At 34.4% G+C, this 115,343-nt stretch carries 84 protein-coding genes, 1 tRNA gene and 1 pseudogene (2 of these 86 running past the window's edge); 52 read left to right on the top strand and 34 right to left on the bottom strand.

The window, feature by feature from the left end; translation table 11 throughout:
• The 4 genes from PXC01_RS01460 to PXC01_RS01445 all read left to right on the top strand — a co-directional run.
• A protein-coding gene (locus PXC01_RS01460) for a S8 family peptidase (RefSeq protein ID WP_276470599.1) crosses the window boundary here: on the top strand, positions 1-791 show its end. Its footprint begins 859 nt before the window's first position; 791 of the gene's 1,650 nt are visible here — the last part of the coding sequence; its start codon lies off the left edge, out of view; the stop codon is at positions 789-791.
• Positions 792-808: 17 nt separating this feature from the next.
• Positions 809-2,662: a M1 family metallopeptidase gene (locus PXC01_RS01455; RefSeq protein WP_276470598.1), complete on the top strand. Its 1,854-nt coding sequence runs from the start codon at positions 809-811 to the stop codon at positions 2,660-2,662.
• A 73-nt stretch (positions 2,663-2,735) separates the two neighbouring features.
• Entirely contained in the window at positions 2,736-3,119 is a 384-nt protein-coding gene (gene rnpA / locus PXC01_RS01450; RefSeq protein ID WP_276470597.1) for a ribonuclease P protein component, read from the top strand.
• Entirely contained in the window at positions 3,100-4,728 is a 1,629-nt protein-coding gene (locus tag PXC01_RS01445; RefSeq protein WP_276470596.1) for a S41 family peptidase, read from the top strand. The genes rnpA and PXC01_RS01445 overlap by 20 nt, the downstream gene beginning before the upstream one ends.
• Before the next feature lie 2 nt (positions 4,729-4,730).
• Here the strand turns inward: PXC01_RS01445 and PXC01_RS01440 are convergent, their stop codons facing one another.
• From PXC01_RS01440 to PXC01_RS01430, 3 genes are all read right to left on the bottom strand, one after another.
• A complete protein-coding gene (locus PXC01_RS01440; protein ID WP_276470595.1) occupies positions 4,731-5,591 on the bottom strand; it encodes a 3-keto-disaccharide hydrolase in 861 nt (286 codons plus the stop codon).
• A 392-nt stretch (positions 5,592-5,983) separates the two neighbouring features.
• Entirely contained in the window at positions 5,984-6,613 is a 630-nt protein-coding gene (locus PXC01_RS01435; RefSeq protein WP_276470594.1) for a hypothetical protein, read from the bottom strand.
• Between the two features lie 102 nt (positions 6,614-6,715).
• Positions 6,716-7,909 (bottom strand): C40 family peptidase, encoded by a 1,194-nt coding sequence (locus PXC01_RS01430; RefSeq protein WP_276470593.1) that lies wholly within the window; start codon positions 7,907-7,909, stop codon positions 6,716-6,718.
• 56 nt (positions 7,910-7,965) lie between these two features.
• Here PXC01_RS01430 and dcm point away from each other — a divergent pair, with 56 nt between their 5' ends.
• Both dcm and PXC01_RS01420 read left to right on the top strand, forming a co-directional pair.
• A complete protein-coding gene (gene dcm / locus PXC01_RS01425; RefSeq protein ID WP_276470592.1) occupies positions 7,966-9,195 on the top strand; it encodes a DNA (cytosine-5-)-methyltransferase in 1,230 nt (409 codons plus the stop codon).
• Positions 9,196-9,345: 150 nt separating this feature from the next.
• Positions 9,346-9,720 (top strand): hypothetical protein, encoded by a 375-nt coding sequence (locus PXC01_RS01420; protein WP_276470591.1) that lies wholly within the window; start codon positions 9,346-9,348, stop codon positions 9,718-9,720.
• A 47-nt stretch (positions 9,721-9,767) separates the two neighbouring features.
• Here the strand turns inward: PXC01_RS01420 and PXC01_RS01415 are convergent, their stop codons facing one another.
• Positions 9,768-10,211, bottom strand: coding sequence for a GNAT family N-acetyltransferase (locus PXC01_RS01415; protein WP_276470590.1), 444 nt, complete (start codon positions 10,209-10,211; stop codon positions 9,768-9,770).
• Between the two features lie 112 nt (positions 10,212-10,323).
• On the bottom strand, positions 10,324-10,752 hold the full coding sequence (gene rpiB / locus PXC01_RS01410; RefSeq protein WP_276470589.1) for a ribose 5-phosphate isomerase B: 429 nt from the start codon (positions 10,750-10,752) through the stop codon (positions 10,324-10,326).
• A gap of 647 nt (positions 10,753-11,399) precedes the next feature.
• Here rpiB and rnr point away from each other — a divergent pair.
• From rnr to PXC01_RS01395, 3 genes are all read left to right on the top strand, one after another.
• Positions 11,400-13,589, top strand: coding sequence for a ribonuclease R (rnr, locus tag PXC01_RS01405; protein WP_276470588.1), 2,190 nt, complete (start codon positions 11,400-11,402; stop codon positions 13,587-13,589).
• Between the two features lie 86 nt (positions 13,590-13,675).
• Positions 13,676-14,356 (top strand): head GIN domain-containing protein, encoded by a 681-nt coding sequence (locus PXC01_RS01400; protein WP_276470587.1) that lies wholly within the window; start codon positions 13,676-13,678, stop codon positions 14,354-14,356.
• 3 nt (positions 14,357-14,359) lie between these two features.
• Positions 14,360-15,040, top strand: a complete 681-nt coding sequence (locus PXC01_RS01395; RefSeq protein WP_276470586.1) for a LysE family translocator — start codon at positions 14,360-14,362, stop codon at positions 15,038-15,040.
• A gap of 45 nt (positions 15,041-15,085) precedes the next feature.
• On the opposite strand, the gene PXC01_RS01390 is transcribed toward PXC01_RS01395, so the two are convergent.
• From PXC01_RS01390 to PXC01_RS01365, 6 genes are all read right to left on the bottom strand, one after another.
• Positions 15,086-15,592: an OmpH/Skp family outer membrane protein gene (locus PXC01_RS01390; protein WP_276470585.1), complete on the bottom strand. Its 507-nt coding sequence runs from the start codon at positions 15,590-15,592 to the stop codon at positions 15,086-15,088.
• A 238-nt stretch (positions 15,593-15,830) separates the two neighbouring features.
• Positions 15,831-16,667: a class I SAM-dependent methyltransferase gene (locus PXC01_RS01385; protein ID WP_276470584.1), complete on the bottom strand. Its 837-nt coding sequence runs from the start codon at positions 16,665-16,667 to the stop codon at positions 15,831-15,833.
• Positions 16,668-16,731: 64 nt separating this feature from the next.
• Positions 16,732-18,600: a tRNA uridine-5-carboxymethylaminomethyl(34) synthesis enzyme MnmG gene (mnmG, locus tag PXC01_RS01380; protein WP_276470583.1), complete on the bottom strand. Its 1,869-nt coding sequence runs from the start codon at positions 18,598-18,600 to the stop codon at positions 16,732-16,734.
• Between the two features lie 5 nt (positions 18,601-18,605).
• Complete coding sequence (ybeY, locus tag PXC01_RS01375) at positions 18,606-19,025, bottom strand: rRNA maturation RNase YbeY (protein ID WP_276470582.1); 420 nt, start codon at positions 19,023-19,025, stop codon at positions 18,606-18,608.
• Positions 19,018-22,227: a collagen-like triple helix repeat-containing protein gene (locus PXC01_RS01370; protein ID WP_276470581.1), complete on the bottom strand. Its 3,210-nt coding sequence runs from the start codon at positions 22,225-22,227 to the stop codon at positions 19,018-19,020. The genes ybeY and PXC01_RS01370 overlap by 8 nt, the downstream gene beginning before the upstream one ends.
• Positions 22,228-22,710: 483 nt before the next feature.
• Positions 22,711-23,943: a fibronectin type III domain-containing protein gene (locus PXC01_RS01365; RefSeq protein ID WP_276470580.1), complete on the bottom strand. Its 1,233-nt coding sequence runs from the start codon at positions 23,941-23,943 to the stop codon at positions 22,711-22,713.
• A gap of 265 nt (positions 23,944-24,208) precedes the next feature.
• On the opposite strand from PXC01_RS01365, the gene gltX reads away from it, so the two are divergent.
• Positions 24,209-25,717 (top strand): glutamate--tRNA ligase, encoded by a 1,509-nt coding sequence (gltX, locus tag PXC01_RS01360; protein ID WP_276470579.1) that lies wholly within the window; start codon positions 24,209-24,211, stop codon positions 25,715-25,717.
• A gap of 83 nt (positions 25,718-25,800) precedes the next feature.
• On the opposite strand, the gene PXC01_RS01355 is transcribed toward gltX, so the two are convergent.
• The 3 genes from PXC01_RS01355 to PXC01_RS01345 all read right to left on the bottom strand — a co-directional run bounded on the left by PXC01_RS01355 (position 25,801) and on the right by PXC01_RS01345 (position 27,900).
• The gene (locus tag PXC01_RS01355) at positions 25,801-26,196 is read right to left on the bottom strand and encodes an ACT domain-containing protein (RefSeq protein ID WP_276470578.1); all 396 of its coding nucleotides are present in this window, start codon (positions 26,194-26,196) and stop codon (positions 25,801-25,803) included.
• Positions 26,197-26,308: 112 nt separating this feature from the next.
• Complete coding sequence (gene rlmF / locus PXC01_RS01350) at positions 26,309-27,280, bottom strand: 23S rRNA (adenine(1618)-N(6))-methyltransferase RlmF (protein WP_276470577.1); 972 nt, start codon at positions 27,278-27,280, stop codon at positions 26,309-26,311.
• A 41-nt stretch (positions 27,281-27,321) separates the two neighbouring features.
• On the bottom strand, positions 27,322-27,900 hold the full coding sequence (locus PXC01_RS01345; RefSeq protein ID WP_276470576.1) for a PepSY-associated TM helix domain-containing protein: 579 nt from the start codon (positions 27,898-27,900) through the stop codon (positions 27,322-27,324).
• 348 nt (positions 27,901-28,248) lie between these two features.
• Between PXC01_RS01345 and katG the strand changes: the two genes are divergently transcribed.
• Positions 28,249-30,492: a catalase/peroxidase HPI gene (gene katG / locus PXC01_RS01340; protein ID WP_276470575.1), complete on the top strand. Its 2,244-nt coding sequence runs from the start codon at positions 28,249-28,251 to the stop codon at positions 30,490-30,492.
• 64 nt (positions 30,493-30,556) lie between these two features.
• Here katG and PXC01_RS01335 read toward each other — a convergent pair whose 3' ends face one another.
• A complete protein-coding gene (locus tag PXC01_RS01335) occupies positions 30,557-30,922 on the bottom strand; it encodes a bleomycin resistance protein (protein WP_276470574.1) in 366 nt (121 codons plus the stop codon).
• A 213-nt stretch (positions 30,923-31,135) separates the two neighbouring features.
• Here PXC01_RS01335 and PXC01_RS01330 point away from each other — a divergent pair, with 213 nt between their 5' ends.
• Positions 31,136-32,095 (top strand): SPFH domain-containing protein, encoded by a 960-nt coding sequence (locus PXC01_RS01330; RefSeq protein WP_276470573.1) that lies wholly within the window; start codon positions 31,136-31,138, stop codon positions 32,093-32,095.
• A 68-nt stretch (positions 32,096-32,163) separates the two neighbouring features.
• Here the strand turns inward: PXC01_RS01330 and PXC01_RS01325 are convergent, their stop codons facing one another.
• Both PXC01_RS01325 and PXC01_RS01320 read right to left on the bottom strand, forming a co-directional pair.
• Entirely contained in the window at positions 32,164-33,441 is a 1,278-nt protein-coding gene (locus tag PXC01_RS01325) for a POTRA domain-containing protein (protein WP_276470572.1), read from the bottom strand.
• 352 nt (positions 33,442-33,793) lie between these two features.
• The gene (locus PXC01_RS01320; RefSeq protein WP_276470571.1) at positions 33,794-35,476 is read right to left on the bottom strand and encodes a glutamine--tRNA ligase/YqeY domain fusion protein; all 1,683 of its coding nucleotides are present in this window, start codon (positions 35,474-35,476) and stop codon (positions 33,794-33,796) included.
• A 225-nt stretch (positions 35,477-35,701) separates the two neighbouring features.
• On the opposite strand from PXC01_RS01320, the gene PXC01_RS01315 reads away from it, so the two are divergent.
• From PXC01_RS01315 to PXC01_RS01305, 3 genes are all read left to right on the top strand, one after another.
• Positions 35,702-37,948 carry a T9SS type B sorting domain-containing protein gene (locus PXC01_RS01315; RefSeq protein WP_276470570.1) on the top strand — a complete coding sequence of 749 codons (2,247 nt, stop codon included), beginning with the start codon at positions 35,702-35,704 and terminating at the stop codon, positions 37,946-37,948.
• Positions 37,949-37,955: 7 nt separating this feature from the next.
• Positions 37,956-40,166, top strand: coding sequence for a PorP/SprF family type IX secretion system membrane protein (locus tag PXC01_RS01310; RefSeq protein WP_276470569.1), 2,211 nt, complete (start codon positions 37,956-37,958; stop codon positions 40,164-40,166).
• Between the two features lie 802 nt (positions 40,167-40,968).
• On the top strand, positions 40,969-41,433 hold the full coding sequence (locus PXC01_RS01305; protein ID WP_276470568.1) for a hypothetical protein: 465 nt from the start codon (positions 40,969-40,971) through the stop codon (positions 41,431-41,433).
• Positions 41,434-41,612: 179 nt separating this feature from the next.
• On the opposite strand, the gene PXC01_RS01300 is transcribed toward PXC01_RS01305, so the two are convergent.
• Complete coding sequence (locus PXC01_RS01300) at positions 41,613-41,810, bottom strand: hypothetical protein (protein WP_276470567.1); 198 nt, start codon at positions 41,808-41,810, stop codon at positions 41,613-41,615.
• A 4-nt stretch (positions 41,811-41,814) separates the two neighbouring features.
• Positions 41,815-42,636: a class I SAM-dependent methyltransferase gene (locus PXC01_RS01295; protein ID WP_276470566.1), complete on the bottom strand. Its 822-nt coding sequence runs from the start codon at positions 42,634-42,636 to the stop codon at positions 41,815-41,817.
• A 966-nt stretch (positions 42,637-43,602) separates the two neighbouring features.
• On the opposite strand from PXC01_RS01295, the gene PXC01_RS01290 reads away from it, so the two are divergent.
• The 4 genes from PXC01_RS01290 to PXC01_RS01275 all read left to right on the top strand — a co-directional run bounded on the left by PXC01_RS01290 (position 43,603) and on the right by PXC01_RS01275 (position 62,467).
• A complete protein-coding gene (locus PXC01_RS01290) occupies positions 43,603-60,921 on the top strand; it encodes a T9SS type B sorting domain-containing protein (RefSeq protein ID WP_276470565.1) in 17,319 nt (5,772 codons plus the stop codon).
• 17 nt (positions 60,922-60,938) lie between these two features.
• Complete coding sequence (locus PXC01_RS01285) at positions 60,939-61,889, top strand: PorP/SprF family type IX secretion system membrane protein (RefSeq protein WP_476703488.1); 951 nt, start codon at positions 60,939-60,941, stop codon at positions 61,887-61,889.
• Positions 61,890-61,934: 45 nt separating this feature from the next.
• Positions 61,935-62,306, top strand: coding sequence for a dihydroneopterin aldolase (gene folB / locus PXC01_RS01280; protein WP_276470564.1), 372 nt, complete (start codon positions 61,935-61,937; stop codon positions 62,304-62,306).
• Between the two features lie 87 nt (positions 62,307-62,393).
• A tRNA-Cys gene (locus PXC01_RS01275) sits at positions 62,394-62,467 on the top strand.
• A gap of 47 nt (positions 62,468-62,514) precedes the next feature.
• On the opposite strand, the gene PXC01_RS01270 is transcribed toward PXC01_RS01275, so the two are convergent.
• Positions 62,515-62,913, bottom strand: coding sequence for a DoxX family membrane protein (locus PXC01_RS01270; RefSeq protein WP_276470563.1), 399 nt, complete (start codon positions 62,911-62,913; stop codon positions 62,515-62,517).
• Positions 62,914-62,918: 5 nt separating this feature from the next.
• Complete coding sequence (locus PXC01_RS01265) at positions 62,919-64,079, bottom strand: DNA polymerase III subunit (protein ID WP_276470562.1); 1,161 nt, start codon at positions 64,077-64,079, stop codon at positions 62,919-62,921.
• 125 nt (positions 64,080-64,204) lie between these two features.
• Between PXC01_RS01265 and PXC01_RS01260 the strand changes: the two genes are divergently transcribed.
• The 3 genes from PXC01_RS01260 (at position 64,205) to PXC01_RS01250 (ending at position 68,161) form a co-directional block, all read left to right on the top strand.
• The gene (locus tag PXC01_RS01260; protein WP_276470561.1) at positions 64,205-65,395 is read left to right on the top strand and encodes a phosphoglycerate kinase; all 1,191 of its coding nucleotides are present in this window, start codon (positions 64,205-64,207) and stop codon (positions 65,393-65,395) included.
• 120 nt (positions 65,396-65,515) lie between these two features.
• Positions 65,516-67,147: a LysM peptidoglycan-binding domain-containing protein gene (locus PXC01_RS01255; RefSeq protein WP_276470560.1), complete on the top strand. Its 1,632-nt coding sequence runs from the start codon at positions 65,516-65,518 to the stop codon at positions 67,145-67,147.
• A gap of 12 nt (positions 67,148-67,159) precedes the next feature.
• Positions 67,160-68,161, top strand: a complete 1,002-nt coding sequence (locus PXC01_RS01250; RefSeq protein ID WP_276470559.1) for a DUF4837 family protein — start codon at positions 67,160-67,162, stop codon at positions 68,159-68,161.
• A gap of 101 nt (positions 68,162-68,262) precedes the next feature.
• Here the strand turns inward: PXC01_RS01250 and PXC01_RS18400 are convergent, their stop codons facing one another.
• The 3 genes from PXC01_RS18400 to tatA form a co-directional block, all read right to left on the bottom strand.
• A complete protein-coding gene (locus tag PXC01_RS18400) occupies positions 68,263-68,439 on the bottom strand; it encodes a DUF6747 family protein (protein ID WP_338089438.1) in 177 nt (58 codons plus the stop codon).
• A 315-nt stretch (positions 68,440-68,754) separates the two neighbouring features.
• Positions 68,755-71,268 carry an OmpA family protein gene (locus tag PXC01_RS01245; RefSeq protein ID WP_276470558.1) on the bottom strand — a complete coding sequence of 838 codons (2,514 nt, stop codon included), beginning with the start codon at positions 71,266-71,268 and terminating at the stop codon, positions 68,755-68,757.
• A 333-nt stretch (positions 71,269-71,601) separates the two neighbouring features.
• Positions 71,602-71,787, bottom strand: coding sequence for a twin-arginine translocase TatA/TatE family subunit (gene tatA, locus PXC01_RS01240; RefSeq protein WP_073241438.1), 186 nt, complete (start codon positions 71,785-71,787; stop codon positions 71,602-71,604).
• A 194-nt stretch (positions 71,788-71,981) separates the two neighbouring features.
• Here tatA and PXC01_RS01235 point away from each other — a divergent pair, with 194 nt between their 5' ends.
• The 20 genes from PXC01_RS01235 to PXC01_RS01140 all read left to right on the top strand — a co-directional run bounded on the left by PXC01_RS01235 (position 71,982) and on the right by PXC01_RS01140 (position 92,516).
• On the top strand, positions 71,982-72,854 hold the full coding sequence (locus PXC01_RS01235; protein WP_276470557.1) for a M23 family metallopeptidase: 873 nt from the start codon (positions 71,982-71,984) through the stop codon (positions 72,852-72,854).
• A gap of 6 nt (positions 72,855-72,860) precedes the next feature.
• Positions 72,861-74,366, top strand: a complete 1,506-nt coding sequence (locus PXC01_RS01230) for a GH3 auxin-responsive promoter family protein (protein WP_276470556.1) — start codon at positions 72,861-72,863, stop codon at positions 74,364-74,366.
• A gap of 46 nt (positions 74,367-74,412) precedes the next feature.
• Positions 74,413-76,095 carry a DUF6909 family protein gene (locus PXC01_RS01225; RefSeq protein ID WP_276470555.1) on the top strand — a complete coding sequence of 561 codons (1,683 nt, stop codon included), beginning with the start codon at positions 74,413-74,415 and terminating at the stop codon, positions 76,093-76,095.
• A 1-nt stretch (position 76,096) separates the two neighbouring features.
• Complete coding sequence (locus tag PXC01_RS01220) at positions 76,097-77,092, top strand: YveK family protein (protein WP_276470554.1); 996 nt, start codon at positions 76,097-76,099, stop codon at positions 77,090-77,092.
• A gap of 53 nt (positions 77,093-77,145) precedes the next feature.
• Positions 77,146-77,688 carry a dTDP-4-dehydrorhamnose 3,5-epimerase gene (gene rfbC / locus PXC01_RS01215; RefSeq protein ID WP_276470553.1) on the top strand — a complete coding sequence of 181 codons (543 nt, stop codon included), beginning with the start codon at positions 77,146-77,148 and terminating at the stop codon, positions 77,686-77,688.
• Positions 77,685-78,461: a dTDP-4-dehydrorhamnose reductase gene (gene rfbD / locus PXC01_RS01210; protein ID WP_276470552.1), complete on the top strand. Its 777-nt coding sequence runs from the start codon at positions 77,685-77,687 to the stop codon at positions 78,459-78,461. Before rfbC ends, rfbD begins: the two co-directional genes overlap by 4 nt.
• A gap of 13 nt (positions 78,462-78,474) precedes the next feature.
• The gene (gene wecB, locus PXC01_RS01205; RefSeq protein WP_276470551.1) at positions 78,475-79,614 is read left to right on the top strand and encodes a non-hydrolyzing UDP-N-acetylglucosamine 2-epimerase; all 1,140 of its coding nucleotides are present in this window, start codon (positions 78,475-78,477) and stop codon (positions 79,612-79,614) included.
• The gene (wecC, locus tag PXC01_RS01200; protein WP_276470550.1) at positions 79,604-80,818 is read left to right on the top strand and encodes a UDP-N-acetyl-D-mannosamine dehydrogenase; all 1,215 of its coding nucleotides are present in this window, start codon (positions 79,604-79,606) and stop codon (positions 80,816-80,818) included. The genes wecB and wecC overlap by 11 nt, the downstream gene beginning before the upstream one ends.
• A 307-nt stretch (positions 80,819-81,125) precedes the next feature.
• On the top strand, positions 81,126-82,310 hold the full coding sequence (locus PXC01_RS01195) for an MBOAT family O-acyltransferase (RefSeq protein ID WP_338089437.1): 1,185 nt from the start codon (positions 81,126-81,128) through the stop codon (positions 82,308-82,310).
• 7 nt (positions 82,311-82,317) lie between these two features.
• Complete coding sequence (locus PXC01_RS01190) at positions 82,318-83,766, top strand: hypothetical protein (RefSeq protein WP_276470548.1); 1,449 nt, start codon at positions 82,318-82,320, stop codon at positions 83,764-83,766.
• The gene (gene rfbB / locus PXC01_RS01185) at positions 83,763-84,818 is read left to right on the top strand and encodes a dTDP-glucose 4,6-dehydratase (protein ID WP_276470547.1); all 1,056 of its coding nucleotides are present in this window, start codon (positions 83,763-83,765) and stop codon (positions 84,816-84,818) included. Before PXC01_RS01190 ends, rfbB begins: the two co-directional genes overlap by 4 nt.
• Complete coding sequence (locus PXC01_RS01180) at positions 84,805-85,089, top strand: hypothetical protein (protein WP_276470546.1); 285 nt, start codon at positions 84,805-84,807, stop codon at positions 85,087-85,089. The genes rfbB and PXC01_RS01180 overlap by 14 nt, the downstream gene beginning before the upstream one ends.
• 232 nt (positions 85,090-85,321) lie before the next feature.
• Positions 85,322-86,188, top strand: a complete 867-nt coding sequence (rfbA, locus tag PXC01_RS01175; protein ID WP_276470545.1) for a glucose-1-phosphate thymidylyltransferase RfbA — start codon at positions 85,322-85,324, stop codon at positions 86,186-86,188.
• Positions 86,189-86,881, top strand: coding sequence for a GNAT family N-acetyltransferase (locus PXC01_RS01170; RefSeq protein WP_276470544.1), 693 nt, complete (start codon positions 86,189-86,191; stop codon positions 86,879-86,881).
• Positions 86,878-88,008, top strand: coding sequence for a dTDP-4-amino-4,6-dideoxygalactose transaminase (gene rffA, locus PXC01_RS01165; RefSeq protein WP_276470543.1), 1,131 nt, complete (start codon positions 86,878-86,880; stop codon positions 88,006-88,008). Before PXC01_RS01170 ends, rffA begins: the two co-directional genes overlap by 4 nt.
• Positions 88,005-89,144: a TDP-N-acetylfucosamine:lipid II N-acetylfucosaminyltransferase family protein gene (locus PXC01_RS01160; RefSeq protein WP_276470542.1), complete on the top strand. Its 1,140-nt coding sequence runs from the start codon at positions 88,005-88,007 to the stop codon at positions 89,142-89,144. Before rffA ends, PXC01_RS01160 begins: the two co-directional genes overlap by 4 nt.
• Positions 89,137-90,411, top strand: coding sequence for an MOP flippase family protein (locus tag PXC01_RS01155; protein ID WP_276470541.1), 1,275 nt, complete (start codon positions 89,137-89,139; stop codon positions 90,409-90,411). The genes PXC01_RS01160 and PXC01_RS01155 overlap by 8 nt, the downstream gene beginning before the upstream one ends.
• 11 nt (positions 90,412-90,422) lie before the next feature.
• Positions 90,423-91,673 (top strand): DUF6369 family protein, encoded by a 1,251-nt coding sequence (locus PXC01_RS01150; RefSeq protein WP_276470540.1) that lies wholly within the window; start codon positions 90,423-90,425, stop codon positions 91,671-91,673.
• A gap of 198 nt (positions 91,674-91,871) precedes the next feature.
• Positions 91,872-92,069: a hypothetical protein gene (locus PXC01_RS01145; protein ID WP_276470539.1), complete on the top strand. Its 198-nt coding sequence runs from the start codon at positions 91,872-91,874 to the stop codon at positions 92,067-92,069.
• A gap of 165 nt (positions 92,070-92,234) precedes the next feature.
• Positions 92,235-92,516: a hypothetical protein gene (locus tag PXC01_RS01140; RefSeq protein WP_276470538.1), complete on the top strand. Its 282-nt coding sequence runs from the start codon at positions 92,235-92,237 to the stop codon at positions 92,514-92,516.
• A 34-nt stretch (positions 92,517-92,550) separates the two neighbouring features.
• Here PXC01_RS01140 and PXC01_RS01135 read toward each other — a convergent pair whose 3' ends face one another.
• Entirely contained in the window at positions 92,551-93,777 is a 1,227-nt protein-coding gene (locus PXC01_RS01135) for an O-antigen ligase family protein (RefSeq protein ID WP_276470537.1), read from the bottom strand.
• 57 nt (positions 93,778-93,834) lie between these two features.
• Here PXC01_RS01135 and PXC01_RS01130 point away from each other — a divergent pair, with 57 nt between their 5' ends.
• Genes PXC01_RS01130 through purD form a run of 5 tightly spaced genes read left to right on the top strand, consistent with a single transcriptional unit; the run spans position 93,835 to position 99,222 of the window.
• Positions 93,835-95,043 carry a glycosyltransferase family 4 protein gene (locus tag PXC01_RS01130; RefSeq protein ID WP_276470536.1) on the top strand — a complete coding sequence of 403 codons (1,209 nt, stop codon included), beginning with the start codon at positions 93,835-93,837 and terminating at the stop codon, positions 95,041-95,043.
• A complete protein-coding gene (locus PXC01_RS01125; protein ID WP_276470535.1) occupies positions 95,030-95,734 on the top strand; it encodes a WecB/TagA/CpsF family glycosyltransferase in 705 nt (234 codons plus the stop codon). The genes PXC01_RS01130 and PXC01_RS01125 overlap by 14 nt, the downstream gene beginning before the upstream one ends.
• Before the next feature lie 17 nt (positions 95,735-95,751).
• Positions 95,752-96,930, top strand: coding sequence for a glycosyltransferase family 4 protein (locus PXC01_RS01120; protein WP_276470534.1), 1,179 nt, complete (start codon positions 95,752-95,754; stop codon positions 96,928-96,930).
• Positions 96,931-97,908: a UDP-glucuronic acid decarboxylase family protein gene (locus tag PXC01_RS01115; RefSeq protein ID WP_276470533.1), complete on the top strand. Its 978-nt coding sequence runs from the start codon at positions 96,931-96,933 to the stop codon at positions 97,906-97,908.
• A 42-nt stretch (positions 97,909-97,950) separates the two neighbouring features.
• Complete coding sequence (gene purD / locus PXC01_RS01110; protein ID WP_276470532.1) at positions 97,951-99,222, top strand: phosphoribosylamine--glycine ligase; 1,272 nt, start codon at positions 97,951-97,953, stop codon at positions 99,220-99,222.
• Positions 99,223-99,278: 56 nt separating this feature from the next.
• Here purD and PXC01_RS01105 read toward each other — a convergent pair whose 3' ends face one another.
• The gene (locus tag PXC01_RS01105) at positions 99,279-99,500 is read right to left on the bottom strand and encodes a DUF6341 family protein (protein WP_276470531.1); all 222 of its coding nucleotides are present in this window, start codon (positions 99,498-99,500) and stop codon (positions 99,279-99,281) included.
• A gap of 40 nt (positions 99,501-99,540) precedes the next feature.
• On the opposite strand from PXC01_RS01105, the gene PXC01_RS01100 reads away from it, so the two are divergent.
• Genes PXC01_RS01100 through PXC01_RS01090 form a run of 3 tightly spaced genes read left to right on the top strand, consistent with a single transcriptional unit; the run spans position 99,541 to position 102,151 of the window.
• Positions 99,541-100,470 carry a DUF6427 family protein gene (locus PXC01_RS01100; RefSeq protein WP_276470530.1) on the top strand — a complete coding sequence of 310 codons (930 nt, stop codon included), beginning with the start codon at positions 99,541-99,543 and terminating at the stop codon, positions 100,468-100,470.
• Positions 100,471-100,509: 39 nt separating this feature from the next.
• Positions 100,510-101,112, top strand: a complete 603-nt coding sequence (locus PXC01_RS01095) for a DUF4254 domain-containing protein (protein ID WP_276470529.1) — start codon at positions 100,510-100,512, stop codon at positions 101,110-101,112.
• Entirely contained in the window at positions 101,099-102,151 is a 1,053-nt protein-coding gene (locus tag PXC01_RS01090; RefSeq protein WP_338089436.1) for a glycosyltransferase family 9 protein, read from the top strand. The genes PXC01_RS01095 and PXC01_RS01090 overlap by 14 nt, the downstream gene beginning before the upstream one ends.
• Here PXC01_RS01090 and PXC01_RS01085 read toward each other — a convergent pair.
• Positions 102,148-102,765 carry a TetR/AcrR family transcriptional regulator gene (locus PXC01_RS01085; RefSeq protein ID WP_276470528.1) on the bottom strand — a complete coding sequence of 206 codons (618 nt, stop codon included), beginning with the start codon at positions 102,763-102,765 and terminating at the stop codon, positions 102,148-102,150. The genes PXC01_RS01090 and PXC01_RS01085 overlap by 4 nt on opposite strands.
• 287 nt (positions 102,766-103,052) lie before the next feature.
• On the opposite strand from PXC01_RS01085, the gene PXC01_RS01080 reads away from it, so the two are divergent.
• Positions 103,053-105,161 (top strand): M48 family metalloprotease, encoded by a 2,109-nt coding sequence (locus PXC01_RS01080; RefSeq protein WP_276470527.1) that lies wholly within the window; start codon positions 103,053-103,055, stop codon positions 105,159-105,161.
• Between the two features lie 87 nt (positions 105,162-105,248).
• On the opposite strand, the gene arsS is transcribed toward PXC01_RS01080, so the two are convergent.
• From arsS to PXC01_RS01045, 7 genes and pseudogenes are all read right to left on the bottom strand, one after another.
• On the bottom strand, positions 105,249-106,304 hold the full coding sequence (gene arsS, locus PXC01_RS01075) for an arsenosugar biosynthesis radical SAM (seleno)protein ArsS (protein WP_276470526.1): 1,056 nt from the start codon (positions 106,302-106,304) through the stop codon (positions 105,249-105,251).
• Positions 106,305-106,516: 212 nt separating this feature from the next.
• Entirely contained in the window at positions 106,517-106,852 is a 336-nt protein-coding gene (locus PXC01_RS01070) for an arsenosugar biosynthesis-associated peroxidase-like protein (RefSeq protein WP_276471245.1), read from the bottom strand.
• Between the two features lie 240 nt (positions 106,853-107,092).
• Positions 107,093-107,722 (bottom strand): annotated as a pseudogene (locus PXC01_RS01065) (metallophosphoesterase family protein); the annotation flags it as partial.
• Positions 107,707-109,047, bottom strand: coding sequence for an SLC5/6 family protein (locus PXC01_RS01060; RefSeq protein WP_276470525.1), 1,341 nt, complete (start codon positions 109,045-109,047; stop codon positions 107,707-107,709). The pseudogene PXC01_RS01065 and the gene PXC01_RS01060, both read right to left, overlap by 16 nt.
• A gap of 94 nt (positions 109,048-109,141) precedes the next feature.
• The gene (locus tag PXC01_RS01055) at positions 109,142-110,566 is read right to left on the bottom strand and encodes a SusD/RagB family nutrient-binding outer membrane lipoprotein (RefSeq protein ID WP_276470524.1); all 1,425 of its coding nucleotides are present in this window, start codon (positions 110,564-110,566) and stop codon (positions 109,142-109,144) included.
• 10 nt (positions 110,567-110,576) lie between these two features.
• Positions 110,577-113,780, bottom strand: a complete 3,204-nt coding sequence (locus PXC01_RS01050; protein ID WP_276470523.1) for a SusC/RagA family TonB-linked outer membrane protein — start codon at positions 113,778-113,780, stop codon at positions 110,577-110,579.
• Between the two features lie 53 nt (positions 113,781-113,833).
• On the bottom strand, positions 113,834-114,523 hold the full coding sequence (locus PXC01_RS01045) for a TIGR04282 family arsenosugar biosynthesis glycosyltransferase (RefSeq protein ID WP_180268581.1): 690 nt from the start codon (positions 114,521-114,523) through the stop codon (positions 113,834-113,836).
• A 373-nt stretch (positions 114,524-114,896) separates the two neighbouring features.
• On the opposite strand from PXC01_RS01045, the gene PXC01_RS01040 reads away from it, so the two are divergent.
• On the top strand, positions 114,897-115,343 hold the start of the coding sequence (locus PXC01_RS01040; protein ID WP_276470522.1) for a Do family serine endopeptidase. Its footprint extends 1,068 nt past the window's final position; the window shows 447 of its 1,515 coding nt (coding positions 1-447); its start codon is at positions 114,897-114,899; the stop codon falls past the right edge of the window.

Here is a 115,343-nt window from a genome sequence, read left to right as displayed (position 1 = left end):
CTAATAACAGGGTAGATGATGAAAGTCATGGTACACATGTAGCCGGTATTATAGGTGCTGAACGTAACAACGGTAAAGGGGTTAACGGTGTTGCCAATAATGTAGCTATCATGAGTATTAGGGCCGTACCTAACGGTGATGAGTATGATAAGGATATTGCTAGAGGTATAAGATATGCCGTTGACAATGGTGCACGTATTATAAACGGTAGTTTTGGCAAGTCTTTTTCCCCTAATGCGCAATGGGTTTATGATGCCATAAAATATGCTGCAGATAATAACGTGCTTTTTGTACATGCTGCCGGTAACGATGGTGCCGATCTTGACAACCCTATCAATTCTAATTTTCCTAATGATCAAGTCAACAATGGACCTGAAATTGCGGATAACGTAATTACCGTAGGTGCTTTAAACCCTAAATATGGGTCAGAGCTTGTAGCTAGCTATTCTAACTACGGTAAAATAAATGTCGATATTTTTGCTCCTGGTACAGATATCTATTCTACTTACCCAAACAATGAGTATGAATATTCTCCAGGTACTTCAATGGCCGCACCCGGGGTTGCCGGGGTTGCCGCGTTGGTAATTTCCCAATATCCAAAACTAACTGCTGCACAAGTAAAAAAGATCATATTACAGTCTGGTTTACCTATTAAGACCAAAGTAGTATTGGGTAAGAATACGGGCAAAAGCGGTTCTTTAGATGAAATCTCTACTTCTGGTAAAATAGCTAATGCTTACAATGCCTTGGTAATGGCCAGTAAAGTGGCTGCAGGGCAGATCAAACTTTAATTATATATATCTCTAAGATGACTAAATCACTTTTCACCTTTTTTACGGCAATTTTCTCTATAGGATTATTGGCCCAAAACAAGACAGATTATTGGCAACAACATGTTGATTATACCATGGCGGTCAATATGGATGTCAAAACTTTTCAATATACAGGTACCCAAACTTTAGTATATACCAATAACTCTCCAGATGAGCTTAAAAGAGTGTATTTCCATTTGTATTTCAATGCTTTTCAACCAGGTAGTGAAATGGATATTCGTCTACAGAACATTGCCGATCCAGATGATAGAATGACGACGCCAGATAAGAAAAGTAGAATTGCTTCACTTACGGAAAGCGAACAAGGCTACTTACATGCAATCTCTTTAACACAAGATGGCAGCAAAGTTTCCTTTTCTGAAGAAGGTACCGTGTTGGTTGTTGATTTAGCCAAACCGATAGCTTCTGGTGCAAAATCTACCTTTAACATGGAATTCAAAGGTCAAGTGCCTTTACAGATTAGACGTTCAGGTAGAAATAGTGAAGAAGGAGTCGCTTTATCAATGAGCCAATGGTATCCAAAATTAGCAGAATATGATTTTGAAGGTTGGCATGCCGATCCGTATATAGCTAGAGAGTTTCAAGGTGTATGGGGAGATTTTGATGTAAAATTGACCATTGATAAAGAATATACCGTTGGGGGAACCGGTTATTTACAAAATGCCGATGAAATAGGGCATGGGTACGAAACTCCCGGTACAAAAATTAAAAAACAAAAAGGTAAAACCTTAACGTGGCACTTTAAAGCGCCAATGGTACATGACTTCATGTGGGCGGCAGATCCAGATTATATACATGACGTTCAACAAGTGCCTAATGGTCCTGTATTACATTTTTTATATAAGGATGATCCTAAAATTTTAGAGAACTGGAAGAATCTTCAGCCTAAGACTATTGAGGCAATGGAGTTCTTCAGTAATAATATAGGTAAATACCCTTATGACCAATACTCTGTTATACAAGGTGGTGACGGCGGTATGGAGTATGCAATGTCTACTTTAATAACAGGTAATCGTAAATTTGGCAGTTTGGTAGGTGTAATGGCTCATGAACTTGCACATTCATGGTTTCAACATATATTGGCAACAAATGAAAGCAAGCATGAATGGATGGATGAAGGTTTTACTTCGTTCATATCTAAACTTTGTATGACCGAAATAATGGATTTTGATAAGGAAAATCCGTTTGAGAGTACTTACAAAGGTTATAGAAACTTGGCTTTGTCCGGCAAAGAACAACCACAAACTACACATGCCGATCGTTATGCACTTAATTTTGCATATGGTATTTCTGCATACAGTAAGGGATCTATTTTTCTTTCTCAACTAGGTTATGTAATCGGTCAAGATAAATTGATGCAAACGATCCGTACCTATTACGATGAATTTAAATTTAAACATCCTGTACCAAACGATGTTAAACGTGTTGCAGAAAAAATATCCGGCATTGAACTAGACTGGTATTTAACAGATTGGACACAAACTACCAATACCATTGACTATGGTATTAAAGAAGTTTCTACGACGGAAAACAGTACAAAGGTAACCTTAGAGCGTGTTGGTCTAATGCCAATGCCGCTAGATATTCTAGTAGTGTATAATGATGGCAGCAAAGAAACTTTTTATGCGCCATTAAGAATAATGCGCGGTGAAAAAGAGAACCCTTATGAAGGTATTGAAAGAACTGTACTAGAAGATTGGCCATGGGCCTACCCGACCTATGATTTTGAAATTAGTAAACCAATGTCTTCAATACAAGCAATTGTTATAGACCCTTCTCAACTAATGGCAGATGTTAATTTAGAGAACAATGTTTGGCAAGCAGAGTAATTTCTTTTGCTAAAATTTAAGATATTTATGCCCCCATCTTGGGGGCTGATTATTTTTAATAATTTCTTATATAATGGATCGATCCTTCGGAAAAAAGGAAAAACTGAAAAGTAAAATACTCATTACCCAATTGTTTGAAGAGGGTAGGGGTATTTCCGTTTATCCGTTGAAATTGATTTATCTATCCGTAGAAAAAAAAGAAGCACATATTAAAACCGCAGTAACGGTATCTAAGCGAAATTTTAAAAGTGCCGTAGACAGAAACCATATTAAACGTTTACTAAGAGAGTCTTATAGACTCAATAAAGCACTGGTTTTTAACAATACAGATGCTAACTTTGCGTTTCTATTTTTATACCTTGGTAAGGATATGCCCACCTTTGAGCAGTTAGATCATAAAATGAAGCTCGTTTTAAACAAGTTTAAGCTACAGATTGATGAAAAAAATAGTAAGTAGAAAAATACTAGTACCCATAATTGCCATCGCTTTTCTTTTTGTAGGAAGTAGTTATAAAAGCGATTTTTTTGAAATAGCTAAACAAATTGAAATCTTTACCACCCTGTTCAAAGAATTGAACATGAACTATGTGGATGAAACCAACCCGGCAGAATTAATGGATACCGCCATTAAAAACATGCTGAACGAGCTAGATCCTTATACCAAATTTTTAAATGAACAAGATGTTGAAACATACCGTATAAACAACGCCGGTGAATACTCCGGTATTGGTGCCATGGTACGTTCTTTTGATGATAAATTGTTAATTATAGAACCGCACCAAGGATACCCCGCAGATAAAGCAGGATTAAAGGCTGGTGATGAAATAATTCAAATAGGAGATATCAAAGTAGCCGATTTTGAAGATAATGCAAGTGAGCTTTTAAAAGGAGCTAACGGATCTACCATTAATGTTACCTATAAAAGACAAGGTAAATTAAACACTACAAGTATAACACGAGAAGGTATTGAAGTAGATGCGGTACCATTCTTTAAAATGATAGATAACAAAACCGGTTATATCGTTTTAGCAAAATTCAATGCAAAAGCAACCGAACAGACAAAATCCGCTTTATTAGATCTAAAGGGAAAGGGTGCTGAAAAAATCATTTTGGACCTAAGAGGCAACCCTGGTGGTTTGTTATCCGAAGCTATTAACGTTACCAACTTATTCGTCCCAAAAGGAGAATTGGTAGTAACTACAAAATCAAAGGTTAAAAAATTCAACAGAGAATACCATACCAACAACCAACCTGTAGACGAAGAAATTCCGTTAGTGGTTTTGGTAAACGGTAGTAGTGCTTCTGCCAGTGAAATAGTTTCAGGTAGTTTACAAGATTTGGATAGAGCAGTGATCATGGGCGCCAGAAGTTTTGGAAAAGGCCTGGTACAACGCCCTCTTAAACTAACGTACGGTACGCAGTTAAAGGTTACTATTTCTAGATACTATACCTCTTCCGGTCGTTGTATACAATCTTTAGATTATTGGAACAGAGATGAAAGCGGTAAAGCGGTACGTAATACCACCTTCAATGATTTTACGACCCGTAATGGTAGAAAAGTACAAGATGGTGGTGGTATTCTACCAGATATTGAAATAGCAACTTCTAAAACTAACGACCTTACATTGGCTTTACTGCAAAACAATATTATTTTTGATTATGCAACCAACTATCATTATACCCACAAATATGACAATGTTGCCGAGTTCAATTTTACAGATGCCGATTTTAGCGCTTTTAAAAATTATGTAAAACAAAGTAACTTCTCTTTTGAGACCAAAGCGGAAGAAGCAATTAAAAAGGCGCTCTCAGGCGATAAAAACGACTTTTTAGGCCCAGATGTCAAGGATAGTTACAAAACGTTGTTAGCCAACATAGAAAAGGGCAAACTTAATGCATTGGACAAATACCAAAGCGAAATTCAAAAGAATTTAGAAGATGAAATAGTGAAGCGCTATTTTTATAGAGATGGCCTTTACCAATATTACCTAAACAACGACGAAGCTATTTTAGCTGCTACAGAACTATTGAGCAATAACTCAAAATATAACGCTATTTTGAAATAGGACTACTGATAATTACACGCTTCTTTATCTGAAATTTCATAGTACTTTTTATAGTTCAATGCCCTGGGGTCCGTACATCCTTTTAAGTTGCGTATTTCAATGTTCTTAAAGTCAATAGGTTGACCTTCGCTTTGCAAAGCTATAAATCCTTCTTTCAAGAGTTTACCATCTTCTTTCATCTTAGGATCGTAACCGTTTGCAACACCGCCCCCTATTTGTGGTTTTGTGTATTCCAATACTGTTTTACCGTTAATTATATGTTTAACCAATGAATCATGATATACCATTAATTCTGCCGTTACCCATTGATTTCCGTAATACGTATCTGATGTTGATTTAATGCAATGTCTAGGGTCTATTTTACCTTCATAAACCACATCTGTACCTGGTGAGCACATATTACCTGTTGGTCGATCTACACCTTCTTCTACCCCTGCTAAAAATTGTATTTCTACACTTATTGGCCAATCTTGTTCTTTTAACATGGTTTGCGGATCCTGTGAATGAAACATGACACCACTATTCAAAATAGTATATTCAGGTGCACCTTCATATAATTCACCTACAAATCTATATTGTACCTTAAAATGAAAATCTGAAAAAGGCTTATCATAATATAAATGCGAAAATCTATTATTAAAATCTCCCTCATATTTATCATATCTTACCTTGATCATTTCATCTTCTGCCCTAAAGGTATCCGCATAGTTATCACCAACCTCATAATGGTACACTTTGGTAGTCCATCCACTTAAATCATTTTCATTGAACATGGTTTCCCAACCATCGTCCGTTATTTGCGAGGTAAGTAATCCGCATCCAAATAAAAATAAAAGTGAAGTTCCTAATAGTTGAGTTTTCATGTTGATGTGTAGTTGATTCTTTTAATGTGAGCATTAATGATATATATATACTTCTAAATATACTTAATGTTTACATACGTTAAGTACTATCTATAAAGAAACAACTTCAACTATAAGCCGAACATTAATTTGTATTATGGTAATTAAATGCCAATTCTTCAAAAGATTTTTTAAAAAAACTTTGACTAAAATGCTATAGTATATATGAGATCAGTCAATCAATTCAATTAAAATTAAGGCTTATGGAAAACTGACGGAAGATAAAAATTTGTACATACTCCGTAAAACGAATTAGTATAATACAGGTCATATAACCTATGCACATGAACCAAATTTTCTCGATTAAATTAGGATAAAAGGGCGTTTATTTATCAAAGTAATTTTAAATATTCCTATTTCTTTAGAATTACTACCTGCTGATCATTACATTGTAAATTATAAAAGTTTACAATGTCCCTAACATGCTTTTTCTTGAATTCTTTACTTTGAATTTTTTCTACCAAAACGGGGCAATCGGTAAAATAGGTAGAGGCTGCATTTTTAAAATTTTTACTAAAAAGTTGATTAGATCCAAGGTGGGTAATTTCTCCGTTCAAACCTCTTCTAACATAAAGGTTTTTTATATCGTAGTAAGTACCATGCGCCATATTCATTTGCCCATTGGTACCACCCACGAACATTGGCGAAGAATACCCAGTTTGTTCAAGAATATATAAGTTGACCATACCTATCTCTAGTTCCCTTACAACATTGAAGTAGTCTTTCTTGGTTTCTAAATAAACATAGGTAGATGGTTCTTCCCTATCATTGATGACTACCTGCTCAAGTTCTTTAAAATGGAATTTTTTAGGTTTATCTCCCTTATTATTTTTGAATTTTACTTGATTTCCGTTAATAAGTTTGGCTAAACCTTGAATTTTGTTTCCGTCCTTAAAATAAATTGTAGCTGCATCTTTTTGGGCAATAGCTATTGATGATCCTACAAAACAGCAGATTAAAACTAGAAGAGTGGTTTTTTTCATAGCACGTAAATGATAGATAACTATCATAAAACGGGCACAATTTTAGTATGTTATAATTTTTATCTTAAAATCGATGAAACACCTTTTAAGCAAATGAACGCCCTAATCTGTTATTGGCATAGTAATATTTAGATTCTGTAACAGTGGGTCTTGTTCATTCAACAAACGTTTTGTTCTTAAATATCTACCTACATTGAAGGCATCATAATTTGGTGCATTTTTATCTACACTACTTATGCGCACCATTTCAGATGAATGTATAAATTGATTATCACCTATCCACATGCCTACGTGTACCACTTTTTCTGATGTACTTTCTGTTGCCTTTCTTCCAAAAAACAACAAATCCCCTTTTTTCAATTTACTAAAATCCGCAATAGAATCTATAGGTTTACCAGCGTGTACCTGTTGAGATGCATCACGTGGTATTACCATACCGTTTAAATAATAAATAGTTTTTGTATAACCACTGCAGTCTACGCCTTTTGTGGAGGTACCGCCCCATAAATAAGGCACACCCATTAATGTTTTTGAGGTTGCAACAAGTGAATCTGTATTAAAACTTAAATTTGAAAGCCAAGTGTTATATTCTTCTGCTTCGGACTTTAAAATATATGACTGCCTGCCATCTGGAAATTCAACCTTATAAAATTCATCATCGCTGCTTACTAATTTTAATAAACTACCGGCAACAATATCTGAAGTTCTACCTTCTGCCTCTGTAGAATTAAAAGCATGTCCATAAGTATTAACGTAAATGATTTTATCTGCCATAATCCAATTTTTAATACTTTGTGTATTCATTAATTGAATTCCGCCTGGATCAACCCATGCCAAATACTTATCCGGTGTTTGTATAAGGTACCAATCCCCTTCTTTTTTCAAGACATTTACAACTGTACCTAAAGTTGCCTGTGTAGCCAGTTCTGCAGAATGTTTTGGGTTACTTCTAAGGTTGGCGGCAGAAATGTTTATAACTGCCTTGGTCATTCCTTCTAATTCCTCTGTAGGTAAAATTTTTATCTCATTGGTAACGCTAATTCCTTTTTCCTTTAAAATAGTATTTAACGTATCTATGGCTAACGGTAAATTTGTTTCACCTACCAATGTAAACCCAGACGGACCATCTAATACTTCTAAATTAAAAAGTGCCGTACGCTTATCTGGTGCAAATGTATTTTTTATGGTTTCAATTTCTTTTACCAATAATTTCTTTTCGTCTATATGCACACCACATGCCGTATTTAAAGCAATCAAAATCAATACAAAAGACCTCTTTAAAAATATTCCCTTCATCTGTAAAATAATTTCTAATAGTATTAGCCTTGTGAAATTATGTAATTTTATCGCAAATGAAGAAACTAAAGGTCATAGAACTTTTTGCGGGCGTAGGCGGATTTCGCTTGGGATTAGAGGATACCGAGAACTACGAGGTAGTTTGGAGCAACCAATATGAGCCTAGTACAAAAGCGCAGCACGCCTCTAAGGTCTATGAAGCTAGATTTGGTCCTAAAAATCACAGAAACGAAAATATTTCTGATGTACCCACCAAAGACATACCTGATGCTGATATTTTAGTAGGTGGTTTTCCTTGCCAAGATTATTCCGTGGCGGCCACACTAAACAATTCTAAGGGACTTATTGGTAAAAAGGGTGTTTTATGGTGGAGCATTCATAGAATTTTATCGGAAAAGAAAAATCCGCCTAAATACTTATTTCTTGAAAATGTAGATAGATTGTTAAAATCTCCATCAAACCAAAGAGGTAGAGATTTTGCCATCATGCTTAAAAGTTTAGATGACTTAGGCTATGCCGTAGAATGGAGAGTTATCAACGCTGCAGATTATGGAATGCCACAAAGACGTAGACGTATTTTCTTTTTAGGTTACCATAAATCTACACCCTTATACAAACAATTTAAAAAGTCCAAAGCCGAAGATTGGATTTTTGAAAAAGGAACTATAGCAACGTCTTTTCCAATAACAAGCACTTCTTCAAAAATGATTTCTTTTGATATCACTGATGACCTTGTTACACTATCTGAGAATTTTAATCTAGGCGAAAAATTATCACCATTTCAAAATACCGGTGTGTTCGTTAAAGGTAAAGTACATACTACTAAGACCGTAGCCAGCTATATTGGTAAAAGAACGGTATTGGCAGATGTTTTACAGAAAGGACAAATTCCCGAAGAATTTTACATTCCTGAAGAAGAACATGATAAATGGTATTATCTAAAAGGTGCCAAAAAAGAAACCCGTACCTCTAAATCTGGTTTTGCCTACCACTATAATGAAGGTAGTATGATTTTTCCTGATGCGCTAGATAATGCCTCAAGAACAATCATAACTGGTGAAGGCGGTAAGAGTGCATCACGATTTAAACATGTTATCAACACCAAAAAAGGACTACGTAGATTAACTCCCATAGAACTGGAACGTTTAAATATGTTCCCTGATGATCATACTTTATTACAAGGGATTTCCAATACCAAAAGAGCTTTTTTTATGGGCAATGCTTTAGTAATTGGTGTAGTTAAAAAAATAGGTGAGACGCTCTACGAAAAAATAAAATCGACCTAATTTAACTTTCTCCTCTATTGCTCTCTAAACTTACTTCGTTAGTACCTTTCTTTAAATGAGAATTACAAATTAAAAATATTTTATACTTAACATATTGTTAATCAACGTTTAAAATTAGGAATTGTCCTTTTTTTTGTTATTTTAAGTGGTATGGTAAAAGTAGAAAAATCAGAAAACACAGCATTTTTAGAAAAGTCAATTCAACATTTAGAAGCTACCGGTTTTGAGAATATTAAAGCTGATATGGAAGGCTATGAAACCCCTAAATCATACTCAAGAAAAGGTTTGGAAGACAATGTTACTCCAGATATTGTAGCTATCAAAAACGGTAGAAAATACTATTTTGATATTAGCTTAAAATCACCAAAAACCAGGTTGCTTAAATCTAAGTGGTTGTTTTTAGATACTTTGAGTAGAATGAATTCTAATAGATTTAGAATTATAACTACCAAAGGCCATTACAAGTTTACAGATAATATGTTAGAGGATATTAACCTAAGTAATAAAACGCCTATCAAAATTTAAATTTTTGAATATAACTTATTAAAAAAGACCGCTAAAAGCGGTCTTTTTTATTTTTTGATCATTGCTATATGGGGTATACCATCTTCCAGATATTCTTCTCCTGTTGCATTGAAACCTAAATCTGTATAAAATTTGGTAAGGTATTTTTGAGCAGAAATTTTTATTTCATTTTCGTTAAAATGTTCTTGAACAGCAGTAATAGAAGCTTTCATTATTACTTTTCCATAACCAAATTTTCTATAATCTTCATGCACTGCTACTCTACCTATACTAGCTTGATCAAAATAATCACCAGCTTTAAAAATACGGGTATATGCCACTACGGTTTTATTTATATATCCTATTATATGAATAGCCTTAGAATCTTTACCATCTATATCTTGATACACGCAATCTTGCTCCACTACAAAAATTTCACTTCGTAAGCGTAGTACATTATATAGTTCTTCAATATCAAATTCTTTGAAACTCTTTACCTTAATATCTAACATAAAATTGTTCAATTAATTAGTTATGTTCATATCTATTATGAAATAACTATATGATTTTTAAATGGTTATAATACCTATTTTAGGTTATTAACATAGTTGTAATAACTATCTATTATAGCGGAATCTTTTCAATTCTACGTTCATGCCTACCTCCATCAAAAGAAGTGTTAATAAAGGTAGATACCATTTCAAGTGCTTGCGGTAACGCTATGTATCTTGCAGGTAAGCTTAAAATATTTGCATCATTGTGTTCTCTAGCCAGTTTAGTGATTTCTTTGGTCCAACATAATGCAGCTCTTACCTTTTGCTGTTTATTGGCTGTCATACTAGCCCCATTACCACTACCACAAATTAAAATACCAAAATCAACGGTACCATTTTCAACATCAAGAGCAACCGGGTGTGCAAAGTCTGGATAATCAACACTATCCGTACCATCAGTACCATAGTTGATAACTTCAATTTGTTTAGATTTTAGTAAACCTATAATAGCTAACTTGTATTCTGTACCGGCATGATCGTTACCAATAGCTATTTTCATATGCATAGTATTTAAAGGTTAATTGTTCAAGATTAATATCCAGTGGGGGTGGAACAAAACTTAGCTAAAGGTACAATAATCAGTCATTCACAACAAAAAACGAGGGGTTCACAACAATAGTTATCAAGTCATTAATAAAAATTGTTAATTAGTATGTTATAAGGAAGATTACTTAATGCATAAATTGTTTAGAAAAAGTTGCTAAAAAATTTGGTTATTAAGGTTAACATCTGCTTACACTTTTAATCCTCTGAATACGAATTTAAATATTAGAAACTATTAGAGGATTTTCATCAAATTAACACCCCTAGTTAACATTAAAATTACATTTAGTTATTAATAAATTCATGTTAATAGCACTTATAAACCATGTTTAATAACTTCTCAAAATACTGATTTTCAATTAAAGATTCATAAAATATATTGTCAACAAGTATTAGTATCTCATAAAGACAAGAAATATAGAAATAAGTTATTCTAGATATTAACAAGCTATAATAACCATTAATATTTAATTTAATTTAAAAGAAAAAATGTCTAATATGATATATATGTTAATAACAACTCGTTTACTTAACTTTTCAATAAGAGGTAGAATAACAGGTACTGGATTATAATTCGTAATTTTCCAATAAATTAAAAGTTTAATGTCGAAGAAGAATAAGAAGGCGAAGAATCATAGAAAGAACGAAATTACTAAAGGAATTTTTACAGTTCTTGAAAAGGAACCTAATAAAAGTTTCAACTATAAGCAGATAGCTGCAAAGATTAAGGTTACAGATGCTCAGGATAGGAATATACTTATCAAAAGATTAACTGAGCTTAAAGAGAAAAAAAGAATTCAAGAAGTAGACAGAGGTCAGTACAAAGTTTTGGAAAACACTAAAACTTATTACGAAGGTACTGTAGACCTTACAGGCAAAGGTAATGCCTATATTGTGATAGATGGTATGGATGATGATGTCTTCATTCCGTCTAATAAATTGAATAAAGCTTTTCATAAAGATAAGGTTGAAGTTTATATCTACCCACGAAAAAAGAGCAAAAAACTTGAAGGTGAAATAGTTAAAGTACTTGAAAGATATAAAACTACTTTTGTAGGTATTGTTGATATGCAAAAGACATTTGCTTTTGTAAGACCTTCAGATTTTAGAATGTATACCGATATTTTTGTCTCTAAAGATAAATTGAACGGTGCTCAAGATGGTGAAAAGGTTTTGGTCGAAATCACTGACTGGCCAGCAGATGTAGATTCCCCTTTTGGTAAAGTTACCGAAGTATTGGGTATACCTGGTGAGCATGATACGGAAATTCATTCCATTTTAGCTGAGTACGGTTTACCATATTCCTTTCCTGCAGATGTTCAAAAATTTGCTGATGGTTTGGATACCAGTATTAAAGAAGAAGAAATAAAAAAGCGTAGAGATTTAAGAAATGTACTAACCTTTACCATTGATCCAAAAGATGCAAAAGATTTTGATGATGCCCTTTCTTTTCAAAAATTAGAAAATGGTAATTACGAAATAGGTATTCATATTGCAGATGTTTCTCATTATTTGCAAAAAGATACCATTTTAGATGATGAAGCTTATGAGCGGGCAACCTCAGTGTATCTGGTAGACCGTGTGGTACCTATGTTGCCAGAAGTACTATCTAATAATGCTTGTTCTCTAAGACCTAATGAAGAAAAATATACTTTTTCTGCCATTTTTGAACTAGATGCAAATGCTATAATAAGAAATCAATGGTTTGGTAGAACGGTAATTGATTCTAATGAACGTTTTGCATATGAAGAAGCTCAATATATCATTGAGAACGGTAATGGTAACATCCCTGAGGATGTTTCTATAAGAGAGACTGCTTATAGCGTTTCTAACGAAGTTGTAGAAGCTACGTTAGAAATGGATAGGCTTGCTAAAATAATGCGCTCTAAGCGTATGGATCAAGGTGCACTCTCTTTTGATAAAGTTGAGGTTCGTTTCAATCTTGACGAGAACAGTGAACCGATCGGAGTTTATTTCAAAGAGTCTAAAGATGCCAATAAGCTTATTGAAGAATTTATGCTTTTGGCGAATAGAAAAGTCGCTGAATTTATAGGTAAACAAAAACCAAAAAAGACATTCGTTTATAGAATTCATGATGATCCGGATCCGGATAAGTTAATGGCTCTAAACGGAATTGTATCAAAATTTGGTCATAAATTAGATTTTAAGGACAAGAAATCCATAAGCTCTTCTTTGAACCAATTATTACAGGACGTAAAAGGTAAAAAGGAACAAAATATGGTAGATACGCTCACAATTCGTAGTATGAGCAAAGCTATTTATACCATAGATAATATTGGTCATTATGGGTTGGCTTTTGATTATTATACCCATTTTACTTCTCCGATTAGAAGATATCCAGATGTTATGGTACATAGACTGTTACAACATTATTTAGATGGTGGTAGTTCTGTCAATGCCGAAGAATTTGAGAAGAAATGTAAGCATTCCTCAGATATGGAATATTTAGCATCAAGTGCTGAAAGAGATTCCATTAAATACATGCAGATCAAATTTATGCAAGATCATAAAGATGAAGAATTTCGTGGCGTTATCAGTGGTGTTACGGAGTGGGGAATATATGTTGAAATCATTGCCAATAAGTGTGAGGGCATGATTCGTATTAGAGACATCAAAGGAGATTATTATATCTTTGATGAGAAACAGTATGCCATTGTAGGTGAACGTACTAAAAAGAAGTATACCTTAGGAGATGAGGTTACAGTCATGGTAAAGAGTACGGATTTAATTAAAAGGCATTTAGATTTTGCCTTGATACCGGATAACAAATAATTTGGAATAGATTTTGGTATAGAATGGCTGAATTAAGTATACCCTTTGTTCATAAGTGTTTACTTACTTAAATTACATAGAAAAGAATGAAACAACTTTTAGTTTTAATGTTTCTCTTAGGATGTTTATCGGTTACTGGCCAAGATAATCCGGTGACACAAAATCTAGAACCTTTTAAAGAGTTAAAGGTTTTTGATGGTTTATCTATTAATCTTATAAAATCTGAAGAAAATAAGGTTATTATTTCTGGAGAAAATACTAGTAAAGTAGCTATTGTTAATAACGAGGGTGTTTTAAAAATTAGGATGCAAATTGGTAAAATCTTTAGTGGTTATAAGACATTTGTAGATTTATATTATACCAATGAAATCTTAGTGATAGATGTTAACGAAGATGCCAGGATTGTAACTGAAGATATTATTAAGCAAGATGTTCTAGAATTAAAGGCTCAAGAAGGTGGTGAGCTCGTTGTTAATGCTGAAGTTGAACAAATGTTGATAAAGTCTGTATCTGGCGGTGTAATTAGAACTGCTGGTTTTTCTAATCTACAAGATGTTCAAATCAATACCGGTGGTATTTATGAAGGTAAAGGCTTTATTACTAATTTTTCTACTATAAATGTAAATGCCGGCTCCAGGGCAGAAATTAATGCAAAAGATTATGTAAAGGCTACCGTTAAAGCCGGTGGCGAGGTATTGGTGTTCGGAAACCCTAAAAAACTTGAGGAAAAAACGGTATTTGGTGGTACCATTAAAAGAATGCAATAGTACATGTTAGAAGATATCCAAGCTGCGATTCCACTAGGCTTTTTCCTAAGTTTTATGGTTGGGCCTGTATTCTTTGTATTGTTACAAACTAGTGCCGTTAAAGGGTTTAGGGCAGCTTTGACCTTTGATGTTGGTGTATTATTGGCAGATATACTTTTTATACTTGTAGCTTATTTTAGCAGTTTTCAGCTACTTGAAAATTTAAGTAATCAACCGGGACTATATGTATTTGGTGGGGTTATACTTTTAGTTTACGGTCTGGTAACTTTTTTTAAAGTAGATAAAAATGAGATTCCTGTGGATTCTAAGAAAATAAAGAAGTCTGATTATTTAGGACTTTTTGTCAAGGGTTTTTTGTTGAACTTTATCAATATTGGTGTTTTGGTGTTTTGGTTGGGAATCATAATTATTGTTGGTCCAACATTAGATAATCAACCTAATCGTTTTTTTACTTTTTTTGCTACTGTTCTACTCTCCTATTTTGTAACAGATCTTTTTAAAATTCTTTTGGCCAAGCAACTTAAACGTAAATTAACGGTAAAGCGTATAGTTTATGTAAAAAAGTTAATAGGAATAATTTTGGTTATCTGTGGAGTTGTACTTATTGTAAAGGGTTTTTTACCTAAAGAACAATTTAATATTGAACAGGAATTTGAGAGATTTGAGACTAAAACCATAGAATAAAAAAAGCCGGTCATTGACCGGCTTTTTTATTAATAAACGTTGAATTTATTTCTTGTACTTATCATTAAGTAATTTTACTATTTCATCTGTAAGGTCATTAGCTTCTGTTCCATAAAGAACACTGCCACCGTCACCACCACCTAGAATATAAGAATATCCTTTAGATTTTCCGTAAGCCTTAATTTCTTCTTTAACTTTAGAAACAATACTATCCATTTCAGTTTGGCCTTCCATTTGTAGTTGTTGATCTTGCTGTTGAAGTTGTTGCCCGATCATTTGACCTCGTTGTTGCATAGCAGCATATTCTTCTTGTGCTTTTGTTTGTGACATTTTTTGTGCCTTAGTTTGGAATGCTTGTGCTTCCATTTGAAAAGCTTGAGATATACTGTCTCTTTTTTTAGCTAAAGCGTCTGCCTTAACTTTAAATTTTGCTTCAACATCAATTTTTTGTTGAAACTCGTCCATCAATTTTACGTTATCTACGTAACCAATTTTTTCTTGTGCACAAGATGCTAATAACGCGATAGCGAAAATTAAAATTATGTTTTTCATTTTTTCATTTTTATGTGATGCAAAAGTAATAAAGCTTTTAGAATGAATATATTTTATAATTGAGATTAATACAGGGAAATTTATAAATATAAATTTTATTGATGGCAATTTTAATTTTTATTAATTTTTATTATAATTATAGACTATTTTAAGACGTTTTTAAGAGCCTTTTTAATTATCTGCAATATAATACTTAGTTATTTTAAAATAATCTCTTAGAATGTCTTAAAATGAATATTTATCGGTTTTTAAGTATATAGATTAAGGAAGAATACTCATTAGATGATTTTGCTTTCCAATTTGAGATAAAACCTCTATAAAATGCGTTAAAGTAGTTTGATGACCCGTTTTTATATTTTTCCGATAATAATGACACATAATATGAATCAAAATACATTGGCAAAGTTTGCTCTACAAACATATTTTCATTTTGAAATAGTATTTTCATCGCGGTTTGTGAAAAGTGCCATAAGTGTCTGGGTGTATCATACGCCGCCCAGAATTCTTTATAATATTGTGCATCGTAAGATTTATAGTTAGGTACAGCAATAATTAAAGTTCCATTTTTCTTGAGAAGAGATTTTATATTTTTAATTTTATCTTCTAAATTTGGCAAATGTTCTAGTACATGCCATAAGGTAATGACCTCAAATTTTTGATTTTTTAAATGATTTATGTTCTCATATACTATTAAATCTTTGTTGGAAGCTTTTGTTCTGGCTTGGTCGTTTAACTCCACTCCTATTACTTTCCAATTATCTTTTTTTGCTTTAGTTAGAAATTCACCAGTCCCGCAACCTATATCTAATAGATTTTTTTGTTCATTTGAATATTGATCTATAAGTTTTATTTTTTTGTTTAGTGTATATTTTTTGACTATTTGATAAATCTTTTCAAATAGATTATTGGCGTTATCGGAATGAGAAATGTAGTTAATAGAGTCGTAGTAATTTTCAAGATTTTTAGGTATAGGTTTTGTGATAAGCATGTCTGTTTTTGAATCGTATTCTAATTCAAATTCTTCTTGCGTTACTAGATAATCTTTAGTTACTATGTTAGAATTTATATCTGACATTTTTGATTTATTGGGTTTTTGTGGATGATGTAAATTTTCATTGTTCCACGTGGAACAATTTGCCCTACCTTCCAAGATAAACTAAAAGTACGCTGATGTCGCTCGGAGTAACCCCACTAATTCTTGATGCCTGGGAAATGGTAACAGGTTGAATTTTCGTCATTTTTTCTCTTGCTTCAAATGATAATGATTTCAGTTTAGAGTAATCAAAATTTTCTGGAATCTTAACTGCTTCCAATCTATGAAGTTTGTCGGCGTTTAATTTTTCTTTTGCAATGTAACCTGAGTATTTAACCTGTACTTCTGCTTGCTCCAAGATTTCATTGTCAAAATTATTTTCTTTAACGAAATTTGAAACATCCTCTAGCTGTAACATATGATTCATTGTTACATTAGGTCTTGAAAATGCTTTGTACATTTTATCAGATTGCTTTACTAAAGATGAATTTACACTTTCTAAAATTGGATTAATGTCTTTTGGTAATACACTAGTTTCTCTAAAGAAATTAACTAAAGCTTCAGATTGTTTTAGTTTTTGTTCCATTCGCTTCAATCTTGTATCTGTAGCAAAACCTATTGAATGACTTAATGGAGTTAATCGTAAATCAGCATTATCCTGTCTTAATAAAGTTCTATACTCTGCTCTTGAAGTAAACATTCTGTAAGGCTCTTCAGTTCCTTTTGTAATTAAGTCATCAATTAAAACTCCAATATAGGCTTCATCTCTTTTAAGTATTAATGGATTTTGTTCTTTTAATTTTAAATGCGCATTAATACCAGCCATGAGTCCTTGCGATGCTGCTTCCTCATATCCGGTAGTTCCATTTATTTGTCCTGCGAAATATAAATTTTCAACTAGCTTAGTTTCTAAAGTATGTTTTAATTGTGTTGGAGGAAAGTAGTCGTACTCTATGGCATAACCTGGTCTAAAGAATTTTACTTTTTCAAAACCTACAACAGAACGCAAAGCCTTGAATTGAACATCTTCTGGTAAAGAAGTTGAAAAACCATTTACATATACCTCTACCGTTTCCCATCCTTCAGGTTCAATAAACATTTGATGACTATCTTTATCGGCGAAACGGTTTATTTTATCTTCTATAGATGGACAGTATCTAGGTCCTAAACTTTTAATTCTACCATTGAACATTGGGGATCGGTCAAAACCTTCCCGTAGCAAATCATGAACTTGTGCACTGGTATGAGTCATGTAACAATCACGTTGATGTGCTAAAGGTTTTGTATTGGTATAGGAGAATTTTTCTGGAACGTCATCACCTGGTTGAACGATCATCTTAGAATAATCTAAGGATCTACCATCAACTCTAGGTGGGGTCCCGGTTTTCATTCTTCCACTTTCAAAACCTAAGTCAACTAGTTGTTCTGTAATTCCGGTTGCTGCTTTTTCTCCTGCCCTACCTCCACCAAATTGTTTTTCTCCAATATGAATCAATCCATTTAAGAATGTTCCATTGGTTAAAACAACAGCTTTAGATTTTATATTGATACCAAGAGATGTTTTTACTCCAACAATTTTATGGTTTTCTACAAGTAAACCAGAAACCATTTCTTGATAAAAGTCTACATTGGGAGTACGTTCTAACATTAAACGCCATTCTTCAGCAAAACGCATTCTATCATTTTGGGTTCTTGGACTCCACATTGCAGGTCCTTTGGATTTGTTCAGCATCTTAAACTGAATTGCGGATTTATCGGAAACGATTCCGCTATATCCCCCAAGTGCATCTATCTCCCTAACAATTTGCCCTTTTGCAATTCCACCCATTGCCGGGTTACAGGACATTTGTCCTATATTTTGCAAATTCATGGTTACTAATAAGGTTTTTGAACCCAAGTTTGCAGCTGCTGCTGCCGCTTCTGCACCGGCGTGTCCTCCGCCAACTACAATTACATCGTATTCTTCTTCAAACATATTTTCTAATGTTCCACGTGGAACAGCTTTATTTTTTCTTCTTCTTTAGCGCGCATTTCGGCAGTAGCTGCATCCGATTTATCCGAATAACCCATTAGATGTAAAACACCATGAATCATTACGCGTTTTAATTCGTTATCAAACGTAACATTAAATTCTTGTGCATTTTCTTTTATGCGGTCAATAGAAATATAAAGGTCTCCCGAAATATTTTTGCCTGATACATAATCAAATGTGATAATGTCCGTAAGGTAATCGTGTTGTAAGTAATCTTGATTTATTTTAAGCAAGTAGTCATCACTACAAAAGATGTAGTTAAGTTCTTGAATGGAAAACCCTTCGGTATTACAAGATGTTGTAATCCACGAATCAAAGTTTTTTTCTGCTACAAGTTTAAATTCAGTTAGGTAATTGTAATTAATCATTTGTTTTGAAGTACTCTTTAACCTTTGATTGAAAATTTTGCCGCAAAGGTAAGCTTTGCCTATTTAAAATTTCAACTTCATTATGATAATTATCTAATAATGAGGGTTTAGTAGTAATAGGATTTGTGAAGTCTTTTAAATTTCTATTACTTTCTCGCTCAGATTTCTCTCCTTGCTTGAGTGCTGCGTTTTCTAATTTCAATAATTCGTACTGTATAGTATTGGCTTTGTTGATTGTACGTTGCGTAATACCGTTTTCTAAAAGATCGTTTTCAAAATCTTCCATCTGTTTAATTAATTTTTGACCTAATTTTTGGTCGCCAGAATTAATCATGTTTTTCAGTTGCTCCTCTAGTTCCTGTCTTATTTTTTGTTGATTTTGATAAATCTCATAGATTTCCTTTAATTCAGATTCGCTCATTGAACCCTCACCTTGTGCACCCATACCGTTTGTTCCATTTTTTCCCTGTCCCTTTTCTCCACCTTCACCTTTTTCACCACTTTCACCACTTTTTCCTTCTCCGTTTTTTCCATTTTCACCTTCATTTCCGCGTTCACCTTGTTTACCGTTAGCCCCCTGTTTACCACGTTCGCCTGGTTTTCCTTCTTCACCTGCATTTCCGTTCTTACCTTGTTTTCCTTCACCACTTTTACCCTCTTTTCCTTGGTATCCAGATTCTCCTTGCTGACCCATTTTTTCGCCAATCTGTTGTTGTCCTTCAATGATATCCGGTAACTGAAATCCTCCGTCACTTTGTCCAGAACCTTTTCCCATTTGCATACTTTCATTCATGTTGTCCATAACCTTGGCTAAAAAATCTGCAAGACTGTTAGCTGCGGTCAGTACATATTTTTGATGAGAAATGCCTTGAAACATTTGACCATCTGCCATCGTTTCTAAAGATTTATCAATGTTATAGTATACTTCGGTAATCTGTTCGTTTACAAATTCTGATAGTTCAGCTTGGCGAAGGGATAATGCAAATAGACTATCATCTACATGTTCAAATAAACCTTTTAATTCATTTTGATCCCTAACTGTTTTGGAATATTCCGTTGCGTCTTGTTCTTCTCTAGAGCTAAGTCTATCATAAAGTGTTTCTTGTTTAAATGAGAAAATGATAAGATTGTCTAAAATTTGCCTTAGCATTTCAGCATCTTCAGCTACCGAAGAACCACCGCTTCCACTAGAAGAAGACTCACTTAAGGCTTCACTCATTTCTTTCATTTTATTTGCTGCGGATTTTTGTTTCTTTTTAGCATCGGAACTGGTCGGTTTATTTTGTTCACTAGTATTATTTTTTTGTAATTGATCTAGGGCATTTTGTTGGTCTTCTTTTACAGCAATTTTTTTGTTTTCTTCAATGTTTATATCAATTGGTTTTTTTAGCTTTTCATTATCTTTTTTCAAAGCATCCAATTCCTTTGATAACTCGTTAAATTTTTTGTTTAATTCGGTTTGTTTTTCCGCTGTATTTTCTTCATTATTTTTTTTGGATAGTTCTTCTTGTTGTTTAGCTAATTGTTCTAAATCCCGTGAAAGTTGCGAGGCTTTTTCAGTTACATAATACCGTTTGGTTAATTCTAATAACTGTTCTAGACTACGTTCACTATTTTGTTGTTTTTTACCTAGTTCTTCTAATTTTTTTGTTAGCTCTTCTTTTTTAATTTTATCGGCTACTTTGTTAAGTTCTTCAAGGAGTTGCTGATTCTTTTTAGCTTGTTCTTCTTGGCGTTTTAAGCGTTCTTGTAACAATTGGTTTAATTTGTCGTCTTGGTTACCTTTATTAAGATTCTCTTTAAGTTCTTTGCTGAATTTTTGCATGAACTGTTCTTGCTGTTCTTGTTTTTTTAGGTAATCTTTAATCTGAGATTGGTCATTAAAATTTAAGCTGTTTTTTTCCTTTTGATTTTTATTGATTTCTTCTAGTGATTCTTTTTGTTCTTTTGCTCTCTCTAAAGAATTATCAAGGTTATTTATTAAGGTTTGTTGAGATTCAAGATTCTTATTTTTTAACTGATTATCATCTAGTAATACTTGTTGGTATATTTGGCTTTTTGTTGTCTTTCCATTGTGCAGGGCATCATTATCCGTAGCTTCGAAATAAAACCCATAATTTTTGGCTTCTTCAAGGTCCAATCCAGAGGGGAAAGTGTAGTAAAATTGTTGGTAGTTAGAAGTGGGTTTGATCAGCGAGACATTCTTTTTGCTTGCTTCATTGCCCACTTCAAAATATACAATGTCAATTTTTCGTAATCCATAATCGTCAGTAGCGGAACCGGTGTAATAGGAAACGTTTGGATTTAAACTATCTAGAATTTGATTTACCTTAATTGTGGGATAAGCATCTTTAACTACTTTAAAATTGTAAGCTAAACGTTCATATTCTTGAACATTTTCGTTTGTAGTGGTTAGTTCATAATTAAAATTATCATAGATTCTCCTTGCTAAAGTAAAGTGGTTATGCTCCTTGTAAAAAGTCAAAATAGTGTCTTTGGTACTAATATTGATCTCATTGGTATTTTCTCCTTTAATGTTCCAAGTAACTTTTGTTCCTTCTGGTATAACAGCGTTTCCTGTGCTTGTGATTTTTTTATTAGGTCTTTTTAGATACTTTGGATAGGTAAGATTCATAGAAAAATCTATGATAGAAGGAGTCCGTAAAGACTGTAAGGTATATTCTTTAGACCGTACTTCATTTGCAGAGAAATTAAACGTTGTTGTTTTAATTGGGGGTGAAAATGTATATTCATATAATCCACTATTTTGTTGTAGTAGAATAGGTTTGTCATCAATTTCTATATATATGTTTTCAGGTTTTATTTGGCCTTTGGTCGTTACTTGAATAGTATAGCTTTGATCTTGCAAAGTGCTTAATTTATCGGATAATAGCTGAAATTTGAAAGGCGCTGGTTTTTCATAAGCCATTTCGTAATTAATAACGCGTTCATAAGTACCAAAAAAACTGCTCCATTTGCCTGTAATGAAAAGAACCAAAATGATAATGGCAGGTATGACTATATATTTTGAATATTTAAGGGAATCTTTATAATCGACGGCCTTAGTGAACGGAATTGGAGTTAATTCTCGTGATTTTTGATTAATACTGGCTAATAGTAGCTCAGATTTTTCAGTATCGTTTGCTAAATCTAAAAGATTGGTAAGTTTATCCCCTACTTCAGGAAAATGTTTACCAATCATGTAAGCTGCATCTTTTATTTCTATTCCTTTTTTTAATTTAAATAAATAGAAAATAGGAGTTAAAATATACCTGAAAAGCAGAAATATTTCAACCAGTATAAAAACAGTGAAAAGAATCATTCTACCGGTACTGTTCATCCAAAGAAAAAACTCAATACCCAGAATAAGTAATAAAAACAGTAATCCGAAGGCGAAAAACAATAATATACCCTTCAGTAGAACTTGAGAATAGTGTTTTTGAATGAATTGATTTAGTCGGTGTAATATGTGATTGTAGTCTTGCAATTGCCCTTTTTTATACCAAGATAACGGTTAAAAAGAATGGTTAGTAGGAAATATTTGTTAAAAAGGATTTTCTAATACGCATTGAATGAAGCGCATAATTAGGTTTATTACGTATATTTTATAGAAGAAAGGAAAGGGTGAACCCTGTAAGTTATATACAGAATTCACCCTTTACTGATTTTAATTTTTACTCCTTTTTTAGTTTGTTTCTAAAGTAACCTCGTAATTTAATTGATATACTACTCCGTCAACTTCTATAAGAATATAACCTGTCTTATCCGCTGCCAATGAGTTGTAGTTTTCTTCACTTAGAACACTACTTGAAACTGAAGACGTATAAGTACTATAATTGCCTATTTCATAGTCTATAGCAACCCATTTGTTTATTTCAAAATTTGCCAATTCTTCAGAGAAAGTTATGTTTAATTGTCCAGGAAAATATTGGCTATCTGGTGTAATTAGTTTCGCTTCGGTAATAGTGATATCTGGGTGAACGGGGTAATCGTTACTAGTAGTGAAAGATGCCGTAGATTCTTTTGTCTTATAAGTATTTTGTGCTCTTGCAGTAACTACGACTTCATAGTTGGTATTTCTTTCAAGATCGGTTATATATTTGGTGGTTCCATATCTAAAGTGGTTTTCAGTAGGATAATCAACACCGTTAATAGTTAACAAGTACAATACCGTATTACCATCTGCAGAAGTAGAAGGTGTCCAACTTATGGTAGCTGATGTTGCCGTAATATCAGATATAGAGACTTCAAAATCTGTTGGTAAAGGACAAGGCTCTCTAAAAAATGTTATTTCTTCTTCTGTTTCTGCGCCGCTATAACTAATGGCTATAACTTTAATTGTGTGCTCCTCTCCTTCAGTAACTACCATTGTAAAACTTGTGGTTTCTGTTGTTTTAGAACCGTAGGTCTCATGGTATTCACCGTTTATAAAAATTTTGTAATAATAGTCAGAACCATCTTCAACTGTAGGTGTTTGCCATTTAATACGAACCACGTCACAAGCAATCAATTCATAAGTAATAGGAAAAGCAGATGGTGGTGTACCCAAAGTATGAAACTCAGATGTATTTATACTGTCTTTTGCATCATCAGCGGTGGCAACCACTTTTACGGCATAAGTAGTATTTATATCTAGTTCCTCAACGTTATATTCTAATTCGCTAAGATTTTCAGCCTGTAATTCATCATCTAGAAACAAACTGTAGCTCACGGCATTATTATTAGATGCCGTGACTTTTGTCCACATAATTTTAGCACTGGTTTGAGAGATGTCTTCAAACTCAATTTCAAAAGAAGATAGTGTAATTTCATCGGGTGTGTTATCTACTTCAGGCATAGAATCGTCGGTAGAATCTGAGCTACATCCTGTGACTATTAGAATTAAAAATATATAAAAAAAGTTTAAATAATATTTCATTTTTCGTTGATTAAGGTTTTTAAATAACGAGGAGCAAATTGAATTCGTATGTGCATTTTCAATTTTATAAATCGATTTGTTTTTTCCCTCTTAACTAGGGTTTTTACTTAGTTTTTAAGAATTATGTATTTTATTTTTCCCTAAATCTGTACTATGTTTTTGAATATTAGAGTTGTAACGTGAATACGTGAGTAATTTCATTTTGATAAATTAAAATAAACAGCTGTAGATATATGGCTAATGGTGTTTTTTATACCTTTGCCAAATGACAAAGAAAGTACGTGTTCGTTTTGCTCCCAGTCCTACAGGACCATTGCATATTGGTGGTGTACGCACTGCCCTATTTAATTACTTGTTTGCTAAAAAACATGACGGCGATTTTATTCTTAGAATTGAAGATACCGATCAAAATAGATATGTTGAAGGTGCCGAGCAGTATATTATAGATGCATTGAACTGGTGCAAAATTCCTTTTGACGAGGGTGTTGGCAAAGATGGCGGTTTTGGACCATATAGACAGAGCGAACGTAAATCCTTATATAAAAAATACGCTGAGGATTTAATTGAAAGTGGTCATGCATATTATGCTTTTGATACTGCGGAAAGTTTAGATGCGCACAGAAAAGAGCATGAACAAAACGGAAAAACATTTATCTATAATTGGCATAATAGATTAAAATTGGATAATTCATTATCACTTATGCCAGAAGTGGTTAAGAGCCGTATAGAAAATGGAGATGATTATGTTATTCGCTTTCTTACTCCACCAGATGAAATATTGCAATTGAATGATTTAATTCGTGGATCAATTAAAATTGATACCAATGTTTTAGACGATAAGGTATTGTTTAAAAGTGATGGAATGCCAACCTATCATTTGGCTAATATTGTAGATGATCATTTAATGGAAATCTCACATGTTATACGTGGTGAAGAATGGTTGCCTTCTATGGCTTTGCACAAACAGTTGTATGACGCTTTTGGATGGAATTCCCCAGAATTTGCCCATTTGCCTTTAATTATGAAACCCGTAGGTAAAGGGAAACTTAGTAAGCGTGATGGTGAAAAAATGGGCTTTCCGGTATTTCCTCTGTCATGGAAAGAATCTGTTGGGTATAAAGAATCAGGATATTTTCCTGAAGCGGTTATAAATTTTTTGGCATTGCTAGGATGGAATCCGGGTACTGAGCAAGAATTATTTTCTTTAGATGAATTGGTGAATACGTTCAGTTTGGATAGGGTAAATAAATCTGGAGCACGTTTTGATCCGGAAAAAACCAAATGGTACAACCAACATTATCTTCAAGAAACATCTGATAACCAATTAGCTGAATCATTTTTACCTATTGTAAAGGAGCATGTTTCTAATGGGAATGATATTAGTTTGGAATATGTAACCAAAGTAGTTTCACTAATAAAAGAGCGGGCCGTATTTGTATCAGATTTTTGGAATCTAAGTGATTACTTTTTTGTAGCTCCTAAGGAATATAATGCAAAGGCTGCCAAAAAGCAATGGAAAGAAGATACCGCTTCTATTATGACCGATCTTATTTCAGTACTAGAACCAATTGATGATTTTTCTTCGGAAAATTCTGAAACTGTAGTAAAAGCTTGGATTGGCGAGAAAGAGTTATCCTTTGGAAAAGTAATGCCACCATTACGTCTTTTCTTGGTGGGCGATATGAAAGGACCTCATATTTTCGATATCATGGCAATGATAGGTAAAGAGGAAAGTATTTCCAGAATAAAGACAGCGTTAAATAAGTTAGGATAAATAAAGAATTTATAAATTTTAGTGTAGGTCTAAATGGTAACCAGTATTCAAATACGGTTTTTTTAGAATAGCTGTAATGCTGTCTACGTATTTGAAAATTCCCTTAATATGTCCATAGCTTTTTCGGTATCTTTTTTAGCTACAAAAATGTGGTCGTGATAATATGCGGCTACTACATTACAGCTAATATCATATTTTGTCAAAGCTGTTGAAACCGCCGCTGTTAAACCAACTGCATCTAGAGCGGAATGAACGGTAAGTGTAATCCATGAAGCAATAAATTGGTATGTTAAACTTAATTCATCGGCTTTGTTCTTTTCGAGGATAACAGTAGTTCCTTCCCTTTCCTTAAATTCAAATAAAATATCCTCTCTGGAAATATTCTGAATATCTTTTAAAGATATAAATACATAGTTACCATCGTTTAAAGAAGGTTTTAAAGTCCTCAATAGTATTTTAAGATCTCTTTCTCCAGTCATTTTAGCTTTTTTACCGAATTTTCAAAAAAATTTCGACCCTTCGGGTCGTTTTATTATCAAAGTTTCTTAAATCTCTTCTTTTATCAGATTTAGAAAAGTGTTTCTCGGATTTTTATTCGTTTACCCATCTCTCATTTGCCCAAGTTTTCATTTCCGGGGCAGATAGAAATGTCCAGGCTATTATTCTGCTCATTTTATTTCCTTGACCCATTGGTATAGTTATGTGTTGGGTAACACCAACTTTTTCCAATCTATCATAAAATACGCCTAAATTAGACTGTTTGGATACCAACGTAGAAAACCAAGCGGAATTTTGTGAAAATTGTGCACTCTCATTTATCATATTCAGCACAAAACGCTTTTCTCCACCATCGGTCCACAGCTCACCTCCTTGCCCACTAAAGTTCAATTCGGCTTTTTTTACCCTTTTTTTCTTTAGATTACTGAGTTTACGAAGTGTTCCTGCCTCTGCCTCGGCTTTTGTTGCATGAAAAGGTGGGTTACAAATAGTAAAATCTACTTTCTCATTGGTGTTTAAAATACCAGAAAAAATATGCTCAGGTTTTGGTTGATGTCTAAATTTCACCTTACCGTTTAGATTAGAATTCATCTTAACAATATTTTCGGCCACTTCAATGGCTTTTTTGTCAATGTCAGATCCAATAAAAGACCAACCATAAGAATGTTCTCCAATTATAGGATAAACACAATTGGCTCCTACTCCAATATCCAAACAAGTAATTTTATCCCCTTTTACAAATTTACCTTCATTATTTTTTGCTAATATATCTGCAATATGATGAATATAATCTGCTCTTCCAGGAATTGGCGGACACAAAAAACCATCTGGTATATTCCAATATTCCAAGTTATAGTCACACAGTAAAATAGCTTTATTTAAAGCTTTCACGGCTTTTGGGTCAAAAAAATCAATGGTTAAATTTCCGTATTTATTTTTAAAAACAAACGGTTTTAATGCTATATGCTCTTGCTTTAAACGCTTTAGATCGTAACGACCGGTATGTTTATTTCTTGGATGTATGTTAGGTTTTTCAGCGGTCTTTTTTTCTCTTTGATCGGCCATAATTATATGAATTGTTCAGAGATCAAAGCTAAACCTAATTTTTAAGTAGATACTTTATTTCTTTTCATACGTTTGGGTCCATACCATAACCAAAATCCCGTAATGGTAAAAACTAATAGTGCAAGACCCATAACAGAGGTGTAGAATACTTTAATTTGTTTGTTGGATGTACCTAGTAATTCATCTAAAATTGAACCGTCATGTATTTTTTCTATTACATCTGAATATCTTCGTTCTACATGTAATACCTTTCCTGTAGTACCATCTATTTGAAGGCTCCATATGTGGTCAGTGTAAACAAACTTTACCATTCCTTTGTTCTTCCTAATATCAATACGGTCAATTTCGGTAGAAAGCTCGGAAGAAATAGAATCTAACAAATAGGTGTTTGCTATAGTGTGTAAACTGTCTATTGGCAACCAGTGTTTTAAATTGGTGGATACTCCTGCGTAGGATTTAGATAATATAAGATCTCCACTATGTTTTTTCCACCCTAAAAGTAATCCTGTAATAGAGATAACGAAAAAGAAAATAAAAAGTGCTGCACCCGTGATTCTATGTACTTTTCTAAAATTACGAAGCAGTTTAGCTTGTCTTTTTCTTGCAGTGCCCTTAGTCATATAATAAACCTATAGCTCTGCAATATAGTTAGATTTGCTTTTTATTATCAGGGTAATTCTGTTAAAAGAAACTAAGTGTTTTTATACTTCGCAATGGTTGATGAATTATGGCCAAAACAAATTTTATTCGGTTTAAATTATAATAATCGTAACGTTTATTTTAAGAATTCTTAATTATCATGAAGTTTTAATATTATGTATATTTAGGTCTATAGATATTTTTACCGATCCACATTTGCTATTTCTTAATATCGCAATAGGTTTTATCTATTAAAAACTATAAAACAATAGAAAAAGTGTTGATAGTTTTACTGTACTGAATTTAAACAAACTTTAAAACATAATATCATGAGTAGTACTAACGGTAATGGTGAAGCCTGGGACGTAAATGATCCAGCTGCAGCAAATTGTCCATTTTTAAACGGTGAAATGCATCAAGCAGCTGGTGGTGGAACAACGAATAAGGACTGGTGGCCTAATATGTTGAATCTTAATATTCTAAGATTACATTCTAAAATGGCAGATCCAATGGATGACGACTTTAACTATGCAGAAGAGTTTAAATCGCTTGATCTTGCCGCTATAAAAAAAGACTTAACGGAATTAATGACAACTAGTCAAGATTGGTGGCCTGCAGATTATGGTCATTATGGTCCGTTTTTCATCCGTATGGCTTGGCATAGTGCGGGTACCTACCGTATATCTGATGGTAGAGGTGGTGCAAGTTCAGGTAATCAACGTTTTGCACCATTGAACAGCTGGCCGGATAATGCCAATTTAGACAAGGCCCGTTTATTGTTATGGCCTATAAAACAAAAATATGGAAAGAAAATTTCTTGGGCAGATTTAATGATTCTTACAGGTAATGTTGCCCATGAGAGTATGGGATTGCCTATGTACGGTTTTGCAGGTGGGCGTGAAGATATTTGGCAGCCGGAAGAGGATATTTATTGGGGTTCTGAAACCGAATGGTTAGGTAACAAACAACGATATGATGAAGAAGGTAATGAATTGGAAAATCCGCTTGGTGCCGCACATATGGGGTTAATATATGTTAATCCTGAAGGGCATAATGCCAATCCTGATCCGTTAGAGGCTGCCCACTACATTAGGCAAACGTTCAAAAGAATGGCAATGAACGACTATGAAACCGTAGCTTTGATCGCGGGTGGTCATACATTTGGTAAAACCCATGGCGCTGCAGACCCGGAGAAATATGTAGGCTCAGAGCCTGCAGCAGCCGATATTACCGCTCAAGGTTTGGGTTGGAGCAATAGTTATGGTTCAGGTTCTGGTGCAGATACAATTACCAGTGGTATAGAAGGTGCATGGTCACAAACACCTACAAAGTGGAGCCACTACTTCTTTGAAAACTTATTTGGTTTTGAATGGGAATTAACAAAGAGCCCCGCCGGTGCATGGCAATATAAGCCTGTTGGAGATGCCGGTGCAGGTGAAATGCCCGATGCGCATATACCGGGAAAAACCCATCAACCTTTTATGTTGGTTACTGATATGTCTTTGCGCTTAGATCCGGATTACGAAAAAATTTCAAGAAACTTTTTAGAAAACCCTGATGAATTTAAAGATGCCTATGCTAAAGCTTGGTATAAATTAACACATAGGGACATGGGACCTAAAGAACGTTATTTAGGACCTGAAGTACCAAGTGAACAATTAATTTGGCAAGACCCTGTTCCTGCTGTTGACTTTGAACTTATTGATGATCAAGATATTGAAAGTCTAAAAAATACAATTTTGTCTTCGGGACTTTCAACTGCAGAATTGGTTTCAACGGCTTGGGCATCTGCTTCTACCTTTAGAGGATCAGATAAACGTGGCGGAGCTAATGGTGGCCGTGTTCGTTTGGCTCCGCAAAAAGGTTGGGAAGTAAACAACCCTAAGCAATTGGCAAAGGTAACTTCTACGTTAGAAAGAATTCAAAAAGAGTTTAATGACGGGCAATCCGGTAACAAAAAAGTGTCTTTTGCAGATTTGGTAGTGTTGGCAGGTACAGCGGCCGTAGAAAATGCGGCTAAATTGGCAGGTTTTGAAACTAAGGTTGCTTTCAACGCAGGTAGAACGGACGCTACACAAGAGGATACGGAAATTGAGTCTTTTGATGCTTTAGAACCTATTGCGGACGGATTTAGAAATTATACGAAGCAAAAATTATCCGTTCAAGCTGAAGAATTACTGATAGATAGAGCTAACCTTTTAACGCTTACTGCTCCAGAGATGACAGTTTTAATAGGAGGGCTTCGTGTATTAGGTGCTAATTATGACAGTTCTAATAATGGTGTTTTTACTGATAAACCTGGTTTATTGACCAATGATTTCTTTATCAATTTGCTAGATATGGGTATTACATGGAAGGCATCTTCTGATGATGATACTGTTTTTGAAGGTAGTGATCGTAAAACAGGCAACGTAAAATGGACAGGTACTAGAGCAGATTTAATATTTGGATCTAATTCTGAGCTTCGGGCCTTAGCAGAAGTTTATGGTACTGAAGATGCTAAAGAAAAATTTGTGCGTGACTTTGGTAGAACTTGGACCAAAGTAATGAACTTAGATCGTTTTGATCTTTAGTTGATTGTTTAAAATATATGGAAAAAGGCCGCTCTTTAAAGCGGCCTTTTTATTTTTATATACTCTAAATTTTATGTAAAGATTGCCCAAATGTTAGTAGATTATTATCGGGGTCTAAAAGGGAGAATTCCTTTTGTTTCCAAGGTTTTTCGGCTAATTTACCGTTGGGATGTATAGCAACGTTGTTTTTTAAGAACGATTGGTATATATTTTCAATATCTTGGGTACGTATGTAAACCTGCCCATAGTTTTCTTTCGGATTAATAGTTTCAAACAGAAAAAAATGGATTTCAATATGGTCTTTTTCTACCATTAGATATTCGTTGTAATCCTTATCTCCCACTTCTTTAAAACCTAGAACATCTATATAGTAATTTTTAGTAACGGTTTTATTTCGCATTGGTAGTTTAGGCTGTATAGATAGTAACATATAGCTAGTTTTTAAGTAATATTAATTTTCTGCAATAAGGTGTTAAGAGCGGTATTTAATCTGTCTAGTAAATTGAAAAAGTTTTACTTTTCTCAAAGTAATATTACAATTTATGTTTTTAAAACCATGATTCTGTAACAAATGTGCAACTTATGCTACTTATAGTTTGAAGGCTTTTAGTATCTTCCATTATTAACTATAAAATAAAAAAATATGGGCTCATTTATTTGGATTCCGATTGCGTTTTTAGTGATTTTCACTATTCTATCGGGTGTATTTATCGTAAAACAACAAACCGCTGTTTTAATAGAAACCTTTGGGAAATTTACTAGTGTTAGGCAATCTGGTATTCAGTTTAAAATTCCCTTTGTACAACGTATAGCCGCCAGAATAGGTTTAAAAATTCAGCAGTTAGATGTTATTATAGAAACCAAAACCTTAGATGATGTATTTGTAAAATTGAAAGTATCTGTACAATATGTGGTTATCAAGGAGAAAGTATATGATGCTTATTACAAGTTAGAATATCCGCATGAGCAGATTACTTCTTATGTATTTGATGTGGTTAGGGCAGAGGTTCCAAAAATGAAATTGGATGATGTTTTTGTAAAGAAAGATGATATTGCAATTGCCGTAAAATCAGAGTTACAGGATGCAATGTTGGATTATGGTTTTGATATTATTAAGACCCTGGTTACGGATATTGACCCAGATGCACAGGTAAAAGAAGCCATGAACCGTATTAATGCTTCTGAACGTCAAAAAACCGCTGCACAATTTGAAGGTGATGCCGCTCGTATTTTAATTGTGGAAAAAGCTAAGGCAGAGGCAGAAAGCAAGCGTTTACAAGGGCAAGGTATTGCCGATCAACGTAGAGAAATTGCCAGAGGACTGGAAGAGTCTGTAGATGTCTTGAATAATGTAGGCATCAACTCTCAAGAAGCTTCAGCGCTTATTGTTGTTACCCAACACTATGATACGTTACAGTCTATAGGTGAAGAAACGAATTCCAACCTTATCTTGTTACCAAATTCACCACAAGCCGGAAGTGATATGTTGAACAATATGATTGCATCATTTACGGCTTCTAACCAAATTGGTGAAGCAATGAAAGAGCAGAATGCCAAAAAGGGGATCGTGAATAAAAAAAGAGGTAATTCGGATAATTCCTAAATTATCAATTACATAATATCAGGGCCGCTACAGTTAAAATTGTAGCGGCTTTTTTCTGTTAGGTTTACCTAGAAATATTGCCCTATGCCAAAAACTATCCCATTGGTAGCATCATTACCAATTCCTACGCCATAATCCAATCTAAATACCGCATTGAATATTTTTTTGTGGATAAACCTAAAACCAACACCCGGATATAGTTTGGTGGAAGAACCATCAAATAATTGCGAGAACTCTTCACCGGGATTTCTCCATGATCCAGCATCAATAAAAGCATTTCCCTGAACAACAAACCAGCCTTTTTCATATAAAGTATGCCTGTATTCTGTATTCAATACAACTGACGCCGTACCGCGATCCACAGTGGTACCTACTCCCCTTATGTTTAATTGATTGTCTAATGTAAAGGGCGCGAACGGAGAATCATCGTTGCCGAATGCCGCTGCCAAACGCAATCTGCTGGCCCAGTTGCCTTTATCTTGGATCTTTTTGTAATACGTAAAATCATTTCTAAATGATGAGAACGAATTTAGAAATGTTTCTGCAGGAGCATCTCCATTTAAAAATTGAATATGTTGTGCTGTAAATTCACTAACAACACCATCAAAATATTGATAATCAATATCTAGATCTACATAACGGTAAACACCTTTATAGATAAATTTGTTTGCTTCTAATGAAAGCGGTGTATCCGGCAACGGATTTTCACCTTCAAATAAATAGGATTCTTGAACAAAAGCGGCGCCTAATTCTGCTTCGTTCTTAAAATTAAAAGAAAATAATAGCTTAGCTTCTGCATTTTTAGAATTAAAACGATAGTTTTTGTCACCTTGGTCATAAAAAACCGGTTCTTGTGTAGTTAAATCCTGGTAATTGATACCAATCCCCAATTTATCACTAAATAAAAATGGATGTTCCCAAAATGCACCATAGGAGTTGAAAATATTCTTCTCATAAAACCCACCTAATAATTGATTATTTCCAAACAGATTAAATTCAAATACAGATACTCTATATGAAAAACTACCGTCGTTTGCGGTAGCTATCCTTAAACCTGGTATAATAGTAAAGTTTTCTACAACATTATATATAAGAATATTTTTATTGGCTCTATTTTCAATGGCGTAGGTAGCATTGGCAATACCCGGTAATCTTTTTAATCTTTCAACATCTGCATTTACTAAGGAGACATCATATATAGTTTGTTCTTTCGTTTTAATCAATCTTCTTAAGAAAGACTCTTTTGTTCTTTTTAAGCCGGAGAATTCTAAAGCGTCTATTTTAACTTCTTGTGCAAAAAGTGTAGCACCTATAAAAAGTAGTAAGATGGTTGCAATTTTTTTCATAGCATGTGTTGTTACTTTAACTAAGACGAGTTGAAATAACATTCCATACGAAAAAAAGGCATTTTACCTAATGGATCGATGAAAGGTAATTCTCTAAAAACAATGTGATCAAGAAAAGAAAGGTAATATATGCAGATACTTATACTTTAATATAAATGGTAAGTGCACTTTAGATAATTAAAGTTCGAAGCAATACTGAAACGTAATATAAGGTGCTTTAAAAGCATTTTTATCATCAACCTACAGATTTGTATGGCTGATTATTTAATAGCATTGAGGTTGTCTTAAAACAATAAAAAAGCATAAAAAATACCAATTGATATTTTTTATGCTATTGAAAAAAATTATGATTTTATTTTTGAGCTATTTTAGCCCAAGAATCTCTTAAACCTACTGTTCTGTTAAAAACCAATTTACCGGCAGTGGTATCTGGATCAACACAAAAATAGCCCATTCTTTGAAATTGTACACGGTCGCCAATTTTTGCCTCTTTTAAATGCGGTTCCACATAAGCTGTAATTATTTTCAAAGAATCAGGATTTACAAATTCCATAAAATCTTTATCCTTATGTGTATCCGGACTTTCATCTGTAAACAAACGATCGTATAAACGAACCTCTGCCTGTACGGCATGTTTTATGGATACCCAATGTAATGTACCTTTTACCTTACGTAAGCTTTCCTCAGTACCACTACCACTTTTACTTTTAGGATCATAGGTACATTGTACTTCTATAATATTCCCATCAGTATCTTTTGTGCATGATTCAGCCTTTATAATGTATGCGTTTTTTAAACGAACTTCTTTTCCTAGTTTTAGCCTAAAGAATTTTTTGTTTGCTTCTTCTCTAAAGTCTTCTTTTTCAATATAAAATTCTCTTGAAAAAGGAACTTTTCTAGAACCTGCACTTTCATCTTCAGGATTATTCTCCGCATCTAACCACTCTACTTCGCCCTCAGGATAATTAGTAATGACTACTTTCAAAGGGTCTAAAACACCCATAACTCTTGGAGCTACTTTATTTAAATGGTCACGGACTTGAAATTCCAATAAAGAAACATCAATTAAATTATCTCTTTTGGCAATACCGATGGCGTCTGTAAAATTGCGGATAGCTTCTGGAGTGTACCCTCTTCTTCTTAAACCGGAAATTGTAGGCATTCTAGGATCGTCCCAAGATTTCACGACGCCTTTTTCAACTAGTTGAGCCAGTTTTCTTTTACTGACTACGGTATGGCTTAGGTTCCTTCTAGCAAATTCTCGTTGTTTAGGCCTTATTTTGTTTTCATCATATACTTGATCTAAAAACCAATTATATAATTCACGGTGCATCGCAAATTCCAACGTACAAAAAGAATGGGATACTTGTTCTATATAGTCGCTTTCACCATGTGTCCAATCATACATCGGATAAATACACCAATCGGTATTTGTTCTGTGGTGTGCTTTGTGCAATATGCGGTACATAATAGGATCTCGCATCAACATATTAGATGAGCCCATATCAATTTTAGCTCTTAATACGTGTGTTCCTTCTTCAAAGTCACCGTTTTTCATCTTTTCGAAGAGTTGTAAATTCTCTTCTATAGACCGATCTCTATTTGGACTATTTGTTCCTGGCTGTGTCGGCGTTCCTTTTTGAAGTGCCATTTCTTCAGATGATTGATCGTCAACATAAGCCTTACCTTTTTTGATCAGTTCAACTGCCCAATCATACAATTGTTGGAAATAATCAGACGCATACCGTTCGGTATCCCACTTATAGCCCAGCCACGCTACATCTTTTTTAATGGCATCTACAAATTCCTGTTCTTCTTTAGCCGGGTTGGTATCATCAAATCTCAGATTTACAGGGGCATTATATCTAAGACCTAAACCAAAATTTAAGCAAATAGAACTTGCATGTCCAATATGCAGATACCCGTTTGGTTCTGGAGGAAAACGAAAACGTAATTCGTCTTTGGTATAACCGTTTACCAAGTCCTCTTCAACAATTTGTTCAATAAAATTCAAAGACTTTGTTGTCTCGCTCATGTCATAATTTTTCAGGCTACAAAAGTAGCAAAATTGCCTTAAATCATTAGTTTAAATAAAACACACCTTACATAAAATGAGTTTCACAACAGAAATCTTCCTTCTAACAACATAAAATTCCTGTTCGTCGTATTTAATAACATATTTGTCTAAGAAATGTTGAGATTATAAAAAACTTATTAACCAACTTTTCAACCGTAGTGGCCCCCATAACTACAAATGCATATGAAAACCTTGAACAAACTTACCGTATTTACAGCACTATCCATGCTATTTTGCGCATTTCAATTATCTGCACAAGCAATAGTGATCAATGCTCCTGAACCAGCAGACAATCCAAACTTGTCCGGAAGTACCCCGTGGTCTGCGGTTTGTGCTGGAAATGGTGGATTTAACGAGTATTTCGTTAACATAACTTGGATAGGTACTGCCAATCCAAATAACGAATTTATTCTAGAATTATCAGATCCCAGTGGCAACTTTGATAATGCCCAGACATTACAGACCATTACGGACAAAAATGATGTCAAAGATTTTGATACCAGTTTTGCTATACCTACCGATACTAGAGGGCAAGGTTATAAAATGAGAGTTCGTAGTACGGATCCGGTAAAAGTGGGTAGCGAATCTGATGCTTATAACATGTACTATATGGATGTTACCTCTAATTTGAACATTAGCGAATTAGGTGATGGGGTACCCCCAGGTACGGTTTGTAGCACAGGTGCTATTACCTTACAAGTAGATAATATAGCCAACCCAGAAACCTATCAGTATATTTGGTTTAGAAGTGGTACGGAGTTAACAGGTGAAATCGGTCATACTTTAAATGTTGCGCAATCCGGTATGTACAATGTATATATTGATTACGGACCAAGATGTACGGGTTCCGGTAATACAGATTCCAATATAGTTGATGTAACAATTGGTGGTTCTGGTAGCGGTATTGCAGTTACTGCCCCTTCAAAAACTTCTTTATGTAGTACGGACATTGAGACTTTGACTATAGATCAAACAGATGCTTCATGGAATTACCAATGGTTTAAGGATGGAGTGGAAATTGTTGGTGCTACTTCTACTTCGTATAACGTAAATGCAGCGAACGCAGGTTTTGAAGGTGATTATGCAGTAGAGATTTCAGGTACGGGTATCTGTAATGAAAGATCTGCCGCAGTAACTATTACAAATGCAGATTTATATACGGTAACTGTAGACAATGAAACCAATATGGTTTTATTACCTACACAGAATGAAGTTTTGGCTGTTAGTACTACGGCGGTTACACCGAGTTATAAATGGTTTAGAAATAACATAGAGATATCGGGTGAAACAAGTAACACTTTAACAATTACCGAAGATGGTGAATACTATGCAGAGGTTACGCAAACGGGGGGTACATGTTCTGTTTCTTCTAAAAACTCTGATGTTACGACTGTTGTTTCTCCTGCCTCATTTGAAATCACCATAGATTATACCGAAGCGTATACTTCTTGTGAAACGACTAGTACAACTTTGGGTGTTGACCTAATTAACGCTGTATCCGCAGATGGTACAAAAACAGATGTTACCAGTGCTTTATTAAACGGGTTTACCTATGAATGGAGTAAAGATGGCGCAGCTATAAGTGGTGCAACAAACAATAGTATTAGTCTGGCTTCAAATTCTGAAAATGGCGATTATGATCTAAACGCAACTGTCGGCGGTTTCAATGTAGATTCAAATATTTTACCGGTACAATTATTAACTAATGAAACAGTGGCCATAACAAGTTCAGGTACTGTATTCTGTAGCGGTGGCGAAACTATTACTTTAAGCACAACTACCGACTTGAGTTCTGCTACCTTTGAGTGGCAATTAGACGGTGCATCTATGAATACTACAGATGCTGTTTTAACGGTGTCTACCCCTGGTACATATAGCCTGGCAATTGATAGAGATGGTTGTTCGTTAATCTCTAATGAAATTGTGGTTACACCATTAGATGAAAACTTGATTACGCTTGATCCCGGTACGGAAATAGTTATACCTGAAGGTACTACTAGAACGGTTACCGCAAGTGGTGGTACAGCTTACAGATGGTTAGATGCCAATGCTGTTGAACTAAGTAGCTCTGATAGCGTTACGATTACCGAAGCCGGTAGCTATACCCTAATCGCATCAATAGATAATTGCGAGATCGTAAGGCAGTTAGAAGTTTCTTATTTAGATACCTTCAAGGTACCTAATGTAATTACCGTGAACGGAGATGGTATAAACGATCAATGGATCATACCAAACTCTTATTCCAATAAGGCAGATGTCAATGTAATTATATACAATGAGCAAGGTCAAGAAATTGTAAACGAATTCGACTATAAAAATAACTGGCCGCAGTCAACTACTGCGTTCACCAAACAAAACATGGTATTCTACTATAAGATCAGGAATGCCAGTGAAGTACTTAAACAAGGTACGATCACAGTAATACGTTAAGCTCACCATGCTAAAGAAAAGTGTTTTATATCTATTGTTATTTGTGTTGGCTATCATGAAGGTTAGCGGGCAAGAGGAAAATCCGTTCGTATCTTATGACGTTCCTTCCCAGAACCTTTTAAAGTACAACAGATTCTTAATCAACCCAACGTTTTCAACGGTTAGGGAAGACAAATCCTATATCAACTTGTTACACCGGAACCAATCGGTACAATTTGATGATAACAATCAAAACTATTTCTTAAGCTATAGTGGACGTATAAATGACAGAACCGGATTAGGTCTTAGCCTTTATTCACAAAGAGAAGGTATCTTAAGCAACTTTGGTGTTTTGGCAAACTATGCATACGGTATTAAGTTGAACGATAAAAGTAATTTTACTTTCGGTGCAAATGTTTCCTATTACCAAAGTGGATTTGATAACGGAAGAGTCTCTACGGTTGAAGAAGATCCTTTTTTAGCAGGATTGCAAGATCAGAACCTATTATCATTTCAGCCTGGTTTCAACCTTTCTTATGGTAAATTCGATGTTGGTGTGTTTGCTGAAAACCTTTTTGATTATAACTTAAAGACCAGCGAATCTGTAACCGAGTTTAAGGATAAAACATATTCAGGTCATTTACAATATACCCATCAGTTTGAAAACAAGGATGGTATATTTGAACAAGGGCGTTTAATGCCTTTGGCAAGAGTCAGAAAAGTGGGTGAAGAAGATGTTACCCTTGGCGGTAGTTTAATTCTTGATCTTCCAAAGCTAGGATGGATCCAAGGTGGTTACGATAGTTTTTATGGTGCAGCTGCGGGTGTTGGTTTTAATCTTAACCAAAGAATCTCTCTAGGCTACACAATGGAAAAAGGATTATCTAACAACTTCGATAATTTTGGTGTTACCCATGAGATATCATTTGCTTATTCATTTACTCCAAATCTTACCGAGGATAGGGTAATGTTAGAAGATGACTTTGAAGATGATCTGGTGCAAAATGATGAAGAGCCAGAGAACATTGCAACAAATGAAGAAGTAGAGGAATTGAAAATGAAGTTGGCGGAGAACGATGCCATTATAGAAGAGCTGATGTTTCGTCAAGATTCATTGGAGGCTATTCGCCAATCTGATTTAGAAAGACGTTTTGCTATGGTCATGCGTATGGTTCGTAATGAAACTAATGGAGAAAGACCTGATTTAGAAAATAAGGCCAAAGAACTTTTCCTAGATGAGAATAGTAATACTGCTGTTGCATCTAACTACAACCCTAGTAGTTCAACCGTTATAAATACTGAACAGTATAATCCAAGTAATTCAGGACAGGTTATATCAGGTAATGAACCAAGCAATATAACGCAACAAGATAGGGTAGCGGTGATAGCTAACGAAAGAGAAAACCCGGTTACCGAGAGACAAGAAGTTGCGGAGACCAAAACAAATTATACTGATAGGGATAATTTTACAGAGCAGGTTCAACCCAATGACGCTGTAGTGGCAAACAGACCTAGAAATACTTCTGTACCTACTACGAATACGGTTAGGGAAGTAGCACAGGACAGAGTTAAAAGTCAAAAATTTAAAGATCTACCGGATGTTACTGATGGTTACTATGTAGTAGCCAATGTGTACAAAGGTGGTCAGTATATGAATAATTTTATTGACGATTTAAATGCCAAGGGTATTAATGCTGATTATATCGATAATCCAAATACAGGCTTAAAGTATGTTTACCTTCAACGTTATGATACATTTGAAGATGCTGTTGCTGCACACGATTCTAAATTGAACGGTGCATATGATGGTGCCATGTGGATCATGAACGTGGATAATAGATATACGAACGAAGCTTACGCCAGTAATGTCAATAAGATCAAAGAGAAGTCTTCTAAGTACGACTCCAATGTTCTTACTTCTAATGAGGTGGTAAGAGATAACGTTGAGTCTAGAGAAGCCGACTCTAAATCTTATGTTATTGAGGGTGCCGGATCTGGTTATTATTTAATAGCTAACGTATTTGCCAACCCTAGCAATGCCAAGAAGTTTGTTTCGCTTTTAAATTCATTCGGTTTAAATGCAAGCTACTTTATCAACCCAAAGAACAATTATAGATATGTGTATCTTAAGAAGCACGATTCTTGGACCAATGCCTTGATTTCATATTACTCTAAGCTGAACGATGCCTATGATGATAAGATGTGGATTATGCGAGTCAATCAAGAACTGCTCGTGTAGCATTACTATATGTGAATAATCGAATTATACAAAGCCCTTATCATTTTAGATGATAAGGGCTTTGTGGTTTGAATAGTTGAGGCTTATTAATAGAACAATAAATTATAAACCAATAGTTATTTTTATTTCAATCTAGTAATCAATTTTTAAATGATAGGCACAGGGGAAAATTTTTCATTCATCTACTAATTAAAATACAAATTGGTATTTTAATTAGTAGAAATTTACTTTAAGTGATATCCGCTATTTTTCAACTACACTTTTTTAAATTCTTGTTTCTTGAAAAAAACTTGAGTATTAATTTTAGCTTGATGTCAATTTCTGCTAATTCCTTTTTTTTAAAACAATTGTAATTAAATTAGAAATCAATAAAGTCAATGTATCTTTTTTAAATATGATTTTTAATGAATAAATTTCTTTAGTGTTTTTTGATTTTATAACTAGATGTTCTTTTTCTAAAACCCAGTATAACTCATCATTATTATCTAACGAGAACTATTTATAGTTTGAAGTTGCATAGCTTAAATGATTATTGGTAATGTAAAAGTGCTTCCAATTATTTGGTAGATGTAATTTCGAATACAAACCCCTGGTTGGATGATATGAACTTTTTCAATCCGCCATGTACCGGTTAATTTATTTTCTAATACTACTTCAGAGGTAACCTGAACTTGAATCAGCATGAAGAGTAAAAGCATTTTTTCTTTCGTATGTTCATGGTGATTTAAATGTTCTTTCGTTACTTGATTTTACAATTGATTATCTGTGGTTTTAACCAAATACTATCTGTAAATTCTTTAAGATGTGGAAGAATATAAGTTGGAACGATTCTTGTTTTTACCCATTTATGAGAAAATCAATATTCCTGTTTGTATTCTTTTTTGCTCAGTTTTGTTTTGGTCAAGAGAAAGAAATCTCACAATCCTATTTAATTGGTCGTTGGACGGTTGATCATACTATGACAGAAGGCAACACTGTGTTTACAATTTATAAAAGAGTTAGAACTTTAAAAGTCAATTGGGAGCTTCGATTTTTAACTACGGGTGAATATCGCATAAGTTTTAATTCAGGAAGAAAAATTGGTAGACGATGTGGGAATGATTTTCACAGGAGAGTAATAAATGGATATTATCGTTTTAACTATCAAGAACAGATCGTAACGCTTGAAAGCTACAATACTGACCCTAATATGAATTGGAACCTTGTTTGGATTGATGAAAGCTCATTTGCAGTAAAAAAAGTACAAGACAATAGTAGTTATAATTAGGCAAGTACATTTGTAGCTACTTTGCAGTTATATACCAAAAGTTATACATTAGGAAACCGGAAACCAATATAGATTTCCGGATTTCATTTGTAATATTGAAATTTGAATAATGCTATTTGTTTTTCCAAATACTTCAAGGAGCGCTTTTAAGAATAATCCGTCCATGTTTGTTTTCAATATCACCTACTTTTTTTATTTACAACTAGATATTTGCATACCCTGTCATTATCATATTTAATTTTATGTTCAGATAATAATTGTGCTATTATTTCTCTAGTTTCATTTTCTTCTAGTTGAATTTTTTCTCCTAAGTCAATCTCATTTAATTGTCCTTGGTTTTCACCTAGTGCTTTAAAATACCTGTCTTTATTTTTCATGCGTTTATTTTTTTACAGCTATCATCATATGTGGACTAAATGCTAAAATGCAGCTGTCGTTTTCAGTTATTTGTAATAGTTCTAATAAGGTTTTTCTTTTATTGTCATTTAACATATTTGTAAAGAAGTCTTTGTCAAGCCAAGATATTCCTTCAATGGCATAGGTACTTAAATAGGCTAAACCTTGGTTTACAAACTCTGATTTTAACTGTTCTGGTTTGTGATAAAATGCCTCGGTCAAGAGCCAAGGAAATTGATCTGGCGGATTATGAATTCCTGTTGTTAATTCATTCTTGCACATTTCAAAGAATGGCTTTTTGTGTATGAGTCCGTTTAAAAGCCCCACCAGAGTTGATGCCGTATAATTGATAGCAAAACCCAAAATGATTCCATCTTCTTTTACAACACGTCTCGCCTCTAAAATGCTTAATTGCCTATCTTCTTTTTTTTGAAGATGATAAAGAGGTCCATGAAGGATGATAAGGTCTGCATAGTTGTTAGGAAAGTCTAGGTTTCTAGATTCGCCAAAGTGAACTTTAAACTTGTTTTTTAATTTCTTGGCTCGGTTTTCGGCTATATGTAGGTGTTTAGCAACAGGCTCAACCAAATGGACTAAATGACCTTTTTTTGCAAGCCATTCAGCATACTTACCAGTACCGCCACCAACATCAATAATTTTTGACGATGTATTAGAAAGGTATTTTTCAATTAAAGATTTAATTCTTTCAAATTCAAATACGCCCATACCTTTTTCTAGTCGGGTTTCTTCAGAGGCTCTTGTGTAAAAGGCTTCTATATTTCTATTAACTAACTGTTTGTTTTTCATTTTAATTACCATAAAAGCATCATATTCGGAATTGTGAAATACAATTAAAACATGAATAGTTAATTGATTTTTCAATCAACTGTTGTTGTTTAAAATTTAATTAAAGGATAAGGTGTATTAACCTGTGCACTAGAAATCTTCTATGCATTAAAACCATGTTGGTTTTGTAAGTCTTTTCAGAAAGACTCAGATAATATGTAGAATTAATATAACAGATTTTAAAGATAGATAATTTTCTATTGATACTAGTTTATAATAAACTATGTACTGTCTGTATTCTTCTTTTAATGACTTTTACAGGTGTTTTAAGTGCAAAACAAAACAGAGACAAGAATATTGTCGCCTGTTCTTAAGAGAGCTTCATTTTACCTTAATAAACCAAATGTTTCTTAAAATTAGTTGTTCCTGTTAAAATCAATTACCAAAAGATTTCAAAATGCTTTTCAGTTACATCTGTTTTAATAACAGATGAAATTTATTTTGAAAATCAAGTTAACTATTGCGAATTAGATTTGCTCAAATCTAGTACTAGAGTTGAGTTTTACATTGTTATTTTTTTACTTAAAATGGTTTGAAATCATCTTTTTATAACAGATTAATTGTAAAATCTCTATCTCAAAAAAGCAGGAATCAGACCAAAAAGAGTAAATAATTTTTGAGTTCTCTCACTATTTTTAATTTAAGATTTTATAGCATTATCCAAGAAATTTTTACAACTAAAGATGTACGGTTTGCTACAAATTAAAAAAGAGTAAAGTAACGCTACTACGTCTCTTATCGTTGAAATACACTCTTTTCTAAAAACCACAAACCCATTCTATTTGCCGTTTCACAACAGAAAACATCGTTGCTACAACAATAAATTCTTTAGCCAATTAGTATGGTTAATATTTGTTATTGGAGAATTCCGCGTGGAACGATGCGAAATTGATATCGAATGATAGGAAGGCTTCAAAAATTTACAAAATGACCAAACTGACTCAATTTTTAGATTTTACTAAACACACTTCTCTTATGGGAAAACAGTACTCAAAATTTTTATTTTTCATTTTATTCTTGGCGTTAGGTTTACAAACGGCAGTTGCGCAGGTTAAAAATGACTTCGAAGTTCGATACGAAGCTGATATTAGAGGGGACCTTACTTTTATTGCAAATAGTATAGTAGCCCCACAAATTGACCCTTACTGTGTAGGTAGTAGAAGAAATAGAGTATGTTATCCGGGGCAAACTTCTAACGATCCATATAACTTTACAGGTTCTAATTCAGATTACAATGACAATCTGAATATGCAGTACATTGATATCGATACTGATACTTCAACGTTTAGTTCAAGTAGCGCAAGTTTAGAAATACCTGATGTTGATTGTTCTTTGGTACGTTATGCTGGGTTGTATTGGTCGGCGGTATATGTAAATTCAGACAGAAGTAATATTGATGATATTAAGTTTAGAACCCCTGGTGGGTCTTATCAAGACATTACGGCAGATGAGATTATTTTTGATGGTAATGGTGATGCGGATTTTGGGTATTATAGTCCCTATGCCGCTTATAAGGATGTAACAGATATCGTGTCAGCAATGGCAAATCCTAACGGAGAATATTTTGTTGCCAATGTTAGAGCGAGTACTGGAAGTGATATTTCTGGTGGTATTTCTGGTGGTTGGAAAATGGTAGTTGTCTATGAAAACCCAAATCTTTCCGGAGATAAATTTATTACCACTTTCGACGGATATGCAGGTATTAAGTCAGGAGAAAGTGTCGATATCCTTGTAGATGGATTTACTACGTTACCTGCACCTTTTCCTGTATATGCCAATATGGGTGTTGCTGCCTTGGAAGGTGATAACAGAATTACTGGAGATGCACTTCAAATTAATGCAAATGGAACTTTTTCTACATTAACTAATGGGGAAAACCCAGGGAATAATTTCTTTAATTCTAGTATCACACAATTTGATAGCCACTATATTGCAAGAAACCCAAGTAGTATAAATACTAATGGATGGGATGTTGACCTTTTTGAAATACCTAATGGCGGTGCTAGTAATTCCATCATTCCCAATGATGCCACTAGTGCCATTTTAAGGGCAAGTTCTTCTCAAGATAAGTATGATATTTTCTTTACCTCTTTTGATGTAGATATTATTGCACCAAATATTGTATTGGAGAAAAGAGTACAAACACCAGGTGGGGTAGATATCACAGGACAGGGAGTAAATTTAGGGCAAACACTTGACTATGTTTTGACGTTTGAAAATATTGGCAATGATGATGGTATTAATTATACGATTAGAGATGTGTTGCCAGTAAATGTTTCTCCACCAGATGGTAGAAGCTTTTTTAATGATTCTGATTTTGTATTTCCTGCGCAAATTTGTGAAGCAGGTTCTTGTTATGAAATAACATATACGTATGACCCATTAACAAGAGAAATTGTTTTCACGATACCAGATGTATTTGTTGAAGAAGAAGATGGTCAATATTCTATAATTTTTAGAGTTCAAGTCGCCGAAAACTGTTTTGATTTTATAAATGCTTGTTCAGATTTAATTGAGAACTTAGCATATAGTTCATACAGAGGTGAAAATAATTCTGCACAAGTAACAGATGACCCTAGTGTAACTGACTTTAATTCATGTGGATTTGTTATACCAGGTGCAACAAACTTTCTTTTAGATGATTTATCTGATTGTAATTTTGAGAGAACAATTGAACTTTGTGGTACTAGTGCTATTTTAAATGCTGGTGACGGTTTCGATTCTTATATATGGTATCGAGACACAAATAATAATGGCGAAATTGATGCAACCGACATTGAAATTAATGACGGTGATCCAGATAACGATCCTAGCACACAAGTAGTAACTCTTGTTGGTCAATATATAGTAGATAAAATTGTTGCCGATCCTTGTAAAGGGTTTAAGGAAATTATAAATGTAGAGCCATTTGGTTCGGGTAACTTACCAAATCCTGTTACAGAATATTTTAATGAAGTAAACAGTGATACTGATCCAAGTAATGATATACCGGGTGAAATTGTTTTTTGCTCAGATGATAGTGCATATATACCCAAAATATTCTTATGTGGTATAAATGACACAAAACCGTTGGCAGTAAATATTGTTGATGCACAGAGCGTAACTTGGGAACGATTGGTTGAAGGCAGTTGTGGTGTTGATGTAGGTGAAGACTGTGCCAACAGGGCCCTTACATGTTCATATACAGAAGTAGGTACCGGTAGTAACTATTTATTAAATGCACCAGGGGAATATAGACTATCTGTTGTTTATCAAAATGGTTGTACTAGCCGTTTCTATTTTAAAGGTTTTCAGAATAACCTAGATATAAATTTCAATAATAGAGATATTGTTTGTGATACTGATGGTAACATTACCATTACTAATTTAGGTAGTGGATATGGATATCAGTTGGTAGACAATGAAACTAATAATGTTATTATACCGTTTAGTTCAAACAATGGACCAAGTTTTGATTTCGTTAGTGGTGAGAACGGATCTTATAGAGTAGAGGTTACTCAGTTAGACCTAAACGGCGACCCAATTCAAGACGCTTGTATTTTTACAACACCTGTAATAGGTATTCGTGATCGTTCGGTATCTTATGAAGTTAACGTTACGCCAGAAACATGTTTTAGCCTTGGAACCGTAAACTTGCAAATAATAAATGGCGATCCTCCATTTACTTTTGAACTAAGAAGCAATGATGGTGCCAATGGCGGTTTAGGTACACTTATAGATAGCCAAAACGGTCATGGTGATAACAATTATACTTTTACAGATGTAACTGCTGGTGATTATATTGCCTACATGAGTACTGACAACGGTTGTTCTTATAGTGAAGAAATCACCGTTATAGATGAAAACGATTTAGAACTTACTGCAAGGGTATCTCAACATATTACGTGTAGAGAAGGTAATATTTTAATGGATTCTGAGGGCGGTAAAACACCACATACCTACGCCATTTGGGAACATATAGACCCTTCCGGTACAACCGTAACATCTTATCCTAATTATTCTGATATTCCTGCAACTAATTTTCAATCGAGTCAAATATTTGATATTCTTGACCCAGGTGATTATACCTTCGTAGTTTTAGATAGAAATGGTTGTTATAGTGAATCCAATACTGTTACTATAGAATTTAGGCCTGCTGCGGAATTTGCTGCGACTACGGTTAATGATGTCTTATGTTTTGGTGAATCTACCGGTAGAATTCAGTTTAATTTAATAGATGATAATGGATATCAATTGACTTTTTACCTATATGATTCTAATGATGTATTGTTAGCTGAAAATAATACGGGTCTTTTTCCTAATTTGGCAGATGACGATTATACTATTGTAATCAACCAAAGAAAAGGAAGTGCGTCATGTGATTATGAAGAGAACTATTCAATAGCCGCACCTGCTACTGCAGTTAGTGGTACTTCGGTTCTGATTCAAGATTATACATGTTTACAAGAGGGTATTATCGAGGCACAAAATGTTACCGGTGGTACTGCTCCATATGAATATAGTATTGATGGAATCAACTTTATCCCAGATACTACCGTAAATGCACATCGTTTTGAAAATCTTACTGACGGTACTTATAATCTTATGATTAGAGATGCCAACGGTTGTATATTAAGTACGGACGAAATAGTAATTGACAGACCAAACCCTCCAACAGATTTAACTATTACAGAATCACAAATTTCATGTCCGGCACAAACCGTTAATTTAACCGTAAATGCAATTAATGGTACTGCACCTTATGTGTATTCAATTATAGCACCTGCTACAATTGCACCAACAAGCACAACAGGAAACGAAGCTGCTTTTGATGGTTTAGCTCCTGACACCTATACGGTAAGAGTTACTGATGCCGATGGTTGTTTTTATGAAGAAAATTATACGATAAATGCGATTAACCCTATATCTGCAAGTGGTCAAACAACGCAACCAATTAGTTGTTTTGGTGCTGCAGACGGAGTTATTCGTTTTAATGTAAACTTCCAGGCTGGTCAAAACTTTACCTATACCATTACCGGTCCTGCAGGAGTAGTAAGAACAGGTGGTACTGAAGCATTAATTGACAACATAAATAATTTGGCTCCTGGTATTTATACAATAGAAATTGTAGATACGGATACTAACTGTAGATATTCTGCCAGTCATGAATTAGAAGGTCCGGCTTCGGCACTGACAATTTCTAGTTTAACCGAGACACAGCCTAGTTGTACATCAGATGGTAGTGTTAGTGTTCTTGCAACAGGCGGATGGGGAAGTTATGTGTATGAACTGAGCAATCCAGATGCCACTGTATTCGGAACCAATAGTACAGGTTCTTTTAATGGATTATCACAATCAGGAACCTATAACGGTACTATTACAGATGCCAACAACTGTAGTATACCATTTACTTTTGATCTTAATCCTGCAACTGCACCAGTTTTAGTAATTACACCAAATCAAGATTGTTTTGATGATGCTGTATTATTGACTCTTACGGCAAGCGTTTCTTCTGGTGGTGACGGTTCTTTTGAATATAGCTTAAACGGTGGTGCTTTTAGTACAACCAATATATTTTCTGATCTTTCTGCAGGAACATATACGGTTGAGGTAAGAGATGGTAATAATTGTACAGACACTGAAAGTATTACTGTAAATCCGGCACTTACGGTAACTGCAAGCGCAAGTAACATTAACGCATGCGACACTGATACCGAAATAACTATTAGTGGTGCAGGCGGCGATGGTAATTATGTATATGCCGTAGTTGCTGACGGGGTTACACCTACGACTGCAGATTTTGATCCTAGCAATACGGTAACGGTGACCGGTATAGGTGACTATGATGTGTACGTAAGGGATAATAACGGTAATACCGATTTCTGTGAAACGGTATACGATATTAATATAGACCAAGATGCTCCAGTAGCAGCGACACCAACTGTTGTTGATGTTACTTGTTTTGGTGGTAACAACGGTAGTATTTCTTTAGCCCCAAGTGGTGGTGAGGCTCCGTATACATATAGTATTGATGGCGGCACTTTTGGTATCGCAAGTTCATTTAATAATTTAATTGCTGGCACGTATGATGTTAGAGTAAGAGACGCAAATAGTTGTGAGGCTAGATTATCTATTTCCGTAGACCAATTACCGGAAATAATAGCAGAAAGCGCACAAACAGAAGATTATACCTGTAATCAATTGGCAGAAATTACAGTTGGTGGGGTAACACCTACAACTGGTGGTTCTGGTTCTTATCAATATAGCTTAAATGGTGGTGCTTGGACCGCAGCTACTGCCGGAGGAACTGTTTTTACTGATTTAACGGATAATACGTATCAGGTTCAAGTTAGGGATGCAAACAATATCAATTGTGTTGTAACCCTCCCTGAAATTATAATTGCTCCTTTGCCAACAGTGCCTTCTTTGACAAGTAGTGTTGCTTACAGTTGTGATGGTACGGGTATTGTTACAATTCTTCCAGATGATGCAACGTATACTTATAGTATTGATGGTAATGCTCCTCAAATTGGTGACAATGTATTTAATAATGTAGCAGTAGGTCAACATACTATTACCGTAGATTATGGTAGTGATTGTACAACCGATATTATTGTAACTGTTGAAGACGGTTATCAATTTGAAGCAGCCCTGCTTTCTTATAAAGATTTAGATTGTAACGGCGACAACTCTGGTTCTTTAACTTTTGAGGTAGGTAATTATGGTGCAAGCGGATTTGAATATAGCCTAGATAATTTCGCTAGTATTTTAGGTAGTACTACAGTTTCACCACAAACAATTTCTGGACTTGCGGCAGGTAGCTATAGAGTTTATGTTAGGGAGGTAGGTAGTACTTTGCCGGGTTGTGCTACATTCTTTGATCAAACTATTGATGAACCTACTTTGGTTGTTGCCAATGCAGGTCTTACTCAAGATTTTACATGTAACAATGGTGGTGGAGAAATTACGGCTAGTGCAACCGGTGGAACACCAGGATATGAGTATCAATTAGAAGAAGATGTTCTTGGTATTGTAACCGCGTACAGAACAAATGCCGTTTTTAATGGATTGCCTGCCGGTACTTATTATGTGCGTGCTAGAGATACAAATGGTTGTTCAGATGTAAGCGATACGCCTATTATAATTACAGCGCCAGAAATTCCGGTTTTCACCTTACAGGAAACTACGTGTTATAGTGGTAGCAATGATGCAACCATTACGGTAGATGTTACTGCAGGAAATGGGGATTACCAATTTAGAATCAATGGAGGTTCTTTTGTAACTCCAACGCCAGTAGATGCAACTTCCTATACGTTCACGGGTCTTTCTAATGGTACATATACTGTTGAGGTTACCGATGCTTTTGGTTGTGATGCTCCGGCGCAAACCGTTACCATAGAACAACAAGTTACGGTTAGTGCAAGTGCTAGTACAATAACGGCTTGTGGCACCGATAGTGAAATAAATATTACCGCTGCAGGTGGTGATGGTAATTATGTATATGCAGTTGTTGCCGATGGGGTTACTCCTACAGCGGGAGACTATTCAGCTACCAACCCGGTTACCGTATCTGGTGCTGGAGATTATGATGTTTATGTCCTTGATAATAATGGTGGTGCGGACGCGTGTCCTGCAATGTATGATATTAATATAGACCAAGATGCTCCAGTAGCCGCAACACCAACTGTTGTTGATGTTACTTGTTTTGGTGGTAACAACGGAAGTATTTCTTTAGCACCAAGTGGTGGTCAAGCACCTTATACGTATAGTATCGATGGCGGTGCTTTTAGTACCGTAAGTTCGTTCAATAACCTTACGGCAGGTACGTATGATGTTAGGGTAAGAGATGCAAATAATTGTGAAGCGCTATTATCGCTTCCGGTAGACGAGTTACCGGAAATACTAGCAGAAAGCGCACAGACAGAAGATTATACTTGTAATCAATTGGCTGAAATTACAGTTGGTGGGGTAACACCTACAACTGGTGGTTCTGGTTCTTATCAATATAGCTTAAATGGTGGTACTTGGACCGCAGCTACTGCTGGTGGAACTGTTTTCACCGGTTTGTCTGACGGTACATTTACAGTTCAAGTTAGGGATGCAAACAATATTGCATGTGTAATTAGTCTTCCGAATATAATAATAGCGCCATTACCGACCGCTCCTTCTTTGACTAGTAATATTGCTTACAGTTGTGATGGAACAGGAATTATTACCATTCTTCCAAGTGATGCATCGTATGCATACAGCATCGATGGTAATACTCCTCAAATTGGTAATAATGTATTTAATAACGTAGCAGTTGGTCAATATACCATTACCGTAGACTATGGTAGTGATTGTTCTACAGATATCATTGTCGATGTTCAAGATGGGAATGCTTTTGAAGCTGCAATTTTATCTTATGAAGATTTAGATTGTAATGGAGATGGTTCTGGTACCATAACTTTTGAAGTTGAGAATTTTGGACCAGGTGGTTATGAGTATAGCTATGATAGTGCTTTCGCAACTATTGAAGGTAGCGATACTGCTGCAACACATCAAATAACTGGTTTATCTCAAGGTACGTATACAATCTATGTTAGAGATGTTGACAACCCTATTGCCGGTTGTACAGAAATTTTGACTCAAATTATTAACGAGCCCGCTGTTTTAACGGTTTCTAATACGGCAACACAACCAACATGTATTGATGATGGTGCTGTAGATATTACGGTTACTGGTGGTACCGCTGCATATTCTTATGTAATTGAATTACCGGATGCTTCGTTAACGCCAGCACAAAACACAGGAATATTTACTGGTCTTGATCAATTAGGTTTACATACTATAACTGTTACTGATGCAAACGGATGTATTGAAACCGATACCTTTACATTAACCGCACCTGTTGCTCCTGTAGCAAGTATTTTACCGAGTTCAGATGTGTGTTTTGACTCTTCTGTAACTGGTTCGGCGACTATCGAAGTTGGTGCAACTGGAGGAGTGGCTCCTTATTCATATAAAATGAATACTGGTGTATTTGGAAATTCGAACACCTTTACAAATCTAACTCCAGGAAACTATTCTTTTGAAATTAGAGACGCGAATGGTTGTACAGATACGGTAACTTTTGATATTGAACCTCAATTAACGGCTAGTCTTACACTGACAAAAGATTTAGATTGTACTATATCACCAGATGCTACTATGAATTTAGTAACCAATGGTGGATATGCTCCTTACACATATGAATTGGATGTTAATGGCGGTGGCTTTACTGCTTTTACAGGAACGTTCCCATATGCCACCTCAACTGTTGGTACCTATAGGTTCAGAGTAACAGATGACCAAGGTTGTACTGCTGTTTCTAATGTAGTTACGGTTACGGCAACGGTAAATCCTGTTGCTAGCGAAACTGTTACCAACCCAACTTGTTTTGGAGATACCAATGGTATTGTAGAAATCAACGTTGATCCTAATTTCGGCTCTTCACCATATCAAATCAGTTTTGATGGTAGTGCCTTTACAAGTCAACGTGTTTACACAGGTTTAGCTGCCGGCACCTATAATTATATTGTTAGGGATTCTAAAGAATGTACGTATAATGGAAGTGTAACTGTTGTTGATCCAGTGCTATTTGATGCTAATGTGGTAGCAACTGACGTTAGTTGTGGTCCTTCTGGTGATATTCCAGGTAGTATTGAAATTACGATTACCAGTGGTGGTGTACCTAACTTTACGTATACATTATATGACAATCTTAATAATATTGTTGCTACTACGGGTCCAAACCCTATTGCAAATACAACGGCTACTACCGTTACTTTTGATGGCTTAGCTTTTGGTGATTATTATGTTCGTGTATTGGATGCCAACGGCTGTGAGTATTACGAGAATCCGGTTAGAGTGCTTTCTAACCCATATTTGTCTGTTGACGCTGTAATACCTGCTGTTAGTTGTATTACTGGCGGTACGGCAGAACTAACGGCTAGCGGTGGTTCGGGTAATTATGACTTTACCATTTATGGTGCGGGCACCACTCCAGATGCTGAGTCTGCCGGTGCTAATCCAAATGAGGAAGTTGCAACTTACAACGGACTAAACCCAGGTCAATCTTATGTTTTTCAGGTGATTGATACTACAACAGGATGTTCAAGTTTTGTTGAGGTCGATGTTCCTAACCTATCAAGTATTGATGTAGTTCCAACACCGACGGTAACAGATGTTGCTTGTTTTGGTGATACCAATGGATCAATTGCTTTTCAATTTGAGGGTTATGATAGTTCAGTGACTACCATTAATTATGAATTAAGAGAAAGTATAAGCAACACACCTTTAGGTGGTTCATATTCAGGAAGTGTAACAGGTCCAAACGGTCCTGGTCCAACGGCTACGGAAACAATATCTAACATTCCTCCGGGAGATTATGTTTTATTCTTCCAAGAGGCAGCTACACCTGAGTGTACAAATACTTTTGAGTTTAGAATATTAGAGCCTAACCCGGTTACATTAAGCTTGGCAGATCAAAATAATGGGTACTGTTCAGAAGATGCCAATGTTACGGTTATTGCAGGTGGTGGTAACGGTTCTTATACTTATGCATATGTACAAGATGGTGTTACTCCGGTTGCGGGTGATTATGAAACTAATAATTATAAAGAATTAGATCCTTCTGTAAATACAGAATGGGATATCTATGTAATGGACGGAAATGGCTGTTCAACAACGTTACCGTTAGATGTTACAATTGCAGATGATCCAACTCCAGTAATTTCTGGCTTGGTTATTAACCAATGTACTGCAGATGAAGGAGATTTTATTATAGAAATTACATTAGATGGCGAAGGATCTCAACCATACACACTTAGTGTAAACAGCGGTTCATACCAGTCTTCTACGTTAACTACTGCAGGTACTACGCATCAGTTTACCGACCTTAGTTCTGGTAATTATACTGTTCAGGTTCGTGACTTTAATGGTTGTGGAAATGTAGAGACCATTGAAATTTTTGCCCCGACCTCTATTACAGCTGAGGTTACTACTCAACCTTCATGTACGGAAGGCGATGGGGAAATAGTAATTACAGCATATGGTGGTTCTACTTTTTATGAATATGAATTGTTTGATAACGGAGGAGTGAGCGTTGCTGGCGGACCTCAACTATCACCAATTTTTACAGGATTGGATTCAGGTGTATATACAGCGCATGTTTATGATACTGTTTTAGGTGGATGTACTGCCCAAACCGATGTTGAATTAGAATTGGCAACTCCTGTCCTATTTATTCCAGCTATAACAGATGTTACTTGTTTCGGTGATACAGATGGGTCTATAGTTGTGCAATTAGATGCCACAATGGATAATCCACCTTATGTGTACCAATTATTTATAGAAGCAACGCCTTCTGTATTAACTCCAGTGGGTACGCCAAAAACAACGGGGACATTTACAAACTTACCAGCTAATGAAGATTATGTAGTTAGAGTTACTTCTGCACGTGGTTGTATTTTAGAGGTTGACAGTCCGGTAGGTACTCCGTTACAAATTTCAAACGTCAATGCAGATGTAGTTGAATTTGGTTGTACCGTGGGTAATAATTCGAACAATGCAACGATAACTGTAGATACTGCAGCAATTACAGGTGGTAGCACTACTTATGTTACCTATGAGTTTATAGATAGTAGTTCAGCTGTGGTTCAGTCTGGTCCATCAAATGTATTAACGGTTACAGATAGAACAGGGGAGACCTATACTATAAATGTATATGACGATAATGGATGTTCAGGTAGTACAACGGCTACTGTATTGCCTTATGATGAACTTACAAGTGCAACTGCCGCAGTGACTACAACGGTTACATGTGCGCCAGGTAGTGATGGTGTAATTACGGTTACGGCAACTTCTACCGCTAGTGATGATACAAAATATGAATACAGTATCGATAACGGTTCAACCTATGTACCTACCAACGTCTTTGGCGGATTATCTGCAGGCAACTATAACTTCTTAATAAGACATACGGATACAGGTTGTATACTAACGGCTTCGGCTATTATTGAAGAGCCGAATACGTTTACCATCGATGTCGTTAAGACAAGTGACGTAATCTGTTTTGGAACGGATACCGGTGAAGTTACTTTTGAATTGATCGATGCTACATATAGCACAGGATTCGGTTGGGAAATTTTCCGTACCGATAATACTTCTGTCCTAAGTGGTACAGAATTAGCAAATGGTCCTACACCAATTATTAACTTAGGTGTTGGTGAGTACTATGTTTCCATTTCACAAACTAACAATCCATTCTGTACCAATGTTGAATATTTCAATATTGCAGGTCCTGATGCGGATATTACGGGAGATACTGTAGTAACAGCTATTACTTGTAACCCTGGTAACGATGGTTCCATTACAATTACTGACGTAGTCGGTGGTTGGGGTGGTTATACGTACTATGTAGGTGTGGGTGTTCCTGCAACTACAGATTTCGTAGCGGACGCTTCTTTCACAGGATTAGCAGCCGGTACATACCAAGCATGGGTTCGTGATGCAGAAGGTTGTGAAAGATTAATTCAAGATAACATTGTTCTTGATGTTCCAGATCTTATTGATGCCGATTTACTTGTTACTCAAGAGAACTGTACAAATTTACAGGGAGAAGTAACCGTAAGCAACGTAATTGGCGGTCAAGGAAGTAATTATACATACCAATTGAGATTAAACGGCACTAATTTCCGTGCTCCACAAAACACGCTAGTTTTCTCTGGTCTTGGTGCTGGTGAATATGATGTAATTGTTTCAGATCAATGGGGTTGTACGTTTACAACAGATCCAGTAGAATTATATGAGCAATTAAGCGCTACTACCTCGGTAGATAAAGCTATTGATTGTACAAGTATACCAGGCGGTACAATTACGATCAACGTAACGGGTGGTTCTACAAACCTTGAGTTTACGATGACACCTCCAACCGGTGCTGCAGTTACTCAGTTGAATGACCCAACATTTACAGGATTAACCGTTGATGGTAATTATAGTTTCTTAGTTAGAGATTTAGATACCTCAAACCCTGTTTGTGAACTAACGGTAACGCAAGAGTTAGCTCCTGCAATTCAGCCGGTATTTACAGATTCTCATATAGATATTACATGTTATGGATCTAATGATGGCTCAATTACATTGACGCAAGTTGAAAACGGAGTTAATCCGTTAACATTTACCATATCTCCTGTAGCAGGAACATTTAACCCAAGCAACAATACGTTTGAAGGTTTACCTCCAAATACATACGTAGTAACAGCAACAGGAACCAATGGTTGTAGTTCGGTATCAGGTAACATTGTAATTGATGAACCTGCATTAATTTCGAATATCAATACTTCGGTAGTTGAATTCGGTTGTACCGTGGGCAATAATCCTAACAACGCTACAATTACAGTTGACGAGGATGCCATTACAGGCGGTAGCGGTAACTATGTAATCTATGAGTTTGTAGATAGTAGTTCTGCCGTTGTACAATCTGGCGCGTCTAACGTGTTAATTGTTACGAACAGAGCAGGAGATACCTATACTATCAATGTTTATGATGATAAAGGATGTTCTGGTAGCACAACTGAAACCATACTTCCTTTTGATGAGATTACTAATGCAGTTGCAAATGTTTCCAATACAGTTACTTGTAATCCAATTAGTGATGGAGAATTAACGGTAGTCGTAACTTCAACCTTAGGTGATGCTACTAAATTCGAGTATAGTATCGATAACGGTGTAAACTACCAACCATCCAACGTGTTCGGTGGATTATCTGCGGGATCGTATACGATTCTTGTGAAGCATTTGGATACAGATTGTATCGTTTCTACGACGCAAACTCTCGTAGAGCCAAATACATTTACCATCGATGTTGTAAAAACAAGTGATGTAATTTGTTATGGTACCGCTACAGGCGCAGTAAACTTTGAATTAGTTGATGCAACTTACCCTGGCGGATTTACTTGGACTATTTATGATACTGAAGGGACACTGGCAAATACCGGCGATGATACCATTGTTATCTCTGGTACAGAAGCAACAACAAATGGACCTACAGCAGACATTAGCTTGGAAGCTGGTAATTACTATGTTTTAATTAGACAGGATAATAACCCATTTTGTACAAATACAGAGGCATTCACTATAAACGGTCCTACAGCTGATATTAGCGGGTCTACAGTAGTAACTGATATTACTTGTAACCCTGGTAATGATGGTTCAATTACAATTACTGACGTAGTTGGTGGTTGGGGTGGCTATACATACTATGTAGGTGTGGGTATTCCTGCAACTACAGATTTCGTAGCGGATGCTTCTTTCACAGGATTAGGTGCTGGTACATACCAAGCATGGGCTCGTGATGCAGAAGGTTGTGAAAGATTAATTCAAGATAATATTGTTCTTGATGTTCCGGACCCGATAGCGGCAATACTAGAAGTAAACATAGAGAACTGCACAAACTTACAAGGAGAAATCGAAGTGAGTATGCCTACTGGCGGACAAGGAAGTAACTATACATACCAATTAAGATTAAACGGTACTGATTTCCGTGCACCACAGAATACCAGAGTATTTGCAGGCTTAGGTGCTGGTAGTTATGACGTAGAGATTATTGACCAATGGGGTTGTCCTTTTACAACTAATGTGGTGGTGCTTTATGAGCAAATGGATGTTTCTACAACAGTAGATAAGTCTATTGATTGTTCATCAATACCAGGTGGTGAAATCACAGTTAATGTAACTGGTGGTTCTACAAACCTTGAGTTTATAATGACACCTCCAACCGGTGCTGCTGTAACTCAGTTGAATGACCCAACATTTACAGGTTTAGTTGCTGAGGGTACATATAGTTTCTTAGTAAGAGATTTAGATACTACAAACCCTGTTTGTGAAAGAACGGTAACTCAGACTTTAGATGCACCGGTAGCCCCTGTGTTGTTAGATGCGACAATTGTAAACGTAAGTTGTTTTGGTGGTACAGATGGTAGTATTAGAGTAAACATTGATCCGGCTACAAATTCAAATCCTGAGTATCAATATGAATTATATGATATTGCTGATTTGGTTACTCCAATTGCAACACAGACAAATCCGTTATTCAATGGTTTACCAGAAGGTGAATATCAAGTAAGAGTTATTTCAAGTAGAGGTTGTGAAGACATTAAAAATGAAACGATCACAGAACCACTAGAATTAACAGTTAGTGCTGTGGCGACAGAATTTAACTGTTCAGCAGATAATAGTGTTAACACTGCAACGATAACGGCAACAGCAGGCGCAGGTACAGGTACCGCACCATACTTATACAGTATAGATAACATCATCTTCCAATCACAAAATACATTTAATGTATCAGATACAGGAAGTGTACAAACTATAGATGTATATGTAAAAGATGCTAAAGGATGTATTACGTTCGATACGGTTACAATTCAACCTATAAACACGTTCACGGCTTCAATTGCACAAGATGTGGCTATTAACTGTACTGTTGATGAAACAATAACAATCACTGTTGCCGATAATGGTTTGGCACATAACTATGGTTATGAGTTGTTACCAATTGGTAATACAAGAGGTATATTGGTAAGTACTACGGCTACTTCTGCAACATATGATTTAAATGCTGTTGGTAGCTATGTATTCAGAGTTACGGATTTAGACACGGGTTGTTATGTAAACACGGCTAGTTATACGGTTGCTCCGTTCGATTTTATTACGGCAACAGCAACACCGGTATCAGAGGTGACGTGTTTTGGTGATGCAAACGGTAGCTTAGAAATTGATATTGATGGCTATACAGGTAACTATACTTACGAGGTATTTAATGCCGCAGGTACATCTGTTATTCCTGGGACAGCATCAGACACAAGTGTTAACCCAAGAACTATAACAGGATTATCTGGCGGTAGCTATTATGTTACCATTACAGAAACAGATATTCCTTTATGTTCAGAAGACACTAATCTGGTAACTATAATTTCACCGGATACTCCGTTAAGCGGAACGGTTACAACTTTAGCAGAGGCTACATGTACAGATGACCAAGGTGTAATTAGAGTTGCCGTTGAAGGTGGTTATAGACTTTATGATATTGTTTTGACTAACACTACTACTGGTGATGTCTATACAATGAATGATGTTAACGAAGGAATTTTTACAGATTTAGCAGCAGGTGGTTTCACAGTAAGTATTACCGATGATGCCGGGTGTGTAGTTAACTATACTGAAACACTAACACCAGCTACACCAATTGTGGCAAATGCAACTCCGCTTGTAACAGACTTAGCTTGTTATGGAGATACAGGTGCTGTTGTTACTGCAAATGTAACAGGTGGCGGTAGCGGTAGTTATGAATATCAGTTGAACTATTATGATGCAACCGGTTCTACAATTACAAATACAACGGGAGCACAAACGAATCCTAATTTTAGAGATTTAGGTGCAGGCTTCTATAGTATTACCGTAGTTGACGGATGGAACTGTGATATTACAACAAATGTAGTTGAGGTTAGAGAACCAACCGAAGTACAGGCAAGTTTAATTAGAACAGATGCATTAACGTGTGAGTCTGGTGTAGCGTTCGAGCTTTCTGCAACAGGTGGTAGTGGTTCATATGAGTATAGTGTAGATAACATCAACTTCTTACCAATGACAAGTAACCCTATTGGATTACCGGAAACAGGTGAGTATGGCGCAGGTAGATACCAGTTCTATGTACGCGATGCTATTAACGGTTGTGAGTCTGCAGTATCTAATGCAATTACCGAAACCGAGATCCCTGCTTTAGAGCTAACGGTTGACGCCTCTGCAGCTGTACTTAACTGTACAGGTGAAAGCACGGCAATTATTTATGCAACTGCGGATGGCGGATTAGGAAACTATCAATATGAATTGTTTACCGATAGTTCTTTAAGTATAGCTTCTAGAATTGCAGGTCCTCAGCCACAAGGTGTGTTTAGAGATTTAGGTGCAGGTACGTACTATGTAACTGTTGTTAGTGATGATTGTACAACAGCTCCGGAACAAGTAATCATTGAAGAACCTATTCCGCTTTCTTATACAGACAATGTTGTTAACATTACCTGTGAAGGGGAGAACAATGGTGAAATTACAGTTATCTTATCTGGTGGTGCCGGTGGTTATCAGTATGCAATTTCGCCCAACCTGAATCAGTTTTACGCTGAGGGTACATTTACCGAATTGACTCCTGGTGAGTATACAATCATTGCACAAGATCAAAATGGATGTTTTGAATACTTAACGTATACTATTTCAGAGCCGTCAAGCTTAGAAGTAACGGCAGAGACCACACCGGAGATTTGTGTTGATAGTCAAGATGGTTCCATAATTCTTGAAATTACTGGAGGTACGGCACCTTATAGTACCGCGTTGAACTCAAGTAGCGATGAAGATTTTGTACTGAACAGAACAGAATTCTATGACATGGCAGCTGGTAATTATATTATTGTCATCAAAGATGCCAATGGTTGTGATACCAACGTTGTGGTCGATATTGAAACAGGAGTAAACCTTAATGCTACAGTAGTGCCTGTTTATGAATGTACAGGTGATACTCCAGATAATTATGTGAATATAACTCTTGAAGATGATAGTATTATCGGTGATGTGCTTTATGCAATAGATTCTGTTGATCCAGCTGATTTACAGTTGAATGCTGACTTTAGAAATACTGCACCTGGTAATCATTATATTACCATAGCACATTCCAATGGATGTTTACAAACCGTAGATTTCGTAATAGAAGATTTTGAGCCGTTGACACTTGCTCTAGAGCAAAATAACATGAACGAAATAACTGCAATTGTAGAAGGTGGTCGTGAAGGCTATACATATTACTTTGACGGTTATGACAATAGTGACAATAATATATTCTATGTTACCAGAACAGATACTTATGAGGTACGTGTTGTTGATGAGAACGGATGTTCTACCGTTGCAAACATATTTATGGAGTTTATTGACATTGAAGTACCTAATTTCTTTACTCCGGACGGAGATGGGCAGAACGATTTATGGATTCCTAGAAACATTGAACAATACCCTGAAATACTAATAAAAATATTTGATCGTTATGGTAGAGTGGTTTCCGAACAAGCAGTTGATTCTGAAGGTTGGGATGGAACATACTTGGACAGAGAATTGCCAACTGGAGACTACTGGTATGTAGTACAACTGAACGGTGATCGAGATGAAAGAGAATTTGTTGGACACTTTACTTTATACCGATAAAAACTTAACCTAAAATGATGATGCGGAACAGTCTTTTGACATTGGTATTATTTATAAGCGTACTCTCCCTAAGGGGTCAAGAGCTTACGATACCTCAATTATCGCAATACCTTGCCGATAATCCCTTTGTAATGTCACCTACCTATGCAGGTATCGGCGACCACGTTAAAATAAGGCTTAACGGACTTACCCAATGGGTAGGTATTAAAGATGCACCAGATACCCAATCTCTAGCTGCAGATATGCGTATTGGTGAAAAATCCGGTATTGGTATGTTATTGTATAATGATAGTAATGGTGAAACTAAGCAACAGGGAGCTCGTTTCTCATTTGCACATCACCTTACCCTTGATCGTTATGACGATGAGTTTTTATCGTTCGGTATCTCCTATAACTTTAATCAGTTTAGAATTGACAATACAAATCCTGAATTAATAGCTGATCCTGCCTATGTAGGGGATAAAGCTACTACAAACCATAATTTTGATATAGGTGCACTTTATAGATATGATAAATTTTATTTCAGTATTAATGCTTCCAATATCTTAGATAAGGATTTAAGTAACTTCAACGCATTATACGAGCCTAATAGACTAAGAAACTACTATGTGTATACTGGTTATAGATACATGAAGAAAAGAACTAGCAAGATGGAGATAGAGCCGTCTGTACTGTTCCAATTATTTGAGAGTGATGGGCGTTCTGTTACAGATTTAAACTTAAAATTTAGATTTTACGATTTTGAAGATTATTTCTATGCAGGTGTCAACTATCGTTTCTTGAACGATCAAATTGGTAATCCGCTTTACATAGCACCTATAGCCGGTCTAAAGAAAAGTAATTTTTACTTTGGATATTCTTATCAGGTAATCCTTAATGAACTTCTTGGGTATAGTTCCGGTACGCATGTAATCACCTTAGGGGTAGATTTATTCCAAGGTATCAGTAATTGTCGTTGTACGTATTAATCCTTCAAGTGAGATTGATTAAATTTGATATCCAGAATACAAAAAATGGGTAAAGTACAATTAGAGAATATAAAAGCATACGCCCACCACGGGTGTTTGCCTCAAGAAACCAATATTGGCAGTGATTATTTGGTGAACGTTTCGGTCAACACGAATTTACTAAAGGCTTCGGTCTCAGACGAATTAAAAGATACGGTAGATTATGTTCACATCAACAGAATTGTAAAGCAAGAGATGGCAACGCCTTCTAAATTGTTAGAACATGTAGCCAAAAGAATAATCGACAGAATTTTCATAGAACTCCCAACCGTAGATTCCGCTATGGTATCAGTTTCAAAAATCAATCCGCCTATAAACGGAGATGTGGAAAAGGTAACGGTATCCTTGGATTTACAAAGAGGACAACTGGTTCAATAATCTAAGAGACTTAAATAAATATAATTTCTTGGCCGTTAATGCGGCTTAAATTGGGAATAATGTTTATTTTTGCTCTCGCTAAAAAATGGCATCGTGGCCGAGTGGCTAGGCACAGCTCTGCAAAAGCTTGTACAGCGGTTCGAATCCGCTCGATGCCTCCAAAACCCTCCTTTAAAAGGAGGGTTTTTTGTTTTTATATTTTCTCTATCTAAGCTTGTAGCAGAAATACAAGGACAATTGTGGGTATAAAATAAACAGCTATCGTTTTGGCACCTTCATAGTCCTTTGCAACTCGTTGACCAAACAAAAGCATAAGTAGGGTTATACTTGATAGGATAGCTCCATACAAGGCAAAACCGGTATCTCCCGAACTTATTATACAATATGTTCCGATCAAGCATAGAATACCTGCAACAACCTCTGTGACCAAAATTATACCTACCAACAAAGGCACTATATTTTTAAAAGGTGTTTTAGAAAAATGTTCTTTCAACCATGAGATATTACCGTTCCAATCGGTTATTTTATCAAAGCCACTTTGTAGAAAAGTGATGATTAAAAATAGGAGCAATAAAATTTCGGCGGCATTGTTCAATACTGTATTCATTGTGGTTATTTAAGTTCAGACTTTTTTCTATGTAGTAGTCTAGTCAGTTTAATGGAGAGGTCCGTAAATATAATTTTTGAATTTCCATTTCTTTCCACATGGTAAATAGCACCTTCAAGCTCCTTGGTAATGTCCAAAATATTATTTTCATGAACAAATGGCGCAAATTTTTTCAATTGAAAACCTTCGGCATGTATTTTTAGATACGCAAGTTCCTCAGCTCCATAATTGATCATTAATGCTTGCCTCATGACGGTAATGCAATAGCTTAGAAAATTCTTCTGTGTCTCTCTACCGGTTTTTGCAACCTCTTCACTCCACAATAACAATTCATGAATGGCTGCTTTGTTGCCTTTTGCCTTAAAAGCGGTACGTACCCATTGTACAAACCAATTTTCAAACACCAGATCCTCAGAATCTTTGTTCAAAAGGTCTAGCGCTTTGTTGTAATTGCCGTTGGCTTCGTGAGCCAATAGCATTGCTTCTGCCTTGTTGGCCCCTTTCTCACTTAAGGCCGTGGCTATGGCGTCTTCCGCAAGTGGAGGAAAATGAACTATTTGGCATCTAGATTTTATAGTTTGTATAATTTGCTCTTCATCCTCACACAATAACAAAAAGATGGTTTTATTGGGCGGCTCTTCGATCAGTTTCAGTAGCTTGTTAGAAGCAGCCGTGTTCATCTTTTCGGCCATCCAAATCAGCATCACCTTATAACCGCCTTCGTAAGATTTCAAGGATAATTTTTTTACGATATCCTGCGCTTCATCAACACCAATTTGACCTTGTTTCTTTTCAATTTCAATATGGCGATACCAGTCGAACAGATTTCCGTAGGGCTGCTCCGTTATGAACTCGCGCCATTCTTTCATATAATGGTTACTAACGGCGTGCGATTTTACCTTATCCGAATTAGAAACCGGAAAAGCGAAATGAATATCTGGATGGGCAAACGACTTGAATTTTAGATTACAAGATTCGTTACCGCCACTGTTTTCACCGTTCGTGTTCTGACAGATAATATACTGTGCATAAGCCAATGCCATAGGTAAAACACCGCAGCCCTCTGGACCAACAAATAACTGGGCATGTGGTATTCTGCCCGCATCCGCACTAGAAGACAAGTGCTTTTTAATATGTGAAAGTCCTAAAATTTCATTGAATAACATAGATTCAAATATAGTTGTTTAAAGCACAACAAATTTAATGGTATTGGGTGTAAATTATCCTATTTAGCACTTTATCACAAGCCATTTAATCTTTACATTTGTTAACTAACAAAAGGTAATATCACATGAAAGTATTGAATGACTTTAATTTTGAAGATAAAAAGGCGTTAATTAGAGTGGACTTCAATGTTCCATTAAATGACCAATTTGAAGTAACGGATAACACTAGAATTCAAGCGGCCAAGCCAACAATTATAAAAGTATTGGAAGATGGCGGTAGCGCTGTCTTAATGAGTCATTTGGGAAGACCAAAAGGCGAGCGTAACGCAGATTTATCTTTAAAACATATTGTTGATGCCGTTTCTGATATTATTGGTGTAGCGGTAAAATTTGTTTCGGATTGTGTTGGTGCAGAAGCTGAAAAAGCAGTAGCTGAATTAAAAAGTGGAGAGGTACTTTTATTGGAGAACCTTAGATTTCATGGCGAAGAAGAAAAAGGAGACGATGCTTTCGCAGAGCAACTTTCTAAATTAGGGGATATATATGTTAACGATGCTTTTGGTACAGCTCATCGGGCTCATGCATCAACAACGGTAATAGCTAAGTTTTTTCCAGACGCTAAATGTTTTGGTTATTTATTGGCGAAAGAAATAGAAGCGATCGATAAAGTTATGGCCACTGGTGAAAAACCTGTATTGGCTATTCTTGGTGGAGCAAAGGTCTCTTCTAAGATTACTATTATTGAAAACATCCTTGATAAAATTGATGATCTTATCATTGGTGGTGGTATGACATACACCTTTATCAAAGCTCAGGGCGGTAAAATAGGAGATTCTATTTGTGAGGACGATAAAATGGAACTTGCTATGGAAATTCTTGAACAGGCCAAACAGAAAAATGTAAACGTACATATTCCTGTAGATGTTGTTGCAGCAGATGCTTTTGATGCAAACGCAAATACCCAAGTGGTAGATGTAGATAAAATACCGGACGGTTGGCAAGGACTAGATGCCGGACCTGATACCTTACAAAACTTCAAAAAAGTGATACTAGCTTCTAAGACTATTCTTTGGAACGGACCAATAGGTGTTTTTGAAATGGAGAAATTTGCAGCGGGTACCATAGCAGTTGGTGATTATATCGCCGAAGCTACAAAAGAAGGTGCATTTTCATTAGTTGGCGGTGGAGATTCTGTTGCCGCAGTAAAACAATTTGGCTTTGAAAACAAAGTTAGTTATGTATCTACAGGCGGAGGTGCAATGTTGGAAAGTCTTGAGGGTAAAAAATTACCAGGGATCGCTGCTATATTAGACTAGTAAAGGGGTTATCGATAAACGGCATATAACGAAAATTTGTGCATTTTAAGAGAAATTATTTTATTCTCATTGAAAAATGTACGATTTTCGTTTGTTCCGTTAACATATTTTCACCCCATTATGAAGAAAGTAGCCTATAACTGTTATTATTTACTAGGATTAACCTTAGTACCTTTTTTAGGGTCTGCACAACAAGAAGATGTTGTCACAACTATAACAGACTCTTTGACAAGCAATCCTATAGTTGTAAATGATTCATTGAACAATAGCACTCCGTTAGGTCAGTTGAATATTGTACAAAATTCAAAAACAGAGAATTTAACGCTATTTAAACCAACGGAATCTTCTTCCTATAACCTTCAGGATAATGAGTTAGCTGCCAAGTTCGACAGTCTTTGGATGAAAGAACTTGTAGACGCTGCTCCTTTGTACAACGAAATGTACAATGAAATTATGGTAGAGCCGGATACGGCTTCAACCTTTGTTTTAGATTTACCTACAGATACCTTAAAAATGCGTTTGGCAAGATTGAACGCAAAAACCCCTTTTAACGTTGAGTACAATAAGTCGTTAGAAAGTGTTATTAAATCGTTTTTGACAAGAAAAAGAGGTTTAATGGAGCGTATGCTTACCATTAGCCAGTTTTATTTTCCTTTATTTGAGCAAGAATTTGACAACAAGAATATTCCATTAGAAATGAAGTATTTATCTATTGTTGAATCTGCATTAAACCCTAAAGCACGATCTAGGGTGGGTGCAACGGGGCTATGGCAGTTTATGTACGGTACTGGAAAAGAAATGAAATTGAATATCAATAGTTATGTAGATGAGCGAAGCGATCCCATTAAATCTACTGCGGCAGCTGCCAACTATTTAAATAGATTACACAGAATATATGATGATTGGGATTTGGCATTGGCAGCCTATAATTCTGGACCTGGTAATGTAAATAAAGCTATCCGCAGAAGTGGAGGGCAACGTAATTATTGGAATATTAGAAGAAACTTACCTAGGGAAACCGCTGGGTATGTTCCGGCTTTTCAGGCAACCATGTACATCTTTGAATATGCAGAAGAGCACGGTTTAAAATCAAAGAGGGCAGATCGCGCATATTTTGAGACAGATACCATTCATGTTAAAAGCCTTATTACATTTGATCAAATTTCTGAATTGGCGGCTATTGATAAAGAAGAGCTAAAAGTGCTTAATCCCCATTACAAATTAGATGTTATTCCTTTTGTAGAAGGAAAACCTCATGCATTAAGATTACCGGTCCATAAAATGGGAAAATTTGTAGCTAATGAAAAAGCTATATACGCGCATGTAGAAAAAGAATTAAAAGAGAAAGAAGGTTTAATTGCTAAAATAGAAAAGCAGGCAGAAGCCAATAGTATTAGGTATAAAGTCAGGGACGGAGACTTTCTGGGAAAAATTGCCGAACGCTACGGGGTACGTGTAAGCCAATTAAAGCAGTGGAACGGTTTACGAAGTAATAATTTACGTATAGGACAACGTTTAACCATATACCCAAGAAAAAATGCCAGTTCATCTGTAAAACCTAAAGAAACCCCTTCTAGAACTGCGGTAACTAGTAATACTAAAACCCATGAGGTAAGAAGTGGGGACTCTCTATGGACGATTTCTAGAAAATATCCTGGTGTAACTATTGAAAATTTACGAAAGTGGAACGGTATTAGTGGTAATAATTTAAAGCTGGGCACAAAACTTAAATTGTGCGACTGTTCATCTTAAATTAATACACCTATGAAAAAAAGAATTTTACTATGTTTTATGGCAATTTTAGGATTGTCTATTGCCTGTAAAGAAGAAGGCAAGGCAGATTACTTACCAGAATCTGTTGGCGCAATGAATACTTTAACGGTAGTTATTGACAATGACCTTTGGAATAGTAGTGTGGGTGATGCCATTCGCGAAAATTATACCGCTGCGGCCCAAGGCCTAACCTGGGATGAAGCGCTCTTTAGTGTCACTCAAATTCCGCAACAGATTTTTAGCGGAGCAATACGTAATACAAGTTCTGTGCTCTATGTAATGGAAGATACTTTGAACATAGCACACATGAAATCTAATATGTATGCCAAACCACAAAAAGTAGGTGTCATCAAAGGGCATAATAAGGAAGAGCTTATAGAGAACATCAACAAGACCGCAAAAGAGTTTATTGCAGATTTTAAGGCATTGGAGATAGGTAAAGCGCAAAAACGTTTTGAAAAGTCGTTGAATAAAGAGAAAGCCCTAGAAGATAAGTTCAATATTTCAATGAAAATACCTTCTATATATAGAGTAGGTAGAGAAGAAGATAATTTCGTCTGGATCGATCGTCAAATTCAGAAAGGTAATATGAACATTATTGCTTATACCATGCCTTGGGACAGCTTTAAGAACGATTCTACCTTTGTACAGGATATTATTAAAATGCGCGATTCTATTGGCGCCCTTTATATTGGTGGTGAAGATATACCTGGCAAAAAAAATCATATGATAACAGAAAAAGCTTTTTCTCCATATGTCTTCCCTGCTGAGGTTTCAGGTAAAAAAGCAGCAGAGGTAAGGGGAATTTGGGAAATGTCCGCTTATCCTATGGCAGGTCCGTTTTTGACCTACATTATAAATGATAAAGAGAACAACCGTAAACTTATTGTTGAAGGTTTTGTTTTTGCCCCTGCAACCAAGAAAAGGGATTACATGTTTGAACTGGAAGCGATAATGAAATCTGTTAAGTTCAATGTTAGTGATAAGAACTAATTTTAGTTACTTCTATAAAACGAAAAAGGCTCAGGAATTTCCTGAGCCTTTTTTATATAAATACCGATTGTTTTAAAATGTAAATTTTGTTTTAATACCAATTACAAATTGCTAAAAGAAAAGCCGGTAGATACCCTAAAGATCAAGGCATATGAGGCGTAAGCAATCAATATAAAACACAACCAAGAAAATATTTTAAAATAATGTTCCAGAATAAAACTTTTCCAGTTTCTAAAGGCTTCAATGTAAATTTCTTTAACTAAAGTAATTTTTTCCATGTTCAATGATTTAGGAGTTCTTACCGGTAAAGATGTTCAATCTTAATGCCTTTATTGGAAAGTTTCGGTATAAAGACCATTTATTCTATAAAATGTAACAGGTTAAAATTTATATCTGTGAAGTGTTAAAAGTATAGATAAACAGCACACTTATCTTGTTTTGTAAAATTCGATAAAGTGTAAAAATCATGGATTAATAGAACGATATAGTTTAGGATTTTGTGTTGAGGATTTTTGATAATTTAGTAAAGGATGAAATAGATTGTAAAAAAAAAGACCCGCTTATTAGCGGGTCCTTTTTGTTGTATTTACCTATTACATATCTACGATAATAAACTCTGATCTACGGTTTAGGTAATGTTGTTCTTCTGTACAACGAACGGTACCGTCACAACCATTAATCAATCGTTCTTCACCATAACCTATAGCACTTTCAATTCTGCTTGCATCTATCCCCTGTGAAATTATATAGTCTCTGGTAGATTTAGCACGCTTGTCCGATAAGTATTTGTTATAGACTGCCGCACCCCTAGAATCCGTATGGGATTCTATTTTGATGACCATGTTTGGCGAATCTTTCATTACTTCAACTAACTTATCAAGTTCAACAGCGGCATCTGTACGTATGTATGATTTATCGAAGTCAAAGTGAATCATCTCTGTCTTAAGCTTCTTAATACCATTTTCAACCGCAATCATATCATTAAGTTTTCTCATTGAGATATCTACATTAACAGTTTCATTGTCTTTAGTTGCAGCTTCTCTGGTATCATCAAAATAGGACCCTTTTGTTGTCTTTAATACATAACGCGTATCGGCATCTAAATCTTCAAAAATGAAGTTACCGTTTTCATCGGTCTCCATTTCTTTAAGTTTTATGTTATTTTCATCTAGCAATTCAACTAATGCATTTGGCATTAAATCACCGGTAATCAATTCAGTTACAACACCTGCAATAGCATTTATACTGGTTGGTATTTCTTCAACTTCCAATGTTTTAAATGAATAGATATCGTCATCACCTATACCGCCATCTCGGTTAGATGCAAAATACCCTTTTTGAGACTCTTCATCTACGATAAAGGAAAAATCATCTTTACTACTATTAACGGGCTTACCTACATTACGTACTTCTAAAAAACCGGCTTCGTCGTCAAAGGCAACTTCAAATACATCTAAGCCTCCTAAACCAACATGACCGTCTGATGAGAAATATAATTTTTTGTCATTAATAAAAGGAAACATTTCTTTGTGTTCCGTATTAATTTCCGGACCAAGGTTTCTAGGTGTAGAAAAAGAACCATCTTCTAATACGTCTACTACGAAAATATCTGTATCACCAATACTACCTGGCATATCCGAAACAAAGTATAATTGCTTTCCGTCAGGACTTAATGCCGGATGACCGGTAGAGTAGTTGTCACTATTAAAAGAAACCTCTTCTGCTTCTAACCATTCACCATCAACCTTTTTGGATCTGTAAATTTTAAGGTGGTTAATACCGTTCTTATCTCTCTTTAATTTTTTACCATAATTGTTTCTCGTAAAATACATTGTCTCATTATCTGGAGAGAAAGCAACTGAAGCTTCATGATATTTGGTATTTATCTTTTTAGAGAATTTAATAGCATCTTTAAAATCTTGAGACTCTTCATTAACCTTTGCAACGAACAAATCTAAATAAGGCTGATTGTTCCATTTATACTTTCTGGTATTAAATATGGATGAATCTTTGGCAGATGCGTAAACCATTTCATCGTTACCATAATACATAGGAGAAAATTCTGAGTATTTGGAGTTAATGGAAAGGTTGTCTATATCAAATCTTTCTTCCATCCTTAACAGACCGTCTAATACTATTTCATTTTTTTCTATGTCTTGTTCAATTTCTTCTCCTGCCAATTTCTTATTGTACAGTTTTAAAAGACGCTTTGATCTTTTGTAATTTCCAATGCCTTTTAATGAGTGAGCATATTTAAATAAGTAGTCAGAACTCATGTCAGACTCATATTTGGTATATAATATGTTATACCATTTATATGCATTTTCCATATCGGTATTAAAATAATGGGCGTCGCCAGCTTTCTTTAATACCTCATAGGTATATGCTTTTTCTCCTTTAGATAAAGCTTGCTCATAAATTTTAGCAGCTTCTGCATACCACATTTTGTCAAAATATTCATCTGCTCTTTTAATTAACTTGGATTTATAAGCAGGGTCGTTATCTTTAGAAGAAGTAATCATTTCATAAGAAACATCTTCAACAGGCATACTTTCTGTTTCTAGTTGTGTCACTGGTGTATCTTGAAATATTGACGTCGGCTCTATTTCAGATTCAGATACTGTTGGTAACTCAGAAACAGCTTCGGTTTCATTATAAGCATTGTTGTTGATTATTTTAAGTATCCAAACTTCATCGTCATAACGGTTATTAAATTCTGTCGAACAATCGTTCAACGCTTCTTCCCAAGATGTATAATGGTTTAAATACAAATAGTATAAAAGGTTCTGAGGATTTTGAAAATAACCTGCACTGAATCCTTTTTTATTTAATTTTTTAATTTGGGATTTTAGATTTTTGTCTTTTGAAAAAGTACCGGCTATAACGTAGTAACCATTTTCAGTTTCTGGAATATCATGAAAGGCTCTGTATGGAATGGACAATGCTTCAGCAGCTCTTTGAAAATCTTTCTTGTCTTCTTTTTCTGCTATGGATACTATAGAATTGTCACCATTATTCGCTACATCAGATTCAAGATCATCTTGAAAACCTTGAGCTTGGGCAAAAACGATAAAGACCAGAAAAAATAAATTTAATACACTTCTCATAGACATAATTCTTAGTTGAACTTTATATTCAACAGGGGTTTTAAGTATAGTACCAACGGTTAGTTATGGATTTTTAGTACTATAAGTCTAACGAAATTAGTAGTAAAGCGATATTCTGAATATTAATTGTTGTGAAAGAGGGTTTTTATGTCGTGAACGAATACTATTTAGTAGCCTTGTAGTCAAGCCAGTCTCGATAAACGGCCTATTTATGCGGTAAGTTGCGCACTAAGTACTTTTACAGGAGTTTTGAAAATCTTTAAATAATGAATTAAACAAAAAAAGTCCTGAATATCAGAGCTTTAAAAATTATATGCAAGAATAAAATAGTATTTATTCCTTTTTCTTTTCTTCTAATTGTTCATCTTCTTTCGAAGCATCCTTAAATTCTTTGATGCCACTACCTAATCCTCTCATTAATTCCGGAATCTTTTTTCCTCCAAACAATAATAGAATTACAACTACCACTAATATGATTTGTGGAGCGCCTATGGCTAAAAAAGTAGATAATATGGTCATAAGACTATGATTTAAAATAGATTTCAAAGATACTAAAAAGTACTATAGAAACCCGTTGTAAAATTAAATTGGTTTTACTTAAATGGTAATTTAACTATAAATTAAGTAGATAGCGCTTTATAGATGGCGCTAATGCCATTATATTTCATCTATGAAAGGGTTAAAAATGAAATTCTAAGTTTATCTTTGTTGTAATGGCCAAAAAGAAAGTCAAAAAAAGGAAGGAAATAAAAAGGAAGCTTCTTCATAAGTACCGTTTGGTAATATTAAACGAAAGTACTTTTGAAGAAAAGATTTCCTTTAAATTAAGTAGACTGAATGTATTTGTGACGGGATCTCTTTTTATGATTACCCTTATAGGACTTACAACACTACTAATTGCCTTTACGCCCCTAAGAGAATATATACCAGGGTATTCATCTACAAGATTGAAAAAGGAAGCTACGGAGCTAACTTATAAAACAGACTCACTAATTAGAACCTTAAATTATACCAATAAGTATTTAGATAATATTCGCATGGTTTTAAAGGGTGATATTGAAAATAACGTGGTCAATAGAGATTCCCTTTTTCAACAGTTTAAATTAGATCCGGCATCTGTAGATTTAAATCCTATTAAGGAGGATTCATTATTACGGGCAGAGGTTGCACTTGAAGACAAATACAACTTGTTCGAAAGAACGATAGATAAAAAGAACTTAGTTTTGTTTACCCCTGTTACCGGTTCGGTTTCAATGGGCTTTAATCCTAATGAAAAACATTATGCAGTAGATATAACTGCAGTTACCGATAGTCCTGTAAAAGCGGTAGCCAACGGTACGGTAATATTTTCAGAATGGACCGCGGATACAGGTTATGTAATTATAATTGAACATGAGGGCGGTTTATTAAGTGTTTATAAGCATAATGGTTCTTTATCTAAATACCAAGGTAATATAGTAAGGGGCGGTGAAGTAATTGCTGCCGTAGGTAATACCGGTGAGCTTACTACTGGGCCGCACTTACATTTTGAAATATGGGATAACGGAACACCGATCGACCCTTTAAATTATATTGATTTTAACTAGTACTAAATGTCACTAAAGACCATTGCTGCTAAAATTTTTGCACACCGTATCGCTAAAAGAACCGATAGGTGGGTCGGCAATCCCCTTGAAACACAAGAAAAAGTGTTTAAAGAACTTATTGCTAAAGGCTTAAATACTAGTTTTGGGAAAGATCATAGCTTTAAGACTATAAAAACGCATAATGATTTTATAGCACAAGTTCCTATTAGGGATTATGAACAGCTAAAAGACTATGTAGACCTTGTAGTAAAAGGTAAAGAAGATATTCTTTGGCCGGGTAAACCCCTTTATTTTGCAAAAACTTCTGGTACCACTTCCGGTGCTAAATATATACCAATTACGGAAGAGAGTATTAAAGAACAGGTAAAGGCATCTAGAAATGCAATACTCAATTATATACATGAAACTGGCAATGCGAAGTTTGTTACCGGTAAAATGATTTTTTTACAAGGAAGTCCTGTGTTAACTGAAAAAAATGGAGTAAAATTGGGAAGGCTTTCAGGGATATCTGCACACTATGTACCCAATTATTTACAGAAAAACAGAATGCCAAGTTGGGAAACCAACTGTATAGAAGATTGGGAAACTAAGGTCAATGCCATTGTAGAAGAAACCAAGAACGAAGATATGACCGTTATTGCAGGTATACCTTCTTGGGTTCAGATGTACTTTGAAAAACTAAAAGAAAATACCAATGAGTATATTGGTGATTTGTTCAATAATTTTGAGTTGTTCATTTATGGTGGCGTAAATTATGAGCCATATCGAAAAAAATTTGAAACTTTAATTGGAAGAAAGGTTGCTAGTATAGAATTGTTTCCGGCAAGCGAAGGCTTTTTTGCATATCAAAATTCTCAAAAAGAAAACGGTATGTTGCTGCTTTTGGATGCAGGAATATATTATGAGTTTGTACGATCGGATAAATTTTTTGACGAGCAGCCTAAAAGACTTACCTTAAAAGATGTTGAGGTAGGTGTTGATTATGTGATGATTATTAGTACCAATGCCGGGTTATGGGCCTATAACCTAGGCGATACCATTCGGTTTATTTCAATATATCCATTTAAAATCGTAGTATCCGGACGTATAAAGCACTTTATTTCTGCTTTTGGCGAGCACGTTATTGCCAAAGAAGTAGAAGAGGCAATGTTGGTAGCGACTAAGGCAACCGATGCCAGTGTTAGTGAATTTACTGTAGCACCACAAATTACACCTAAAGAAAATGAACTACCTTATCACGAGTGGTTTATAGAATTTGAAAAATTGCCATCAGATATGGATATTTTTATTCAAGAATTAGATTTGGCACTACAAAAACAAAATAGTTATTATTATGATTTGATCGTTGGCAAAGTATTACAGACCTTAAAAATTACTACAATTAAAAACGGAGGATTTTTAGAGTACATGAAATCCATAGGAAAGTTAGGTGGACAGAATAAAGTACAACGATTATCTAACGACCGAAAAGTGGCTGACGGCCTTTCAAAATTTAAAGTAGAAAATAACTAGCTTTTTAATAACAAATTATAAATCGTAATTTCGTTTGAAATCATAAATGGGAAAAGCAATTACAACAACAAGAGCGCAAGAGTCTACAAATGCAATAGAACGCATGTATATTACTATGCGCCATCTTTTTAATAGAGGTTTTTATAAACCCAATGGAGTTTCTGGTGAAGCATTGAAAAATGCCTTACTACAGTTGAGACCAGAAATATATGGATCTGTAGGAGAAGAAAAAGCGGAATTGAACGGACTTATATATGTTCTAGAAAGATTACCTGAGGGCATAGAACAATGTTCATTTATAAATCTAACTTCAGACGAAGGCTATGGTATATCTCATATTAATCCTATTATTCCACCTAAAAGAAGAAGGAACTGTTATCGTATCGACAACGAGCAGATGAATATTGAAATTACTAGAGGCCGTTCAGATATCTATGATATTCTTACACACCTTACATTTCTATTTATTGAATCTGAAAAAATATGTAAACGTGTATTGATAACGGATACAGAGAAGACGATAAGAGATTGGACCAAACTTGAAAACGCCGTTAAACAAGAAGACTTGACACAGGCGGAGCGAGAAATTGCACTTATACATACCGCCAATATATTAGGCAGGTCTTTCGAAGAGATTTTAGAGGTTTACAAAAAATTCAGCAACAAAAGTAACCCTGATCGCTTTTTAAATGTTATTTATTGGTTGGGTAAGCTGGCTTTAGATGAAGAAATCTCTGGAGAGAAAAGAGCGGTTACGTTTAGTGCCTTATTAAGAGAAAGACTAGGTCATCATATACATGGTGAACGTTGGGCAAATAACATAAAGGAAGTTTTAGTAAAGAATAACCTAATGCACAGGCCAATTCATATTATTTCTGCCAATATGCATAGTGTTATGAATTCTCTTTTTGCCAAAGCTGCTTTGAAAAAAGAATTTCCGAACACCGACTCACTAGAAATTTTTGAAGCCTTAAGTAGTTCCGGTAATGCGGCACTTAGAAAAAAGGTGACAGATTTGGCGGAAAAGAACGGTATGATTATCATGGATGATACCTCAGGAACCAATATTGATGTTCAAATTTTTGACACCGCCAAAATTAAAGTAGATAATTGTTCGTATCAGTTTTCTGAAAAAGACCTTGATAAAAAACCTGTTATATTTGTTATGGATTACGCTTTTGGTGAACAAGCGTATGAGACAATAGATGAGTTGTTAAAACCTTATATCACCAAAAAGAACCATACCTCTTTAATTAATGTTGATTCAGTTTCAATAATGGGAAAAGCAGGTATCTTAGAAGGAGGTAAGGGCGATTTAATGATACCTTCAGCACATATTTTTGAAGGTACTGCAGACAATTATCCGTTTAAAAATGAATTGTGTGCCAAAGATTTTGAAGGTTATGGTCTAGAAGTTTTTGAAGGAACAATGGTGACTGTTTTAGGAACGTCACTTCAAAACAAGGATATTTTAAAGTTCTTTCATAAATCGACCTGGAACGTTATCGGACTTGAAATGGAAGGTGTGCATTACCAGAAAGCAATACAATCTGCGTCAAAGATACGCAAGAGTATAGGTGAGGATGTAAAAGTACGCTATGCATATTACGCATCTGATAATCCTTTGGAAACCGGTAGTACATTGGCATCTGGTGGATTAGGAACAACAGGTGTAAAGCCTACATACTTGATTACGGATAAAATTTTAAAACAAATATTCAATACATAGCATGGCAAGCAATCAATTACCATCTACCCAAAACAATTCTGATGAAATTGATTTGGGACAATTATTTCAGTTATTTAGAAGAGGTTACAATGCTATTTTTCGTTGGATTTTAAGAGTATTTCTATACCTTAAAAAGAACATGCTTTTACTTATTGGGCTTGTTGTCATAGGACTTGCAATTGGGTATGGTCTAAATAAAATTATATCTAAAAAATATAAAACAGAGGTAATTGTAAAGCCTCAAATTGAAAGTAAGACATACCTGTATGATGCTGTTAATGAGTTACAATCTAATATAGGTTCTAGAGACACTTTATTTTTCAAGTCCATAGGGATAGATAATATTGATTTTAATGGTTTAAATATCGAAATATCTAGAGTAGAAGAAGTAGGCAATTCAGAAAATGATATTCAATATTTAGAGTTACTACAAAGTTTTGAAAATACTGATGCTATTGCTGATCTTGTTAGGGCTGAGTTACAAAACAAAAGTTCATTTAACCACAGAATTACTTTCTACTATAAAAATCCTGCAAACGGAAAAATTTTTGCAGAAAAAGTGTTAAACTACATTAATACAAATAGTTATTTCAATAGTCTTTTAGAGGTATATAGAAACAATGCGATAGCAAGAATAAAGGAGGATGAAAAAATCTTAATTCAAGTAGATGAGATAATAGCGAATTATACAAAGGGCTTGGCGTCTAAAGAAAATAGTAGTTCAAATGATAAGATTATTTTAGATAATCAAGAGCAAGTAAATATTGCAGATATATTTGAATACAAAACAGGTTTAATAAGAGATATTGAAGCTAAGAAGTTAGAATTACAAGAACGAGTAGTACCGGTAAGTATTATTAATTTAGGACAAAATCAGGTAGAACGTAAATCCTTTTTTGGAAAAAGTATTGTTCTAATCCCAGTAATTTTTATCGTTCTATTTTTTATCACCTCTGTACTTATTTATTTTAATAGAAAAGCAAAAGAGTTACTTTAATTAGTCAATAGAAATAAATATAGTTTCATGTTAAAGACTAGGATATTATAAAAGTGAAGGTTACAGAAGCTAAGTTAAAGGGTTGTTTTATTATAGAACCGGTAATTTTTAAAGACGAAAGAGGATCGTTTTGCGAAACTTATCAAAAGGAAAGATTTAAAGAAGTTCTTGGTGAGGATATAAACTTTGTTCAAACAAATCAATCATATTCTATTAAAGGAACTTTAAGAGGGCTTCATTTTCAGAAAGGAGAATACGCTCAGTCAAAACTAATAACAGTGCCTAAGGGTAAAATATTAGATGTTGTGGTTGATTTGAGAAAAGATAGTGCTACATATGGTCATCATTTCAAGATTGAATTATCAGAACGTAATCATAAGATGCTTTTCATACCAAGAGGTATGGCTCATGGTTTTCTAGCTTTGGAAGAAACAATTTTCATCTACCAGTGCGATAATTATTATAATAAAGAATCAGAAAGTGGTATACTTTACAGTGATTCTAATTTGGCTATAGATTGGGAATTTGATACTAGTAATTTAATTGTTTCAGAAAAAGATAGGTTGTTGCCAAACTTTAACTCTTTCACTTTATGAAAAAAGTATTGGTGACCGGTGCTTTTGGTCAATTAGGTTTGAGCATCCAAGATATTCATTTACAATTTCCTAATCTAAAGTTTTATTTTTTTAGTTCTAAGCAATTAGATATAACTCAAAAACAAAATGTAAACGATGTTTTTAGCCAAGTAAAGTTCAATTATTGTATTAATTGTGCAGCTTACACCAATGTAGAACAAGCAGAGAAAACACCTAAAATTGCTTATGAAGTAAATAGTAAGGGTGTTGAAAATCTGGCTATAGCATGTCGGAATAATAATGTAACCTTAATACATATTTCTACAGATTACGTTTTTGATGGAAGTAAAACTGATGCTTATACCGTAGAAGATGTACCAAATCCTATCAACGAATATGGTAAATCTAAACTTTTAGGAGAAAACTACATTCAACAAACTTTAAATCAACATTTTATCATTCGTACTTCTTGGCTTTATAGTAAAGTTTACGGTAAAAATTTTTATAAGACTATTTTAGAAAAAGCAAAAATAGGTGGCACTTTACATGTAACTGATAAGCAAATAGGATGCCCTACCAATACGTTGAACTTAGCCTTTTTTATTATAAACAATTTAATAGAGAATAATACCAATTTTGGCATTTTACATTTTACCGATGAAAAAGCAATGACATGGTATCAATTTGCTGATAATATTATAACTGAGAACAAATTACAGGACGGGGTTGTTCTATTAAAAGCAGAGAATTATCTTACTTTTGCTAAAAGACCAATAAATAGTATACTTAAATAATAAAAAACCTAGAATGAAAAAAAAGAACCTGATAATTTTTGGAACTAGACCTGAAGCTATAAAAATGGCTCCTTTGGTAAAAGAGTTTCAAAGAAATAATGATTTTTTTGAAACTAGAGTTTGTATAACGGCACAACATCGGGAAATGTTAGACCAAGTGTTATCTTTTTTTGAAATTACTCCTGATTATGATATGGACTTAATGAAGCCAAATCAAAATTTATATACACTTACATCTGATATCATTACTGGTTTAAAACCTATTATAGAAGAATTTAAGCCAGACTACGTGTATGTTCATGGTGATACCACTACAACCATGGCTTCAAGTATAGCTGCATTCTACTCTGGCGCAAATGTTTGTCACGTAGAAGCTGGATTACGAACTTTTAATATGAGATCCCCATTTCCTGAGGAAATGAACAGGAGTGTTACCGGGGTAATTTCTAATATACATTTTTCACCAACCGAGACATCGAAGAACAATTTAATAAAAGAGAATAAATCTAAAAATTCTATTTTAGTCACAGGTAACACTGTAATAGATGCACTACAATTCAGTGTTGATAAGGTAAACAGTGTCAACTTTGATGATACTGAAATTTCTAGACTTCAAGAAATTATAGACAGTGACAAAAAATTGATACTTGTAACTGGACATAGAAGAGAAAATCATGGTCAGGGGTTTATAAATATCTGCGAGGCTTTAAAAGAAATTGCTATCACTAATTCAGATACTCAGGTTATTTACCCAGTACATTTAAATCCAAATGTTCAAAAACCGGTATATGAATTATTAGCTGAGATTGAAAATGTAAATTTGATTGCTCCCCTTTCATATCCAGCATTTGTTTGGTTAATGAATCAATCTTATTTAATAATTACTGACAGTGGTGGTGTTCAAGAAGAGGCGCCGAGTTTAGGAAAACCAGTTTTGGTAATGCGTAATACTACTGAAAGACCTGAGGCAGTTGATGCAGGTACTGTAATTTTGGTAGGTACGGACAAGAATAGAATAGTTGAGGAAACTAATAAACTTTTAAATAATCAATCTGCATATGATGGCATGAGCAAACTTCATAATCCTTACGGAGATGGGAAAGCTTGTAAAAGAATTGTAGAATATATTCAAAATATTAAGAATGAAAAATAAACCTAGTGTGGTAATGATCGGTTTAGGTTATATAGGCCTTCCAACAGCTGCTTTAATAGCTAAAAATAAAGAATATGTACATGGTGTTGATATAAACCCCAGTGTTGTAGACACAATAAATGCGGGAAAAATTCATATTGTAGAACCTGAGTTAGATAGTGCGGTCGCAGAGGCTGTTGCAGAAGGATATTTAAAAGCAAGTACAACCCCAGTTGCTGCAGATACCTATTTAATAGTGGTGCCAACACCTTTTAAAGGAAAGAACGAACCAGATATTTCATTTGTTGAAGCTGCTACCCAAGCAATTATACCGTTATTAAAAAAAGACGATTTATATATAATTGAATCTACATCACCTATTGGCACAACGGAGAAAATGATGCAGCTCATTTACACGAGTCGCCCAGAATTAGAGGGAGAGTTAAATATTGCGTATTGTCCTGAGCGCGTTCTTCCTGGCAATGTGATGTATGAATTGGTAAATAATGACAGAGTCATTGGTGGGGTTGATGAAAAATCGACCAATAAAGCTTTAGATTTCTATAAAAAATTTATAAAAGGCGATTTACATAGAACAAATGCTAGAACGGCAGAAATGTGTAAGCTGGTAGAGAATTCATCTAGAGATGTTCAAATTGCATTTGCAAATGAATTATCGCTTATATGTGATAAAGCCGATATTAATGTCTGGGAGCTAATAGAATTAGCTAATAAGCATCCTAGAGTAAATATATTACAACCTGGTTGTGGTGTTGGAGGACATTGTATAGCGGTTGACCCATATTTTATAGTTGCAGACTACCCTATGGAGTCTAAAATTATTGGTAAAGCAAGAGAAATCAACAATTATAAATCATTTTGGTGCGCGGAGAAAGTGCAAACAGCAAAACTAGAGTTCGAATTAAAACACGGAAGAAAGCCTGGTATTGCAATTATGGGATTGGCGTTTAAACCTAATATAGATGATTTAAGAGAATCACCTGCTAAATATATTGCTCAAAAAGTATTGCAAAATGCTAATAATGAGCAGTATTATATCGTTGAGCCTAATATAGAATCGCATACAGTGTTTAAATTAACTAATTATCAAGAAGCTGTTGAAAAAGCAGATATTATAGTTTATTTGGTAGCACATAAAGAGTTTAAAGAATTGCAGTTATCTAAAGATAAAGTTGTACTGGATTTCTGTGGAGTATTAAAGTAATAGAGAGCCTAAACTACTGATAGAACATTAATTTAAAATGTTATTTAACTCAATAGATTTTTTAATTTTCTTTCCAGTAGTTTTTTTATTCTATTGGCTATTTTCAAAAAATCTTACTCTTAGGAATATATTTATCTTAGTTGTCAGCTATATATTTTATGGTTGGTGGGATTGGCGATTTTTATTATTAATAGCTATCAGTTCTTTGGTAGATTATTACATTGGGAAAAGGTTAGGCAAAGAAAATGATGATAAGAAACGGAAACTACTTTTATCTTTAAGCTTATTAGTAAACTTAGGCTTTTTAATGTATTTTAAATATGCCAATTTTTTTATAGAATCGTTCGCAGAATCGTTTACTTTTTTTGGGAGTAATTTAGAAGTATCTACTTTAAATATTATTTTACCAGTGGGTATTAGCTTTTATACTTTTCAGACCTTAAGTTATACTATAGATATATATAGGCGAAGTTTGAAGCCAACAAATGATATTATATCATTTTTTGCATTTGTAGCCTTTTTTCCACAATTAGTTGCAGGTCCTATTGAAAGGGCATCTCATTTATTACCACAATTCTATGTTACCAATAAGTTTGATTATAAACAAGTAAGATCAGGTTTTCAGTTAATGCTCTGGGGATTTTTTAAAAAAGTGGTTATAGCGGACCGTTTAGCAATTTTAGTTAATGAGGTTTACAATAATCCCGAGGCATATTCAGGTTCAGATTTTATAATAGCCACATTATTTTTCACTTTTCAGATTTATTGCGATTTTTCAGGTTATTCTGATATTGCAATCGGTTTGGCAAGATCTATGGGTTTTGATTTAATGAAAAATTTTGATAGTCCTTATTTTTCAAAATCAATAACAGAATTTTGGAGAAGATGGCATATATCGCTGTCAACATGGTTTAGAGATTATGTATACATTCCTCTAGGAGGAAGTAAAAAAGGAAAATATAGAACTTATTATAATTTATTTTTAGTATTTGTCGTAAGTGGCTTATGGCATGGTGCAGCTATGACATTTGTTATTTGGGGAGCAATACATGGAACAATATTAGTATTGGAGAAAGCCACACAAAAGTTTAGGGAAAAATTATTTGTAATGACGCGTTTCAAAAAAGATGAAGTTTTTAGTGGTTTAGTTTCAGGTCTGATTACTTTTTCAATTGTCGCTTTTGCATGGGTGTTTTTTAGGGCAAATAGCTTTGATGAAGTACAACATATAATTTCAAGTATGTTTAGCTCTCAAAAAGGACATGACTTATACGAATTAGGCTTGTCGGAGTTTAATTTCAACCTTTCTATTATATTAATAGTTGTTTTACTAGTATTGGAGTACATAAACAATTATGTTAATCTAAAAGTCTATTTAAACAATAGAAATGTAATTTTAAGATGGGGTTTCTATTTCATTCTTTTGTTTACTATTATGCTGTATGGTGTTTATGGTGGTGACAGCCCTGAATTTTTATACTTCCAATTTTAAATAAAAGATGAAAAAATTTGGATTTAGGTGTATTGCTTTATTAGTCCTATTGGTAGTTGGGTTGAATTTTTTAAATAAATTTTCATTACAACCAAGTGATTATACTAACACAGTTAATGACTTTAATGATTTAATAGATCAAGGTAAAAGAGTGGATGTTTTTTTTTATGGAAGTTCACACGCTTGTTATAGTTACGATCCAAATGTTATTGACTCTATAACAATAATAAGAAGTTTTAATTTTGGAATGACCTCTCAAAGGTTAAACACTACAGATTTTGTTTTTAGAGAAACTTTAAAAAAAAGTACTCCAAAGTTAATTGTGCTTGACGTTTTTCCATTCTCCTTGAAACACGCAGAAAAAGAACAAGAGATAGCTAATCAAAAAAAAGCCTATTATGCTTTCACTGAATTATCAATCAATAAAATAAGAGCGATTGTTAAAAATTTTCCCTTAGAAGAAATTCCAAATACAATTTTTCCTGTCTTAAGAAAGAGTGATAAAGTTTCCACTTTGTTTTTTAAAAGAAAAGAAAGGTATGTATTTTCTCCTGAAGAAAAAGTAGTTAAGGCCTATAGAGGATTTATAGGAAATGGTAGTTATTTAAAAAAAGAGAATTTCGTTCCTTTTGAAATTGATGATTTTAATGAAAGTAACAGTTCAAACTATAATTTTTTATCCGAAACAGAAAAAAATGCGCTTGATTCTTTTTTAGAATTGGCGAAAAGAAATAATATTGAAGTTTTGGTTGTCGTAGCACCGTACATGAATTCCGTAAAGGATAAGGAATATAAAATATTCCATAATTACATAAAGAACATTACTATTAAAAGAGATGCCGCATTTATTGATTTTAATTTTTTATTTGAAGATCTAAAATTAAATCATATAGATTTTAAAGATATAGGTCACCTAAATGTTTCAGGAGCTAAAAAAATTAGTACTTTTTTAGGCAATTATATTCGTGAAAATTATAAAATTTCATCACGAGAAAACGAATTGTCTTGGGTAGAAGAGCAACCCAAAACTGTTACAAAGTATATTCAAGATAATTTTATAGAAGAAGCTGTACAGATAAAAACCCCTTTAAATAAAGACTTTAATATTAAAGCTATTTCTTTTTATGATAAAGGTATAGAAAAGAACGTTATTTTTAAGCTTGATAATACTGTTACTGATTCAATTCTTTCAAAGTATCGTATTGGCTTTCATACTTATGTGAAGGATACGAACAAAGATGATTTGATGGCCTATTCCAAATCTAAAAAACGTAATTATGACGCTTGGGATTTTATTCCGGAGATTATGGAAGTAGGAGGTAATAAATATATTCTTAAAAAAATAAACACTTCAATAAATGAGTTTCCTAAAATAGAGCTGTTTCTTTACGATAGAAATGGATATAAAGGTATTTTAGGGAATAAAGTAGAAATAGAAAATATTATCATTAAATGAGTAAAAAAATAGTAATAACAGGTGGGGCTGGTTTTATTGGTTCTCATGTAGTTAGAAGGTTTGTCAAACAATATTCCTCATACCAAATATTTAATCTGGACGCATTGACCTATGCAGGAAATTTAGAAAATCTAAAGGATATTGAAAGCGCGCCAAATTACACGTTTATAAAAGGAGATATTACAGATGAAAAATTTATTAATGAACTTTTTGAAGAACAGAAATTCGATAGTGTAATTCACTTAGCAGCAGAGAGTCATGTAGACCGATCAATTGTAGATCCTTTAGCATTTGCCAAAACTAATATTTTAGGAACAATGGTATTGCTCAATGCTTTTAAAAATTTATGGCAAGATAACTGGTCAGGAAAACGGTTTTATCACGTCAGCACAGACGAAGTATATGGTAGCCTTGGAAATACCGGTTTATTTACAGAAAGCACCTCTTATGACCCCAATTCCCCATATTCAGCTTCAAAAGCAAGCTCAGATCATTTTGTACGTGCTTATGGAGAAACATATGGAATGCCCTATGTTATCAGTAACTGCTCTAACAACTACGGACCAAACCATTTTCCTGAAAAATTAATTCCCTTATTTATCAATAATATCATTAATAATAAAGCACTTCCGGTTTATGGTGATGGTTTGTTTACAAGAGATTGGTTATACGTTAAAGACCATGCAGTAGCAATTGACTTGGCTTTTCATAAAGGAAATAATAGCGAAACCTATAATATTGGAGGGTTTAATGAATGGACGAATATCGATTTAGTGAAGCTCTTATGTGGTTTGATGGACGATAAGTTACAAAGACCTACAGGAACATCAGAAAAGTTAATTACCTACGTTAAAGATCGCCCAGGACATGATTTGCGTTATGCAATTGATGCATCTAAGATAAATAGAGAACTTGGTTGGAAACCATCAGTTACTTTTGAAGAAGGATTAGAAAAAACCATTAATTGGTTTTTAGAAAATAAAGATTGGTTAAATAATGTAACTTCTGGTAGTTACAAAGAATATTATAGTAATCAATATGATAAAAAATAAAGAACTTATAAAAAAGGGATTACTTTTTTCAATATGCGCTATTATTCTTGTATGTTCCAATAATGACGAGAATTCAATATTTGTAACAAAAGATAATTTGGAGGGACAATGGTTTGATACAAGTGATTTAAATCTAGCTTATTTAGGAGATTCTGAGAATTACAATTGTGCCGGTGAAATTTTAGAATTAAATAGCAAAGGAACAGCAGAGATAAAAAGTTACATTCCTGCTATTATTGATTCTCAATTTGAGTTGACTATAAGTCCATAATATGAAAAATGGTATATTGAAGCTGGCAATATAATTCATTTAGTTTCGATTTTTAAAACAGGAATTGATGACCCTGGTATAAAAATCATTGTAAAGGCAAGAATCCTAGAGTACAGTAAAAATAATTTGTAGTTAGAGTTTATGAGTTCGGGAAAAACTAGAAGAAATTATATGCGCTAACTCTAATTGAAAAGGAGTTATAAATATAGAAAATTAAGGTTAAATCATATATATGAAAGGAATAATATTAGCAGGAGGATCAGGAACGCGGCTACATCCGTTGACAAAAGTTGTTTCCAAACAATTATTGCCAATTTATGATAAGCCTATGATTTATTACCCTTTATCAGTGCTAATGCTGTCTGGTATAAGAGAAATTTTAATTATTTCTACCCCAATGGATTTGCCAAACTTTAAACGATTGTTTGGAGACGGTTCTCAATTTGGAATAGAGATATCGTATGCAGAACAGCCATCACCAGATGGTTTAGCACAAGCCTTTATTATTGGGGAAGATTTTATCGGTAATGATGATGTTTGCTTGGTATTGGGAGACAATATTTTTTACGGAGCAGGCCTTCAAAAAATGCTTGCAGATTCTGTGAAAAAAGTAAAAGACGAGGAAAAAGCTATTGTTTTTGGGTATTATGTAGAAGATCCAGAACGCTATGGTGTCGCAGATTTTGATCAGGAAGGGAATGTTTTAAGTATTGAAGAAAAACCAGAAAATCCTAAATCGAATTTTGCCATAGTAGGTTTGTATTATTACCCGAATTCAATTGTAAATATTGCAAAAAAGACAAAACCTTCAGAAAGGGGTGAATTAGAAATAACTTCGGTAAATCAAGTATACCTAGAGCAAAATAAATTAAAAGTGCAAGTTATGAGCCGTGGTTTTGCATGGTTAGATACAGGCACACATGAAGCTTTGACAGAAGCTACAGAATTTGTTAAAGCTGTAGAGAAACGAACCAGCCTAAAAATAGCCTGCATAGAAGAGATTGCTTATCGCATGCGGTTTATATCAAGAACGGAACTTACAAAACTTGCTGAAAATTATAAAAAAAGTGGATATGGCAATTATCTTAAAAGGATATAAATGAGCATTAATAAGCTAGATTGGGACAGTAATTTTTTTGGATATACTATTGGAAGAGTTGATGTAGAAAATCCTAAAGCTTTTGATTTTCAAAAATTTACAAAGAATGCAAGTGCGTACAAGTTAGTTTATTTATTTGCAGATCAAAAAATAGAGTCTAGTAAAGTACAATTAGTCGATACTAAACTTACCTTTAGTAAAAAGTTGGAACATGCCAAACTTGATGAAAGTAATAAGGTGAGTATATTCGAAAAAGGTAAAGATGATTTTGAAAAAATAGAGAAACTTGCTTTACAAAGCGGAAAATATTCAAGGTTTAAAATAGATTCAAATTTTAAGAATAATGAATATGAGCTCTTATATAAGAAATGGATAAGAAATTCTATTTATGAAAACAAAGCATTAGAGGTTGCTATTTTTAAAGATAAAGAAGAAATTTTAGGTTTTTTAACTTTAGAAAAGAAAAGTGATTCTTTATGTGATATTGGTTTGGTTGCAGTTGATCAAAATGTGAGAGGAAAGAAAATAGGAACTAAATTAATTAATTTTGCCACATCGCAAGGTGTTAAAAAAGGGTTTAAAGATATTCAAGTGGTTACGCAACTAGAAAATCTGCCGGCTAAAAATCTATATGAAAAGTGTGGGTTTCAAATTAGTAAAACAGAATATATATACCATTATTGGAATTTATGATACCATTCAATAAACCATTTTTAGTAGGAAAGGAAATTCAATATATTGAAGAGTCTGTTAAATCTGGAAAGATTTCAGGCAATGGATATTTTACAAATAAATGTCAAAAATATTTTGAAGATAATTTTGGGTTTAAAAAAGCCTTACTGACCACATCTTGTACAGATGCTTTGGAAATGACGGCCATGTTAATGAATATTAAGCCCGGAGATGAAGTAATTGTACCTTCCTATACTTTTGTATCCTCTGCTTTGGCCTATACAAGACAGGGCGCTAAAATCATTTTTGCAGATAGTAGAAAAGATCACCCTGGAATAGATGAGAAATCTATAGAAAACCTTATTACCAATAAAACAAAAGCTATCGTAGTAGTTCATTACGCAGGTGTCGCTTGTGATATGGATATTATTATGGATATAGCCAATAAACATAACATTTTAGTTGTTGAAGATGCTGCTCAGGCTATAGATTCTTATTATAAGAATAAGCCTTTAGGTAGTATAGGGCATTTTGGAGCGTTCTCTTTTCATGAAACTAAAAATATTATTTCTGGCGAGGGTGGCTTATTAACCATAAACGATGAAAGGTTCATAGATAGAGCAGAAATTATTTGGGAAAAAGGGACAAATAGGTCTGCTTTTTTTAAAGGAGAAATAGATAAATATGGTTGGGTAGATACAGGCTCCTCTTTTTTACCATCAGAATTAATTGCAGCTTTTTTATATGCACAATTAGAGCATTTAGAAGAAATACAGAATAAGCGGAAACAGTTATGGAATACCTACTACGATGAACTGAAGCCACTAGAAGAACAAGGTCTTATAAGATTACCAATCCTTCCAAGTTTTGCGATTAATAATGCTCATATGTTTTATGTAACTACAAAGAATTTGGAGCAAAGAGATGACCTAATTTCGTTTTTAAAGTTAAATAAGATTCATGCGGTATTTCATTACTTATCATTACACGAAAGCCCTTTTCATTTAAAAAATAATAAAGGAGACATTCAAAACCTTCCTGAATCAGAAAGGTATACAAATTGCTTAATTCGTTTGCCTTTCTTCTACGAATTAGAAATTGAAAAATCAAGATATATAGCCTCTGTAATAAAAGAGTTTTATAAATGATTTTACATATAATAGACGATGAAAAGTTCTTAGTTTCAGCAATAACATTATTTGAGACAATCTATCCGGGAGAAAATGTTTTTTTAGTTGGTATTGATAAGAAGGGTTTTAACAATTATGAAGACCTTAAAGAATTAACCAAAATTATTTTTAAAAAAGTAAATACTGATGAATATATTCATGAATATTTAAATTTTACCAAAACGGCAAATTTGGTCTTATTTCATAATGTTTATAAGACCTATAAACTAAAACTATTAAATAAGTACAGTGTTGATGTTGAAACAGCATGGTTTTTTTGGGGCGCAGAGTTATATGGCTTAAATCCATTTTACAATGCGTTGTTACCTAAGACAAAAAAAGCGTATTTTAAAAGTCTTCCATTAAAAGTATATTTAAAAAAAGCAATTTTATCTAATATAAAAAAATATTATTATTGGGGAATTTTTAAAAAGATTTTAAAACAAAATAAGCTAAAATTTACGCTAACAAATATTGCAGAGGATATAGATTTATTAGAGCATTATGCAAACTGTAAAACAAAAAGAGGATGGTTTACATATTATACATTTAATCAAACATCTAATCTTCATATTAATAATGAGGCAAAAAGAGATGTTTTAATTGGTAATTCTAGTTCTGAAACCAATAATCATCTAGATGCTTTTCATCTAATTAAAGATAAAAACATTGCTGATAAGAAGATTTATATTCCGTTAAATTATGGTGATGAACGATATAAAGATTTAGTTGTCAAACAAGCGGCTACAATATTTAAAGAGCAGGCAAGACCAATAACTGAATTTTTATCAATAGAAGCTTACACTTCCATTATAAGGAGTTGCTCTGTTTTGATAATGAATCATAAAAGACAACAAGCATTTAATACTATAATGATGGCATTGGCCAATGGCTGTAAAGTATTTATGCGAGAAGAAAATACAATTTATAAAACGCTTAAAAGAGAAGGGTTTATAGTTTTTAGTATTGATAAAGATATAAATAATAAGAGCGCTTTTAAAGCATTAATGATAGAAGAGCAACATCATAATTTGAAACTTATAAAAGAAAATTATTCAAAAAATAATGTTTTAAGCCGTATTAAGGGCGAACTTGAAGAAATTTTGAATGAATGAAATTAAAAAGGGTGTTGTTTCTGGAATAAAATGGACAAGTTTAGGAACCATTATAATTGCCGTGGTTGCGATATTAAAACTATCTATTTTGGCACGCTTTTTAGATAAAGCAGATTTTGGATTAATGGCACTTGTAACCTTTGTTATGGGTTTTATGAATCTGTTCAATGACATGGGGTTAACTTCTGCAATTCTACACAAGCAAAACATTACAGATAAGCAGTACGCCAGTTTGTATTGGCTTAACATTGGGTTTAGTATAATTCTTTACATACTACTTTGCGGGTTAACACCTTTAGTATCTTTGTTTTATGAAGAATCTCAATTAAATATTTTAATTCCATTATTAGGCTTAAACCTTTTAATATCTGCTATAGGTAGAATATTTAAAACTATTGAGTCCAAACATTTAAAATTTAAAGCAATTACTATTTTTGAAATTATAGCAGCTGTTATATCGTTATGCTTCGCAATATATTTAGCGATAAATGATTACGGTGTATACACATTGGTATATTCGGCCTTGCTTCAATATAGTTTACAAAATTTGATGTATTTTATTTATGGGTTAAAAAAGTATGGATTACTTCTTCATTTTAATTACAAAGAAACTGAACCTTTTTTAAAAATTGGAATATACCAGGTTGGCGGTCAGGTCGTTAATTATTTCAACAGAGATTTAGATATTTTAATAATAGGTAAATTTTTTAGTCAAGATATTTTAGGTGGTTATAGTTTGGCTAAACAACTGGTATCTAGACCAGCACAAATTATAAACCCTATTTTATCAAAAGTAGCTTCACCGGCTTTAGCTAAATTTCAAAACAAAAAAGAGGAACTTAAAAAAAACTATTTACGCTTAGTGAGTATTGTTGCGAAAGTAAATATTCTTGTTTACTCTATAACTATTCTTGCAGCAAAGTACATAGTGCAAATTTTTTATGGAAACGATTTTGAATCACTAACATCTTTAGTACAAATTTTATCAATTTATATGATATTTAGGGCTATAGGTAATCCAATAGGGTCATTAATAGTTGCGACCGGAAAGACAAGTTTAGAATTCTATTGGAACTGTTTAACACTGCTTATATTACCAATTTTCATATATTCAGGTTCAAACCTTGGTATTAATGAGGTAGCTTGGGCATTAAGTATGGCAATGCTTCTATTATTCTACCCTAGTTGGAAGTTGTTAGTGCATAAAATGACAGGAGCTACTTTTAAAGAATATCTTTGGGCTATTGTAAAACCCGCCTTAAAATAGATGTTTCATTTATGATATCAACAATAGTTTTTTCGCTTCTGTTAATGCTGTATTTTGCTTTAGGGGGATTTTTCTGGAAAACTAGAAGTATCAAATATTTTATAATTCTTACTTTATTACTACCCCTAAGTTCTGTTTTCACTCAATTTCATACCAAGTTTCAAATAATTGTATACTACGGGTTTATTGCTGTTCCAACCTCCATGGCGGTATTTAACTACTATTATAAAAATAAAATCAGCAAAAATGCTATAACCGTTACGGTTGTTTTGCTTTGCTTTTTTTTATTCTATTTAACTCTTGGTTTCTTTTTTAACACAGCTGGTATTTCGGTTATAAATATTTTGAAAGATGCCAAGCCTATCGGTTTTTTAATTGTTGGTTTTATACTTCAAGATTTAGTAAAAAATAAACAAATAGATTGGGACGGAAAGTTTAGTAAAAAAGTGTTGATCTGGAACTGTATTGTAACAATTTTCTTCTTTCTTTTGGTGAGTAATACTAACCTTCTGTCAACTGCAACGGAAGACCCATTTTATCAAAAATCAGGAATGAGGTATGCTTCAGTAGGAATATTTTATGCATTATTTTATTTATTGGCCAAATTAGCTACTAATAAAAAAGTTACTTTATTAGAGTTCCTTTATATTTTTATACCAATTTTTATCTCAGGCAATAGAACGTTACTTTTAGTTATTTTTCTGTGTTTTATAATTAACACATTTTTATCATTGTCTAACCCAGTTTCATTTATTAAAAAAGCGCTTGTTTTAGTGCTTGGGCTATTTGGTTTAGTTGTAGGAACATTAAGCTTAAACGAAACCCTTAGGGCTCGTGTAGTATCACTTTTAGATATTGAATTATTGTTAACTGAGCTCGCAGAAAAGCGATTCTCACCTTTCTTTATAAAACTTGCTGATTTTTCTTGGTACAACTATCTTGTTGGAAAAGGTATTGGTGAAACGTTTTTTATTCCCTGGTTTGCATACCGACCCAATATTGATAATTTTAATATTTATATGGATAATATATATTTAACATTGTATGTCAAATACGGATTTGGATTAATTTTACTATTTATTTGCCTTTTTTATTTTATTAATAAAACCAGGACAAACAAACGATTCAAAATCTTAGTGATTACTTATTTTCTTTTAATAGGGCTCACTACTTCGTATATGTATCAAAGTAGTTTTTTGTTTTTGCTTATTCTTCTATTAGGGTTTAAGACAACACATAAAGATGAACTTTTAAGTACTTAACACTTTTTAATTCATATTTTAACTATCAAAAAAATTATGTCACTATAAACATCTAGCTCTTTGTTTTTATCCAACTAAATTTCTATTTATATTATTAGTTCTCACAGGTTTTGGGTTTGTTAATGCTGAATATAGTAAAGCTGAGAAACAATAATTACTATAGTTGAGAAGTTTAAGGTAACAAATTACCTTTTTATTATGATTAAGAAAAAAAGAGTATTTCAGTTATTTGTGATTTTAACAGGTATATTTTTAACCAGTTGTAGCAAAGATGATGTCATAAAATATAACGATGAATACCAGGGTGGAATCGTTTTTTATGTCTTTCAAGAAGGAGATGTTGGTTATATTCCAGGAGAAACGCATGGGTTAATTGTGTCTTTTGAAGATTTATAAACTAGCAAAGGAGAATCAGAAGTATCGTGGGGTTGTTGTAGTGAGCAAGATGAAAATAATTGCCTAGAAATTTCAGAAGTACAAGCATGGGGTGGATTAGGCTTTGGTAAAGCTGACACAGAAGCAATACTTAATGCTTGTGATGAAATAGATATTGCTGCAAGATTGTGTGATGAATACAGTATAGAGTATAACGGCGTTGTTTATGATGATTGGTACCTGCCAAGTTTTAGTGAGGTATCTTATATGGATGCAGATAGTGATTATATTGACCAAAATGCCATTTATTGGTCTTCTAGTCAAGATGGTTCAGATTTCGCTACTGCAGCTTATGCTTATAGTGATAGTTGCGGGGGTGATCATCCTGAAAAAGCATGTTGGCATATGAGATATACTGGTGAGTATAAGTATTCAAAATATAAAGTTAAGGCAGTTCGTAGTTTTTAGCCTATCAATATTTTTTAGGAAATCTTTAAAATTGTTATGTAATCGCTATTGGTTTATTTCTACCCTTTAGTTCTAATAGCATAATCATAAATGCAATAAAAACGATACCGTTGTGACGATTCCAAAGGCATTCTGTAAAACTAAGTATTGCTACTACCAGTATAAATTGTAAGCCAATGGAGTTTTTTGTTATTATAAATAGTTTTGTATAATAAAACAAAAGGTATATAAAAACTGAAAGACCTAAAATGCCCAAGCCCACATAATATTGTATGTATTGGTTGTGGCTATTATACTTTAGTGTTAAAGGTGTTTTTAAGCCCGCCTTTTCATATTGTTCATTAAGTGATGTTTGTACGTCACCAATACCATTTCCTAACAATATATTTTGATTAGCATTAATTGCTGCAGTCCATAATTTTATTTTATGGTTAGAGTCATTTACGGTATAACCGGTATAGTACGTAAAGCCTAATAAATGTTGAAATCTATATTTAGTAACTCCAATATTCATAATCAAGATAAAGGCAAGGAAATGAAACAAAACTAGTAAGGATAATCCTTTTATTATTTTTTTCTGCTTAATAATATATTGTACAAGGTTAAATAATGTAACCAAGTATAAAATTACAATTGCCATTCTTGATGACAGTTGTACTATAAAAAGGGAGAAATAAATAAATATTAAAAGTAATAGTAGCTTTTGAAAATTCGAGACCGTTTTTTCTTTTATAAAATGTAACACAAAAATAATTGCAGTTAATATGTACAAGGCATAATAAGTGGGATGGAGATTTATAGTGTTTGCCAGTGCTTTGTATGAGTAATTTAAATTAAAGAAATGTTTATAAGAAGTTTCATTGTTCTCAACAAATGCTAGCATAACTTGGCTATGAGAAAACAAAGTTGCCACTAAGACAACCAAAATGTACATAATGCCGATACTTATTAAGGTAGTTCGTTTTCCGGCTAGTGATGAAAATATCAATAACGCAGCTGGTATAATTAGCAAGCCTTCTATTTCCTTAATTCCATTTTTTTGTTCTGAAGTGTATAATAAACTAATGATATTCCATCCAAAAAATAGTAGCAGAGGGTAATGTAGTTTAATTGTGTGAACTAAGTTCTCTTTAGTAAGGTTAAATAGTAAAATAACACCTATACCAATTAAAACTTTGCTATTGATATCGTTATCAAATAAAATTAAAGACGCAAAAAACAATAAGTATAAAATATTTTCTTTTGTGGCGTTCTTAAACATTGGCAACCTTTTTAAAGCATTAAAAATACTGTACTTTTGAGGATAATATCATTTTAGATGAAAATTTTACATATTCTGTATCAGTCCTTACCGCAGATTTCGGGTTCAAGTATACGTAGTAGAGATATTTTAATGTCACAAAAAGAAATTGGTCTTGATGTAATTGCTGTAACATCACCTTTTCAGAACGGTACAGATAAGGTAGAATTTATAGATGGTATTACTTATATCAGAACATCTATTCACAATGAAAACACCATATCAGATAGTCCTAAAGGGTTACTCAAAAGAATTTCTCGTTTCTTTAAAATTATACCTTTTTCTATTAAATTAAAAAGACTAATAATTTCTGAAAAGCCTGAAATTCTGCATGCTCATGCAATGTTTTTTTGTGGTTTACCGGCCATATATTACGGTTGGAAGTTTAAGAAGCCTGTAGTTTATGAGGTAAGATCTTTGTGGATGCTTAGTAAAGCTAATTTAAAAAAGAATAGGTTAAAGATTCTTGTTGAAAAATTACTATTTCAAATAGAATTGTTTGTAATGAAAAAGGTTTCTGTAGTTATTGCAATTAATGACAACCTTAAGGAAGAATTAGTGCTCAATGGTATTTCAAGAGATAAAATTAAGGTAATAAAAAATGCAGTTAACGTTACTTTAATTGATCGATTAAAGTCAAATAATATAATTGTCAATACTCAAAACAGAAAGAATTTTGGGTACATTGGTACATTAACACCCCATGAGGGAATTGATTTTTTGATTGAAGCTTTTAAAAAGGTACATTCTGCTTATCCTGAAACTAAACTATTAATTTACGGTTCAGGAATTGAAAGTAGTTCAATAAAAAAATTAGCAAGCGAAGTAAAAGGGGTTACATTTTTCGGATCTATAGACCCAAATGAAGTTAATCAAGCTTTTTCTTCGATAGATATTATTGTTAATCCAAGATATAAGAACAAACTAACAGATTCGGTAACGCCATTAAAACCTTTAGAAGCCATGGCTTATGAAAAACTTGTTATAGGTAGTGACGTAGGAGGAATCAAAGAATTGATATCTCATAATGAAAATGGATTTTTATTTAAGGCAGGTGACAAAAAATCTTTGGTTGAAACAATGATAAATGTTGTAAAATTAGGCGACAAGCAAAAAGAGCTTTTTAAATCAAAAGGGCTTAATTATGTTAATACTGAGAAAAGTTGGATAACAAATGCAATTAAATACCAAAACATCTATAACTCTTTACTAAGTGCAAGAAATTAAATGTCAAGTAATAAATAGCAAAAGAATTCATGCCTTTAAGTCTAAGGAAGAATTTTTGGGTTACATCACTAATCAAAATCGAATATTAATAGCGCTCAATGCAGAGAAACTGATTAAAAACGATGAAGAATTAAATGCTATTATAAATGAAAATATTGGTTACCCAGACGGTGTGGGTGCGGTTTTAGCATTGAAAAGAAAAGGAATTCAAAGTATAAAAATCGCCGGTGCTGAATTTTGGTTAGATATTATTGAAAATTTTTCAGAGTCAAAATCTTTTTATTTGATAGGTGCAAGTGAAGAGGTTATTCAAAAGACGATAAAAAAATTAAAAAAGGATTACAGAAATATTAATATCGTAGGGTTTAGAAATGGTTATCTTAAACCTGGTGATGATAGGGTTTTATTAAATGAATTCCATAAAAAAAAACCGGACGTTATTTTCATTGCCATGGGTAGTCCAAAGCAAGAATTTTTAATGCGTGATTTTCTTAAAGAATATAATGCATTATATATGGGTCTTGGAGGAAGTTTTGATGTATATTCAGGTGTAAAAAAGAGAGCTCCTAAAATTTTTATTAATTTAGGATTGGAGTGGTTGTATAGACTTTTAAAAGAACCTACAAGATTTTCAAGACAAACTAGCTTAGTAAAGTTTTTTTTTAAAATTCTATTTGATAAAAAGTATTAATAATTAAAAACTAAAATTTGTATTTTTTAGAAACTGCATCTGCCATTTTCATAGGGTCTTTTCTTTTGACCTATCTAACGATTCCTAAAATTATTCGAATTGTAGAGTACAAAAGATTAATGGATGATCCAAATATACGTAGCTCACATAATGCTAAAACGCCAACTTTGGGTGGAGTCTCCTTTTTTTATACTATAATCTTCGTTTTATTTTTTATTCACGGACGAGATACATTAAATGAGGCAATTTATATTATACCGGGTTTAACCATTTTGTTTATGATTGGTTTAAAGGATGATTTAATCGTAATATCTCCTGGGGCTAAATTAATTGCTCAGGTTTTTGCGGTAGCTTTTATCTTAGTTAATCCAAGTTTTACTATTCATTCGTTCAATGGATTTTTAAACATATTTGAAATTCCGTATTATTTATATCTTGCTATAGCAGGCTTTATAATGATTACTATTATTAATTCTTACAATTTAATTGACGGTATAGACGGGCTTGCATCTATTGTCGGTATTGTAATTTTAATGATATTCACAACTATCTTTTATACAACAGGAGAGCATTTTTTTGCATTGTTAAGTATTTCGTTGAATGCATGTCTTTTAGCATTTTTTGGATTTAATATTTCTTCAGAAAGAAAAATTTTTATGGGTGACACCGGGTCGCTTATTGTTGGTTATATTATTAGTATTCTAACATTAAAATTTTTAGCATTAACACCCGATGCATATGTTGGATTACCATTTTTATTGGAAAATGCACCGCTTATTGCAATAAGTATTCTAATAGTACCATTATTTGATACTGCAAGAGTTTTTACCATAAGAATAGCGAATAAAAAGGGTCCATTTTCACCAGATAGAAACCATACGCATCATGTTTTAATAGATTTTTGGGGTTTAAGTCATAAGCAGGCTAGTTTTATCATTGGTTGCTTTAACTTAGTTTTTGTTGTGTTATTTATAGTTTTAGGTAGTAAGGCCGAGAATTTGGGGATGGTGATTTTTTTGATATCCGTTATTATAATTTTGGGGTATGTGTTTTTTAAGTATAATTATAATTTCACAACCTTAAAACAAAAGATTTTATTGAAAAGAAAAGTAGGTAAGATTAAATCTAGTATTGAAAAACCTAAAAAAAACAGATTAAAGGTTTCAAGAGATAAAGAGGAATTAGATTCTAAGTAAATGAAAAAAATACTAATTACAGGTGCTGCGGGCTTTTTAGGCTCTCACCTATGCGATCGTTTTATCGCTGAAGGCTTTCATGTTATAGGAATGGACAATCTTATTACAGGAGATTTAAAGAATATTGCCCATCTTTTTCCATTAGAACATTTTGAGTTTCATCATCACGATGTTTCAACATTTGTTCATTTAGAAGGGAAACTTGATTATATTCTTCACTTTGCATCACCTGCAAGTCCAATAGATTATTTGAAGATTCCGATTGAAACTCTAAAAGTAGGTTCTCTGGGGACATTAAACTTACTTGGGCTCGCTAAAGAGAAAGACGCTAGAATTTTGGTGGCATCGACTTCCGAAGTTTATGGAGACCCTTTAGTTCATCCACAAAACGAGGAGTATTATGGTAATGTTAGCCCAATAGGACCACGTGGAGTTTATGATGAAGCAAAACGCTTCATGGAGGCCATTACAATGGCTTATCATAGACATCATGGACTAGATACTCGTATTGTTCGCATATTTAATACCTATGGGTCTAGAATGCGTTTAAACGATGGTAGAGTGGTTCCAGCATTTATGGGTCAAGCGTTACGTGGAGAAGATTTAACGGTTTTTGGAGATGGTTCTCAAAGTCGTTCATTTTGCTATATCGATGACCAAGTAGAAGGAATATACCGATTATTATTTAGTGATTATACAGATCCCATTAACATTGGAAATCCCCACGAAACCACTATTAAAGAATTTGCAGAAGAGATTATTGCATTAACGGGAACGAAGCAAAAAGTAATTTATAAACCGCTTCCTCAAGATGATCCTACCCAACGTCAGCCTGATATTACAAAAGCGAAAGAAATTTTAGGTTGGGAGCCAAAGGTTCATAGAGCAGAGGGTTTAAAAATCGTATACGATTATTTCAAATCCTTGTCTCCAGAGGACTTACAAAAGAAAGAGCATAGAGATTTCTCTACAAAATAATTTATATAAAGGGCAAACATTACGTTTGCAAAAATTGAAATAATGAACATTTTAATTCTAGGATCTGGAGGTCGCGAGCATACTTTTGCTTGGAAATTGGCTCAAAGTAAAAAAATATCTCAACTGTTTGTTGCACCGGGAAATGCCGGTACGGAAGAAATCGCAACTAATGTACCAATTGGTGTAAATGATTTTGAAGCCATTAAAACATTGGTTCTAAAGGAGAATATTGAACTGGTCATGGTAGGACCAGAAGATCCTTTGGTTAATGGAATTCATGATTTCTTTTTGCAAGATGCTGAGCTGAAAAATGTATCAGTTATAGGTCCGGAGAAATTAGCAGCAACACTAGAAGGCAGTAAAGAATTTGCTAAGGAATTTATGATGCGCCATCAAATTCCTACCGCTCAGTATAAAAGTTTCACATCTGAAACTGTGGAGGAAGGCTTCAAGTTTTTGGAAGAACTGAACCCTCCGTTTGTTTTAAAAGCCGATGGTTTGGCTGCCGGTAAGGGTGTGGTTATATTAAATGACCTTAATGATGCCAAAATTGAACTTAAATCAATGTTGGTAGATAAAAAGTTCGGTACGGCTAGTTCCACCGTTGTTATTGAAGAATTTTTAGACGGTATTGAACTAAGTGTTTTTGTATTGACCGATGGTGATAGCTATAAAGTACTACCAACGGCTAAAGACTACAAAAGAATTGGAGAAGGGGATACCGGACTCAATACTGGCGGAATGGGCGCTATTTCACCCGTACCTTTTGCTGATAAAGCTTTTATGGACAAAATAGAACAGAGAATTGTAAAACCTACGGTAGAAGGGCTTAAAAAGGACAATATGCCTTATAAGGGTTTTATTTTTATCGGGCTTATTAAGGTTGGTGATGATCCAAAGGTCATTGAGTATAATGTTAGAATGGGTGATCCTGAGACTGAAGTTGTTTTACCACGTATTCAAAATGATATGGTAGAATTACTGCAAGCTGTAGCTAGTCAAAAATTATCTGAAATGGAATTAAAATTAGATGATAGAACTGCTACCACCGTAATGACCGTTTCTGGTGGTTATCCTGGGTCTTATGAAAAAGGAAAAGAAATCACTGGTATAGATGCAATTGATGAATCTTTAGTTTTTCACGCAGGTACAACGCTTAAAGATGGTAAAGTGGTTACTAACGGAGGTAGGGTAATGGCAATTACTTCTTTTGGAGATAACTTTAAAACGGCGTTATCTAAATCGTATGAAAATGTAGAAAAACTTTCCTTTGAAGGAATGAACTATAGAAAAGACCTTGGTTTCGATCTTTAGACGTTAATCATTTATCGGTTTTTAATTTAGAAACCGATAAATGATTAAATTTTAATTTATAAGTATGAGTGAGAAGTACTTGATGTATCTTCATCCCCTTTATCATTATACTTCTTTAATTCAAGCATCCAATAAACAAAAGCAACCGAACCGATCAACATAAATATCCAGTTTAAGATATTTGATAATGCCCAGCTATCTGTAAAACGCAAAAAATCTAACGGTGCAAATAGTACATTTACGAACAAATCTGCGATACCTTCAAAAAATGATTTCATCTTATTACTATATTTACCAGCAAAAATATAAAAAGCTTAGATGATTTCAAGCATTTTTGAGAAAACAAAACCGGTGAATTTCATTATTCTTCTGGTTTTTTTGTTTCTTTTCTATTGGTCGGTTCAATTTTACTTACTTGATATTGAATTGAGCGAGGTAGAAATCGCGAAGTCGGGAGCTATTTTGACTACTCTTTTATTTAGTGTTTTTATTGTTGATTTCATTGTAAAACGTAATAAACTCACAGGAACAAATTCATTTGCCATCTTATTTTTTACGCTGCTATTTGTGGTTTTTCCTTATACTTTAGGAGATAATAATGCCATTTTTACTAGCTTTTTTCTTCTTTTGGCAATGAGGCGACTTTTGAGTATCAAATCATTAAAAAATATTAAACTTAAAATTTTTGATGCCGGACTTTGGATCTGTATTTCAAGTATTTTTTATGAATGGGCCTTATTGTATTTATTGGTAGTTTTCGCAGCAATTTATATTTATGACCCAAAAAACAAAAAAAATTGGTTGGTACTCCTATCCGTAGGTTTTTGTTTTTTTATAATACTCTACGGTATTTTAATATTGCTTGAAAAGCCAGAATTTATTGGAAACCATTATGATTTTGCTATTGATTATAATGCAATATTTCCTATAAAAATTTGGACAAGTCTGAAAATGACATTGTATGCTTTGTTCAATATGGCATTGGCATTTTCTGCCTTTATTAATCTTAGTAAGTCTGGGGTGGGTAAAGTGATAACCTTACGTTTAATAGCATTTTCATTCGTAATAGGGTTAATTGTAAATATACTCGTGACTTCTGAAAACAACAATGCCGTTATTATTACTTTTTTTCCTTCTGTCATCTTTATAGTCAACTACTTAGAATCCATTAAAAAGCCAAAGTTACTGGAGTTGCTACTAATTGCCGGTATTATGGTACCTATTATAGTTTTTGTAACTAAACTGTAGGTTAGGTCATTAAACTTTATCTTTGTAAAAAAGTTATTTATGTTTAGCGAATTCGCATTCAATATATTTAATACCAGTATAGAAAAGTACCACATCAAGGACGATGTATATCAGAGTTTTGTCAATCCTTATGATAAAGAGGATATTGAACATTTGCTATATAGAAAGAACTGGATAGATACGGTACAATGGCATTATGAGGATATTATTAGAAATCCGGATATTAAACCTGATGATGCATTGGTACTGAAACGTAAAATTGATGCAAGTAATCAGGACAGAACGGACTTGGTAGAGTTTATTGATAGTTACTTTCTTAGCAAATACCGATCGGTAGAAGTTAAGGCCAATGCGACCATAAATACAGAAAGCCCTGCTTGGGCCATTGACCGTTTATCAATATTGGCATTGAAAATTTATCACATGGCCGAAGAGGCCACAAGGGCAGATGCTACTTTGGAACATAGGGAAAAATGCCAAGCCAAATTAGAGGTTTTACTAGAACAGAAAAATGACCTTTCACTGGCTATAGATCAATTACTTTCAGATATTGAAAGCGGTGTAAAGTATATGAAGGTGTACAAGCAAATGAAGATGTACAATGATGAGGAACTAAATCCCATCCTTCGTGGCAATAAATAAGAACAAACATATTTTGGTCATAAGGTTGTCCGCAATGGGCGATGTTGCAATGTCGGCACCAGTTATTTTGGGACTTACTAAAAAATATCCGGAGCTAAAGATTACTGTTTTAACAAAAGCCTTTACTGCACCTATTTTTGCACATATACCTAATGTAAAGGTTTTTAAAGCCGATGTAAAAGGAAAGCATAAGGGTGTTTTGGGACTTTGGAAATTATACAAGGAATTAAAAACTATGCAGATTGATGTTGTAGCAGATATCCATAACGTATTACGAAGTACAATTTTAAAACAGTATTTTAAACTCTCTTCAATTCCTTGGATTCAAGTTGATAAGGGTAGGGCCGCTAAGAAAGCACTTGTTAATCCAAATAGAACAACGCTTACTCCATTGAAAACCACTTTTGAGCGTTATGCAGAGGTTTTTGGTAAGTTAGGATACCCTATTGCCGTTTCAGAGATGAAAACCTTGCCCAAAGAGCCCATTCCTGATCATGTATCAAGTTTTAAAGAAATTAACGGTCTATTAGTAATAGGTATAGCTCCTTTTGCAGCTTTTAACGGAAAAATGTATCCGCAAGCGTTAATGGAAGAGGTTTTAAACATATTAAACTCTTCCAATAACTATAAAATTATATTGTTTGGTGGAGGAGAAAAAGAAATAGAAATTCTGAATACATGGGATCAGCAATTCAGCAATTGCCAAAATGTTGCAGGAAAGTTATCTTTTTCAGATGAACTTAAACTAATTTCTAATCTTCAGTTAATGTTGGCAATGGATAGTGGCAATGCCCATTTAGCTGCCATGTATGGTGTGCCAACCGTAACAGTTTGGGGAGTTACGCATCCGTATGCCGGTTTTGCACCTTTTAATCAGCCAGAGAAAAATGCTATTTTATCCAACAGGGAAAAATTTCCTGCAATACCAACTTCTATCTATGGGAACAAGTACCCAGATGGTTATGAGAAGGTCATGGAGACTATTCAGCCTATGACAATCGTTCAGAAAATAAAGGAAATTTTAGGTACTACGGTTTAAAAATTAACGGGCTTTGCTTCTATACTTTTAAAGTATTGACGTAGTTGGGACATAAATCTATATTTTTTCGCAGATGGCGCCTCACTGGTCATTAATGTTCTAACACCAAAATAAGAGCTCATTAAAAAAGTAGCAGCAGCTTCGCAATCAACATGACGGTCCAAATAGCCATTGAATTTTCCTTTTTGTAATGTTGTTACCAGGTTAACTTCCCAGACGGTAACAATTTCGTTCAGGTGGCGCATAATTACATCGTTCTTTCCGTTGAATTCTGTCAAGAAATTGCTTAAAATACAACCATAATCCATTTCATTATGTACAGCAGTTTCCATAGCGTCATCAAAACATTTTGTTATTAATGATAGCGGATTATCATGCCCTTCAATTGGTTCTATTAAAGTGCTATAAATTTTACGTGCAAGTAAATTTTGAATGATCTGGATAAAATAGTCTTCTTTTGAATCAAAATGATAGTAAAAAGCACCTTTAGACAGGTCTAGTTTTTTTAAAATATCGTCTACACTGGTGTTATAATACCCTTGTGCATAAAATAACTCTAATCCGGTATTCTGTAAACGTTGCATGGTTGCCATGCGCTTAAGGCTTTTGTTCATATTATTAAGATTTGGGTAAATCCGACCATATGGTCTTTTTATAGAACAGTTTACCTCTAAGGTTTATTTATAAAATTGGATAAAGTGTATTGTTTTTTCGTTGAACTTCCAAAAATCTGTCAAAGAGCCACTATTTCAATAGTAAAACAAACTATTGGGTTGGTATACAAATCATTGCAAATCTTAAATAGCGTCTTTTTACCCTGGTAATATTTCTGGAATAGGATTAAAATAAATCTTGTATATAAAAGTTTAAGGTTAGTACCAAAACCAAAAACCAACCATAAATGACCAACCAATTCTATCCTACCAGTCCTTTGGAAATTCCCAAAAAATTAACTGGTTTAACGAGCAGTTATCAATTAAAATCGTTTTTGGCTATTCTAGCCATTGTTTTGTTTTTTGCTTTATATGCAGCCATGGTAGTAGCCTTGGGCTATTTACTTTATTATGCCGTAATCTATGATATGGGGCGTATTAACAAGTTTACCATTATTCTTAAGGTTGGTGCCATTGCCGGTGCGGCAATGCTTTTTGTTTTTACACTGAAGTTTGTATTTAAACTCAAGAACCATAAGCCCGATAACCGAATTAAGCTGGTTAAAGAAAAGAATAAATTATTATGGAGTTTTATTGATCAGATTTGTAAGGAAACGGGCGCACCAAAACCTAAAGCCATTTATATGGATCCAGATGTAAACGCCTACGTTTCATATAGTAATATGTGGTTAAGTTTATTTCTTCCAATAAAAAAAGAATTGACCATTGGTATGGGTCTCACGGATTGCCTCAACCTTTCTGAATTTAAAGCTGTAATTAGTCATGAATTCGGTCATTTTGCACAGCGTAGCATGAAAATAGGTAGTTATATTATTTCTGCCAACACCATTATTCATGATATGATTTTTGAAAGGGATAAGTGGGATGATGCGCTTGATCAATGGCGTGCATCTGATATTAGGCTGTCTGCTGCAGCTTGGGTAATTACACCAATGATATGGGTTATAAGACAAATACTTAATTTGTTTTATCAGTTTTTAAATTTAATGTATTCTTCATTGTCAAGAGAAATGGAATTTAATGCCGATAAAGTTGCCGTTAAAACTTCGGGTAGTGATGCTATTATTTCTGCTCTTTGGAAATTGGATGGCGGTTCAGAAGCATGGGGCACAACCGTGAACAATGGTATTTTGGCAGGCAAAAAGAACATTTTTGTGAAAAACTTGTATACTAATAATGCTTTGGCCAATAAAAGAAACGCTGTAGGGCAGACTAAAGCTCTTTCAGAATTGCCTAATGATATAAGGGGTGGCAAGAAGTATTTTTCTGCATCGGAACATTCTAAAGTTGGTATGTATACCAGTCACCCACCAAATGACAAACGTGAAAACAGTGCTAAATCACCTTACGTTTATTGCGAAATTGATGAAAGATCTCCTTGGTTACTATTTGAAAATAGAGAAGAAATTCAGATGGAAATGACGTTGTTGCTGTATAAAATGTATTTAAACCAAGTTCCAAAAGAATGGCAACCGTCCAATGTTTTAGAAGAGTTTATAAAGTCGGAATCTCAAGGGGCAGAATTGTCAAAAGAATATGAGAATACATTTTCTAACAGGTTTTTTCAAATTCCCAACGCAGAAAAATTATCGGCTTCAATGCTAGAGATCGGTATGCCAACAAAGTCGGTTTTAACTAGATTAAAGTCAGAATTAAAAGAATTAATGATGCCAATTAAGGAGATTGAAACTTTAATTGTAAAAGCTCAGAATATTGCACAGGGTACCACAAAGGAAAAGACATTTTCTTTTAAGGGTGTAGAGTACAATAAGAAAACCTTAGAAAACGGATACAATTTTTTACTCAATAAAAGAGAAGAGCATTTTAACCAAAGTTTTGAAAATTGGGATTATTCTTTCTGTGCATTTTTCATTTTGTTGGCTAGAAAAGATGGTAAAGAACAGCAATTGCAACGACTTTATAAGCAGCATGAAACACTCTCTTTTTTCTATAGAAGTATGACCGCAACCAAGAATACAATTTATAATCGCGTTATGGAGGTTCAGAATATGGCGGAAGTAACAAAAGAACATATTCATTCTTTAACTGCCAGCGTAAAAAAATCTTTTGATTCTTTGAACGAAGAGCTTAATAATTTGGACAATTTAGAGTTTGTAAAAATGCCAAATATTGAATCTATTCAAGAGTTAAAAGAGGCGTTGGTAGAAAACGCAGAGCTAAAAAAAGAACATGGATTAATATTTGAAAATGGAGGTTTCAATAAGATGATGCAGCAGCTGGAAACTGCTATTTATAATTGTCAAAGAATAGACCAAAAAAGTATCAGTTGTATTTTACTTTTTCATAAAGATTTGGAATTGTTATTGGAAGAGTAGAAGTATACTAAATTTAATAACTAAAAAAACACCAAACTGATCTTACCAGTTTGGTGTTTTCTGTTTATTTGAACCTAATTTCTAAGTTTACGCAACGGTACCTTGGCAGCTACTACCGGCACCCGCTGTACAGCCATAGCAATGTTGTGATATTATAATGTTTCTATCGTTTAAGATATCTTCATTATAATCTTTTATATGCTTTACCTTACTGGCTACTTTTAAATCTAACATTTGGTTAAAGTCGCAATCGTACAACCAACCGTCCCAGCTAATGGAAATGGTGTTGGTACACATTACATTTGCCACTGCAGACGGATTGTATGCTTCTACCAATGCATACATGTAATCTTCATAATTTTCTGATGCGATCAAATAATCCAAGAAACGTGCAATGGGTAAATTGGTAATGGCAAATAGATTGTGAAAGTCAATATTAAAATCTTCTTTAAGCGCTTTTTTGAAATCTTTCTCCATGGCAGCTTGATCTCCTGGTAAATATGCGCCAGACGGATTGTAGACTAAATCTAATTTTAGATCACTGCCAGGCATGCCATAACCCCTTTCGTTCAATTCTTGTAATGCTTTTATCGATTTGTCAAAAACACCGTCTCCTCTTTGTTTATCCGTTTTTCCACGGGTATAGTGGGGCATAGAGGATATTACATGCACGTTGTGCTTTTTAAAGAAATCTGGTAGGTGATAATATTTCTTGTTAGCCCTAATTATTGTCAAGTTTGAACGAACAATAAAATCTTTAATACCGGCTTTAGCAGCTTCTTCTACGAACCACTCAAAATCAGGATTCATTTCTGGTGCACCACCAGTTAGATCTAAGGTGTGTGCTCCAGTATTTTTGATGACCTCTAAACATTGCTGCATGGTTTCACGGGTCATGATTTCTTTACGATCGGGACCAGCATCTACATGACAGTGCTCACAGACTTGGTTGCACATATAGCCTACGTTAATCTGTAGGATCTCAAGTTTCTTGGGGCGTAATGGAAAATGCCCAATATCTGCGATTTTGTCTTTAAAATAAGGAAGCTCTCCATCAGCAAATATGCCTCCGTTCAATATTTCTAACTGCTTGTTGGAAACTGCTAAATCGTTTCCTTTTGCTTTTAATGATTTTGTAGCCATTTTTTAGTTGTTCGTTGTTCGTTGTTCGTTGTTGGCATTTTGTAAATGCTTCAAACTTTAAGATGACAACAATTAATTTCTTATTCTTACCCGTGAATATTCATAATGAATATTCCATTTGCACTTTTTTTAAACTTGCTTTAATTTCAATGTAGTGTTTGTTGAAAAAAGGATGCGACGAACAACCATCAACGAACAACCAACAACGAAATTTACATTGACAATTTGTTATACTTGTTCATCATTTGTACTCCATGCACCAAGGTGGCACCACCTTCAATAGCTGCTCCTACATGCACCGCCTCCATCATTTCCTCTTTGGTAATGCCTTTTTGTAAGCCGTCTTTAGTATAGGCGTCTATACAATATGGACATTTGACAACATGAGATACCGCCAATGCAATTAAAGACTTTTCTCTAGCACTTAGTGCGCCTTCTTCGAAAACCTTACCATAATAGTCAAAAAATTTGGTACCAAGCTCTTCGCTCCATTCTGAAATTTTTCCAAATTTTCTTAAATCTGCTGGGTCATAGTACGTATTTGCCATCTTTTTCTGAGTTTTAGTTTGTATCGTATCTTTTTGTTCTTGGTTAAAATATATTGGAATTCCCTGTCCCATTTTTTCTAGTTCAGGGAGTATTTCCATGTTGTCCCATATACCAGATGTAAGCGTGTCTCCATATGCTTCAGGTAAATGGTTTTTGTACATTAATTTTTGAGCGGTTTCGGCATCATATTCAAATGAATGATGGGCATAAGTAACTTCACCATCTATAATATCCAATATCATATACCATACCCTTGGTGTACCATCATTTGCAGGCATACCTATTACGCCTGGGTTTAGCCATACATTTTCCTTTAAAGTTTGATGAAAAGGTAACCCGCAATGACCGGCTATGATAATAGTACTTTTAGTCTCTTTAAAACAGTTTTCTTTACTTTCCGTGGCGTTCGACTTAAAAATGAATTCAGAGGTATTTCCATAATTTCCATGGACTACGGTTACTTTTTTACCACCATAATCAAAACTGATGTATTCAGGAATTTCTTGCATCCATTCTAATGATTGCTGTGATAAATGCCCTTTGGTATACGGAAACCACATTTTTGAAAAATCGTCGCATCGGCTACCGCTTTTAAAATCGCACCCACAATTTTCACTATCATTTGCCAATTGCAATTCTACATTGCCCGCAATACTTAAAGCGCCCCATTTTTGAAACAACTGTACCGTTTCTTCCGGTTGTGCGCAATAACCGGTAATATCACCGGTGCTGATACAGTTTTCTGGTGCAATACCGGCATCTTTGGCTATGGAAATTAGTTTTTCCAAAGCTTGTAGGTTGCTGTACACACCTCCAAAAAGCAACAGCTTTCCTGATTTAGTGCCCAAATGTTTTATTTCTTTATCCATGTAGGTATCATATAAACGAAAAGGCAGCATAAGATGCCCCAAAAATTAATCCATAATAAATTGGCATACTTGCCAGTGGTAAATATTAAGCTATCTGGAAACCAATTGAAAATCAATAAAAAACCGAATAACAATCCGCAGAAAACACTTAAATGAAAACTGATTTTAGGAGCACTACCTTTCCAAAATAAAAAAACGGGGGTTAAACCGATTACCATTGTACCGCTAATGGTGGTTGCAGATAATATTTCAGCATCTAAAAAGACCGGAACCGTACCCAATACTGCTACAGCGACCATTGACCAACGACCAAATTTAACCGTGTTGCCAAGGTTTAGGTCAAGAGCCAATAATTTGGAAAAAGATGAAAAGGTAGAGTCCAAGGTCGATGCTGCCGAAGTGATCATAATAAAATTGATGACCAATAGTATTACCGTACCAAACGCCTTACCTACTTGAACAGCTGCCTGACCCTGCATGCCCTGCGATTGCGCATAAACACCTATAATGCTGAATAGAACAATGCAAATAGCTCCAAGTACACTTGCCCACAGAAAACTTTTCAATGTTACTTTAGGACTGCTAATAAAACCTCTATCGGTCAACACGGGATCATGAAAAGGGTAGCTGAACGATTGCAACAAGGCAGCGAACAATAAATTCAGCCCGGTTTCAAAGGACCATATGCCAGAATTTATTACTTCGGATGTGGTTATAGCATTGTCTTTACCAAAGATGGTGAACAATATTACCGCTAATAGTATTGAAAATAGCCCCATTTGGACAACATCGGTAAAAATGGAACTGCTCATGCCGCCTTTTAGAACATAGGCTAGGGTTAAACCTGTAAATACTAAAATGGACCAATAGTAGGCGGTAGTGCCCATATCACCAAAGTAAGAACCTATGACCATGGTATTGCTCCATACTTCATTGAACAAACGAAAGGCAATCAATATGGAGAATATAGTTACGGCAGTTTTACCAAATTTTGAGGTTAAAAAATGATGTATGCTAGTATACTTGCCGTGCAGCCTCATTTTATAAATGACAATACCTGCCACGGCAAATGATAAATAATAGCCTGCATAGGCTACACCACCAACAATACCAAAATCCAGACCTAAATTTGCAGCGTTGGTGATACTTTTGGCAAATATCCATGAGATGATAAGGCTGCCCATTAACATAAAGGTATAGGGCGCTTTCTTCTTTTGCACGGCTTTAAAAAACTGATTGGTATCTTTTGCCCACGGTGACAGTAAGAACAACACCAAACTAGATGTGATCACCAATCCCCATTGCCAAATTTGTACTTCAGTCATTTTTTGTTTTTTCTCCTAACTCCTAACTCCTAACTCCTAACTCCTAACTCCTAACTCCTAACTCCTAACTCCTAACTCCTAACTCCTAACTCGGTTATTCATCCCACCACACAGGTACATTAATACTATTACCATCCGTGTTATTTGAAGCTTGGGTATAATTGGCATTATTTAATGCTTCTTCTTCAGATGGATAAGGCATACGGGTAGGTATCAAATTATTGTTTAAACTAGCCGATATTGTTTTCAATTGCGGAAAACCCGTTCTTCTATACTCTATCCAACCTTCATAACCGTTTATTGAATTTGCAATCCATTTTTGAGTGATGATGTTCTCTATAGTATTGCCGTTATCAAACGGGGCATCTTCTGTTAGGTAATTTTCAGGTAGTTCTACCTGCCAATAGGCAAATGCCTGTGTTACGCCGGTATTGTATAAAGTTTGGGTATCTGCAGAAATGAATTCTCTTTCGGCAGCTTCAGCCAACAAAAAGTGGGTTTCCATACTGGTCATAAAATTCGCATCCAATAATCCGGTGTTCTCCCTAAAAATGGTACCTAATAAAGAGTAATCTGCCAATGATACCCCAACTGATGCGTCTATACCGTTTAAAAGCCCATTGTATTCACCATCTGAACTGTTGGCAAAAGCTTGGTACAGACGACCAATACGAGGATCGTTCAAGTTGGTCAAAATTTCATCCATAGTTTCAGAAAGTACATAGTTGTTAAAGTCTCCAACCCTAAGTTGCGCAAGTCTAAAACTATTAGGTTCACCATCGGTAAAGTTGAAAATGGCATTTTCTTCATTATCATCAATGAAATTACCTTCACTTACTATGGTCTGTAATTGCGATGCAACATCTATTTTATTAGAAACCCTCATCAAGTATTTTATCTTCAATGAATTTGCAAAACGAATCCATCCATCTAACTCACCATTAAAGAGAATATCTCCCTCTAAAGCTATGGTACCTGAATAATTCTGAATGGCTAAAATTCCTTTGTCAAGATTATCAAAAACACCACCTTCATCCATGTAAATTGATTCCTGAGTGTCATAGGACGGAGTAACCGTTTCTGTATCTCCTTGAAATGCTTCTAAATAGGGAGCATCACCAAATAAATCTGTTAACCCGGCCGCCATGTATGCCTTCATAATTCTTGCCGGACCTTCATAAACGGCATATGCAGCATTCTCTTGGGACAATTTTAATATGATTTCATTATCCCTTAAGTTTTGATAGAATATAGGCCACGGATTACCACCTAATTGGGGCGACTTTAAATCATGCCTGTCAAATAAGTTAAAGTCTAGAGCGGTACTATATTGTCCTAGTAGGTTACCGGCAGTAAAACCTTCATATGACATTTGTTCCCCATAGTCATAAATTACCTGTCTTAACAAAAGACTAGGTTGTACAGTTACGGGATCGTTGGTGTTCGTATTAATTTCCTCAAAATCTTTTGTGCAGCCAATGACCAACAATAAGACTAAAATGCTATATATATGTTTCATCTTTTCTTTCTTAAAAATTAAATCCGGCTTTAAAACCTATACTTCTTGTTGTGGCATATGACATATCTTCAACACCACTAATAAATCCTTGTCCCTGTACTGCTAATTGCTCTGGGTCAAAATGCGGATTCTCTGTTATAGCAAATAAGTTCTTTCCTATTAATGATAAACTCAACGTGGCATCTTGGTTGAACAGGCTAAGATTGTTAAACGTATAACCAATAGATAGTTGGCGTAGCTTTAAAAATGATGCATCATAGGTGTTGTTTTCCTCATGATTTCTATCATAAAACTGGCGATAGTAACTTTCTGCGGAAACCGCTACAGTATTTGCTTCATAAACCGGATTGTCATCGGTGCCTGTATTTACTAAACCCTCTGGTACAATACCTGTTTCTGGTCTAAAGGCCGTTTCAGCCAACTGACCACCAACATTTCCTAATGCCCTTGTTCTAGAAACTATGATTCCACCTTGTCGCCAATCTAATAGAAAGCCCATATTCCAATTTTTATAATTGAATTGGTTGTTAAAACCAAGCATAAAATCAGGATTATAATTACCCAATTTTTGTAGTTCATTGTCCGGTATATATCTACCCTCATCGGTTAAAATGAAATCTCCATTTTCATTTTTTAAGTATCCGGTTCCATATAGATCTCCTACGCGACCACCTTCTTCTGCTTGTAAAAATACCGTTTGGTTTTGACTGTCATAGATTCTAGAGTACGCCAAAGTTAATCGCCCTTCATCTTGCGGTAAACTTTCTACGGTTGATCTATTGGTACTAAAATTTAAGGTGCTGTTCCATTTAAAATTTTGACTTATTATAGGGGAAACACCTACTATGACCTCAAGCCCTTTAGAGCGAACTTCGCCTCCATTGACCACTTGTTGTGTATATCCTGAAGAAATGCCTATAGGTAATGAGATAATTTGATCCTTCGTCAATGCATTGTAATAGGAAACATCAAAGCGAAGTTGATCATTGAAAAAGCGTAGATCAGCACCCACCTCAAATGAGGATGTCAATTCAGGAACAAGATCGGCATTTGCAATAGTGTTTGAATTGCTGAATGTTGGTTGCCCATTAAATGGCGTTTGTGCAACAAATGCCCCTGTAGTTTGGTATGGGTCTGTGTCATTACCAACCTGTGCCCAACTTGCTCGTAACTTGGCAAACGAAATTACCTCAGGTAAATTGACCACTTTGGATACTATAAAACTACTGGATACCGATGGATAAAAGAAAGAGGTATTATCTACTGAAAAAGGGGTAGCCAATGCGCTAGACCAATCGTTTCTTCCGGTGACATCCAAAAATAGAAAATCCTTATATCCAATTTTTGCTAAGCCATAAAAGCTGTTGATTCTCTTGTTTGATTCAAATTCGAAAACTTCAATAGGTGATGCTGCGTTAGATAACCTAAAAATACCCGGTTGTGCCAAACTTGTAGTTTGCGATTGTGAGGTAAATGCTTTTTGGTCTAATCGGTTTCCACCTAAAGAGACATCTATATTAAAATCATTGAACTGATTGGTATAATTTATTAAAAAATCAGTGTTTACCTCCCTATAGAATACATCGTGCTCCGCATAACCACCATTTGCGAAACGATTAGAACTATAGGCTCTTCGCAATTGGCGTAGTTCACTGGAATAATCCATCCCTGTTCTAACTGTTGCTGTTAAATGATCTGTGATATCATAGCTAGCGGAAATATTTCCGAATACCCTATCTCTATTGAACGAGTTTCTGTTTTCATTAAGAATGAAATATGGATTATCAAAAAAGGTATAGTTGTACGAGTATTGTTGTATACCCTCTAAACCTGGTTGCCAGTAATTTTTTAGATTCTCTATATTCAGCGAGCGTGGTCCCCAAGCAACCAAAGAATAGTTTGCGTTTTCTGAACCATAACCGTTAGACGGTCTGTTGTCAGAATTAGAATTGATATAACTTATAGATGAATTGATGCGTAATTTATCTATTGGCTGAAAATTGAGTCGTGCACTCACCGTTTGCCGGTCTAAATCAACACCCGGTATAATAGATTCGCTTCGTAAGTCCGTAAATGAAAGTCGGTAACTACCGGTATCAAATCCGTTGGAAATAGCAATATTATTAATTAATGTAGTACCGGTTTCATAGAAGTTCTTTAAGTTGTCCGGTTGTGATCTAAATTCTGTAGGGGTGATAGGTATTCCACTATAAAGAGCGGTGTCTCCACCTCTTACAACGGTACCGTCTGGCAAGGTAACCGGACTATCATATTGCGGAATAAGGTTACCAACATCTAAACGTGGTCCCCAACTGTACGTAATTAGGTCATTGGTGCCACCACCTAATCCGTCTACAAAGGCGAACTCTCCTGAATTTCCTTGTCCGTATTCATTCTGGAAATCGGGCAATTGAAACGCCGAATCCACAAAAAAGCTGGTGTTGTAACTAACGCCCAAACCTTTTGAATTCTTGCCGCTTTTTGTTTCAATAATAATCACTCCGTTAGAAGCTCTAGTACCGTACAATGCCGCAGCACTTGGTCCTTTTAAAACAGAAACCTCTGCAATATCATCTGGGTTTACCTCCATGGCTCCGTTTCCAAAATCGATTTCTTGAAATCCGGCTGCCGCTTCATTGGTGAAATTAAAGACCGAATTATTGTTGATAGGAACGCCATCTACAATAAATAAGGGATTGTTGTTAGAGAAAGAAGCTTCTCCACGAATGGTAATTTTAGAGGAAGACCCTACACCCGTAGCACCTTGGTTGATGGTTACCCCCGCCAATTTACCTGAAAGGTTGTCAAGAAAATTGACCGATTTTACCTCGGTAACTCCTTTGGCATCCAAACTTTGAACTACATAACCTAATTCTTTGGTTTCTCGTTTTAGACCTAAAGCCGTTAATACCACTTCATCTAAGACCTCGGAAGAGTCGCCTAGGACTATATCAATTGTTCGTCTGTTATTTATGGTAATTATTTTGGTTTCATACCCTAAAACGGAAAATTCAAGAGCACCGGAAAGATTGGGCACATCAATGGTATATATGCCGTTTTCGTTAGTGGTAGTGCCATTTAGCGTGCCAGACAAAACAATGTTGACATAAGGTATGGTATTTCCGTCGGTATCTTTTACAGTACCGGTAATTGTTTCTTGAGCATTGACCATAGTACATATAAACAAGGTCAACACTAGTAATAAGTGTTTCATATATAGTTTTTCGACTGGTTTTTCATTTATCCAACCATTGGATAAAGGGGGATCTAGATAAATGAAACCAAAGGCGAGCCCTTGTTGTATAGAAAACTGTTTGGAAATAGACGAAAGAAGTGCTGGTTAGTGTAGTATAGACTTCTGTTTACTCGTAATATTGCTATTATCACCAATAGCAGGGTAGTTGGTAGGTCTTTTGAGAATGATAAAATAGCCTTTAGATCTTTTTCAGTATCCAGATCCTGTAAAACGGGCAATTTTACCAATGCCGTTGATTCTTCTTGTAGCCACATGGTAATTTTGTGGTACAAGCCAAAGCGTTGCCAAGGTAAATCTTGAAATTCGCCTACCTCAAAATTCGATTTTTGTAAACCTAAAAGGTAAAAACCCCCATCAATAGATGGTCCTATAACGGACTTGCCCTTTGCCAATTGCTTGGCAGTATGTTTAAGTTGTTGTGTTTTTAAGTGCGGAGTATCGTTCCCTATGGTAATAACACTTGTAAAACCTTTTTCAAAAACGGAAGCTATGGCATTCGTGAAACGTTCACCAAAACTGTTGCCAATTTGGTTTTCATCGGAAAAATGAAAAACGGGCAAACCTGTATTTTTTGCTTTACGAAGTGTGGCCGTGGTAAGAATGTTAAACAATTGTTCACCTTTGGCAATACCCTTATTGGCTAAATCTTCCTTAGCGGAATTAGCAAATACCAATATAGCAGTAGTACCTAGTGAATTCAATTCAATTTTCTTTCTCGTTGTTAAACTTACGTAAAAATATGGCAAAGGTTTTTTAACTATACATAAATTGTATCATTAAAATATAAGAATCGCCTTACTTTAAGTCAAAATGTCAGTTTTAGACCAAGCAGTTTGTTTCTCTAAAACATTTTAGGGTTTACAAATTGCAAAAGCCTATAAACAAGCTATAATATCAGTTGATGAGCATAATTTTTATGCTTCAAGTACTATAATTTTAAGGTTACAGACCACTTAGTCTAAAAAATCCCTTAAAATTTCAAAAACTTTTAAATTTTTTTTAGCAATGACATGGCTATACATGGCATAGCTATTGACACTAGGCAGTTAGAAGAATATTAAAAATTATATACATATGAAATCAAACACAAATTCTAGAGGAGCTTGGAAGGTTTACTTCTTCTCAGCTATTATTGCCCTTGCCGTAAGTTACGGGGTAATTCATTTCAACAAAAAAGATGTAAAAGAGTCTAGCGGTGTAACAGTGGTAGAATCTATACCCGGGGCACAGGCATTATATACCAAAGACAACGATGGTAATATTAAACCATTGGATTTTACAGAAACTTCAGAGAAAGTTTTAGATGCCGTTGTACACATTAAATCTACACAAACGGGATCATCATATCAAAATCAAGGTGCTCGTGAACTGCCTGATCCGTTCAAAGAGTTTTTTGGTGATATGTTCAAGGGGCAGTCTCCACAAGGATCCTCATCTAGACCTAGAGTAGGTACGGGATCTGGCGTGATCATCAATGATCAAGGATATATTGTTACCAATAACCACGTCATTGACAATGCG

It is taken from the genome of Maribacter huludaoensis, assembly GCF_029350945.1.
GTDB classification, from domain to species: domain Bacteria; phylum Bacteroidota; class Bacteroidia; order Flavobacteriales; family Flavobacteriaceae; genus Maribacter; species Maribacter huludaoensis.
The sequence above is the reverse complement of the archived record's forward strand: the minus strand, read 5'-3'. Positions and strand labels throughout refer to the sequence as shown.

Excerpts from the sequence above, each read along its gene's own strand:
- rfbA (WP_276470545.1), top strand. The coding sequence starts at position 85,322 with ATGAAAGGAATAATATTAGCAGGAGGATCAGGAACGCGGCTACATCCG.
- PXC01_RS01265 (WP_276470562.1), bottom strand. The coding sequence starts at position 64,079 with ATGTTATTCAATGAAATTTTAGGACTTTCACATATTAAAAAGCACTTG.
- PXC01_RS01145 (WP_276470539.1), top strand. The coding sequence starts at position 91,872 with ATGATTAAGAAAAAAAGAGTATTTCAGTTATTTGTGATTTTAACAGGT.
- PXC01_RS01225 (WP_276470555.1), top strand. The coding sequence starts at position 74,413 with ATGGGAAAAGCAATTACAACAACAAGAGCGCAAGAGTCTACAAATGCA.
- PXC01_RS01150 (WP_276470540.1), top strand. The coding sequence starts at position 90,423 with ATGATATCAACAATAGTTTTTTCGCTTCTGTTAATGCTGTATTTTGCT.
- rfbD (WP_276470552.1), top strand. The coding sequence starts at position 77,685 with ATGAAAAAAGTATTGGTGACCGGTGCTTTTGGTCAATTAGGTTTGAGC.
- PXC01_RS18400 (WP_338089438.1), bottom strand. The coding sequence starts at position 68,439 with ATGGAAAAAATTACTTTAGTTAAAGAAATTTACATTGAAGCCTTTAGA.
- PXC01_RS01095 (WP_276470529.1), top strand. The coding sequence starts at position 100,510 with ATGTTTAGCGAATTCGCATTCAATATATTTAATACCAGTATAGAAAAG.
- PXC01_RS01345 (WP_276470576.1), bottom strand. The coding sequence starts at position 27,900 with ATGACTAAGGGCACTGCAAGAAAAAGACAAGCTAAACTGCTTCGTAAT.
- PXC01_RS01105 (WP_276470531.1), bottom strand. The coding sequence starts at position 99,500 with ATGAAATCATTTTTTGAAGGTATCGCAGATTTGTTCGTAAATGTACTA.
- PXC01_RS01445 (WP_276470596.1), top strand. The coding sequence starts at position 3,100 with ATGAAAAAAATAGTAAGTAGAAAAATACTAGTACCCATAATTGCCATC.
- PXC01_RS01420 (WP_276470591.1), top strand. The coding sequence starts at position 9,346 with ATGGTAAAAGTAGAAAAATCAGAAAACACAGCATTTTTAGAAAAGTCA.
- PXC01_RS01295 (WP_276470566.1), bottom strand. The coding sequence starts at position 42,636 with ATGAAAAACAAACAGTTAGTTAATAGAAATATAGAAGCCTTTTACACA.
- rfbB (WP_276470547.1), top strand. The coding sequence starts at position 83,763 with ATGAGTAAAAAAATAGTAATAACAGGTGGGGCTGGTTTTATTGGTTCT.
- PXC01_RS01230 (WP_276470556.1), top strand. The coding sequence starts at position 72,861 with ATGTCACTAAAGACCATTGCTGCTAAAATTTTTGCACACCGTATCGCT.
- PXC01_RS01435 (WP_276470594.1), bottom strand. The coding sequence starts at position 6,613 with ATGAAAAAAACCACTCTTCTAGTTTTAATCTGCTGTTTTGTAGGATCA.
- PXC01_RS01115 (WP_276470533.1), top strand. The coding sequence starts at position 96,931 with ATGAAAAAAATACTAATTACAGGTGCTGCGGGCTTTTTAGGCTCTCAC.
- PXC01_RS01155 (WP_276470541.1), top strand. The coding sequence starts at position 89,137 with ATGAATGAAATTAAAAAGGGTGTTGTTTCTGGAATAAAATGGACAAGT.
- PXC01_RS01385 (WP_276470584.1), bottom strand. The coding sequence starts at position 16,667 with ATGTCAGATATAAATTCTAACATAGTAACTAAAGATTATCTAGTAACG.
- dcm (WP_276470592.1), top strand. The coding sequence starts at position 7,966 with ATGAAGAAACTAAAGGTCATAGAACTTTTTGCGGGCGTAGGCGGATTT.
- katG (WP_276470575.1), top strand. The coding sequence starts at position 28,249 with ATGAGTAGTACTAACGGTAATGGTGAAGCCTGGGACGTAAATGATCCA.
- PXC01_RS01070 (WP_276471245.1), bottom strand. The coding sequence starts at position 106,852 with ATGGCAAATACGTACTATGACCCAGCAGATTTAAGAAAATTTGGAAAA.
- PXC01_RS01430 (WP_276470593.1), bottom strand. The coding sequence starts at position 7,909 with ATGAAGGGAATATTTTTAAAGAGGTCTTTTGTATTGATTTTGATTGCT.
- PXC01_RS01260 (WP_276470561.1), top strand. The coding sequence starts at position 64,205 with ATGAAAGTATTGAATGACTTTAATTTTGAAGATAAAAAGGCGTTAATT.
- rnpA (WP_276470597.1), top strand. The coding sequence starts at position 2,736 with ATGGATCGATCCTTCGGAAAAAAGGAAAAACTGAAAAGTAAAATACTC.
- wecB (WP_276470551.1), top strand. The coding sequence starts at position 78,475 with ATGAAAAAAAAGAACCTGATAATTTTTGGAACTAGACCTGAAGCTATA.
- PXC01_RS01235 (WP_276470557.1), top strand. The coding sequence starts at position 71,982 with ATGGCCAAAAAGAAAGTCAAAAAAAGGAAGGAAATAAAAAGGAAGCTT.
- PXC01_RS01390 (WP_276470585.1), bottom strand. The coding sequence starts at position 15,592 with ATGAAAAACATAATTTTAATTTTCGCTATCGCGTTATTAGCATCTTGT.
- PXC01_RS01325 (WP_276470572.1), bottom strand. The coding sequence starts at position 33,441 with ATGAAAAAAATTGCAACCATCTTACTACTTTTTATAGGTGCTACACTT.
- rpiB (WP_276470589.1), bottom strand. The coding sequence starts at position 10,752 with ATGAAAATAGCTATTGGTAACGATCATGCCGGTACAGAATACAAGTTA.
- PXC01_RS01085 (WP_276470528.1), bottom strand. The coding sequence starts at position 102,765 with ATGAACAAAAGCCTTAAGCGCATGGCAACCATGCAACGTTTACAGAAT.
- PXC01_RS01335 (WP_276470574.1), bottom strand. The coding sequence starts at position 30,922 with ATGTTACTATCTATACAGCCTAAACTACCAATGCGAAATAAAACCGTT.
- PXC01_RS01100 (WP_276470530.1), top strand. The coding sequence starts at position 99,541 with ATGATTTCAAGCATTTTTGAGAAAACAAAACCGGTGAATTTCATTATT.
- rlmF (WP_276470577.1), bottom strand. The coding sequence starts at position 27,280 with ATGGCCGATCAAAGAGAAAAAAAGACCGCTGAAAAACCTAACATACAT.
- PXC01_RS01315 (WP_276470570.1), top strand. The coding sequence starts at position 35,702 with ATGAAAACCTTGAACAAACTTACCGTATTTACAGCACTATCCATGCTA.
- PXC01_RS01180 (WP_276470546.1), top strand. The coding sequence starts at position 84,805 with ATGATAAAAAATAAAGAACTTATAAAAAAGGGATTACTTTTTTCAATA.
- PXC01_RS01355 (WP_276470578.1), bottom strand. The coding sequence starts at position 26,196 with ATGACTGGAGAAAGAGATCTTAAAATACTATTGAGGACTTTAAAACCT.
- PXC01_RS01170 (WP_276470544.1), top strand. The coding sequence starts at position 86,189 with ATGAGCATTAATAAGCTAGATTGGGACAGTAATTTTTTTGGATATACT.
- arsS (WP_276470526.1), bottom strand. The coding sequence starts at position 106,304 with ATGGCTACAAAATCATTAAAAGCAAAAGGAAACGATTTAGCAGTTTCC.
- PXC01_RS01310 (WP_276470569.1), top strand. The coding sequence starts at position 37,956 with ATGCTAAAGAAAAGTGTTTTATATCTATTGTTATTTGTGTTGGCTATC.
- PXC01_RS01135 (WP_276470537.1), bottom strand. The coding sequence starts at position 93,777 with ATGTTTAAGAACGCCACAAAAGAAAATATTTTATACTTATTGTTTTTT.
- PXC01_RS01365 (WP_276470580.1), bottom strand. The coding sequence starts at position 23,943 with ATGAAATATTATTTAAACTTTTTTTATATATTTTTAATTCTAATAGTC.
- PXC01_RS01330 (WP_276470573.1), top strand. The coding sequence starts at position 31,136 with ATGGGCTCATTTATTTGGATTCCGATTGCGTTTTTAGTGATTTTCACT.
- ybeY (WP_276470582.1), bottom strand. The coding sequence starts at position 19,025 with ATGATTAATTACAATTACCTAACTGAATTTAAACTTGTAGCAGAAAAA.
- PXC01_RS01290 (WP_276470565.1), top strand. The coding sequence starts at position 43,603 with ATGACCAAACTGACTCAATTTTTAGATTTTACTAAACACACTTCTCTT.
- PXC01_RS01130 (WP_276470536.1), top strand. The coding sequence starts at position 93,835 with ATGAAAATTTTACATATTCTGTATCAGTCCTTACCGCAGATTTCGGGT.
- PXC01_RS01320 (WP_276470571.1), bottom strand. The coding sequence starts at position 35,476 with ATGAGCGAGACAACAAAGTCTTTGAATTTTATTGAACAAATTGTTGAA.
- PXC01_RS01250 (WP_276470559.1), top strand. The coding sequence starts at position 67,160 with ATGAAAAAAAGAATTTTACTATGTTTTATGGCAATTTTAGGATTGTCT.
- PXC01_RS01160 (WP_276470542.1), top strand. The coding sequence starts at position 88,005 with ATGATTTTACATATAATAGACGATGAAAAGTTCTTAGTTTCAGCAATA.
- folB (WP_276470564.1), top strand. The coding sequence starts at position 61,935 with ATGGGTAAAGTACAATTAGAGAATATAAAAGCATACGCCCACCACGGG.
- PXC01_RS01255 (WP_276470560.1), top strand. The coding sequence starts at position 65,516 with ATGAAGAAAGTAGCCTATAACTGTTATTATTTACTAGGATTAACCTTA.
- PXC01_RS01440 (WP_276470595.1), bottom strand. The coding sequence starts at position 5,591 with ATGAAAACTCAACTATTAGGAACTTCACTTTTATTTTTATTTGGATGC.
- PXC01_RS01270 (WP_276470563.1), bottom strand. The coding sequence starts at position 62,913 with ATGAATACAGTATTGAACAATGCCGCCGAAATTTTATTGCTCCTATTT.
- PXC01_RS01060 (WP_276470525.1), bottom strand. The coding sequence starts at position 109,047 with ATGACTGAAGTACAAATTTGGCAATGGGGATTGGTGATCACATCTAGT.
- PXC01_RS01285 (WP_476703488.1), top strand. The coding sequence starts at position 60,939 with ATGATGCGGAACAGTCTTTTGACATTGGTATTATTTATAAGCGTACTC.
- PXC01_RS01220 (WP_276470554.1), top strand. The coding sequence starts at position 76,097 with ATGGCAAGCAATCAATTACCATCTACCCAAAACAATTCTGATGAAATT.
- PXC01_RS01370 (WP_276470581.1), bottom strand. The coding sequence starts at position 22,227 with ATGATTGGTAAACATTTTCCTGAAGTAGGGGATAAACTTACCAATCTT.
- PXC01_RS01415 (WP_276470590.1), bottom strand. The coding sequence starts at position 10,211 with ATGTTAGATATTAAGGTAAAGAGTTTCAAAGAATTTGATATTGAAGAA.
- purD (WP_276470532.1), top strand. The coding sequence starts at position 97,951 with ATGAACATTTTAATTCTAGGATCTGGAGGTCGCGAGCATACTTTTGCT.
- PXC01_RS01245 (WP_276470558.1), bottom strand. The coding sequence starts at position 71,268 with ATGAGAAGTGTATTAAATTTATTTTTTCTGGTCTTTATCGTTTTTGCC.
- PXC01_RS01050 (WP_276470523.1), bottom strand. The coding sequence starts at position 113,780 with ATGAAACACTTATTACTAGTGTTGACCTTGTTTATATGTACTATGGTC.
- PXC01_RS01455 (WP_276470598.1), top strand. The coding sequence starts at position 809 with ATGACTAAATCACTTTTCACCTTTTTTACGGCAATTTTCTCTATAGGA.
- PXC01_RS01190 (WP_276470548.1), top strand. The coding sequence starts at position 82,318 with ATGAAAAAATTTGGATTTAGGTGTATTGCTTTATTAGTCCTATTGGTA.
- PXC01_RS01055 (WP_276470524.1), bottom strand. The coding sequence starts at position 110,566 with ATGAAACATATATATAGCATTTTAGTCTTATTGTTGGTCATTGGCTGC.
- PXC01_RS01305 (WP_276470568.1), top strand. The coding sequence starts at position 40,969 with ATGTGGAAGAATATAAGTTGGAACGATTCTTGTTTTTACCCATTTATG.
- mnmG (WP_276470583.1), bottom strand. The coding sequence starts at position 18,600 with ATGTTTGAAGAAGAATACGATGTAATTGTAGTTGGCGGAGGACACGCC.
- gltX (WP_276470579.1), top strand. The coding sequence starts at position 24,209 with ATGACAAAGAAAGTACGTGTTCGTTTTGCTCCCAGTCCTACAGGACCA.
- PXC01_RS01395 (WP_276470586.1), top strand. The coding sequence starts at position 14,360 with ATGTTAGAAGATATCCAAGCTGCGATTCCACTAGGCTTTTTCCTAAGT.
- PXC01_RS01195 (WP_338089437.1), top strand. The coding sequence starts at position 81,126 with ATGTATTTTAAATATGCCAATTTTTTTATAGAATCGTTCGCAGAATCG.
- rffA (WP_276470543.1), top strand. The coding sequence starts at position 86,878 with ATGATACCATTCAATAAACCATTTTTAGTAGGAAAGGAAATTCAATAT.
- PXC01_RS01300 (WP_276470567.1), bottom strand. The coding sequence starts at position 41,810 with ATGAAAAATAAAGACAGGTATTTTAAAGCACTAGGTGAAAACCAAGGA.
- PXC01_RS01400 (WP_276470587.1), top strand. The coding sequence starts at position 13,676 with ATGAAACAACTTTTAGTTTTAATGTTTCTCTTAGGATGTTTATCGGTT.
- PXC01_RS01080 (WP_276470527.1), top strand. The coding sequence starts at position 103,053 with ATGACCAACCAATTCTATCCTACCAGTCCTTTGGAAATTCCCAAAAAA.
- rnr (WP_276470588.1), top strand. The coding sequence starts at position 11,400 with ATGTCGAAGAAGAATAAGAAGGCGAAGAATCATAGAAAGAACGAAATT.
- tatA (WP_073241438.1), bottom strand. The coding sequence starts at position 71,787 with ATGACCATATTATCTACTTTTTTAGCCATAGGCGCTCCACAAATCATA.
- wecC (WP_276470550.1), top strand. The coding sequence starts at position 79,604 with ATGAAAAATAAACCTAGTGTGGTAATGATCGGTTTAGGTTATATAGGC.